Annotated in this window: 73 protein-coding genes and 1 tRNA gene; 39 read left to right on the top strand and 35 right to left on the bottom strand. The window is 63.1% G+C overall.

Annotated features, from left to right (window positions below):
* Window positions 1–1,064: hypothetical protein (locus QM659_RS08140; protein WP_415188021.1), on the bottom strand; the 1,064-nt coding region annotated here is incomplete at its 3' end.
* Between the two features lie 169 nt (window positions 1,065–1,233).
* Here QM659_RS08140 and QM659_RS08135 point away from each other — a divergent pair.
* From QM659_RS08135 to QM659_RS08125, 3 genes are all read left to right on the top strand, one after another.
* Entirely contained in the window at window positions 1,234–1,509 is a 276-nt protein-coding gene (locus QM659_RS08135; RefSeq protein ID WP_127076446.1) for a hypothetical protein, read from the top strand.
* A gap of 354 nt (window positions 1,510–1,863) precedes the next feature.
* Entirely contained in the window at window positions 1,864–2,160 is a 297-nt protein-coding gene (locus QM659_RS08130) for a hypothetical protein (RefSeq protein ID WP_127076445.1), read from the top strand.
* A gap of 230 nt (window positions 2,161–2,390) precedes the next feature.
* Window positions 2,391–4,238, top strand: coding sequence for an ABC transporter ATP-binding protein (locus QM659_RS08125; RefSeq protein ID WP_415188020.1), 1,848 nt, complete (start codon window positions 2,391–2,393; stop codon window positions 4,236–4,238).
* Window positions 4,239–4,364: 126 nt separating this feature from the next.
* On the opposite strand, the gene QM659_RS08120 is transcribed toward QM659_RS08125, so the two are convergent.
* The 4 genes from QM659_RS08120 to QM659_RS08105 form a co-directional block, all read right to left on the bottom strand.
* A complete protein-coding gene (locus tag QM659_RS08120; RefSeq protein WP_415188019.1) occupies window positions 4,365–5,126 on the bottom strand; it encodes a fused DSP-PTPase phosphatase/NAD kinase-like protein in 762 nt (253 codons plus the stop codon).
* A 94-nt stretch (window positions 5,127–5,220) separates the two neighbouring features.
* Window positions 5,221–5,571 (bottom strand): DMT family protein, encoded by a 351-nt coding sequence (locus QM659_RS08115; protein ID WP_127076442.1) that lies wholly within the window; start codon window positions 5,569–5,571, stop codon window positions 5,221–5,223.
* A 509-nt stretch (window positions 5,572–6,080) separates the two neighbouring features.
* The gene (gene hemH, locus QM659_RS08110; protein ID WP_415188018.1) at window positions 6,081–7,151 is read right to left on the bottom strand and encodes a ferrochelatase; all 1,071 of its coding nucleotides are present in this window, start codon (window positions 7,149–7,151) and stop codon (window positions 6,081–6,083) included.
* 344 nt (window positions 7,152–7,495) lie between these two features.
* A complete protein-coding gene (locus tag QM659_RS08105; protein ID WP_415188017.1) occupies window positions 7,496–8,230 on the bottom strand; it encodes a hypothetical protein in 735 nt (244 codons plus the stop codon).
* 166 nt (window positions 8,231–8,396) lie between these two features.
* On the opposite strand from QM659_RS08105, the gene lspA reads away from it, so the two are divergent.
* From lspA to QM659_RS08080, 5 genes are all read left to right on the top strand, one after another.
* Window positions 8,397–8,897, top strand: coding sequence for a signal peptidase II (gene lspA, locus QM659_RS08100; protein ID WP_303487983.1), 501 nt, complete (start codon window positions 8,397–8,399; stop codon window positions 8,895–8,897).
* Between the two features lie 35 nt (window positions 8,898–8,932).
* Window positions 8,933–9,412: a hypothetical protein gene (locus tag QM659_RS08095; RefSeq protein WP_415188016.1), complete on the top strand. Its 480-nt coding sequence runs from the start codon at window positions 8,933–8,935 to the stop codon at window positions 9,410–9,412.
* Window positions 9,413–9,831: 419 nt separating this feature from the next.
* Window positions 9,832–10,269, top strand: a complete 438-nt coding sequence (locus tag QM659_RS08090; RefSeq protein WP_127076437.1) for a phasin family protein — start codon at window positions 9,832–9,834, stop codon at window positions 10,267–10,269.
* Between the two features lie 180 nt (window positions 10,270–10,449).
* Window positions 10,450–10,698: a hypothetical protein gene (locus tag QM659_RS08085; RefSeq protein ID WP_127076436.1), complete on the top strand. Its 249-nt coding sequence runs from the start codon at window positions 10,450–10,452 to the stop codon at window positions 10,696–10,698.
* A 238-nt stretch (window positions 10,699–10,936) separates the two neighbouring features.
* A tRNA-Pro gene (locus QM659_RS08080) sits at window positions 10,937–11,013 on the top strand.
* A gap of 501 nt (window positions 11,014–11,514) precedes the next feature.
* Here QM659_RS08080 and purL read toward each other — a convergent pair.
* The 5 genes from purL to purC all read right to left on the bottom strand — a co-directional run bounded on the left by purL (window position 11,515) and on the right by purC (window position 16,147).
* Window positions 11,515–13,728 (bottom strand): phosphoribosylformylglycinamidine synthase subunit PurL, encoded by a 2,214-nt coding sequence (gene purL, locus QM659_RS08075; RefSeq protein WP_415188015.1) that lies wholly within the window; start codon window positions 13,726–13,728, stop codon window positions 11,515–11,517.
* A 226-nt stretch (window positions 13,729–13,954) separates the two neighbouring features.
* The gene (locus tag QM659_RS08070) at window positions 13,955–14,365 is read right to left on the bottom strand and encodes a hypothetical protein (protein WP_303487971.1); all 411 of its coding nucleotides are present in this window, start codon (window positions 14,363–14,365) and stop codon (window positions 13,955–13,957) included.
* A 56-nt stretch (window positions 14,366–14,421) separates the two neighbouring features.
* Entirely contained in the window at window positions 14,422–15,105 is a 684-nt protein-coding gene (gene purQ / locus QM659_RS08065; RefSeq protein WP_303487969.1) for a phosphoribosylformylglycinamidine synthase subunit PurQ, read from the bottom strand.
* Window positions 15,102–15,341 (bottom strand): phosphoribosylformylglycinamidine synthase subunit PurS, encoded by a 240-nt coding sequence (purS, locus tag QM659_RS08060; RefSeq protein ID WP_415188014.1) that lies wholly within the window; start codon window positions 15,339–15,341, stop codon window positions 15,102–15,104. Before purS ends, purQ begins: the two co-directional genes overlap by 4 nt.
* Window positions 15,342–15,370: 29 nt before the next feature.
* Window positions 15,371–16,147 carry a phosphoribosylaminoimidazolesuccinocarboxamide synthase gene (gene purC / locus QM659_RS08055; protein ID WP_127076431.1) on the bottom strand — a complete coding sequence of 259 codons (777 nt, stop codon included), beginning with the start codon at window positions 16,145–16,147 and terminating at the stop codon, window positions 15,371–15,373.
* 288 nt (window positions 16,148–16,435) lie between these two features.
* Here purC and QM659_RS08050 point away from each other — a divergent pair, with 288 nt between their 5' ends.
* Window positions 16,436–16,759, top strand: a complete 324-nt coding sequence (locus tag QM659_RS08050; protein ID WP_415188013.1) for a DUF1476 domain-containing protein — start codon at window positions 16,436–16,438, stop codon at window positions 16,757–16,759.
* A gap of 57 nt (window positions 16,760–16,816) precedes the next feature.
* Here QM659_RS08050 and QM659_RS08045 read toward each other — a convergent pair whose 3' ends face one another.
* A complete protein-coding gene (locus QM659_RS08045) occupies window positions 16,817–17,887 on the bottom strand; it encodes an NAD(P)/FAD-dependent oxidoreductase (protein ID WP_303487963.1) in 1,071 nt (356 codons plus the stop codon).
* Window positions 17,888–17,900: 13 nt separating this feature from the next.
* Entirely contained in the window at window positions 17,901–18,221 is a 321-nt protein-coding gene (locus tag QM659_RS08040) for a 2Fe-2S iron-sulfur cluster-binding protein (protein WP_127076428.1), read from the bottom strand.
* Window positions 18,222–18,654: 433 nt separating this feature from the next.
* Here QM659_RS08040 and QM659_RS08035 point away from each other — a divergent pair, with 433 nt between their 5' ends.
* Complete coding sequence (locus QM659_RS08035) at window positions 18,655–21,738, top strand: hypothetical protein (RefSeq protein WP_415188012.1); 3,084 nt, start codon at window positions 18,655–18,657, stop codon at window positions 21,736–21,738.
* A gap of 527 nt (window positions 21,739–22,265) precedes the next feature.
* Window positions 22,266–24,224 (top strand): DUF4139 domain-containing protein, encoded by a 1,959-nt coding sequence (locus tag QM659_RS08030; RefSeq protein WP_415188011.1) that lies wholly within the window; start codon window positions 22,266–22,268, stop codon window positions 24,222–24,224.
* 374 nt (window positions 24,225–24,598) lie between these two features.
* Here the strand turns inward: QM659_RS08030 and QM659_RS08025 are convergent, their stop codons facing one another.
* From QM659_RS08025 to pdxH, 5 genes are all read right to left on the bottom strand, one after another.
* Window positions 24,599–25,315 (bottom strand): nitrile hydratase subunit alpha, encoded by a 717-nt coding sequence (locus QM659_RS08025; protein ID WP_127076425.1) that lies wholly within the window; start codon window positions 25,313–25,315, stop codon window positions 24,599–24,601.
* Entirely contained in the window at window positions 25,257–25,724 is a 468-nt protein-coding gene (locus tag QM659_RS08020) for an SH3-like domain-containing protein (protein WP_415188010.1), read from the bottom strand. The genes QM659_RS08025 and QM659_RS08020 overlap by 59 nt, the downstream gene beginning before the upstream one ends.
* Entirely contained in the window at window positions 25,721–26,032 is a 312-nt protein-coding gene (locus QM659_RS08015; protein ID WP_415188009.1) for a hypothetical protein, read from the bottom strand. Before QM659_RS08015 ends, QM659_RS08020 begins: the two co-directional genes overlap by 4 nt.
* A 133-nt stretch (window positions 26,033–26,165) precedes the next feature.
* The gene (gene queD / locus QM659_RS08010) at window positions 26,166–26,525 is read right to left on the bottom strand and encodes a 6-carboxytetrahydropterin synthase QueD (RefSeq protein ID WP_415188008.1); all 360 of its coding nucleotides are present in this window, start codon (window positions 26,523–26,525) and stop codon (window positions 26,166–26,168) included.
* A 181-nt stretch (window positions 26,526–26,706) separates the two neighbouring features.
* Window positions 26,707–27,321, bottom strand: a complete 615-nt coding sequence (pdxH, locus tag QM659_RS08005) for a pyridoxamine 5'-phosphate oxidase (RefSeq protein ID WP_303487947.1) — start codon at window positions 27,319–27,321, stop codon at window positions 26,707–26,709.
* Between the two features lie 184 nt (window positions 27,322–27,505).
* Here pdxH and fabI point away from each other — a divergent pair, with 184 nt between their 5' ends.
* The 13 genes from fabI to QM659_RS07940 all read left to right on the top strand — a co-directional run bounded on the left by fabI (window position 27,506) and on the right by QM659_RS07940 (window position 44,484).
* A complete protein-coding gene (gene fabI / locus QM659_RS08000; protein ID WP_127076420.1) occupies window positions 27,506–28,330 on the top strand; it encodes an enoyl-ACP reductase FabI in 825 nt (274 codons plus the stop codon).
* A gap of 59 nt (window positions 28,331–28,389) precedes the next feature.
* A complete protein-coding gene (locus QM659_RS07995; protein WP_415188007.1) occupies window positions 28,390–29,613 on the top strand; it encodes a hypothetical protein in 1,224 nt (407 codons plus the stop codon).
* Between the two features lie 9 nt (window positions 29,614–29,622).
* The gene (locus QM659_RS07990) at window positions 29,623–30,201 is read left to right on the top strand and encodes a histidine phosphatase family protein (protein WP_415188006.1); all 579 of its coding nucleotides are present in this window, start codon (window positions 29,623–29,625) and stop codon (window positions 30,199–30,201) included.
* Window positions 30,202–30,427: 226 nt separating this feature from the next.
* Window positions 30,428–31,516, top strand: a complete 1,089-nt coding sequence (gene aroC, locus QM659_RS07985) for a chorismate synthase (protein WP_415188005.1) — start codon at window positions 30,428–30,430, stop codon at window positions 31,514–31,516.
* A 300-nt stretch (window positions 31,517–31,816) separates the two neighbouring features.
* Entirely contained in the window at window positions 31,817–32,344 is a 528-nt protein-coding gene (locus QM659_RS07980) for a hypothetical protein (RefSeq protein ID WP_127076416.1), read from the top strand.
* A gap of 382 nt (window positions 32,345–32,726) precedes the next feature.
* Window positions 32,727–34,733: a methylmalonyl-CoA mutase family protein gene (locus tag QM659_RS07975; RefSeq protein WP_415188004.1), complete on the top strand. Its 2,007-nt coding sequence runs from the start codon at window positions 32,727–32,729 to the stop codon at window positions 34,731–34,733.
* 93 nt (window positions 34,734–34,826) lie between these two features.
* Window positions 34,827–35,414, top strand: coding sequence for a GNAT family N-acetyltransferase (locus tag QM659_RS07970; protein WP_415188003.1), 588 nt, complete (start codon window positions 34,827–34,829; stop codon window positions 35,412–35,414).
* Window positions 35,414–36,319, top strand: coding sequence for a carbon-nitrogen hydrolase family protein (locus QM659_RS07965; RefSeq protein WP_415188002.1), 906 nt, complete (start codon window positions 35,414–35,416; stop codon window positions 36,317–36,319). Before QM659_RS07970 ends, QM659_RS07965 begins: the two co-directional genes overlap by 1 nt.
* Window positions 36,320–36,460: 141 nt before the next feature.
* Complete coding sequence (locus tag QM659_RS07960) at window positions 36,461–39,766, top strand: DUF2126 domain-containing protein (RefSeq protein ID WP_415188001.1); 3,306 nt, start codon at window positions 36,461–36,463, stop codon at window positions 39,764–39,766.
* 113 nt (window positions 39,767–39,879) lie between these two features.
* Window positions 39,880–42,633 carry a [protein-PII] uridylyltransferase gene (locus tag QM659_RS07955; RefSeq protein WP_415188000.1) on the top strand — a complete coding sequence of 918 codons (2,754 nt, stop codon included), beginning with the start codon at window positions 39,880–39,882 and terminating at the stop codon, window positions 42,631–42,633.
* 11 nt (window positions 42,634–42,644) lie between these two features.
* Window positions 42,645–43,202, top strand: coding sequence for an NUDIX hydrolase (locus QM659_RS07950; protein WP_415187999.1), 558 nt, complete (start codon window positions 42,645–42,647; stop codon window positions 43,200–43,202).
* Window positions 43,199–44,131: a 23S rRNA (guanosine(2251)-2'-O)-methyltransferase RlmB gene (rlmB, locus tag QM659_RS07945; RefSeq protein ID WP_415187998.1), complete on the top strand. Its 933-nt coding sequence runs from the start codon at window positions 43,199–43,201 to the stop codon at window positions 44,129–44,131. The genes QM659_RS07950 and rlmB overlap by 4 nt, the downstream gene beginning before the upstream one ends.
* On the top strand, window positions 44,128–44,484 hold the full coding sequence (locus QM659_RS07940; protein ID WP_415187997.1) for an ArsC family reductase: 357 nt from the start codon (window positions 44,128–44,130) through the stop codon (window positions 44,482–44,484). Before rlmB ends, QM659_RS07940 begins: the two co-directional genes overlap by 4 nt.
* A 340-nt stretch (window positions 44,485–44,824) precedes the next feature.
* On the opposite strand, the gene QM659_RS07935 is transcribed toward QM659_RS07940, so the two are convergent.
* The gene (locus QM659_RS07935; RefSeq protein ID WP_127076407.1) at window positions 44,825–45,013 is read right to left on the bottom strand and encodes a hypothetical protein; all 189 of its coding nucleotides are present in this window, start codon (window positions 45,011–45,013) and stop codon (window positions 44,825–44,827) included.
* A 567-nt stretch (window positions 45,014–45,580) separates the two neighbouring features.
* Here QM659_RS07935 and QM659_RS07930 point away from each other — a divergent pair.
* Window positions 45,581–47,527, top strand: coding sequence for a cation:proton antiporter (locus QM659_RS07930; RefSeq protein WP_303487924.1), 1,947 nt, complete (start codon window positions 45,581–45,583; stop codon window positions 47,525–47,527).
* A 129-nt stretch (window positions 47,528–47,656) separates the two neighbouring features.
* Window positions 47,657–48,361, top strand: coding sequence for a phosphatase PAP2 family protein (locus tag QM659_RS07925; RefSeq protein ID WP_415187996.1), 705 nt, complete (start codon window positions 47,657–47,659; stop codon window positions 48,359–48,361).
* A gap of 45 nt (window positions 48,362–48,406) precedes the next feature.
* Here QM659_RS07925 and QM659_RS07920 read toward each other — a convergent pair whose 3' ends face one another.
* Window positions 48,407–49,222, bottom strand: coding sequence for a M15 family metallopeptidase (locus QM659_RS07920; RefSeq protein ID WP_415187995.1), 816 nt, complete (start codon window positions 49,220–49,222; stop codon window positions 48,407–48,409).
* Window positions 49,223–49,361: 139 nt separating this feature from the next.
* Between QM659_RS07920 and QM659_RS07915 the strand changes: the two genes are divergently transcribed.
* The 3 genes from QM659_RS07915 to QM659_RS07905 all read left to right on the top strand — a co-directional run bounded on the left by QM659_RS07915 (window position 49,362) and on the right by QM659_RS07905 (window position 53,903).
* Window positions 49,362–49,787 carry a hypothetical protein gene (locus tag QM659_RS07915; RefSeq protein ID WP_415187994.1) on the top strand — a complete coding sequence of 142 codons (426 nt, stop codon included), beginning with the start codon at window positions 49,362–49,364 and terminating at the stop codon, window positions 49,785–49,787.
* Between the two features lie 363 nt (window positions 49,788–50,150).
* Window positions 50,151–51,908, top strand: a complete 1,758-nt coding sequence (gene argS, locus QM659_RS07910) for an arginine--tRNA ligase (protein ID WP_415187993.1) — start codon at window positions 50,151–50,153, stop codon at window positions 51,906–51,908.
* Window positions 51,909–51,953: 45 nt separating this feature from the next.
* Complete coding sequence (locus QM659_RS07905) at window positions 51,954–53,903, top strand: SPOR domain-containing protein (protein ID WP_415187992.1); 1,950 nt, start codon at window positions 51,954–51,956, stop codon at window positions 53,901–53,903.
* Between the two features lie 430 nt (window positions 53,904–54,333).
* On the opposite strand, the gene rpoD is transcribed toward QM659_RS07905, so the two are convergent.
* Window positions 54,334–56,409, bottom strand: a complete 2,076-nt coding sequence (rpoD, locus tag QM659_RS07900; RefSeq protein ID WP_127076401.1) for an RNA polymerase sigma factor RpoD — start codon at window positions 56,407–56,409, stop codon at window positions 54,334–54,336.
* Between the two features lie 258 nt (window positions 56,410–56,667).
* Window positions 56,668–58,551, bottom strand: coding sequence for a DNA primase (gene dnaG / locus QM659_RS07895; RefSeq protein WP_415187991.1), 1,884 nt, complete (start codon window positions 58,549–58,551; stop codon window positions 56,668–56,670).
* Between the two features lie 310 nt (window positions 58,552–58,861).
* Here dnaG and QM659_RS07890 point away from each other — a divergent pair, with 310 nt between their 5' ends.
* Window positions 58,862–59,572, top strand: coding sequence for a TIGR02281 family clan AA aspartic protease (locus tag QM659_RS07890; RefSeq protein WP_164729870.1), 711 nt, complete (start codon window positions 58,862–58,864; stop codon window positions 59,570–59,572).
* A gap of 62 nt (window positions 59,573–59,634) precedes the next feature.
* Window positions 59,635–60,273, top strand: coding sequence for a TIGR02281 family clan AA aspartic protease (locus QM659_RS07885; RefSeq protein ID WP_127076398.1), 639 nt, complete (start codon window positions 59,635–59,637; stop codon window positions 60,271–60,273).
* A gap of 16 nt (window positions 60,274–60,289) precedes the next feature.
* Here QM659_RS07885 and QM659_RS07880 read toward each other — a convergent pair whose 3' ends face one another.
* Window positions 60,290–61,018, bottom strand: a complete 729-nt coding sequence (locus QM659_RS07880; protein WP_127076397.1) for a DUF1614 domain-containing protein — start codon at window positions 61,016–61,018, stop codon at window positions 60,290–60,292.
* Window positions 61,019–61,377: 359 nt separating this feature from the next.
* On the opposite strand from QM659_RS07880, the gene QM659_RS07875 reads away from it, so the two are divergent.
* On the top strand, window positions 61,378–63,012 hold the full coding sequence (locus tag QM659_RS07875; protein WP_415187990.1) for a CorA family divalent cation transporter: 1,635 nt from the start codon (window positions 61,378–61,380) through the stop codon (window positions 63,010–63,012).
* A 12-nt stretch (window positions 63,013–63,024) separates the two neighbouring features.
* Here the strand turns inward: QM659_RS07875 and QM659_RS07870 are convergent, their stop codons facing one another.
* Window positions 63,025–63,699 (bottom strand): alpha/beta hydrolase, encoded by a 675-nt coding sequence (locus tag QM659_RS07870; protein WP_415187989.1) that lies wholly within the window; start codon window positions 63,697–63,699, stop codon window positions 63,025–63,027.
* Between the two features lie 23 nt (window positions 63,700–63,722).
* Window positions 63,723–64,007 (bottom strand): BolA family protein, encoded by a 285-nt coding sequence (locus QM659_RS07865; protein WP_303487906.1) that lies wholly within the window; start codon window positions 64,005–64,007, stop codon window positions 63,723–63,725.
* 179 nt (window positions 64,008–64,186) lie between these two features.
* Between QM659_RS07865 and QM659_RS07860 the strand changes: the two genes are divergently transcribed.
* The 4 genes from QM659_RS07860 to QM659_RS07845 all read left to right on the top strand — a co-directional run bounded on the left by QM659_RS07860 (window position 64,187) and on the right by QM659_RS07845 (window position 68,493).
* A complete protein-coding gene (locus QM659_RS07860; protein WP_127076663.1) occupies window positions 64,187–64,831 on the top strand; it encodes a DnaJ domain-containing protein in 645 nt (214 codons plus the stop codon).
* Window positions 64,832–64,909: 78 nt separating this feature from the next.
* On the top strand, window positions 64,910–65,896 hold the full coding sequence (gene cobS, locus QM659_RS07855) for a cobaltochelatase subunit CobS (RefSeq protein WP_127076392.1): 987 nt from the start codon (window positions 64,910–64,912) through the stop codon (window positions 65,894–65,896).
* Window positions 65,897–65,998: 102 nt separating this feature from the next.
* Entirely contained in the window at window positions 65,999–67,864 is a 1,866-nt protein-coding gene (cobT, locus tag QM659_RS07850) for a cobaltochelatase subunit CobT (RefSeq protein WP_415187988.1), read from the top strand.
* A 158-nt stretch (window positions 67,865–68,022) separates the two neighbouring features.
* Window positions 68,023–68,493, top strand: coding sequence for a hypothetical protein (locus QM659_RS07845; RefSeq protein WP_415187987.1), 471 nt, complete (start codon window positions 68,023–68,025; stop codon window positions 68,491–68,493).
* Window positions 68,494–68,749: 256 nt separating this feature from the next.
* On the opposite strand, the gene QM659_RS07840 is transcribed toward QM659_RS07845, so the two are convergent.
* Complete coding sequence (locus QM659_RS07840) at window positions 68,750–70,225, bottom strand: catalase (protein ID WP_415187986.1); 1,476 nt, start codon at window positions 70,223–70,225, stop codon at window positions 68,750–68,752.
* Between the two features lie 95 nt (window positions 70,226–70,320).
* Here QM659_RS07840 and QM659_RS07835 point away from each other — a divergent pair, with 95 nt between their 5' ends.
* Complete coding sequence (locus QM659_RS07835; RefSeq protein WP_415187985.1) at window positions 70,321–71,223, top strand: LysR substrate-binding domain-containing protein; 903 nt, start codon at window positions 70,321–70,323, stop codon at window positions 71,221–71,223.
* Window positions 71,224–71,232: 9 nt separating this feature from the next.
* Here QM659_RS07835 and QM659_RS07830 read toward each other — a convergent pair whose 3' ends face one another.
* A complete protein-coding gene (locus tag QM659_RS07830) occupies window positions 71,233–72,072 on the bottom strand; it encodes a helix-turn-helix transcriptional regulator (protein WP_415187984.1) in 840 nt (279 codons plus the stop codon).
* A 106-nt stretch (window positions 72,073–72,178) separates the two neighbouring features.
* Between QM659_RS07830 and QM659_RS07825 the strand changes: the two genes are divergently transcribed.
* On the top strand, window positions 72,179–73,168 hold the full coding sequence (locus QM659_RS07825) for an aldo/keto reductase (RefSeq protein ID WP_415187983.1): 990 nt from the start codon (window positions 72,179–72,181) through the stop codon (window positions 73,166–73,168).
* Window positions 73,169–73,203: 35 nt separating this feature from the next.
* On the opposite strand, the gene map is transcribed toward QM659_RS07825, so the two are convergent.
* Window positions 73,204–74,037 carry a type I methionyl aminopeptidase gene (gene map / locus QM659_RS07820; protein ID WP_415187982.1) on the bottom strand — a complete coding sequence of 278 codons (834 nt, stop codon included), beginning with the start codon at window positions 74,035–74,037 and terminating at the stop codon, window positions 73,204–73,206.
* A gap of 251 nt (window positions 74,038–74,288) precedes the next feature.
* Here map and QM659_RS07815 point away from each other — a divergent pair, with 251 nt between their 5' ends.
* The gene (locus QM659_RS07815; protein WP_415187981.1) at window positions 74,289–75,053 is read left to right on the top strand and encodes a competence/damage-inducible protein A; all 765 of its coding nucleotides are present in this window, start codon (window positions 74,289–74,291) and stop codon (window positions 75,051–75,053) included.
* 2 nt (window positions 75,054–75,055) lie between these two features.
* On the opposite strand, the gene QM659_RS07810 is transcribed toward QM659_RS07815, so the two are convergent.
* Genes QM659_RS07810 through QM659_RS07775 form a run of 8 tightly spaced genes read right to left on the bottom strand, consistent with a single transcriptional unit; the run spans window position 75,056 to window position 82,679 of the window.
* The gene (locus tag QM659_RS07810) at window positions 75,056–75,292 is read right to left on the bottom strand and encodes a sulfurtransferase TusA family protein (RefSeq protein WP_415187980.1); all 237 of its coding nucleotides are present in this window, start codon (window positions 75,290–75,292) and stop codon (window positions 75,056–75,058) included.
* Window positions 75,289–75,816, bottom strand: a complete 528-nt coding sequence (locus tag QM659_RS07805) for an NADH-quinone oxidoreductase subunit B family protein (RefSeq protein ID WP_415187979.1) — start codon at window positions 75,814–75,816, stop codon at window positions 75,289–75,291. The genes QM659_RS07810 and QM659_RS07805 overlap by 4 nt, the downstream gene beginning before the upstream one ends.
* Before the next feature lie 10 nt (window positions 75,817–75,826).
* The gene (locus QM659_RS07800; protein WP_415187978.1) at window positions 75,827–77,341 is read right to left on the bottom strand and encodes an NADH-quinone oxidoreductase subunit C; all 1,515 of its coding nucleotides are present in this window, start codon (window positions 77,339–77,341) and stop codon (window positions 75,827–75,829) included.
* Complete coding sequence (locus QM659_RS07795) at window positions 77,338–78,774, bottom strand: hydrogenase 4 subunit F (RefSeq protein WP_415187977.1); 1,437 nt, start codon at window positions 78,772–78,774, stop codon at window positions 77,338–77,340. The genes QM659_RS07800 and QM659_RS07795 overlap by 4 nt, the downstream gene beginning before the upstream one ends.
* A complete protein-coding gene (locus QM659_RS07790) occupies window positions 78,771–79,436 on the bottom strand; it encodes a hydrogenase-4 component E (RefSeq protein ID WP_245433944.1) in 666 nt (221 codons plus the stop codon). The genes QM659_RS07795 and QM659_RS07790 overlap by 4 nt, the downstream gene beginning before the upstream one ends.
* Window positions 79,433–80,398, bottom strand: coding sequence for a respiratory chain complex I subunit 1 family protein (locus QM659_RS07785; protein ID WP_415187976.1), 966 nt, complete (start codon window positions 80,396–80,398; stop codon window positions 79,433–79,435). Before QM659_RS07785 ends, QM659_RS07790 begins: the two co-directional genes overlap by 4 nt.
* The gene (hyfB, locus tag QM659_RS07780) at window positions 80,398–82,416 is read right to left on the bottom strand and encodes a hydrogenase 4 subunit B (protein ID WP_415187975.1); all 2,019 of its coding nucleotides are present in this window, start codon (window positions 82,414–82,416) and stop codon (window positions 80,398–80,400) included. Before hyfB ends, QM659_RS07785 begins: the two co-directional genes overlap by 1 nt.
* Window positions 82,413–82,679: a helix-turn-helix domain-containing protein gene (locus QM659_RS07775; RefSeq protein WP_037236944.1), complete on the bottom strand. Its 267-nt coding sequence runs from the start codon at window positions 82,677–82,679 to the stop codon at window positions 82,413–82,415. The genes hyfB and QM659_RS07775 overlap by 4 nt, the downstream gene beginning before the upstream one ends.
* Window positions 82,680–83,431: the final 752 nt, after the last annotated feature.

Here is an 83,431-nt window from a genome sequence, read left to right as displayed (position 1 = left end):
GCATCGCCCTTGCCGTCGCCCTGCTCGGGGCCGTCCTCGCCCGGCTGCTTCGCGTCGAAGCACGCGTAATATTTCGGCGCGTCGCTTTCCTTCGCTGCGCAATCGACGACCGGCTTCAGATCCTCGACATCGCCATAATACAGGTAAGTCGTGATCGCATAGCGAACCTCGCCGCTGGGATCGGAGCCGTAGCGGTCCATCTTGCCCTTGATGCTGGGGTCGATTTCGATCAGCGCATCGCGCAGCGTGTCGCCCTCGATGAAATTGTCGGGCAACTGGTCGAACGGGCCGTCGAAATAGTTGTTGAGCTGCGTGTTGCCCATGAACACGCCGATGAGGATACGGCGGTCGGCGAGCTTGTCGTTGTAGAAAGCGAAACTCGTCCGGTTGCCGACCGTGACCTCGGGGAACGGCGAGGGCTCATATTGGTCAGTCTTCGGCGTGTCGTTCAGCACGTAGAGGAACGTCTTCGAAGGCTTGTTGAAGACGAGGTCGAACCTTACGCCGGACTCGTCCCAAATCGGGCCGATATAGGTTTCGTCGTTGCGAACCACACCGGGCGCGGGCTTCGTCTTCGACAGGTCCGGCAGCTCGAAGGCCACAGTCTTGCCTTTGAAGCTGACCGTGTAGTGAAGCTTGTCGATCTGCTTAACGTCGACGCCGTCTTCCTTGCCCAGCTTCTTGTAAGCCGGATCGAGCGGCTTGCGCCAAAAGGCATATTGAGGGAAGTAGGCGAAATGCACCTTGCCGTCGAACTGATCCCACGCGTCGAAGCGAATGTTGCCCGCGTACACGATGCCCTTGTAGGGGAACGTGAAATAATAGTAGCTCTCCGTGGGATATACGACCGCCTTTTCCGGAAGCGCCTCGAACACGGCGGCGAAAACCTGATCCGGATTGGCAGTGTCGATCTCCGGCCCGGGGGCCGTCAGCTCCTCGATTTCCTGCTGATTGGTATGGAGCTTGAGCGCGGCCGCATCGGCAGCGGTGAGGGGCATCGCCAGAAGAAGTGTGGGGAAAACGATGGCAAAGGCCCGGGAGACGAATTGGCTGTGAGCCGTCATGATGAACATCTCTTTTTCTTTCTCGGCACCGCTAGCTAACAATGCAATGCGGCGAGGAGATGCACGAATGAAAATCTGTCGTAAAATTAATGTTTATTGGAACTGATAGCTTTGGGATGTGTTTTTCCGTATGCTTACAGATGTAACGAAAACGAGAGGGAATTTTCTCATGAAGGCATTTGCATTCGCTGCCGTAATTACGTTCGGCGCACTATTTGGACTTTCGGCCAAGGCCGCGCCCGCTTCGTCCGTGGCACCCATGCTTCAGGCCGAAGCCGTCGTTACGGGCGCGACGGTGAAGGTTCAGCACTGGCGCTGGGGTTCTCGCGGCTTTCACGGGCGCGACCGCAGCCATTGGCGGCACGGTTCGCGCGGTCCGCGTTGGGGCGGCCCCGGCTTCCACAATCGTGCCCGCAGCCATTGGCGCTGGGGTTCGCGCCGCTAAACTGCGTCGCGGAAGCACCTGCGTTTTTTAGGCGCATAGGAAGATCTTTTAACCTGCGGTTGAGTGCTCTGCTCGACCGCAGGTTTTATTTTGCCCGAATCCGCGGGTGGGATGCGACGCCACACGATGGTCCTTCTGCCGGGCTTTCCCTATTCCATTGATTCCACTGAAACATTTTAGGTGGTCTAGGGCGCAGAAGGGCGCCGGCGATCTTGGCGGAGATATGTCCAATCTGCGACCGCAGACGCCCCACTCCATAAAAAGAATGTCATGTTCGGGGGGGCTGGATTTCTTTTTTGCATACCATATACTCAGTGTGCCGAGAAAAGGAGCGTTTAAACAAGGTCTGTTCAAATGAAGAAATACGTCGTTGCGATTGCGGTCGCATGCACGGCTCTGTTTGGAGCGTCCGTGCAGGCTGCTCCCGTTTCTTCTCAAGCCTCGGTCATTCAGAGCGAGGTCGCCAAAGCAGACGCGGTGGTGAAGGTTCAGCACTGGCGCTGGGGTTCGGGCGGCTGGCATAACCGCGCCCGCAGCCATTGGCGCTGGGGCTCGCGCGGTCCCGGTTGGCGTGGTCCCGGTTGGGGTCCGCGTCCGGGTTGGGGCCACGGCCCGCGTCACAGCCATTGGCGCTGGGGTTCGCGCTGGTAGCGCCTCCCTCTCATCGCTCCGAACGGCCCTTTCGAGGGCCGTTTTCTTTTTGCGGCATGCGGCACGTCGGTTCTGCCGGGCCTCGTTGGAGGGCACGGGCCCATTCGGGCGACATTCGCGCCCTTGTCGACCGCCGGTGGAGGGCCGTTTGACAGCGAACGACACTTGTGCAAGCTGGCGCAAAGGCTTGTGCGCGGCCTTGTCGTCGCGCTTCACTCTCGCGCGGTTACATGTCGAAACGCCCTCACAGTCGCCCGATCCATAAAAGCTCGCGCTGGCTCATACGCCAGCTTTGGATCGATCACATCAGGGCCTACCTGTGGCGGCTCATCGGTGCGTTTATCCTGATTTCGATCCTTGCGGGCGTTACCGGCCTCTATCCCATCGTCATCAAATATTCCTACGATCTGCTCGCCAAGGGCGACATGGGCTACCTCTGGATGATCATGCTCGGGATGGTGGGTGTGACGGCGCTGAAGGGGCTGCTCGACTATCTCCAGGCCGTCTATACGAACCGGATCAGCATCACGCTTGGCCTCGACATGCAGAAGCGCCTTTATGCGCATCTCATGCGGGCCGATTTCGCGCGGTTGAGCAGCGAGCCGCCGGGCAACCTCCTGACGCGCGTCAACGGCGATCTCAACACGGTTCAAGGCGCAATCATGACGGTGTTCACGGTCGCGATTCGCGATGTCCTCACCGTCGTCTCGCTCGTCGTCTCGATGATCTATCTCGACTGGGTGATGACGCTCGTCATTCTCCTGTTCTACCCCCTGGTCGCTTTTCCCATTGCGCAAGTCGGGCGCATCGTTCGGAAATACGCATCGCGCGGCTGGGCTCAGATCGGCACCACAACCGCCGTTCTGATCGAGCATCTTTCCTCGCTGCGGCTGATCAAGACTTACCGCCTCGAACAGTATTCCTACGATCGCGTGAGCGATCAGCTCGAAAAAGCGGTGGAGTTTCAGCGCAAAACCGTTCGCATAAAGGCGGCGCTGAACCCGATCCTCGAAGTTTTCGGCGGCCTCGCCGTTGCCGGTGTGGTGGGGCTCGCGGCCTACCGCATCTCGCAGGATTCGAAGACCGTGGGGGATTTCACGGGCTTCATCGCGGCGCTGCTCATGGCGGCCCAGCCGATCCGCTCCTTTGGAAACCTGAACAACCGCATCCAGGAGGGGCTCGCCGCCGCCGAGCGCTTCTATGACGTTCTCAATGAAAAGCCTGTCGTCGTTTCGCCGCCGGACGCCAAACCGCTGATCCTCACCGGCGGCGGCCGGATCGTCTTCGACAACGTCTCATTTTCTTATAGCGACGACGGCCCGAACGCAGTGCGGGATTTCTCGTTGACTGTCGAATCCAACACCACCGTGGCGCTCGTCGGCAAAAGCGGCGCCGGCAAGTCGACGATCTTCAATCTCGTGCCCCGTCTCTACGATCCGCAGAGCGGCCAGATCGCGATTGACGGCCAGACTCTCCGCGAAGTCACGGTGGATTCGATCCGCGATCAGATGGCGCTCGTGAGTCAGGACATCACGCTTTTCGACGACACCGTGGCGGCGAATATCGCGCTGGGCAGGCTCGACGCAACCCGCGACGAGATTATCGCTGCCGCGAAGGCAGCCAACGCGCACGACTTCATAACGCGGCTGCCCGAGGGCTACGAGACGCGTCTGGGCGACCGGGGCCTCCGTTTGTCCGGCGGCCAGCGTCAGCGTCTGGCGCTCGCCCGCGCGATCCTGCGCGACGCACCCATTCTGCTGCTCGACGAAGCGACGAGCGCGCTGGATGCGGAATCGGAGCGGCTCGTGCAGGACGCGCTCGCGAGGTTCAGCGAGACGCGCACCACCCTCGTCATCGCGCATCGGCTTTCCACGGTGAAGAACGCGGACATGATTTGCGTGATGGAGGAGGGGAGCATCACCGAGAAGGGCACGCATGCCGAGCTTCTCGCGCGCGATGGCGCCTACGCGCAATTGTGCAGGTCGCAGATGCTGACCCTTGAAGATCAGGACTATGCGACGCGCATCGCGGCGGAAGCGGGAAAGCAGGAAAAAGAGGCCCGGGAAAGCGCCGCGTGATGGGTGCAACGTGCCATTGCGGGTTTCAGGCGAGGCGCCTGACATCGGGACAATGCAAGCAATCGGTATGTTGCGTTGGCTTTGCGCAAAACGCTTTGCCTTGAAATGCCGTGCTCCAGCCGCCGCCTATTCGCGCTGAAGGGCGCGGTTGACCACGAAATTCGCCCAGTGGCTCGGCTTGAAGTTGCGCTTGATTTCGCCCGGATCGTAGCGCGTTTCCACCCACTCGAAGAACGTCATCGGCTCCTCGGTGTTGTCGGCGAGGTAGCGCTCGAAGAGATAGTCGAGAACGCCGGTTTCAGAACTGCGGATGTGCCCGAACTTGAGGCTGAGCTGCTTCGCCGCCTGCTCGATGGGCTGTCCCTCCTTCATGTACATGATGAGCGCGGCCATCATCCCGGCACGGTCCGCGCCGGATTTGCAATGAAACAGCACCGGATATTCGATCTCGTCGAATAGCGCGCGCGCCTGCCGGATCACGTCAGCCTGCGGCACCATTCGCGATTGCAGCTGAAAGTTGATCAGCCGGATGCCGTGACGCTCACACGCTTCCGCTTCGAGCCGGTAGCTGCCGCAATCGCGCTCGCCGCGCAGGTTGACGACGGTCTTGATGCCGCGCGCTGCGAGCCACGCGATATGCGCCGGACTCGGTTGCGCGGAACGCCAGACGCCGGGCGCGATCTGATGCCGATTTGAATAGATCGAGCGGAAAAAGTGGTGATCCATGAAGTACAGGTCGAAATAGTCGAGCACCTTGTTCGCACGCCGCCTGATGCGTTCCGGCGCGCGCCCGTCAAGGTCGTGTCGCCATCGACGGTAGCTGCCGCCCACTGCCTTGGAGTAGGGCTTAAGGAAGCGTTTGGCTGAGCGGAACGGATTAAAGGTCATGCAACCTGCGACATCGGGATTTCCTCGTTCTTTCGATATAGCCCGCTTCTGGCCCGGCGTCCAAGCGTCAAACGTCGACATCCCCCGCGCCCTCTTACGAGATCGGTCCCTTGAAAACGAAGAATGCGCCCAGCGCAATGAAGCTAAACCCGATAACGTGATTGATTGTGAACCGTTCGCCGAGATAGGTGATCGCGAACACCGCAAAGACGATGAGCGTGATAACTTCCTGAATCGCCTTCAGTTCTGCGCCGGAATAAACGGTGCTCCCGATGCGGTTCGCCGGGACAGCGAGGCAATATTCGAAAAAAGCGATGGACCAGCTCACCAGGATCACGATCCAGAGCGGCCGGTCGGTGAATTTGAGATGGCCGTACCAGGCGAACGTCATGAAGACGTTGGAGACGAGGAGCAGCAAAACGGGCACGATATTCGCAGATGTCATCCGGTTTCCCTCACTTGCGCTGCCGTTGGGCACGCCTTCTGCTCAACGCGCCGGCTTGTTGCCGCAGATGATCCCGAAGCGTATCCGCTTTACGCTGGACCGGACGCACCCCAACTCATGTCGACTTGTCCGCCGAGATAGCGGAACCCGGCCGCTTCCGATAAGTTTGCGGTTTGAGACATGACGCGCTCAATTCTGCCGTCAAGTTTGCGCTTCCAGAATCCGCAAATTTCCTGAGCCGGGGGGGGCGTGGAACTCATTGCCGGACGGATGATCGCAGAAGTGCCGGGTCATCGGCAAGTGATACCGCGGGCGCGAAACAACGGCCGCCGTTGACGCCTTCTTCCCAAGGTAACAAACGCCGGCGGACCAAGGTGGCGCAAAAACCGGTGCGGCCTAATATTCTTTTAGCGACACAGCCTCCCGGCTGCCGCCTGCTGAATTCATCGTGGCTGAAGCGTATCCGCTTTTGATCCACTCAAATGCGCGCACCTTTCCGCACGCGAGCTTTAGAAGTCGACCCAGCCGGAAAGCTCGCGCTTGATGATCGTCGTCAGCGCGTCGATGCTCTCGTGCGAATCGTTCAGGCAAGGCAGGGCAGCAAATTTCTCGCCGCCGTTCTCGGTAAAGATCTCGGCGCCCTGGATGCCCATCTCCTCCAGCGTTTCGATGCAATCGGAAGAGAAGCCGGGTGTGATCACCGCCACGCGCTTCACGCCCTTTTGCGCCAGTTCCGCGATGGTGTCTGCCGTGTAGGGCTGTAGCCACTCCGCCGAACCGAAGCGCGACTGGAAGGTCAGCAAGAGGCGGCTCTCGGACCAGCCGAGCGCATCGCGAAGAAGACGCACCGTTTTCGCGCAGTGACAGTAATAGGGGTCGCCATTGTCCGTGTAGGAGCGCGGCAGCCCGTGAAAAGACGAGATCACCACCTCCGGTTCGAAATCGAGCGCGGCTATGCGCGACTTCGTGGATGCCGCAAGGGCATCGATATAGTCGGGGTCTTCGAAATAGGGGGGAACCACGCGAATGGTCGGCTGCCAGCGCATTTCCTTCAATGCGTCGAAGACCTTGTCGCACGCGGTTGCGGTCGTAGCCGCCGAATATTGAGGATAAAGCGGGAAGATCAGGATGCGGTCGCAGCCTTTTTCCTGAAGCGCTTCGAGCCGCGACTTGATGCTCGGATTACCGTAGCGCATTGCCCAGTCGACTTCGATGCGCGGGTCGCGCGCAAGAAGAGCGCTGATCTTTTCGCTCTGGCTGCGCGTAATGGTGCGGAGCGGCGACTCGTCGCGTTCGGAGTTCCAGACGGAGCGATAGGCTTCGCCGGACGTAAAGGGGCGCTTGGTTAGAACGACCATGTTGAGGATCAGCCACCAGACGACGGAATTGGCTTCGATCACGCGCCGGTCGGAAAGGAATTCCTTGAGGTAGCGGCGCATGGGCCAATAACCCGTGCCATCCGGCGTCCCGAGGTTGACGAGCAGAATCCCGATCCGGCCGTAATTGACGAGCGGATGGTCGGCGGGCGCAGCCAGTGGAGTGCGCGCCACCCCCCAGAAACGCTGCGGCATAAAGTTCATAATTCTGCCTCCCACCTGCTTTCGCGATCTGACGCCGCAATTTTCGTGCTCGTTTGTGCCCGCAAACGAAATACTCGAATAGCGTGTCGAGTGCAGCGTGTCATCCTACCTACGTCTATATATGCCCAAAAAATAATCGATTTTTCGTGAGCAGTGACGAAAACGCATGCTTGCGGGGAAGAGATAGTAATCCACTTCTACGTTCGCAAACGCTGGCTGAACAACGTGTTAGTACCATTTCGCCGCAACGTCGGCTGACGCCACCTTATCTAGCCCGCTTTTGCAACGTTTTGTTAAACAAAACCGCTCGCGCAAGGCCGTAATTCGCCGCATCAAAACACGAATCAGCGCCAGTGTTCCGCGATCCACGGCGTCGGCCGCACCTGCTTGTAGAACACATGATACCAATGGTCGCGCGGCCATCTCCCGACGACTGCCTCGTCCGGATCGGGTTTGCCTGTGAAGGCCACCACCTTCGTTCCCGCTGGCAGCGGAGGGGTCTTGATGAGATTGAGCGGCCACTTCGGGATCAGGCTGTGCTTGAAGCTGTGGCACCAGGCATCCGGCCAGAACTCCATGTCGCTGATTTCGCGGGAAATGAACGTCTGGCTGTTGCGATATTTTCCGTAATAGAGGTCGAAATCGCTCATCAGGCGGTCGTAGAGGTAGGGGTGGCCGCCGACCGGGAACCGATAAACGGACGTGTTGCCGATTCGCTCTTTCGGCTGCGTCCAGTTGCGCGCCACGCAGAAATGCCCCGGCTTGTAATCGAAGAAATCGTCGAGGCTGCCGGTGATGACGACGTCGAGATCGAGAAAAAGCACCTCGCCCGAAATCCCGTCGAGTTCCCTTTGCCAGAGCGAAATCTTGCGCCAGGGCCACCAGCGCTGCTTTTCGGGCAGTTCGATATGCGGGAGCGGGTAGGTTTCGACACCTTCGTCTATGCCTTCCACGTCGTCCGTGTAGCAGACGAAACGGGTCGGGCGAGCGGTGTGGCGGCGGATCATGGAATGGAGACGGTTGACGTAATCCGGGCCGTAACGCTTGCCCCACTTCATGGAGATGATCGTCTGGCTCATCGTTTCCGTCCCCCCTTCTAGGCGGCGCTTATAGACCGGCCCCGTGCGGCTGTCACCTGTCGTTCTCAAGGCGTCCGGGGCCTTTTCATCCAAGCGCGGCGCTTGTGTGGGCGGGTTTGCTCGGCTAGAGAGGCTTCGTCTGCCGCATCAGGTCTTCGAGGCACCGATGAGAATCTGGGGATCATATAGCCTGACAGGCCTCATCTTCGCCGCCGCGACCCTTCTCGTGGATCAGGTTCAGAAGGCGTGGACGATCGCCTTCTTTCAGACGGGAGAGACCGCGAAAGTTGTCGTCGCGCCGTTTTTCGACATCGTGCTCGTGTGGAATCGCGGCGTGTCCTATGGGCTTTTCAAGCAGGACGACGCCGCCGGCCAATGGCTTCTGATCGGGTTCGCGCTTGCCGCGACGCTCGCGCTCTTCCTCTGGCTGGCGCACATGCAGACACGGCTTTCGGCGGTGGCGGTCGGCCTTATCATGGGCGGTGCGCTCGGCAACGCCATCGACCGGATGCAGTATGGCGCAGTCGCGGACTTCTTCCATTTCCACATGGGCTCGTTCAGCTGGTATGTCTTCAACCTCGCCGACATCGCCATCGTGGCAGGCGTCGGAGGGCTCCTTTACGACTCGTTAAAATCAAGCCATAAAGAAGCCGGAAACCAAGCCTAACGCTCGGTTTGGACGGGAATCGGGGGCGGCAAACCATGTTCGCATCGCGAAAAGGCGTGATTGGCGTATCGGCGGCGTTTGCGCTTGCCGTGGTTCTGGCTGGCTGCGATGGCGGGCCGGATCTCGAAATTAACGCGCCCCTGCTCGATGCTGCCGGCGTGAACGTCAAGGAAACCCTGATGGGCAAGCCGGCGCCCGAGCCGAACCTTCAGGAACGCGCTCCCCTCGTCATGCCGCCGGCGCATGCGCCGCTGCCCGTTCCGGGCGAAGCGCCGCAGATGGCCGCCGCGCAGGCATGGCCTACCGATCCCGAAGAAGCCAAGAAGCAGGCCAAGAAAGACGCCGAAGCCAAGCGCAAGGAATATTGCCGCAACGGTGAATGGACAGACGACAAGGGCAACATCGACAGGTTCAACAAGAACGTGAACCAGGACACCCGTTGCCGTCCGGACTGGGTCTCCCGCGCCATCGGTACGACGAAGGACGATGACGAGAAGGGCAAAAAGGTCCAATAGCCTAAGCCCAGTACCAAGTTGCCATCGAGCGACAACGCTCCGGTATCGCCTGCTGAATAGCTTAAAATGACAATCGCCGGGGCGTGTGCGCCTTCAGGCGGCGAAACGCGCCCGTCCGGCTGAGGTGATAGGCGGGCACCTACCAGCGTTCCGACTTCTAAGCAATGGACATCCCGGATCGGTTGATCGGTGAAGCCGCCGACGTCGGTTTTCCCCCATAATGTCCCGGTCCCGCGCGAGGGACGCGTCTGAAACGCGACACGAAGAATTTGCCGCCCGTGCCAAAGAAAACACCGCGAGCGCTTGCTAAATTGCCGCATATCTTCAATATTCAGGATATTAACCGTATCCGCGCGCATCGCGGAATACGGCAATTAACCCGTTTCGACTTCGCCGGGCAAATCAAAGGGAGAACGAACATGACCGATACACCCAATTTCGGCGAACTTCCCGATTCCGTTCGCAGCATTCTCAAGACGAGCATCGAGCAGGCGCAGAAGGCGTTCGACACGTTCGCAGCGTCGAGCGAAAAGCTTATTCAGGGTGTGGACACGTCGTCCGTTCCCGCCGCCGATGGCCTCAAGCAGCTTAACGAAAGGATCGCGGCCTTCACCCGCCAGAACGCCGATGCGAATTTCAGCCTCGCGCTCAAGCTGACCGATGCGAAACATCTGAGCGAGATCGTCGAACTGCAAAACGCCCATCTCCGCGATCAGATGGAAGCGTTCAGCCGTCAGTTGGAGGAACTGCGCGAATTGACGGTCAAGACGGTTAAGGAAGGCTCGCGCGCTGCCACGCAAACCGTGCAGAATGCCGCGAATTCGGTTCCGTCGAACCCCTTCTACAGCGGCAACTGATGCAATCTGGCGGAAGTCGCATGAGCTTTCTCGATGCGGCTTCGCCAAGTGTCGCCCGCCCTTGATCGAAATGAAACGTTGGTTAACGCTTTGACGTGGAATGGGCACATTCTTTGCTTACTTTTGCGTGTGGCCGGGCATCGGGCTGGTCGGCACAGGTACTCGTAAAGGGGAAGCAGTATGAAAAAGGATCACTCGAAGCGCGAACCGGCGGTCATTCGGGCTTGGGCGGAGGATGCCGACAAGAAGATTACCATCCAGATCGAGGATCGCGACGGAGAGGCACTCGCTTTCATTCAGCTTTCGCCGGAAAAAGCCTCCGAATTTTCCGACTGCCTCGCGATTTACGCGGCCAAGGTGAAGATGGCCGCCCGTGAGAAGAACACGTCCCGGCTCGCCTCCATGGCGCGGCCCGCCCTCCTTTGCTAGCGCGTCGCGCGCTTTGTGTCTGCCCGCCTTCGAACAGCGTGATGCTCGACATGTCGCCGGGGCGAGTTACACGACGTCCCCGACAGGACAGCAGAAACGCGCGACAAGGCCGCGTTCAAGAAATTGAAACAAACGCCTTTTCAGCGCTTGCGATACGGCAGCGAGGCGGGTATATACGGCAAACGCGTTCGGGACGACCGGACGCCCTGCCTTTCGCATCGTATCGATGCGATCATGTCGGAGTGTAGCGCAGCCTGGTAGCGCACCTCGTTCGGGACGAGGGGGTCGAGTGTTCGAATCACTCCACTCCGACCATTCTTACAACAGATGATGATGTCTTGAGGCTTTCGTGGCGCGTCGTTCGCCCTGCGCGGGAGCCTGCCGGCGATAGCTCTCGGTGCCCTTGCGCTTTTTCAACGCGCCCACTTTTGCCGGTAGCAAGCGGCAAGGTCGGCGGCGTCTGTGGGAAGGTCGATCGCGTCGAGACACACACGCTTTGCAAGATGTGCCCTTCAGCCGGAACCGTCTGACTGAGGCCGCTTAACCGGCACGGGCTTGGGGCGCCCCCCAGTCACATGGCTTCCGGGCAGACCGATTGCCCCGCAAACGCCGCCACCGGTCTTGCCGGAAGGCCGAACTTATCCGCTTTCCGGGAATCGAGGGCACGATCTTGCCCTTGGCTTTGACGCGTGTTGCGGGAAATCCGCTCGTGCCGTTAGCGATGCTCATGCCCGATCTTCTGATGAAACCGGGGCTTACCGCGCAAGCGCCCGTCTTGCGATCTGCATGAAGCGCGTGCTTCGCAACAAGATGTCCCTACCGCTTTCCGCTCATGTAGGCGGGCAGCCATTCTTCATGCGCGCCGCGAAGCTCGGCGAGCGGCACCGGCTTTTCTCCGCCGATCACGATGGCATCGCCGCCAATTTCGGCCACGACGCGCGCGGATATACCGCCGGTCTTCGCATCGGTGAGGACGCGCAAGGCTTCCTTGCGAGACAGGCCGACGAGATAGCGGCCCTGCTCCTCGCCAAAGGCGGCGGCATGGGGTGCGAGGCTTTCGGCTGGAACATAGGTCAGCCCGCGCCGCCCGGCGATGGCCATTTCAGCGAGGGCGACGAGCGCGCCTCCGTCCGAAATATCGTGAACGGTGCTCGTAACGTCTGCCTCGACAAGGCCACGCACGAAATCCCCCGCGCGCTTCTCGGCATCGAGATCGACGGGTGGCGGCGCCCCTTCGACGCGGCCGGTTGCGTGCTGCTGATAGAGCGACTGTCCGAGATGGCCGGTTTCCGCGCCGATCACCACCACGACCTCGTCGCCGGGCTTAAGCGCCACCGTCGCCACGCGCGAGACATCGGCGATGAGCCCAACGCCGCCGATCGCGGGCGTGGGCAGGATGCCTTCGCCGTTCGTTTCATTGTAGAGCGATACGTTGCCGGACACGACGGGATATTCGAGCGCGCGACAAGCCTCGCCCATCCCCTCGATGGCGCGGGCGAATTCCGCCATGATCTCCGGGCGCTCGGGATTGCCGAAATTCATGCAGTCGGTGATGGCGAGCGGCTTGCCACCGGATGCGGTGATGTTTCGCCACGTCTCCGCGACGGCCTGCTTGCCGCCCTCGAACGGGTCGGCGTAGCAATAGCGCGGCGTGACGTCCGTCGAAAGCGCGACGGCCTTGTTCGTGCCGTGGATACGAACCACGGCCGCGTCCGAGCCGGGACGCACCACGGTATCGTCCATGACCATGTGGTCGTACTGCTCCCAGATCCAGCGGCGCGAGCACAGATGCGGCGACCCGATGAGCGCGACCAGCGCGTCGCCGAGGCTGTTCGGCGCGGGCACATTCTCCGACGGGATGACGGCGGGCACGGGCTTCGGCGCGATGGGACGGTTGTAGACCGGAGCTTCGTCCGCGAGGATGCCGGTCGGCAGGTCGGCCACGGTTGCGCCCTTGTGGCGCAGCACGAGGTGCCCGGTGTCGGTGGTCGTGCCGATCACGGCGAAATCGAGTTCCCACTTCCTGAAGATGCGTTCGGCCAGCCCCTCCGAGCCGGGGCGCAGCACCATGAGCATGCGCTCCTGGCTCTCGGAGAGCATCATCTCGTAGGCCGTCATGCCCTCCTCGCGCTGGGGCACGAGGTCGAGACTCAGTTCGATGCCGGAGCCGCCCTTCGCCGCCATTTCGACCGACGAGGAGGTCAGGCCAGCCGCGCCCATGTCCTGAATGGCGAGGATCGCGTCTTCGGCCATGAGTTCGAGGCAGGCTTCGAGCAGGAGCTTCTCGGCGAACGGATCGCCCACCTGCACGGTGGGGCGCTGCTCCTGCGAATTGTCGTCGAACTCAGCGGAAGCCATGGTTGCGCCGTGGATGCCGTCGCGGCCGGTCTTCGAGCCGACATAGACGACGGGATTACCCGCGCCCGCAGCCGCCGAATAGAAGATGCGGTTCGCATCCGCGAGGCCGACACACATCGCGTTGACGAGGATATTGCCGTTGTAGCGCGCGTCGAAATTCGTCTCGCCGCCCACGGTCGGCACGCCCATACAGTTGCCGTAGTCGCCGATGCCGGCCACGACGCCCGCCACGAGATGGCGCGTCTTCGGGTGGTCCGGTTCGCCGAAACGCAGCGCATTCAGCAATGCGATGGGGCGCGCGCCCATGGTGAACACGTCGCGCATAATGCCGCCGACGCCCGTCGCCGCGCCCTGATAAGGCTCGATGAAGGACGGGTGGTTGTGGCTTTCCATCTTGAAGATGATCGCCTGTCCGTCGCCGATATCGATCACGCCAGCGTTTTCGCCGGGGCCGCAGATGACGTGCGGCCCGGTCGTCGGCAGCTTCTTCAGCCACACGCGCGACGACTTGTAGGAGCAGTGCTCCGACCACATCACCGAAATGATACCGAGTTCGGTGAGGTTCGGCGCGCGCCCGAGCTTCTCGCAGGCGAGGCGGAATTCGTCCGCGCCCATGCGGTGAGCGGCGGCCGTTTCTTCGGTGGCGATGATGGCGTCATGGGTGGCGGGCATAGAGATGATCCTGTCGCGGGCCACTTCAGAGCGCGGCCCATCTCCCCGCTTGGCGGGCATGCCCGGTCTTGAGGCGAGGTCGTTCTTCCAAACACGAGATCAACCGGCACTCGAAACGCGTGCGCACGGGTTGACCGGCAACAACTAACAACCGCCCGGCCTGTCCGCCCGAGCGATCAGCATGGCCGGAACGCGTCCGGCCATGAAGCAGCTTGCGATGGCAGGCTCAGACGGAGCGCTGCTCGCGGTCGAGTTCATATTCGGCCAAACCGACCTTCAGCATGTCATACGCGTCTTCGAGGAATTCCTCTTCGTCCATGTATTCGACATAGCTGGGGAAATAGCCGGAATCGTCGTCATCGTCGTCCGCCTCGTCGGATATGCCGGCGGCCTGGAACGTGATGCTGCCGTCCTCGTGGATATAGACGTTGGCGAGCGTCTCGCTGTCCGGCTTGTACTTGATCTGCACGATGGGGTCGCCCTCGGCTTCGGCGAGGACGAAGTCCAGCCGCTTCGAGGCGATCTGCTCGTTCAGACGCTCGACGAGCTTCGCGGCGGTCTCGCGGCGAGCCTCGGGGTCGAGCTTGGCGGTCTGCATCTCGCGCTTCACTTCATCAACTTCGTCGTCGAAACTCATGATGGCGATCCTTTCGCTGGAGCGGTTGACCCTTGGAGACGCAAAAGTTTGACTCGCTAGTTCAAAGTCCGTGTAAGCGATTCGAACAGGCGACGGCCATCGATTCCGCCTAGAGCGGCATCGGCTGCGCGTTCAGGGTGCGGCATGAGCCCCATGATACGCCCGGTGCGGTCGATAAGGCCAGCGATGTCGCGGCGGGAACCGTTCGGATTTCCGCTTGCGCCCTCCGGGGTCGGCGCATAGCGGAACACCACCTGTCCTTCGCCCTCGATCCGGTTCAGCGTCTCGTCTTCCGCGAAATAGGAGCCGTCCTTGTGAGCGATGGGGATCGTAACGCGTTCGCCTTGCGTGTAGGCGTTGGTGAAGGCCGTATCTGTGCGCTCCACTATCAGGTCGACATCGCGGCAGATGAAGTTGAGGCCGCTGTTGCGCATGAGCGCGCCGGGAAGAAGCCCCGTCTCTGTCAGGATCTGGAAGCCGTTGCATATGCCGAGCACGGCGACGCCTCGCTCCGCTTCGGCCTTCACTGCGCGCACGATGGGCGACTGCGCCGCCATCGCGCCCGAGCGCAGATAGTCTCCATAGGAGAATCCGCCCGGCAACACGATGAGGTCGACTTTCGGCAGGGCCTCGTCGCCATGCCAGACCATGACGGGCTTCACGCCCGTCACGGCTTCGAGCGTCACGGCCGCGTCGCGATCGCAGTTCGAGCCGGGAAAGACGATGACGGCAGACTTCATAGAAGTTCGACCCTGTAGTTTTCGATCACGGGGTTCGCGAGAAGCTGGCGGCACATGGCGTCAAGTTCGGTATGCGCCGCCGCCTCGTCCGCAGCCTTCAACTCCACTTCGATGAGTTTGCCCTGGCGCACATCCTCGACGCCGCCAAAGCCCAGCGAATGAAGCGCGTTCGCGATGGCGCGCCCTTGCGGGTCGAGCACCCCGTTCTTGAGGGTTACGGTAATGCGCGCCTTCATTGTCGTCTCCGGCATTGATCGATATCTAGCTACTTCGATTGCACGAGCACCGGGCCTTTCGGCTTCGGCGCGGGGTTGTCGACAAGAATGCCGAGTCGCCTTGCAACCTCGGAGTAGGCTTCGAGAAGCCCGCCCATGTCGCGGCGGAAGCGGTCCTTGTCGAGCTTGTCCTTCGTCTCGATGTCCCAGAGGCGGCAGCAGTCGGGGCTGATCTCGTCGGCGAGCACGATGCGCACCTGCCCATCGGGATCGTAGATGCGGCCGAACTCGACCTTGAAGTCGACGAGGCGGATGCCGATGCCGAGGAACAGACCGGAAAGGAAATCGTTGATTCGAAGCGCGAGCGCCATCATCTCGTCGATTTCCTGCGGCGCGGCCCAGCCGAAGGCGGTGATGTGCTCTTCGGTCACCATCGGATCGTTCAGCTTGTCGGCTTTGTAATAGAACTCGATGATGGAGCGCGGAAGCTGCATGCCCTCTTCGAGCCCGAGGCGCGTGCCGAGCGATCCCGCGACGACGTTTCGCACCACGACTTCGAGCGGGATGATCTCCACTTCGCGGATCAGTTGCTCGCGCATGTTAAGGCGACGGATGAAATGAGTCGGCACGCCGATCTCGTTCAGGCGGCTGAAAATGTACTCGGAAATCCGGTTGTTCAGCACGCCCTTGCCTTCGAAGCGCTCATGCTTCTGGGCGTTGAACGCGGTCGCGTCGTCCTTGAAGTGCTGGATGAGGGTGCCGGGCTCCGGCCCTTCATAGAGAACCTTCGCCTTTCCTTCGTAGATGCGGCGGCGGCGATTGTTCATGGTAGTAGACCCCCTTCTCAAGAAGGAAATAATCGTGGCGGATGTCATTGTCGGTACTTGAAGCGCATATTTGGTGCGTTGTCACGCGTCCACACGAAATCCGCTGGCAAAACGCGCTCTCGCGTCCCAAATCCAGAACGATTCCGAAATTGATGGGATGGCCATGTTGACTTCGAGCCAACCAACGGTATCCATGCTAAGGTGTTCAGGCAAGGCATTCATCAAAGATGGCTTCGCGAGCGGCAGTCTTAAAGTCCTCGCAAGCGTGGCCGAGGGGAGGACTCTTCCGTGACGACATTCGACGACCGCGAAAACGCTTTCGAAGCCAAATTCGCCCGCGACGAGGATCTGCGCTTCAAGGCGACGGCACGGCGCAATCGCTATCTCGGCCTTTGGGCGGCCGAGCAATTGGGGCTCTCCGGCTCCGAAGCCGATGCCTACGCCAAGGATGTGATCCGCGCCGACTTTCTGGAACCGGGCGATGAGGACGTCATCGCGAAAGTTCTGACCGATTTCAAGGCAAAGGGCGTTGCCGTCGACGACAAGGCTTTGCGCCGCAAGATTCTCGAACTGACGGGGCAGGCGCTCGCCGAGATCGAGGCGGGAAAATAGAGAATCCGTCCAGCAAATAACAGGCGACAATGCCCGCGAGGCCGCTCGCGGGCATTGTCAGATAACGCCGAGCTTGCGCTGAAGGCTCGATGACGACGTCGTGTACTGGAAGACGGATCGCTTGTCGGGATAGACGATCTTCTGCGCGGCCTGCGCCATCAGCGCGGCTTCGTGAAAACCTGAAAGGATGAGCTTCAGCTTGCCGGGATAGGCGTTGATGTCGCCGATGGCGAAGATGCCAGGCTCCGACGTCTCGAACCGCGCCGTATCGACGGCGATCTGATTTTCGTTGAGGTTCAGCCCCCAATTGGCGATGGGGCCGAGCTTCATCGTCAGCCCGAAGAATGGCAGGAGCCGTTCCGCCTCGACTTCATATTCGAGTTCCACGCCACCGACGGGGCCGCGAACCGTGACCGAGCGCAGCATGCCGTTGTCGCCGTTCAGCTTCGTAAGCTGGCCCTGAATGAAACGCACGGACCCGTCGGCGAGAAGCTCGCGCAATTTGTTCACCGAGTCGGGGGCGGCGCGAAACTCTTCGCGCCGGTGAATCAGCGTCACGCTCTTCGCGATCGGCTGCAGGTTCAGCGTCCAGTCGAGCGCGGAGTCGCCACCGCCGACGATCAGAACCGCCTGGTCACGGAATGCGTCGATCTTGCGCACCGCGTAAAAAACCGATGCGCCTTCGTAAGATTCGATCCCCTGGAGGGGCGGACGCTTCGGCGTAAACGAACCTCCGCCCGCCGCGACCACAACCACCTTTGCGCGAAACCGGGTGCCGAGGTCCGTTTCCACCTCGAAGCCGCCATCCGTCTTTCTCAGCGCTTCGACGCGCTGCCCGAAATGAAATGTGGGTTCAAATGGACGGGCCTGTTCGAGAAGCCGATCCGTGAGCGCCTGCCCTGTTATCGTCGGATGCGCCGGAATGTCGTAGATCGGCTTCTCGGGGTAAAGCTCCGCGCACTGGCCGCCCGGCTTGTCGAGGATGTCGATCACATGCGCCTTGATATCGACGAGCCCGAGTTCAAACACGGCGAAAAGGCCGACAGGCCCCGCGCCGATGATGAGCGCATCCGTCCGGATTTCCGCGCCGCCGCCCGCGCCGAGCCCGACATTCATATCCAAGGCCATTCTCCCCCCTGCATCAGTTCTGGAATTCTGGGATGCGCACGACGAGTCCGTCAAGCTCTGGCTTGAGCCGGATCTGACAGCTGAGGCGGCTCGATGCCCGCACGTCGAACGCGAAGTCGAGCATATCCTCTTCCATCTCGGAGGGCGCGCCGGTCTTGTCCTTCCAGGTCTCGTCGACATAGACGTGACAGGTTGCGCAGGAGCACGCGCCGCCACATTCGGCGACGATGCCGGGTACGGTGTGTTTGACCGCCGTTTCCATCAGCGTCTGGCCCGGCTCGCCGTCGACCGTGTGAACCGTACCGTTATGTTCGATGAATGTGACCTTGATCATGCCCAAATCCCTTGGCGAGCCTTCTATGCAGGAGAGATGGGGGGAAATTTCCGGGAGCCAATCGCAGCGGCCGTCGCGCCTCCGCACCGGGCCGGAAGTTGTCCTCCGCCGTAAAAAAAACCTGTGGTTTTCACGCACGAGCCGCTTCCGCTTTCATCCCCGCGGCTCGAATCGCACTATGACACTGAATGAATACGCATTGTTTCAGTGGAAAAGTTTCGATGCTTCATTAAAACTGCGTGTCTTCAGGTAATCTTTTTTTAGCCTCAAAAGTCCGTTAGCCAAGCTGTTGGATGGGATTTTGTCGGCGCTCGGTGAGCGTGTCTGAGGGGGCTATGACGATCTGCCTGGAGTTGATGCGTAGCGCCGTCACGTGTGTTTTTTGCGGCGCAGGCGGAATCTTGGTCACACCACATGCTGTCAGGACGGCCTGATGAGTCAAAAACAAGCGATCTCTCAGACGCCCATCGACCTCAAGCCTGAGGACGAGGCGAAAGACAAGGTCACCGGCGGCAACGCTCTGGAAAAAAATGCAGCTGCTCAGGGCGCCAACACACGGTCGCCCGCGGGCCGGGACGGCCAGCAGCCCCAGCCGCGCCGCGTGCAGCCGGACCAAGACGACAGCACAGTTCATATCTCGTCCAACGCTCCCGCCCGCACGACCGGCGCGAAGCGGGTAGCCGCAAGGCCGGCCAATGACGACATGCCGTCCATCGGCGGCCTCATCTACGCCCTTCAGCAGAGGCCCTCGCGCTCACCCTTCATGATCGCGCTCGCCGCATCGGGCGTCTGGTTCGCGCTCGGCATGCTCGTGTCGTGGGCGGTCTTTCAGAAAAGCTTCGAAGGTGCCGAGACGACGGCGGAAATGATCGCGAACCCGGCCGTTTTCGGGGTCATTGCAACGGTCGTGATTCCGATCGCGCTCTTCTGGTTCTTGGCGATCCTTGTCTGGCGCGCGCAGGAATTGCGCCTCATGTCCTCCGCCATGACCGAGGTCGCGGTGCGGCTTGCCGAGCCGGATCGCATGGCGGAGCAGTCGGTCGCGTCGCTGGGCCAGACGGTCCGTCGCCAGGTTGCGGCGATGAACGACGCCATTTCCCGTGCGCTCGGCCGCGCCGGCGAACTGGAAGCCCTCGTTCACAACGAGGTCGCGGCGCTCGAACGGTCCTATACGGAGAACGAGAACCGGATCCGCAACCTCATCAACGAGCTTGCAAGCGAGCGCGAGGCGCTGGCGAACAACAGCGAGCGCGTCAGCGAGGCATTGCGCGGCATCGGCTCGCAGGTCACGCGCGAAATCACCGCCGCCAGCGAAAAGGCGACGCAGTCGCTCGGCCACGCCAGCAACACCATGACCGAGGCGTTCGCGACACGTGGGCAGAAGATCACCGCCGCTGTCACGGCAGCCGGCGCCGCGATCGACGAGAAGCTCGCCGAACGCGGGGCGCGGATCACAGACCAGCTCACGAAGCATGGCGCGCAGGCGGCGGAAGCGCTGCGCATTTCCAGCCTCGAAGTCACCCGCGCCATTCAGGAAACTTCGGACCGCACGGCTGCCGCGATCTCGGCCAAGGGCAACAGCCTCGTGACCTCAGTCATCGGCATGAGCGAGCGCGTCGGCCGCGAAATCCCCGTGCTCCTCGAAAAGCTCGGCACGGAGCAGACGCGCCTCAGCGGTATCATAGACGGCGCGACGCGGAACCTTGCCGCGCTCGAAACGGCGCTTGCCGAGAAGACACAGTCTCTCGACGCCACGCTTACCGACAAGACCTCCGTGCTCCAGACCGTGCTGAGCGAGCATTCGCGCTCGATCGACACGACGCTCGCCGAGCGCATCCAGGGGCTTGAGACGATCCTTTCCCGCCGTACGCATAATTTCGAAGTCAATCTGTCGGAGCGCGCGAAGCAGCTCGACCAGGCGCTTGCCGCCCGGACACAGGCGCTCGACTCTTCCGTCGGCAAGCACTCGGCGAATATTCGCGAGACCTTGGACAAGCACTCCGGGTCGATGGAGCACATGCTTGCGCGGCAGGCTTCCTCCATCGAGCGCGCGGTCACGACGAGTTCCGTGAATATTCAGCGCGCGGTCGAGGAACTTGCGGCGCGCTCGAACAGCGGCTCTGAAGCGCTGTCCAATCAGGCGCGTGTTCTCAAGGAAGTTTCGGCGAACCTCGTATCCCAGCTCGGCGGTCTGACGAAGCGCTTCGAGGATCAGGGCAATGCGCTTGCGACTGCATCCCGTACCTTCGAGATGTCGAACGCAAAAGTCGACACGATGATGGAGCACCGGCAGGCCGCCTTCACCAAGTTGATGGAAACGCTGTCGACTCGCGCGACCGAACTCGACCGCATGATGAACAGCTACTCCAACATGCTGGAGCAGTCCCTCAGTCAGGCCGAACTGCGCGCCCGGAAGGTGACGGAACTTCTTGCCAAGGACTCGGCGGAAAAGTCTCAGGTCGCCATCCGCGAAATCGAACGGCTCCGTGCCGACGCGCAAGAGCACACGCAAAAAGCCGTATCCGAGTTGCAGGCCAACTTCACATCGCTTTCGGATCAGGTTTCGAGCCAGCTTACGGCCCTGTCCTCCAAGTTTTCCGATACGACGCGCGTGGTCCGGGACAACACGCGGCGCGCGGCGGTCGATCTCGAAACGGCGCAGAACGAGCTTCAGCGCCACGCGAAAGGCTTGCCGGAAACCGCCAAGCAGAGCGCTGGCGCGATGCGCCGCGCCCTTCAGGATCAGCTTTCGGCTCTCGACGCGCTTTCCGACCTTGCGAACCGCCATGCTTATTCCAGCGCGGTCTCCACGCCCGACCGTCGCGAGCAGGTCCAGCAGCAATTGCCCCCGCAGCAGGAGGCGTTCGCGCCCCAGCGTCAGGGATACGATTTCGGCCAGCCGCCATCCGAAAAGGCGCTTTGGCCCGAGCAGCCGCCCGCGCGTCAGGCGCTTCCCGATCCTATCCCGGCTCCGCCTCCTCCGCAGCCTCAGCCTCAACCCGTGCAGACCGTTTATCAGGAGCCTCCTGCGGCGGAGCGGCGGGGCAACTGGAGCCTCGGCGATCTCCTCGCCCGTGCTTCCGAGGACGATGGCAACTTCTTCGACAAGGATGAGCAGGCCGGGCTTCCGGGCTCCTTCGCGCCCCGTTCCGCCAATGCTCCCGAGGCTGGAGACTCTGGCTCCGACTTCACGATGAGCGACATCGCTGCGTGCATCGACGAGCGCCGCGTGATGGAAGTGTGGCAGCGGCTGAAGCGCGGCGAGACGGAAATCCTGAAGCAGCGCGGTTTCTACAGCCGTCAGGGCCAGGGCGTCGTCGACCGCGTCCTGCGGCGATACGAGACCGACAAGACCTTCCGCTCCATTGTCGAGCGCTACCTCGGCGATTTCGAGAAGATGCTTCAGGATCTGAGCCGCAGCGATCCGCGCGGTGGAAGCGTTCAGTCGAGGCTGGCTTCGGAAGAAGGGCGCATTTATTTCGTACTGTCCCATATCAGCGGGCGCCTCGGCGGCTAAGCGCGTCAGGAAAAGTGCGAAGCGGTTTCCCTGTGAGGAGGCGCCTCGCGTCCGTAGAGTTAATCAGTCTGAGCGCGGGCGCCTGATACGGCCCCGCGCTTTTTCCGTCTGTCGCGCGTTTTCACCGCTCGATCCGTCGGGCTCTCGCGTATTTTCGCTTTTTGAAACGCTCGTGCTCGCGCTCCGGCCTTGCAACCCGTTGCGATCAGGCTTCGGAAGCCAACGGTCGAATCGACATTCCCGCATGTCGATCTCACCAGCAGAGCCGGTCGTATCCGGCGCTGTCGCTGTCGAACCAAATTGCGCCGAAAAGCCCCGCGCCTCCTCGAGTTCTTGAGCCTCACGTGCTGCGAACGATCGCGCCTGGCGGTCCCGCGAGAGCCACCAAAAGGCCCCCTCCGTTCAGCTTTTCGCCCCGTTCGCACCCGATTCGCGGAGCACTTTGCCGCGTGTTCTTCTCTGCAATGACGCGGATCGCAAACATGAAACCAATAATCGTGGCAGTAATTTTTGCAGGACTTTCTACCATGGCGGAAGCATCGGAACTGCCGCTGAAGCGCGTTGTGCTGTCTTCAAGCGGGCTGGCTCAGTTTACCCATGCGGGCGAAGTAACGCCCGGCGGGGCCTTGTCTCTCCCCGTCCGCGTCGATCAGGTCGACGATGTGCTGAAAAGTCTGACCCTGTTCGCCGCGCCCGGTACGCTCGGAGCCGTCAGCCTGCCCGGCAAGACGCCGCTCGCAGAACTTTTCCGCGACCTTCCCTTCGATCAGTCCGCGCTCTCGTCGCAAGCCGCCCTCCTGAACGCGCTCGTCGGCGCGGAGGTCGAGGTCGAAGGCAGCGTCAACGCCACGGGGCGCGTTTTCCGCGTCGAAGACGAGGTGACGCAACTTCCGAATAATGGGGGCGTCGTCAAACGTCATCGCCTCACGCTGCTGACACCGAAAGGCATGGTTCAGGCGATCCTCGAAGACCTTACCGCACTGCGGTTCGCCGATCCCGCGACGCGCGCGCAGGTAGACAAGGCGCTGACCGGTCTCGCCGGCAACCGCGCGAAGGATCTGCGCACGCTCTCGATTTCGCTGACGGGCGACGCGAAGGCGGCGGCGCTCAGCTATGTGGTCGCCGCGCCGGTCTGGAAGACCGCCTACCGGCTCGTGCTGCCGAAGGACGGCGGCAAAGCGCGGCTGCAAGGTTGGGGCGTCCTCGAAAATCTCACAGGCGGCGACTGGAAGGACGTGGAACTGACGCTCGTTTCGGGCAATCCCGTCGCGCTGAGGCAGCAGCTCTACACCGCCGTCTTCGTGGACCGGCCGGAAATTCCCGTCACGGCTGGCGTGCGCATCGTGCCGAAGAAGGATGAGGCCGAGATGCGCAAGCCGTTGCGCGCGGGTGCTCCCGCTTACCGCGCTGCGCCCGCACCAGCCTTGGCCGCCGCCATGGAGAAAGCCGACGGCGAGGCCGACCTTTACGCCCCGCAATCTCTCGGCTCCGCCGCGCAGGCACCCGAGGCCGAGGAAGCCGCCACTCAGGTGCTCTACCGTTTTCCCGGCAAGGTGACGCTCGCCTCCGGCTCCACGCTGATGGTGCCGTTCGTCGATGCCGATGTCGCCGCGACTCGCACCTTCATCTATCAGCGGGACACGAACGAGCGCCATCCGCTGGCCGCCGTGCGCCTTACGAATGACGGTGCTGCGGCGCTGCCGGGCGGCATCATCACGGCGTTTGAAACGGGCGGCGACGGTGCGGCCAACTTCGCGGGCGACGCGCAGCTTCCGCTTCTGCCGAAAGGGGCGACGCGTTTTGTGACCTTCGCGCTCGACGGGCGCACCGACATTCGCCGCATCGACCATGGCGTGACGCGGATCCGGCTCGGGAAAGCGGTTGCAGGCACACTGACGCTGACGACGAAGTCGCGCTGGGCCATCGATTACGACATCACGCCGCCCGCCACCGAAGACCGCGAGGTGGTGATCGACGAGCCGCGCGCGGACGGCTGGAAGGCGCTGGCGGATGCGGAGGATATCGAGGAGACGGCGACCCGGCTTCGCCAGAAGGTGAGCGCGCCCGCCGGCAAGACGACGCGAACGACGCTCTCGCGCGAGCGTGTGGATCAGACAACCGTCGTGCTCACATCGCTTTCGCCCGATGAACTGGCGGCGACCCTCTCGGGGCTTGAGAACGCCTCGCCCGCGCTGAAAGATACGGTCGCGAAGCTCGGCTTTGTCGTCGAAACCCTGTCGAAGCTGAACAATCGCAAGGACGAGATCGACGGAGAGCGCAAGAAGATCGGCGACGATCAGGAGCGCATCCGCAAGAATCTTGCAAGCGTGGGGCAGGGGACCGACCTTGGCCGTCGCTATCTCGACCTTCTCAAAACGCAGGAAGACAAGCTGACGGCGTTCTCCACCGAGGAACGGAAGATCGACGGCGACCTTGCCGCCGCCAACCGCAAGGCCGAGGAGCTTGCGCAAGCGCTGGTGCTTTGACGATGCCACGGGCACCCGGCTGACGTAGCCGCACGAACGGCGCTGGGACGGCAACGCTTGCGAGCCCCCAGCCGCCCAATGTCAGCTCCGGGCGGTCTACAGCGCCGTGCGGCAAGACGGGGCACGACGCCCCGCGTGTTGGTTGTCGAGCGTCAAATCGTGCCCGATTCAACGCAGGCCAATCTCAAGCCGTTTTGCAGAGCGGGCGGGGAACGATCCACACGTTCGTCCGGGATAATTTCCGCAAGTGCCGATGATGCGGTGCATCAGGCGTCGCGCAAACTGGTGCATCCACCAAATGCGCCTTTGGACATGATCCGCCGGATTGAACGCCGATTCGCGACGAGGTGTCGTCGATCGTCAGAAGACGAGCTTCAGGCTTGGACCGGCGACGCGTCGCCCTCATTCGTCAAAAGGCCGGGGAGGCGAGGAACGTGGACGCCGATCATGCTTTCGCGCGTGACGAGGGCTGCGAGATCCTCCTCCAGGAAAGCTTCGCTGCCGGAGGGCCGCATCGGCAGCACGAGATAAACGTGGTCCGCCGCCGCATCGTGGACGCGCACCTCCACATAGCTTGGAATATCCGTCCCGAATTCGGCCAGCACCTGACGCGGCTCGCGCACCGCGCGGCTCCTGTAGGCTGCGCTCTCATACCACGCGGGCGCGCGACCGAGCAGCGCGCGCGGGTAGGATGCGCCGAGCGAGGACACAACGAGATTATGCAGATGCGGCGTGTTTTCTACCACGATGAGCCGTCCCGGCCCCGCGTCGCAATCGAGTTCGCGCGCGGCAAGGTTGGCGTTCTCGAAAAGCCGCGCCTTGAAGGCGGGATCGGTCCATGCCCGGGCGACGAGCCTTGCGCCATAGGCGGGGGAGCCCGCATCGAGCGCTTCCACGGCGCGCTGGATGTCAACGGCCTTGACGAGGCCCTTCGCCACAAGAAGGTCGCTCAACGCAGCTTCGAGCGCTTCGTAATAGCCGAGCGGCGCAACCCTGCTCGTGGTCGCAAGCGCCCGCGACGTCGAACTCTGCTCAGGCGCGGCGCTTCCGCCGACCCGGCGCAACCCTACGATACCAAGGAAGTTGATCATCGGTCCTGTCTTTCGGATTGAGCGTCAGCCAGTGCTCGAACAACTCGATTTCGAGAGTGTCGTTCGGCGGACCCTTGTAATCGGGCCACAGATCGACCTGTCGGAACTGCACCCGATAGAGCATCTTTTTCGGAGTGAAGCGGCCATAGGCGATGTCGTCGGGATTGAAAAATTCGCCGAGCGGGCGCGAGATCGTGCCTTTCGCGCCCATGACATAACGCGGGGTGCGCGTGTAGGCGGGCGAAATCACGTGGCGCACATGGACCGTGTCACCGATGCCGAAGCGAGGCTCGTTGCCCTTGATGACCGGCAGCGTCGACGGCGCCATGGGCACAAGAACCGCAGGCGCGTCCGCCTGTGCGGAAGCTTCGGAACCAATTGCGTCGTCTCTCACGGGCGTCTCGGTCATGGCCGCCCCCGATTCGAGACTGTGGCCAGCGAATCCGCCAGTTGGTCGCCGGTGATCGCGCCGCGTTCGAGCAGCGCGTGTGCCAACGCCACGACCGCGCGTTCATGATAGGTCGCGCCCTCGGCTGCGGCATTCTCGATGCGGCGGCGCAACTCGTCCGGCGTGAACAACCCGCGCGCGGGATGCTGCAGGAGCGCGATGAGCGCCTCGACCCGATCATGCCAGAGCAGTGAGTCGCCGCCCGCAAACTCGATCGCACCAGCAGGTAAACCGCCGATATCGTTCTGTTTTCTCGGAGCATCTTGCATGGGAACGGCCACGATGACGGTTAGGTGACAGATAGGTCACGGTATAGCAAGACGGTCCGCGAAATGCAAAAATCAACGTCGGCGCGCAGGTGAGGCCGGTTATCGCAAGGCGCGCGAGTGTGCCGGGATCTGTTCACTGCGCGCCGTTATATTCTGCCCAGCACTCCGGCGTTTCGTAAACGCGCACGGCGGTGAGTTGCGGCAGCGCGCCCGTCACGCGGTCCCAGATCCACACGGCGATGTTTTCGGCGGTCGGATTTTCCAGACCGTCGACTTCGTTCAGGTAATAATGGTCGAGCCGCTTCAGGAGAGGGCCGAACGCCGCTTCGATATCGAAGAAATCGACGACGAACCCGGTGTCCGGATCGACCGGCCCTTCGAGCTGAAGCTCGACCCGATAGGAGTGTCCGTGTATCCGGCGGCAGGGATGTGTGTCCTTGACGAAGGGCAGGCGGTGGGCTGCCTCGAACCGGAACGACTGCGTGACTTTCATTGAAAAAATGCTCTCAACTTCGGATGGCGCGACGGCGCGCCGCTTCCTTATAACCCATGCGGGGGCAGGCGGCGCAAGGTCTCGCGCGGAATTGTGAGGATGTTGCCAGCCCGTTCCCCGGAACGAATCGGAGACGCGGCCGCGCGCGATTCGCGTCAAGCGTTATGTGCGGTGATTTCTGCTAAGGGAAAAGCTGCGTCTTCGTCCACACCGCGTCGCGGGTGTCGCGCCGGAAAACGATGCGGTCGTGCAGTCGATACTGGCGGTCGTGCCAGAACTCTATTTCCAGCGGCACAACGCGGAAGCCGGACCAGTAGGGCGGCCGCTTCGGCTCGATCCCCGCGAACAGCTTCCCGAAATGCTTGACGGCCTCGCCGAGAGCCGCGCGGCCTTCGAGCGGACGCGACTGCTTGCTCGCCCAGGCGCCGATGCGGCTGCCAAGCGGCCGCGAGGCGAAATAGGCGTCAGCCTCTTCCGTACTTACTTGCTCGACGGTGCCACGCACGCGCACCTGACGGCGCAGCGACTTCCAGTGAAAGAGAAGGGCCGCCTGCGGATTCGCCAGAAGCTCGCGCCCCTTGGTGCTCTCGAAATTCGTATAGAAGACGAAGCCGCGCTCATCCACGCTCTTGAGCAGCACCATGCGTGCGTTCGGCATCCCGCGCTCGTCTGACGTCGCGACGGTCATCGCGTTGGGATCGTTCGGCTCGCTTTTCTCGGCTTCCTTGAACCAGGCATCGAAGAGGGGCAGGGGATCGCTCGCCTGCGTGAAATCGCCGTCAGTCGTCGAGGTCATTTTCCGGGTCCGGGGTTGGTCGCAGACGCGTCCCGCTTAAAGCCCGGCGGGTTGAGGCGCAAGCAAACTTGCCCGCGCCGCGCAAACGACGCCCGAATTTATCGCGTTCGCTCACGCCAAGCTATCACTTTACGCGCGCGCCTTAATGTGTAGGATGCGTCACCGTTAATATCGGGGAACGAACGTGGTCCAGACAGCACCTTTGATGAGCGGAAAACGCGGCCTGATCATGGGCATCGCAAACAACCGGTCCATTGCCTGGGGGATCGCCAAGGCTGCGGCGGACCAGGGCGCGGAACTGGCTTTCACCTATCAGGGCGATGCGTTGAAGAAGCGCGTGGAACCGCTGGCGGCCGAAGTCGGCGTGAAGCATGTCCTGCCTTGCGACGTCACGGATGACGCCTCGGTCGACGCGGTTTTCGATCGCCTCAAGGAAGATTGGGGCAGCCTCGACTTTGTCGTGCACGCGGTCGCCTATTCCAACAAGGAAGAACTCGACGGCCGCTATGTCGATACGACGGCTGACAATTTTTCGAAGACGCTGCTCATCTCGTGTTACTCCTTTACGGCGATTGCCAAGCGCGCCGAGAAGCTGATGACGAACGGCGGCTCTCTCGTCACGCTCACCTATTACGGCGCCGAAAAGGTCATGCCGCATTACAATGTGATGGGTGTGGCCAAGGCCGCGCTCGAAGCGAGCGTGCGTTATCTCGCGGAAGATCTCGGCCGCCAGAACATCCGCGTGAACGCGATCTCGGCCGGGCCGATCAAGACGCTCGCCGCATCGGGCATCGCCGATTTCCGCTATATTCTGAAGTGGAACGAGTACAATTCGCCGCTCCGCCGGACGGTTTCCATCGAGGACGTCGGCGGCGCCGGGCTCTATCTTCTGTCCGATCTCAGCAAAGGGGTAACGGGAGAGGTGCATCATGTCGACGCGGGCTATCACGTCGTCGGCATGAAAGCAGAGGATGCTCCCGATATCGCCGTGATTCAGTCCAATAGCTAGGTTTCTTTAAAGCTGGCTTTTGCGGCGGCCGCGACCGCCGATGTGGCGCGAGGTGAGTCATGGAACCATTCAAGGCGCTGACTCTGGTTGTGGCAGCCGCCGCCGTTTCGCTTGTGACAGCGGGCGCGGCAGGCTTCTACGCGGGCTATTCCGCCGGTAGGGGCAATCTCGCGGAGATCAAAACCTACCTCGCGGAGGCACCGGTTTCCGTCGCGGCGGGGCCGGGTGGAGCGCCTGTCTCGCTTAAACCCGTAACCGATGAAATTCGCGCCCTGTCCGGAAGGATCGAGGCGCTGGCGGCAGAGCAGCCGAAGCCGGTCGCGGCTCCGGCAGACGCTTCCGCGTCGGCGAAGCCCGTGCTCGACGAAATCCGCGCCCTGGCCCGTCAGCTCGACGGGGTGAAAGCCGATGTATCCAGGGGGCATGCGGTCGCGGCGCCGACAGCGGTGATCGAACGCACGGCGACGGCAGCGCCCGACTATTCAGACGCGCTGACGGACATTCGCGAGCAGGTTCGCGGCCTCGCGCTCAAGCTCGACAAGCAGGAGCCGAAAGCGCCCAAAGCTCTGGTGGACGAAATCCGCTCGCTCGGCGCAGCCGTTCAGGCTCAGGATGGCGGCACGAGAAAGGTTGTCGACGAGGTCCGCACGGGCTTCGCTTCGCTCCAGAACGCAGAGCCGAAAGCGCCCAAGGCGCTGGTGGAAGAGGTTCGCGCGATCTCGGCGACGATCAGCGCTCAGGCTGCCAAGCCGCAGGTTTCCGTGGTCGATCAGATCAAGATCCTTCAGGCGTCGATCGAATCGCTGAAGGCGCGGCTCGCGAGCGGCCACGAAAGCGCGTCGTCCGATAGTGCCGATCTCGCGCAAATCCGGCAGCTTCTGCTCGCCGCGACGGAGCAGTTCGGCAAATGCCAGACGCAATTGGCATCCTATTCAGGGGCTGCGTCTGCGTCCGCGCCTGTTGCCCAGACGGTGAGCGCTCCGGCGGCGGCCGCGATATCGGTCTCGCCAAGCACGCGTCAGGAACCGGCCGCTGTCGTGTTCTACGACAATGTCATGCTGAAAAAAGATCAGGAAAAGCAGTATGACGAAATCGGCGTGCGCCTTGCCCTTCAGGCCATCGGGCCGAAGCAGGTGAAGGTGGCGGTGAACCGGCAGGGCTTCGGGCTTGCGTTCGGCGAGCGGAAGGTTTTCCGCAGTCAGGACGTCGAATGCGAGATCAACCTGATGGAAACGAACCTCAACGAAGCGCAGGCTCGCGTCAGCCTGTCCTGCAAGCGCTGACAGCGAGACATGCCCCTCATCTATTTCATTCGTCACGGTCAGACCGATTACAATGCCGCGCGCCGTGTGCAGGGCTGGCTCGACATCCCGATCAATGCGACGGGCCGTGTGCAGGCGCTGCGCAACGGCGGTGTGCTCAACGAATTGATCAGCGACAAGTCGCGGTTCGATTTCGTCTCAAGCCCGCTGCTCCGGACGCGTCAGACGATGGAAATCATGCGCGAGACGATGGGGTTGCCCAAAGCCGGATACGCGACGGATGACCGCCTGAAGGAAATCAGCTTCGGCGAGTGGGAAGGCATGAACCGCGAGGAGATCGACGCCATCGCGAAGGATCTGCACGCGAGCGTCGAGGCGGATCGCTGGAACAAGGCCCCGCCCGCCGGGCAGTCTTTTCGCGACTACTCGGCGCAAGTGCTGTCATGGCTCGCGGAAATCAGGCGCGATACCGTGGTCGTCGCGCATGGGGGCACGAGCAGGGTGGTCCGCGCGCATTTCATGAAGCTCCCGCCATCGGACATGCAGAAGCTGGATGTGCCGCAGGACAAGGTTCTGCTGATCGAGGGCGGCACTCTGCACTGGCTTTGAACCGCGCTATCCCGTTAAGAACGGGCAATTTCGTCTATCGCCGCGCGCGCGGACGGGTTTTCCGTCGTTGCCCGGCAGGCAGGTCGGTGCCAATCTGACCAACGACTGCGTTATCGAAAGTCGATTGCGCGATTTCGCTGCGGGCGCTGAACGGTCCCCCGTCGCTTCCCGCGGTGTTTCGCACGCGGGGATGAACCAGCCGCTCCTGAAGGGGCGAGGAGCAGACATGTCCTACAACACCTTCGGCCATATGTTTCGCGTGACGACCTGGGGCGAGAGCCACGGCCCCGCCATCGGCTGCGTGATCGACGGCTGCCCTCCCGGCATCCCGCTGACCGAGGAAGACATTCAGCCGTTCCTCGACAAGCGGCGGCCCGGTCAATCGCGCTTCACGACGCAGCGGCAGGAAGAAGACCGGGTGCGCATCCTGTCCGGCGTGTTTCCGAACGAGGCGGGCGTGCAGGTTACGACGGGCACGCCCATCGCGCTCGAAATCCAGAACACGGACCAGCGCTCGAAGGACTATTCCGACATCAAGGACAAGTTCCGTCCCGGCCATGCGGACTTCACCTATATCGAGAAATACGGCATCCGCGATTATCGCGGCGGGGGGCGCTCGTCCGCGCGCGAGACGGCGATGCGGGTCGCGGCGGGCGCGGTCGCTCGGAAGGTCGTGCCGGGAATCGCCATTCGCGGCGCGCTCGTGCAGGTCGGCGCCGAGCAGATCGACCGTGCACGCTGGGACTGGGATGAGGTTGAGCGCAATCCGTTTTTTGCCCCTGATGCGGGCATCGTCGAGCGCTGGACGGCCTATCTCGACGGTGTGCGCAAGGCGGGTTCGTCCTGCGGCGCGGTGATCGAAATAGTCGCTGACGGGGCGCCCGCCGGGCTTGGCGCGCCGCTCTATGGAAAACTCGACCAGGACATCGCCGCCGCTTTCATGAGCATCAACGCGGTAAAGGGCGTCGAAATCGGCGAAGGCTTCGCGTCCGCCGCTCTTTCGGGCGAGGACAATGCCGACGAAATGCGCATCGGCAATGACGGGCAGCCGGCTTTCCTGTCGAACCACGCGGGCGGCATTCTCGGCGGCATCTCGACCGGCCAGCCCATCGTTGCGCGTTTCGCCGTGAAACCGACGTCATCGATCCTCACGCCGCGCCGCACCATCGATGCGCAGGGCCACGAAGCCGAGATCCTGACCAGGGGGCGGCACGATCCTTGCGTCGGGATTCGCGCCGTGCCGGTCGGAGAGGCGATGATGGCCATCGTTCTGGCCGACCACTGGCTCAGGCATCGCGCGCAGACGGGCCGGTAGGCCCGAAAGGTGCGTGCCCGTCGCGGGTCGATGGACCCTGCGGCGGCGTGTTGTAAGTCGGAAGAGGCACAAGGCCATATGTTTCAGGTTCGGCCAGTTTCCCTGCGTCAGATCCGATTTGACGCAGGCCGATCCGAACGTATGCCGGAACGGCAGCTTTCGGAGACACGGCAGGTGCGCCAAATTGTGTTAACGTAGGCGGAACGATCCGGCGGAGTGCGTCACGGCCGCCCGGTTTCCGAAGATATGCATCGCTCGCCGTGACCTGTCGTTCAATGCGTTGTCCAATCGGGTGTGCTCATGGCGCGGCGGCCAGACCTTCCGGACTACCTGCAGGACGGGTTCATTCTGCCTTATTCGCGGTCGGAGATACCGCGCTTCCACGTGCTTGCCTTCATCTCGGCCGCGACGTTCGCGGCGTGGCTGACATGGGGCTACGAACTGCTTTCGATCACGGCGATACTGGCGGGATGCTCGGCCTATTACTTCTTTCCGTTCACGGAGAAGCGGCCGCGCCTCGGCGCGAATCAGTACGGTCTTTTCATCGACGGCCTCGGCCTGATCGCGTGGCGTTCGATCGGGGAAGTGACGCTGGTCTCGTTTTCCGTGCGCACGCTCGACATGGAGGAGCTTCACGTCAAGCTTAGGGAACCGCTCGGCCGCGCGCTGATCGCGGACTGGCGGCGATTGCCGATCTGGCGCCTTCTCATGCGCCTGCCGTGGAAAATGGGGCACGACGGCATCATCCGCATCAACCTCCAGCCGTTCGAACCGTCCGGCGACGAGATCGCCAAGACGATGGAACGGATGTGGAAGTTCTATCGATGAGGGCTCCGCACCTGGAATATCAGTGAAAATTGTTGCAAACGGCAACAGCAGTACAGGTGGCTGGGCCATCGAATGTAAAATCCGGAGCTGCATTGGAAACGACAATGTGCCCGTGCTCTCAAGCGCATGCGTTTGCTTGAGAGTGTGCGGCAATGTGGGCCTGAAGGTGCGCGCCGGAGCATTTGCGTCGCTGGCATGGAACGAGCTTCCGCTGTTGCCGGCTTGTCGCACGGCAAGCCGGTTTCAGCTTCGCGCGGAACATCCGGCATCGAGATCGTTTACGCAGCGGACCGCCCATTTGTTCGTCTATTGGAGGGTGGGGCGTTAGCAACCCGCGTGCTATTGTGCACTGCAAACGGATCAAGAAGAACGAGACCGGCCGATGTCCGACCAAGCAAAGCCCGACAACCGCAAGCCCGACCAGCCCTGGATCTTCCGCACCTATGCTGGACATTCTACGCCCAAAGCCTCGAATGAGCTTTACCTGAAAAATCTGGCGAAAGGCCAGACGGGTCTTTCGGTTGCCTTCGACCTCCCCACGCAGACGGGCTATGATTCGGATCATCCGCTGGCGAAGGGCGAGGTCGGCAAGGTCGGCGTTCCGGTCGCGCATATCGGCGACATGCGCACGCTTCTGAACGGCATTCCGCTCGGCAAGATGAACACGTCGATGACGATCAACGCGACGGCCGCGTGGATGCTGTCGCTCTATGTCGCCATCGCCGACGAGCAGGGCGTCGACCGCAAGCTGCTCACCGGCACCGTGCAGAACGACATCATCAAGGAATATCTCTCGCGCGGCACCTACGTGTTCCCGCCGCAGCCGTCCATGCGTCTCATCAAGGATGTGACGGTCTTCTGTTACCGCGAAGTGCCGAAGTGGAACCCGATGAACGTCTGCTCCTATCATCTTCAGGAAGCGGGCGCGACGCCGGTGCAGGAACTCGCCTATGCGCTCGCCACCGCGCAGGCCGTGCTCGATACGGTCAGGGACAGCGGCGAAATTCCGGAAGAGGAGTTCGGGCAGGCTTTGGCGCGCGTGTCGTTCTTCGTCAACGCCGGGATGCGCTTCATCACCGAGATGTGCAAGATGCGCGCGTTCGTGGAACTCTGGGACGAGATCGCGGAGAAGCGCTACGGCGTCAGCGATCCGAAGCTCCGCCGCTTCCGCTATGGCGTGCAGGTGAATTCGCTCGGCCTCACCGAGCCGCAGCCGGAAAACAACGTCTACCGCATTCTCGTCGAGATGCTGGCCGTGGTGCTGTCGAAGAAGGCGCGGGCCCGTGCGGTCCAGCTTCCGGCGTGGAACGAGGCGCTGGGCCTGCCGCGTCCGTGGGATCAGCAATGGTCGCTCCGCATGCAGCAGATCGTGGCCTACGAGACGGACCTTCTCGAATATGGCGACATCTTCGACGGCAGCCGCGAGATCGACGCGAAGGTCGAGGCGCTGAAGGCTGAGGCGCGCGAGGAGCTGGCGCGCATCGAGGCCATGGGCGGCGCGATTGCGGCGGTCGATTCGAGCTATATGAAGCAGCGTCTCGTCGAGGCGAATGCGGCGCGGCTCCAGAAGATCGAGTCGGGCGAGCAGGTCGTCGTTGGCGTGAACCGCTGGACCGAAACCGAGCCCTCGCCGCTGTCGGGCGGTACCGGTGGCGCCATCCAGACCGTGCCGGAATGGGTGGAACGCGAGCAGGTCGAGGCGCTGAAGGCGTGGCGCGCTGCCCGCGATGCGAAGGCGGTCGATGCCACGCTTGCCGCGCTCCGCGAAGCGGCGCAGGAAGGCCGCAACATCATGGAGCCGTCGATTGCATGCGCGAAGGCGGGTGTGACGACCGGCGAATGGGGCGACACGCTGCGCCAGGTTTTCGGCGAATATCGCGCGCCGACCGGCGTTTCTCGCGCCGCCGCGCAGGGGACACGCGCCGATCTTGTTACCATTCGCTCCGATGTGGAACGTGTCTCCGCCAAGCTCGGCCGCAGGCTGAAGCTTCTCGTCGGCAAGCCGGGCCTCGACGGCCATTCCAATGGCGCCGAGCAGATCGCCGTGCGTGCCCGCGACAGCGGCATGGAAGTCGTTTACGAGGGCATTCGCCTTACGCCAGCTCAGATCGTGAACGCGGCGCTCGAAGAAAGCGTGCACATCGTCGGGCTGTCGATCCTGTCGGGCAGCCACGTGCCGCTCGTGCGCGACGTGATGGACCGCATGCGCGCCGCCGGCCTCTCGGACATTCCGGTGGTCGTGGGCGGCATCATCCCGGTCGAAGACGAGGCGACGCTCAAGGCGTGCGGCGTCGCGGCGATCTATACGCCGAAGGACTTCCAGCTCAACGACATCATGGCCGGACTCGTGCGGCTCACCGATCCCGATCTCAGGGTGCTTGCCTCCTGAACGCCGCGCAAGCATAGTAAAGCGTTACCGTAGCGGAACGAGACGGCCCGACCGGGGTTCTCTCGCTCGAAGCAACCGGGGCGCTTTCACCACATGCGCATTTCGACACTCACAGGGCCGGATCTTGAACGCGCGCTGCCTGAACTGGCGCGGCTCAGGATCGAGGTTTTTCGCGCTTACCCGTATCTCTACGACGGCTCGCTCGATTACGAACAGAGCTATCTCGCCTCTTTCGCCGAAGCGACGGACAGCATCGCCGTCGTCGCGGAAAACGACCACGGCCGCATCGTCGGCTGTGCGACGGGTTCCGCGCTGGAAGGGCACAACGAAGAGTTTGGGGAACCTTTTCGTGCGCGCGGTATCGATGCCGCGCGGATTTTCTATTGCGGCGAGTCCGTTCTCGATCCGTCGTTTCGCGGGCGCGGCATCGGCCACGCATTTTTCGACGCGCGCGAGGCCCATGCGAGAGCGCGCGGCTATTGCTCGTCGGCATTTTGCGCCGTCGTCCGCCCCGATAATCACCCGCTGAAGCCGGCGGACTATTCGCCGCTCGAACCGTTCTGGAAAAAGCGCGGGTATCGCAAGGCGGAGGGGCTGATCGCCACCTTCCATTGGAAGGACATCGATCAGGCGGACGAAACAGCGCATCCCATGCAATTCTGGATACGGGAATTCGACTGATGGCCCGAACCATTCGCATCGCGTCGGCCCAGTATCCCATCGATGAACTGACGTCGATGGCGGCCTTCGACGCCAAGCTCGCCCGCTGGGTCGAGCAGGCTGTGGTTAAAGGCGCGCAGTTGCTCGTTTTCCCGGAATACGCGTCGATGGAACTGGCGCGTATCGCCGGGCGGCATATCTCGCGCGACCTCCACGCCTCGATCGAGGTCATGCAATATTGCATTGCCGATTACGAAGCAAAATATGCGAGCCTCGCGAAACGGCATGGAGTCCATATCCTCGCGGGCAGCGCGCCGACGCGCCTTGCCGATGGCAGCGTCGTGAATCGCGCGCGGCTCTTCACGCCGCACGGCGAAACGGGGAGCCAGCAGAAGCAGATCCTGACACGCTCGGAAGTCGAGGACTGGGGTATCGATGCCGGCTCGGGCCTGTGCGTCTTCGACATCGGCCTGGCGAAAATAGGCATCGCCATCTGCTACGACTCGGAGTTCCCGCTGATCGTGCGCGCGATGTGCGATGCGGGCGCGGAAGTCATCCTCGTCCCGTCCTGCACGGATACCGCCTATGGCTACTACCGCGTGCGCAACGCCTGCGCGGCGCGGGCGCTCGAAAATCAGGTGTATGTGGTGCAATCCTGCACGGTTGGGGCGGCAGACTGGTCGGCGGCGGTCGATCAGAACGCGGGCGCGGCGGGCTTTTTCGCGCCCTCTGACCCGCTGTTTTCCTCGCCCTCCGGCGTGCTGGAAGAAGGCCAGATGAACGCGGCGCAATGGGTGTTCGCGACGCTCGACCTCGACCTTCTCGCCGAGGTGCGCAAGGATGGCGACGTCTTCAACACCCGCGACTGGGACAAACAGCCCGGCGCTGCGGAGTTGCCGCCAGCCAAGGTGGTCACTTTCAGATAAGGCGCTTTCCGTCGAAACGCCCTTCCATCAAATCAGCACTGCAAAAATCGCCGCTGTTTCTCAGGCATGACGCTTGCACGGTGCATCTGGGCGAAGCATTGTGCGCCCGCACCCGACTCACGCCCGCCGTCAGGAGAAACGATGGCCATCCATGTCGCGCTGACCCATCGGACCGAATATGATTACGACCGCCTGACCGGGCTCGGCCCACAGGTGGTGAGGTTGCGGCCGGCGCCGCACTGCCGCACGCCGATCCTGTCCTATTCGCTCAGCATCACGCCGGAAGAGCACTTCATCAACTGGCAGCAGGATCCGTTCGGCAACTATCTGGCGCGGCTCGTCTTCCCGGAAAAGACGCGCGAGTTCAAGGTGGTGGTCGATCTCGTGGCGGACATGGCCACGATCAACCCCTTCGACTTCTTCGTCGAGGAATACGCGCAGAACTGGCCTTTCGACTACGATGCGTCGCTGAAGGAAGAACTCGCGCCCTACCTCAAGGCGGAGGAACCGGGGCCGCTTCTGAAGGACTATATCGCGGGCCTCAGGATCGACGCGAAGACCTCCATCGATTTCATCTGGGCGCTAAATTTGCAGCTCCAGAAGGACATTGCCTATCTGATACGCATGGAGCCGGGCGTTCAGACGCCGGAGGAGACGCTTGAGAAGCGCTCCGGCTCGTGCCGCGACTCGGGCTGGCTGTTCGTGCACATCATGCGGCATTTCGGCCTCGCCGCGCGTTTCGTGTCGGGTTACCTCATTCAATTGAAGGCGGATCAGAAGTCGCTCGACGGCCCCTCCGGGACCGAGGTGGATTTCACCGACCTGCACGCATGGGCCGAAGTCTATCTTCCCGGCGCGGGCTGGATCGGCCTCGATCCGACGTCCGGCCTGTTCGCGGGCGAAGGCCACATTCCGCTTGCCGCCACGCCCTCGCCGCAGAGCGCCGCGCCGATCTCCGGCGCGCATGACGAGGCTGAAGTCACCTTCGGCTTCGACATGCAGGTGCAGCGCATCTACGAAAGCCCGCGCGTGACGCTGCCTTACACGGACGACCAGTGGAAGGCCATCGCGGCGGCGGGACACGAGGTCGACCGGCGGCTCGATGCGGGCGACGTGCGGCTCTCGATGGGCGGCGAGCCGACGTTCGTTTCCATCGACGACGTAGACGGCGCCGAATGGAACACGGACGCCGTGGGGCCGACGAAACGGCGCTATGCTGAAAACCTCATCCGCCGCCTGCGCGACCGCTTCGCACCGGGCGGGCTGCTTCATTACGGGCAGGGCAAGTGGTATCCGGGCGAGCAGCTTCCGCGCTGGTCGTTCTCGGTCTACTGGCGCGCGGACAATCAGCCGCTCTGGGAAAACGAAGCGCATATCGACCACGAAATCCCCGTAAAGCCCGCAACTCAGGAAGACGCGGGCCGTTTCGCGGAAGTGCTGGCCGAACAACTCGGCCTTCCCGCCGATGCGGGTGTTCCGGCCTATGAAGACCCGGCGCATTTTCTTCTCATCGAGCAGAAACTGCCGATCAATGTCGAGCCCGAGGACAACAAGCTCGAAGACCCGCAGGAACGCGACCGCGTCATCCGCGTGTTCGAGCGCGGGCTCGACAAGCCGTCCGGCTACGTCATGCCGATCCAGGTGTGGCACAGTCAGGCGCGCGGCCGCACATGGGTGACGGAGAAGTGGAACTTCCGCCGCCGCAGGCTCTATCTCGTGCCGGGCGACTCGCCCGTGGGCTATCGCCTGCCGCTGTCGTCGACTCCCTACATCGTGCCGTCGAACTATCCGCACATCATCCCGACCGATCCGTTCGCGGCGCGCGCTTCCATGCCGTCGCGCGAGGTGCTTTTGCGCAGCCGCCGCGAGTCGGTGACGCTGCTGGCCCCTCCGGCGCCGCCCGCGCCGCTCGTGCCGACCGAAGTCTTCGGCAATGTCCGCACCGCGCTCGCCATCGAGCCGCGCGACGGGCATCTTTGCGTGTTCATGCCGCCGCTCGCCGACGCGGAAGACTACGCCGCGCTTGCCGCCGCCATCGAGGAAACCGCGAAGATCACGGGGCAGCCGGTTCACATCGAGGGCTATCACCCGCCGCACGATCCGCGCCTGAACGTGATCAAGGTCACGCCCGACCCCGGCGTGATCGAGGTGAACATTCAGCCCGCGTCGAACTGGGACGAGGCGGTGAACATCACCGAAATCCTGTATGAGGAAGCGCGGCTCGCCCGGCTCGGCACCGAGAAATTCATGGTGGACGGCCGTCACACCGGCACCGGCGGCGGCAATCACATCGTGCTCGGCGCGAAGACCCCGGCCGACAGCCCCTTCCTGCGCCGCCCCGATCTGCTCGCCAGCATCATCGCGTACTGGCAGAACCACCCGTCGCTGTCCTATCTGTTCTCGGGCCTCTTCATCGGGCCGACCAGCCAGGCGCCGCGCATCGACGAGGCGAGGAACGACTCGCTCTACGAAATGGAAATCGCGTTCAGCCAGATCCCCGACAAGGATTACGGCTGGATTCCCTCTTGGCTCGTGGACCGCGTCTTCCGCAATCTGCTCATAGACTCTTCGGGCAACACGCACCGCGCGGAAATCTGCATCGACAAGCTTTATTCGCCGGATTCGTCCTCCGGGAGGCTCGGCCTTGTGGAGTTCCGCAATTTTGAAATGCCCCCGCATGCGCGCATGAGCCTCGCGCAGCAGCTTCTGCTTCGCGCGCTGATCGCATGGTTCTGGGAAAAGCCCTTCAAGCGCCGCCTCATTCCGTGGGGCACGGAACTGCACGACCGCTTCATGCTGCCTGATTTCGTCTGGGCCGACTTCAAGGACGTGATTGCGGATCTTAAGGAAGCGGGCTTTCCGGTCGCGGCCGAATGGTTCGCGCCGCATTTTGAGTTCCGCTTCCCGCTTTACGGCGCCGTGGATTATCAAGGCATCGAGATCGAGCTGCGGCAGGCGCTGGAGCCGTGGCACGTGCTCGGCGAGGAAGGCGCGCCGGGGGGGACCGTCCGCTATGTGGACTCGTCGCTCGAACGCCTTCAGGTGAAGGTGAAAGGCAATCTCGGCAACCGCTATCAGGTGCTTTGCAACGGCGTGACCGTGCCGCTGAAGCCGACGGGCACGCATGGCGAGGCCGCCGCCGGCGTGCGCTTCCGCGCGTGGTGGCCCGCAAGCTGCCTCCAGCCGACGATCCCGCCGCATACGCCGCTCGTGTTCGACCTGTACGACAGCCATGCGGGGCGCTCGGTCGGCGGCTGCCGCTATCACGTCGCGCATCCGGGCGGCCGCGCGCATGACAATTTCCCGATCAATGCACTCGAAGCCGAGACGCGCCGCCTCGCGCGCTTCGAGCTTTACGGGCATACGCCGGGCACGATGCAGCCCTACAACCCGGGGCCAAACCCGAGCTTCCCGCATACGCTCGACCTGCGGCGCGTGGGATTTTGACTGCTGGCGGCGGGCGGGTGTCCGGCCGCCGCTTCTTCCGCTTCCGGCAATGAGACCATAGGCCGGAGCGGCGAACCGTTGTAAGGTGAGGGCACAAACGTGAAGCCTCGCCCATGGACCAGATCAGCATCGCCACGCCGCCCTTCTTCGATCCCGCCGAGTTGCGCGCGGAGCTTTCGACCTATTGGAAGGAAAGCGCGGAAAATCCCACGCAGATGCGCCCGCGCGTGGTGCGCCGCCTGAAGGAACTGAAGGCGACCGCGCAAGCCGAGGCCGAGGCGCTGCTGTTGCGCACGGGCGACGGGCGCGCCTGCGCGGCGGCGCTCGCGCTTTTCCAGGATGAACTGATCAAGCTCATCTACGATTTCTCGACGAAGCATCTCTATCGCGCGCGAAACCCCTCCGCCGCCGAACATATGGCGCTCGTCGCCACGGGCGGGTACGGGCGCGGCCTCATGGCCCCGAAATCGGACGTCGATCTGTTGTTCCTCCTCCCCTACAAGCAGACGGCGTGGGGCGAGAGCATCGTGGAGTCCGTGCTCTATTTCCTGTGGGATCTCGGTTACAAGGTCGGCCATGCCACACGCACCGTCGACCAGACGCTGAAGGCCGCGCAATCCGATATGACGATCCGCACGGCGCTGCTCGATGCGCGGCTCATCCACGGCGAAGGCGCACTTTTCGATGATATGTGGTCGCGCTTCATCGCCAACGTCGTCAGCGGCTCGAAGCGGGAGTTCATCGCGGCGAAGCTCGTCGAGCGCGAGGAGCGCCTGAAGCGCGCGGGCCAGTCGCGTTATCGCGTCGAGCCCAACATCAAGGAAGGCAAGGGCGGCCTTCGCGACCTGAACCTGCTCCACTGGCTCGCGGTATACCTCAACCCGGCGCACAACGGCCAGAAGGCGGAAAACGCGATCTTCACGCATAGCGAGGTCGCCACCTTCAACCATTGCGAGGGCTTCCTCTGGACGATCCGCTGCCACCTGCATTTTCTCACCGGGAAGGCAGAAGAGCGGCTTTCTTTCGACGTGCAGCCGGACATGGCGCGGCGGCTCCGCTATCACGAAGGCCGTGGCCTGCTTGCCGTCGAGCGGTTCATGAAGCACTATTTTCTGATCGCGAAGGATGTCGGCGACCTCACGCGCACCGTCTGTTCGAGCCTCGAATTGCGGCAGTTGAAGAGCGTGCCGACGCTCAGCGACTTCGTCGGCGCGCTGCCATGGAGCCCGCAGGCCAAGATCGCCGCGACGACCGATTTCCGCCTCGACAACCGGCGTCTGAACGTCAAGCAGCCGGACGTCTTCCGAAAAGACCCGCTGAACCTGATCCGTTTCTTTATCGAGGCGGAGCGCGAAAACCTGCTGATGCATCCCGAAGCGCTGCGCCTCATCCGCGCGTCGATGAAGCTCATCGACGACGATTTTCGCAGGAACCGGGAGGCGAACCGCCTTTTTCTCGATCTTCTGACCTCGCGCGAGGCGCCGGAAAACTCGCTCCGCTACATGAACGAGTCGGGCGTGCTGGGCCGCTTCATCCCTGAGTTCGGGCGGTGCGTGGCGATGATGCAGTTCAACATGTATCATCACTATACGGTGGACGAGCACACGCTTCAGGCGATCGGCATCCTGTCGCGCATCGAGAAGGGGGAGTTTGGCAAGGAGCTTCCGCTCTCTACCGAAATCATCAACGACATCCAGAACCGCAACGCGCTCTATGTGGCGCTCCTCATGCACGACGTGGCGAAGGCGGTCGAAGGCGATCATTCCCTCGTCGGCGCCGACTGGGCCCGTTCGGTGGCGCTGCGCCTCGGTCTGTCGGCGGCTGAAGCCGAAACCGCCGCGTGGCTCGTCAGACATCATCTCGTCATGAGCCAGACGGCGCAAAGCCGCGATATCTCGGACCCGCAGACCATCCGCAACTTCGCGGACCTCGTGCAAAGCCCGGAGCGGCTGAAGCTGCTTTTGCTGCTCACCGTGGCCGACATTCGCGCGGTCGGCCCCGGCGTGTGGAACGGCTGGAAAGGACAGCTCCTCCGCCAGCTCTATTACGATACGGAGCCGATCCTCGCCGGCGGTCATACGCGCGTGCCGCGTCAAGCGCGCATCGCGGACGCCAAAGCCCGGCTGCGCGATGCCTTGTCCGACTGGTCGGCGGCCGATGTCGACCGCTTCGGCGAGCGGCATGAGCCGGACTACTGGGTGCGTACAGACCTTGACCGCCAGATCCTGCATGCGAGCCTGATCCGCCGCTTCGAGACGGAAGCCGCGCCGCTTGTCTATGACGTGCGTTGTTGCGACATCGTCCGTCCGATCCCGGAGCTGACCTTCGTCACGGGCGATCACCCGCAACTTCTGATGCAATGCGCGGGAGCCTGTGCCGCCTCCGGCGCCAGCATCGCGTCGGCTCAGATCGCGACGACGCGCGACGGGCTGGCGCTCGACACGCTGCTGTTCCAGCGGAAGTTCGTCGACGACCACGAGGAAATTTCCCAGTGCGAGAAGATCGCGCGTTCGATCACGGATGTCGTGTCCGGCGCGCGGGTTCTGGATGAGGCGAAAGTTCGCTCGGTGCGCAAGATGCCGAAGGTGGACGCGTTCACCGTGCCCCCCGACATCGTGATCGACAACACGGCATCGCAGGAAACGACCGTGATCGAGGTGCATGCGCTCGATCGTCCCGGCCTTCTCTACGATCTCGCGCGCGGCTTCGACGAATTGGGCCTCGACATTGCGTCCGCGCATATCGCAACCTTCGGCGAAAAGGCGGTGGACGTATTCTACGTGACGGGGCCGGGCAAGCAGAAGGTGACGGACGAGGCGACCAAGAGCAGGATTCGCGCGCAGATTCTCGACCTTCTCGAAGAGTGAGGGCAGACACGATGCTCCATGCCGACGCGACGGCAGCACTCGCCGAATACGAAAGGCTCTTTCCCTGCGAAGCGCTTGAAGGCGTGCGGGATTTTCTCGCGCGCAATTCCGGGGACATTCTGAGGTCGAACCCGGCCGGGCACGTCACCGCGAGCGGCCTCGTCTTCGACGGCAGCGCGCTGCTCCTGATCTTTCACAAGAAATCGGGGCGGTTCCTTCAGCCGGGCGGCCATGTCGAGAGCGCGGATGCATCCATTTACGATGCCGCCAGGCGCGAAGTGCTGGAAGAAACGGGCCTTGCCGTGACATCGTCGCCGCTGTTTCCGGCGCGCGTGCCGTTCAACATCGATGCGCACATGATACCGGCGCGCCCCGACCGCGACCAGCGCGAACACTGGCATTATGACTTCCAATATCTGTTCGAGCCGGTCGGCCGGGACGTGCGCATCGATGAAAGCGAGGTCGGGGCTTATCGGTGGGCGCCTCTCGATCATCCCTTCGCCACGAGCGGGCTCATCGCTGCGGCCCCGAAACTGCAAAAGCTTCTATCGAAGAGGACGCTCACATGACGCGCATCGTCAAACCATCGAAACCGCGTCACGATGAAACGCGAAAGCAGGCTCGTGGCCCCGGAGCGAAGGAGGCGGGCGCCGGTTCGCGCGACACGGCGCCGAAGCAGGAAGCTTGGGCTTTTTCCCGTTTCGGCGATGCGGGAAGAAATGCCCGGCCACAGAAACCCGCTGGCCAAAGCTTCGCAAGGCTCGCTGCGGGCGAGACGCTTTACGGCCTGCATTCGGTCGAAGCGGCGCTCGCGAACCCGAAACGGCGCATCCATCATGCATGGCTGACCGAGAACGCCGCCGCGCGACTGCGTCCGCTTCTTGACGCGCGCAAGATCGCCGCGACGCTCGCGCTGCCCGCCGACCTCGACGCGCTGACCGGACCGGGCGCGGTGCATCAGGGCGCGGTGCTTCATGTCGAGCCGCTCGCTCAGCCCGGCCTCGACGATTTTCTCGACGCGCTCGACGACGCGCCCGCCACCGTCGTCATCCTCGATCAGGTCACGGACCCGCACAATGTCGGCGCGGTGATCCGCTCTGCGGCGGCGTTCGGCATCGGCGCGATGATCGTACAGGATCGACATTCTCCCCCTCTGACGGCCACGCTCGCGAAGTCCGCCTCCGGTGGGCTCGAACATGTGCCCGTGATCGAGGTGGTCAACCTGTCGCGTGTGCTCGAAAAGCTGAAGGAGCGCGAGTTCCTCTGCATCGGCTTCGATTCCGAGGGCGCGCAGCGGTTCGATGCCGCGTTGGCGGGCGGGCGGCGCGTGGCGTTCGTTTTCGGCGCCGAGGACAAGGGGCTGCGCCGGCTTGTGCGCGAGAAGTGCGATGCGATTGCCGCGCTCGCCGCGCCCGGCCCGATCAAGAGCCTCAACATTTCGAACGCGGCCGCGATCGTGTTCCATGCGCGCGCGCTGGAACGGGGAGACGAAAAATGACCATAACAGTTTACGGCATCAAGAATTGCTCGACCGTGAAGAAGGCGCGGGGCTGGCTCGAAGAGCGCGGCGTCGCCCATGCCTTCCACGACTACAAGACGGCTGGCGCGGACGAGGCGCTGGTGCGCCGCTTCGTCAAGGAACATGGCTGGGAAACGCTCCTCAATCGCGCGGGCACGACGTTCCGAAAACTGCCCGAGTCGGAAAAGGAGAACATCGACGAGGAAAAGGCCGTCGCGCTGATGCTGGCGAACCCGTCGATCATCAAGAGGCCGGTGCTCGACCTCGGCGACAGGACGCTCGTCGGGTTCAAGCCGGAGGTTTACGACGCGGCGTTTGCGGCGACGCACTGAGTTGCACTTTCGAGAAAAGCGCTTTGGCCGCTCAAGCGCCACGCAAGGCGCGCATCCCGGCAGAGGCGTAGGTTAGATCGTCTCGTGACGCGGGAAACCGATCAGACACCAAGAGTCACGCGCTGTCGTGCCGCGTCCGAATTGCCGCAGGACGCGGTTGAGCGCGTCTGGAATGTCCGAAGCGGGTTCCGATGAAACGTGCCACAAGACAGAAAGGTAGCGCGCGCTTGTTTCCATTAAGAGCGGATGCGTTAAGGCAGTCGCGTGCAGCCTGAGATGACACCGAAGAAACGCGAGAGTAGAGCGGACGCGAACCTCATTGGCCACGAGTGGCGGGTTTTTATCGGCGTTGCTGGCGCTGCTCGTTCTGCGCAGCCGGTTCGCGCCCCAGCAGCCAATCGAGACTGACATCGAGAACGTCGGCGACGTAGCAGAGCCGGTAGAGCGGCAGATGGATCGCCGACACGGCGAGATCCTGCCCCGCCTCGGCGGGAAGTCCGGCGCGTTCGGCCACTTCCTCCGGCGGCATCCTTTTTGCCCGACACGCATAAGCGAATCTGGACGGAAAGACAGATAGGTTCGTCATTTCACGCTATACACTCGGTACGCCGGAAGTCCGATCCGACATTTTTACCAGCCCGCAGTCCACTCGCAGTGAGTGCCACAAGGCATCAACTCTCTGATTCAACTCTACGTCTGTCACCGACGCCTGAGCCATTGCCCGCACGAGACGCAGCCCGGACGTCGGATACGCTTCAAAGGTTATCACCGTCTTAAGATTGTAACAATAGCTTCATACAAATGGTAGGTGAATCCGAAAGCGCTCGAATGGTTAACCACAGCCGCATTTTGTGCCCTTCGCGAAAGCTTCGTGACAGGAGCCGGGCTTAAGGAAAAGCCCACGTCTCCTGCGGCACGCGCGCTGTGCCTCGCACCTGACGCAGGCTTCTCGCCTCAACCTCCGACGGTCGATCTGCCGGGCAATTGAATCCAGAAAACGCGGGCCGATCCGGGTTGGCAGCGGCAATGTTTCCTGCCTTAATGGCTACAGACAGTCGCGCAGGCCATCCGCTGCGGTTCCCCTGAAAAAAGAGCGATGGACGGAAAACTCCTTATTCAGCTTGTTGTGTTCCTGGGAGTCGCCGCGTTGGCTGCGCCTCTCGCGCGCATGCTCAAGCTCGGCTCCATTCTTGGCTATTTGTTGGCGGGCGCCTTCATCGGCCCCTACGGCATAGGCTACATGTTGGGTTATTCGACGAACGACGCCGAGATGTTGCGTCATATCGCCGAACTCGGCGTGGCCATGTTCCTGTTTCTCATCGGCCTCGAATTGCGTCTCAAACGCCTTTGGAAGATGCGCGAAGGTGTGTTCGGGGCGGGGTCGGCGCAATTCGTGGTCACGGGCGTCCTGCTCGTCGTCTTGATCTGGGGCATCAATCCGAGCACCGATCTTTCCTTCTCGGAAGCGATGCTTGTCGGGCTCACGCTTGCGCTGTCCTCCACCGTGCTCGCGCTGCAAACGCTGGAAGAGAAGGGCGAACTCACGACGCGGCACGGCCGTCTCGCCTTCTCGGTGCTGCTGTTTCAGGATATCGCTGCAATCCCGCTCCTCGTTGCGGTGCCGCTCCTCGCCGTCAAGGCATCGTCGCCGGAACTTCTCACCGTGGCGGGCGTGGTGAAGATCTTCGCGGCCATCGCGCTGATCATCGTGGCCGGGCGGTATGTGCTGGACCGGCTCTATCACCTGCTCGCCCTGACGCAGGTGCGCGAGGCGATGATCGCCGCGTCGTTGCTGACGGTGGCGGCGGTTTCGCTCCTCATGACATCCATCGGGCTGTCTGCTTCGCTCGGCGCGTTCCTCGCGGGCGTGCTGTTGGCCGATTCGCACTTTCGCCATCAGCTCGAAGCCGACATCAAGCCGTTCGAGATGCTGCTGCTCGCGCTGTTCTTCACGTCCATCGGCATGGCGCTCGATTATCATGCCCTGTTGCGCCAGCCCTTCCTGATCGCCGCGGCGGTGATCACGCTCGTGGCTGTGAAATTCGCGGTTCTTTATGCGGTCGGGCGCTGGCAGCGGCTGAATAAGCCTTCCGCCCGGCGGTTCGCGATTGTGGCCTCGCAGGGCGGCGAATTCGCCTTCGTGGTGTTCGCCAGCGCCGAACAGGGAGGCGTGCTGACTTCCGCGCTGGCGTCCTCGCTCGGGATCATCGTGACGTTGTCGATGATGACGACGCCGCTGCTTCTTGCGCTCGACGACTTTCTTCGCAAACGCACGGTCAAGGCGGAACCCCTTTACGACGACCTCCCCGCAACCGCCGGGCATGTGGTGATCGCAGGTTTCGGCCGCGTCGGGCAGGTGGTGGCGCGCGTGCTCACCGCGAAGGGCATTCCCTTCACAGCGCTCGATGCGGACCCCGATCAGGTCCAGCTCGTGGGCCAGTTCGGCAACAAGAGCTATTTCGGCGATGCGAGCCGCCTCGCCATTCTGGAAGCGGCGGAAGTCGGCAAGGCGCGGGCCTTCGTGCTGGCCATAGACGACGTGGAAAGCTCGCTCAAGGCGGCGCAGCTCGTGAAGGCCTATTTCCCGCATGTGCCCATCTATGCGCGCGCGAGAAACCGTCGCCATGTCCACCAGCTCATGGATCTCGGCGTTGAAAACATCGAGCGCGAAGCCTTCTATTCGACGCTTGAAATCACCCGCGATCTCCTGCGCGGTCTCGGCCTTTCGGAAGGCGAGATCCGTTTCACCATCGAGACATTTCGCGAGCACGACGAGGCGCGGCTCTACGAGGACTACGCGCATTATACCGACGTGGAGAGGATGGCCGCGCTCGCCATGCAGCGATCGGAGGAGCTTGCGCAGCTTCTCGCGCAGGATTGGGAGAAGGCCGCCGAACGCACGAAGCGCGCGGAGGAGAAGAAGCGGGCCGACGAGAAGAAACGGCAGGACGACAAGAAGGCCGAAGAGAAAAAGAAGGCCGAGGCCAAGGCCAAGGCGAGCACGCTCGCCGAAGGCAAGCCCGTGACATCGCCTCCGGCTTGACGACCGCAAGGCGCCGCTCCTCGCGGCCGCAGCATGCGTGCATGCGGGAGCTTCGGAACCGTTGGAGCATTTACCTCCCGGAAGAGCGCTCGGGCGATAATGCCCACCTTCGCATCACCCGGAGACCGGATGACATCAACCCTTCGAGATCCCGCGTACCCTCCACGGCGTGAACCGGCGGAGCCGCCGCGCGCCGCACCTCTCGTTGCGGCCAGTGCCCTGTTTGCGTTGTTCGCAGGCATATCGGCGGCGATCTACAGCGGCAGTCTGGTCGATTTCGATCGGGGTCTGCTTCTTGCGCTGCGAGACCCGCTGAACCCCGCCGACGCACTTGGCCCGCGCTGGCTTGCGATTGGCGCGCGCGATGTCACGGCGCTCGGATCGACGGCGGTGCTGTCGCTCGCGACCTTCGTGGCGCTGGCCTATTTCGCGCTCGAACGGCGATGGGGTAACTTCGCGCTCGTGTTCGTCGCCATCGTCGGCGGCACGCTCGTCAACAATACGCTGAAGGCGCTCGTGCAGCGGGCCCGACCCGACTTCGTCGCGGAAATCGTCGAGACCTCGACCTACAGCTTTCCGAGCGGCCATGCGTTCATGTCGGCCGTAACCTTCCTGATCCTCGGCGCGCTCATGGCCCGCGCGCGGCCCGATGCGTTGGGAAGGGCCTTTGTCTTTGCCGTCGCAGTCGCGCTGATGTTTCTGGTCGGCGTGAGCCGCGTCTATCTCGGGATGCACTGGCCGTCGGACGTGCTCGCCGGATGGTGCGCGGGCGCGAGCTGGGCGCTTTTGTGCTGGGCCGCCGCCGACTGGTTCGAAAAGCGCGCGCGGCCTTGAGACGCCGCGCTTGCACCGAGCGCCGGGGAAGCGATCCGCTGCCGTCTATTGCTGCGGGCGGGACGTGATCGGAAAATCGTGGCTTCGGCGGTTCGCCGCGCGGGCGAGGCTGAAATGCCACCACTCCGCGGGATAGTTCGTGAAGCCCGCGCGCTCCATCAACGTGACGAGGAGATCTCGTGACCGCCGCTGCTCCGGCGTCAGGCCGGGAAAGGTCGTGTTGGACGCGCGGTCGAAGCAGTCGAACGACGTGCCCATGTCAAGCTCGCCCGGCCCCAGTTTCCCGAGCGCCACAGCATTTGCAGTATTCCCGAGCTTGTCTTTCGACACATCGGCCTGGCCTGCTGGCGCATGGGCTGGCGCGGCACAGGTGTCGCGCACAAGCGGCGGGCGGTCGCCCGCGCCCTGCCGCACAAGGGTGAGATCCACCGCAAGCCCCGTCGAATGCGAGGACCGCGAAGCGATGTAATCCGGCACGAGCGCGTCTTTTGACAGATGCGGATACTGGCTCTTTGTGCGCCCGTCTTCCCGCGCTCGCGCCCAGGCCCCGAATGCCCTCACCGCGCGTTCCGGGCGATAGCAATCGAACACCTTGAGCGAGAGGCCAAGCGCCTGAGCCGAGCGCTGGGCCCGCTTCAGCGCTTCGGCGGCGTCGCGCCGAAGAACGCATTCGCCCGCCTCGTAACCGGGGACAGGAGCGCCTGTGAAATTGTTCAGCCCAGCATAGCGCATGTCCTGCTCGATGTCGGGCGCGACATCGCGAAGATAAACGAAACCGTCCGGGAGATCGGCGCGCGCGGGCACCGGCGTAAGCCCTGCCACAACAAGGAAGAGCGCCAACGCAAAGCTTCGCCGATCCATTTCTCCGCCTCTCACGACTTCCTCGCGAAATTGTTTGTCGTAATCCGTAAATTCACGGCTAAGAACGCGAACTGAAAATCTGCTTTTGTGTCTGCTTCCGTTATAGGATGACGGAATGGGAAACCGAGGAGGACATCCCGTGGCCGAAGAATGGCTTTATCAAATTCGCGTCGGGCTCAGCGATCAGGCGGCCAGTCTCCTCAACGTCGATCCGCAAAACAGCGTGTTGCAGTCCTTGACCGAGGTCCTTCACAAGCATCACGCCGCAGCGATAACCGTTTACGATGCCTTCTCCGGCTATGTCAGCGAGGCGGAACAGCAGGGCGTGGAGCGCTATCCGCTCTATGCCTGGACGAAGGCCGCGCTGGACGATCCCGCCAAACGCGAGAAATTTGCCAAATTATGCACGCTGCACGTGAACGGCGACGAGGTTTATGAAAAGGAGGTTGCCGACGCGCTCGAAGCGGATCTGCTGCCGCTCGTGGAGGGTGGCGTCCTGACCCGCGTGACGAAGCACGACTCGAACCCGGCGAACAATCCGCAGCCGCCCGCGCGTTTCCGGTAAGCCTCGCGTCCGAGCCCGAGGCTTTGCTGCGTTCGAGGCGAACGGCGGCAGAGCCTTCGTCCCGTGGGCAGTTACTGTGTCGCGACTGTGAAAAGCCTGCCGTTCAAGCAGGAACCCGAGCTGGACTGCGTGAGTCTCGCGCGTTCAAGTATGAACGCGGCGATGTTGGGGCAGGGGAACTGCCGCACGTCCGGCGACAAATGCTGGTAAACCAGGAAGTCTGGATTGAGGTTCGTGACAAGCGGATGCCTTGGCCGGAGTCCGCGCGCACTTTTTCTTCGCGTCTTGTTTTTCTTTGCTTGAGGGGCTGCTTTTCGAGGCGACGGGATTGCGCGGCATGCGCCATTTCGCCTATGAGAAGGCATGAACATTTTCCTGAATTTCGAAACGCGAATTCGCGCCATCCTGCGCGAGATGCAGGCCGAAGGCGCGCTCCCCGAGGATGCGAAGCTCGATAGTTTCGTGGTCGAGCCGCCGCGTCAGGCGACCCATGGCGACCTCGCCACCAACGCGGCGATGGTGCTGGCGAAGCCCGCCCGACAGAACCCGAAGGCGCTCGCGGAAGTCATCGCCGCGAAGCTCGCCCGCGACCCGGACATCGAGAAGGTCGATATCGCCGGGCCCGGCTTCATCAACCTCACGCTGAAACCGGCGATCTGGGGCGACGTGCTGCGCGCGGTGCTCACGCAAGGGCCGGATTACGGACGCGGCACGCTCGGAGCAGGCCAGCCCGTCAACGTGGAGTACGTTTCCGCAAATCCGACAGGCCCGATGCACGTCGGTCATACGCGCGGCGCTGTGTTCGGCGACGCGCTGGCGAGCCTGCTCGACTTCGCGGGTTACAAGCCGACGCGCGAATATTACATCAACGACGCGGGCGCGCAGGTCGATGTGCTCGCGCGCTCCGCGCATCTGCGCTATCGCGAGGCGCTCGGCGAAGACATCGGCGAGATCCCGGCGGGCCTTTATCCGGGCGATTACCTGAAGCCCGTCGGCGCCGCGCTCGCCAGGGAGTTCGGCGACACGCTCAAGGGCGATGAGGCCGAATGGCTGCCGAAGGTGCGCGAGCGCACCATCGCGGCGATGCTCGACATGATCCGCGACGATCTCGCCTCGCTCGGCATCGCGCACGAGGTGTTTTTCTCGGAGCGGTCGCTGACCGCGAACGGCGATGACAAGATCGCCGAGACCATCGAGTTTCTGCGTGCGAAGGGCCTCATCTACGAAGGCCGCCTCGCGCCGCCCAAGGGCAAGCTGCCTGACGATTGGGAAGACCGCGAGCAGACGCTGTTCCGCGCGACCGATTTCGGCGACGACGTTGACCGCGCGCTGAAGAAGTCGGACGGCTCCTACACCTATTTCGCAGCCGACATGGCCTACCACAAGACGAAGATCGAGCGCGGCTTCAGGACGCTCATCAACGTGCTTGGCGCGGATCACGGAGGCTACATCAAGCGCCTCACGGCGGCGGTGAAGGCGCTGTCGGGCGGCGAGGCGCAGGTCGACGTCAAGATCTGCCAGCTCGTGCGTCTGTTTCGCGGCGGGGAGCCGGTGAAGATGTCGAAGCGCGCGGGCTCATTCGTGACGCTGCGCGAGGTGGTGGACGAGGTCGGCGCGGGGCCGGTGCGGTTCATCATGCTCACGCGCAAGAACGATGCGACGCTGGACTTCGACTTCGAGAAGGTGCTCGAACAGTCGAACGATAATCCGGTGTTCTATGTGCAATATGCCCATGCGCGCGCCTCATCGGTTCTCGGCAAGGCGCATGAGGGCTTCCCGGATATGGACCTTTCGACCGATTCGCTTGCCAAAGCGGACTTTTCGCTGCTTGTCGACGATGCAGAGGTTGCGCTCGTGAAGAAGCTCGCGGAATATCCACGGCTTGTTGAGCAGGCCGCGCAAGCCCATGAACCTCACCGCGTGGCATTCTATGCGCATGAAATTGCTGCGTTATTCCATAGTCTCTGGGCGCGAGGCAAAGAACTGCCACATTTGCGTTTCATGGTTCCCGCAAGCTCGGACATTACAATGGCGCGCATGGCGCTTATAACAGGGACCGCGCTAGTATTGCGCTCTTCTTTGAAGTTGCTCGGCGTAGAAGCAATTTCAGAAATGCGTTAGTCCTGCCCCGGTCCGTGAATAGCGAATATGGAGGACAATCGTTCGATGTCTACGAATGACGATTCGGCATCGCGGCGCGGACGGAGTCCTGTCGAGGGAGAAAGGCGAAACCCCGCACAGGAACGCGACGAGAGATGGGAGCAATCGTCTTCGCGCGATCCGGCTTCCGTCGGGTATCCCGAGCAGCGCGGTCGTGAGCCGCAGCGTCCGGCCTTTTCCAATTTCAGCCGCCACGCTTACGAGCAGCCGCGCCAGATTCCGCAGCCTCCCGTCCAGCCGCCGTTCCCGTCGCGGAGCGAGCCGCCCCGGTTCTCCGATCAGGGCCCCGCGAGCTATGTGCCGCCACCGTCGCCCTATGCGCCGGAGCCCGGCCCGATCGACTATCGCAGGGAGTCCAGCGACGATCTTTTCGTGAGGGATACCCCGCAGTTCGATATACCCCCTTTCCCGGCGAAAGGGCCCGCGTATCAGGACGACCTTTACGAGCAGCCCGTGCAGCGTCAGCAGGATCCTTACGCGAATCTGCCGGTTCGTCAGGCTCCGCCCGCGCCGCAGGCCCCGGCGGCGCGTCAGGATGATGCGGCCTATTACCAGCGCGAGGTCCGCTCGCCGCTCGACGACTACGATCAGGGTTTCGCTTCGCAGGAAAGGCAGGCGTCACGCTTTTATTTGCCCGAGGAACAGCCGCAAGCGCAGCCGCCCTTGCCGCCTCGGAGCCCCCAGCCGGATCGCGGTTTCTCGTCGCAGCCGGATCGCGGCTACGCAGTGCAACCGCCGAAAGCTCCGGGCGACCGCGGCTATGCTCCGCAGCCGCCGCAGCAGAGCGCTCCGGTCGATCGTGGCTACGCTCCCCAGCAACCTCAGGGCTTCGCTCAAAACGCTTACGCCTCGCAGGATGATTACGGCGCGCGCTTTCCCGCTCAAGGCGGATGGGCCGACGACGCGGCTCCGCATGGCGACGACCTCAGCCGTCATAATCCTCACGCGGACGAACTCGACGAGGATTTCTTCGCAGACGAGGACGAACTCGAACAGGATCTCGGGCCCCAGCGCAAACGCAGCCGCAAGCTCCTTGTCGCGGCCGCGCTTGTCGGCGCGATCACGGTCGGCGGCGGCGGAGCGTATCTTTACAAGTCGATGAGCGGTCCGGTGGATGAGGCTGGCGTCATCCGTGCAGATAATCGACCGCTGAAGGCCGCACCCGAAAACCCCGGCGGAAAGCAGTTCCCCAACGGCGAAAAGACGATCTACGACAGGCTCACGCCGGACGGGCAGCAAGTGCAGGCGGCTTTCGCGGCTCCGGCTTCCGCGCCCGCTCCGCAAAGCTATGCTTCGGCATCGGCCGCGAGCGGCGGTCAGCCGAATTCGCTTGAGGACCGCATAGACGAGGCTTTGCGAAAGGCCCAGCGCACCGGTGATGCGCCCCAGCCGTCCGGGCCCGTCGCGCGCGGTCCAGATCTGCCCACGGTGGTGCGGAGCGAGGTCTACCGCCCGGATGGGACGCGCGTCGACACGAATCGGGCTCCGGCACCCAGCATAGCCAGCGCGGCGAATGGCGAGTTGCCACCCCCGTTTGGCAATGGACCCTCCACATTCCCGGCCACTCAGGCCGTGCCGTCTCCGGCTCCGGCGGTTCAGCCGTTCCGAACCGGCGCCGTGCCCTCGGCTCCAGCGCCGGTTACCAGGTCGGCCTCGCTGACGCCGGCGGAGCCTGCGACGGCATACGCCACACCGGCGCCGGCGGGCAGTTTCTGGGTGTCGTTGAAATCGGCGCCCGACGAAAAGGCGATCCAGCGCGATATTCCGATCCTGACCGACAAATACAAGGGAGCGCTCGGCGCCGTGCCCGTGCAGGCGAAGATCGCCGACCTCGGTTCCAAGGGCGTTACTTTCCGTGCCGTGGCGGGACCGCTCGGCACGCGTCAGGAAGCCCTCGATCTGTGCCAGAGGATCAAGGGCGTCGGCGGCGACAAGGCCTGCTTCGTAACGAACTAGCGGTCCGAATCTGAGATTTGCATCCGTTTGCACGACGCTTGCGAAGGCGCGCAAGAACCGGCACTCCGCTCGTACGCAGGGCCCGGATAGCCCCTGCGCGTCGAGTTTCGCGCGTGCCTTTGATGAAAGGCGCGCGCTTCAGATTACGTTCGGAAAAGCGAGAGCGGATCGTTACGCGTAAAATGTGTGCGGTCCGATGCCGTATGTTACAGGTGTCATCGGCTTCCCGTAATCGAGCCCCGATTTAACGCAGGCTAATCTGGACGCGATCTACCCGAATCGACCCCGATCGGTCGACGGGGCATCCGAACCGCTTTCGTTCGCCCCTTATGGGTGGCGTCAAACTCCCCACCGGCATGCAAAAGGCTGGCGAGACGCCGGCCCTTTTCATCGATGCTGTTGTCTCGAAGCTGCCAGAGCTTGCGGCTTTCTAGTTATCCAGGAAGCTTCTCAGCTTCCTCGAACGGCTCGGGTGCTTCAGCTTGCGCAGCGCCTTCGCCTCGATCTGGCGGATGCGTTCGCGCGTCACCGAGAACTGCTGGCCGACTTCTTCCAGCGTGTGGTCGGTGTTCATGCCGATACCGAAACGCATGCGCAGCACGCGCTCCTCTCGCGGCGTCAGCGAGGCCAGAACGCGCGTTGTCGTTTCGCGAAGATTCGACTGAATCGCCGCGTCGATTGGCAGGATCGCATTCTTGTCTTCGATGAAATCGCCAAGGTGGCTGTCTTCCTCATCGCCGATGGGCGTTTCGAGGCTGATCGGCTCCTTCGCGATCTTGAGGACTTTCCGCACCTTTTCCAGCGGCATGGAAAGCTTCTCGGCCAGTTCTTCCGGCGTCGGTTCGCGGCCGATCTCGTGCATCATCTGGCGCGACGTGCGGACGATCTTGTTGATCGTCTCGATCATGTGCACCGGAATACGGATGGTCCGCGCCTGATCCGCGATAGAGCGCGTGATCGCCTGCCGTATCCACCACGTGGCGTAGGTCGAGAACTTGTAGCCGCGGCGGTATTCGAATTTATCGACCGCCTTCATCAGGCCGATATTGCCTTCCTGAATAAGGTCGAGGAATTGCAGACCGCGATTGGTGTATTTCTTGGCGATGGAGATCACGAGGCGAAGGTTTGCCTCGACCATCTCCTTCTTCGCCTGCCGGGCTTCACGTTCGCCCTTTTGCACAATCTTTACGATACGGCGGAATTCGGCGATATCCAGTCCGGTTTCGGTGGCAAGCGCGTAGATTTCCTGACGGATTTCATCGATGCGCTGGCGCTCCTTCTCGACGAACTTCTGCCAGCCCTTGCCTTTCAGGGTGCCGATGCGGTCGATCCAGTTCGGATCGAGTTCGCTGCCCTGATAGTAGGACAGAAATTCGTCGCGGCGGACGCCGAAACCGTCGGCGAGGCGCAGGAGCCGGCCTTCGTAGCCGATCAGGCGCTTGTTGATGTCGTAGAGCTGTTCGACAAGCGATTCGATACGCGCAGGGTTGAGCGATAGGCTCTTCACGTCCTGAATAACCGCGTCGCGCAGCTTCCGGGAGCGCTTTTCCTGCTGCGGCGACAAGGCGTCGTCGGCGAGCTTGCGCTCGACATGCTGATCCTGAAGCTTGCGGAGCTTCTTGTATTCGGTTGCGATCCGATCGAAGGTTTCGAGAACCTTCGGCTTGAGTTCGGCTTCCATCGCCGCGAGCGACAGGCTGTTTTCGAGGTCGTCGTCCTCGTCCTCGCCACGGAACTCGGTGGCTTCACCTTCGGGGCCGATGGCGTCGCCATCCCCGCCTCGCGCCGCGTGTCCGTTCGCGCCATTAAGGCCGCCTACGCCGTTTGAGGCAGGGCGAGCGCTGCTTGCGGGTTGCGGTTGCGGACGCTCCTCGGGCTCGTATTCTTCTTCGGAACCGTCGCCCTCCTCGGAACGCGAGAACGGGCCGGAATAGGTCGCTTCGAGGTCGATGATATCCCGGAGGAGAATTTTCCCCTCGTTCAACTCGTCACGCCAGATGATGATGGCCTGGAACGTCAGCGGGCTTTCGCAAAGACCGCCGATCATGGCTTCGCGGCCCGCCTCGATGCGCTTCGCGATGGCGATTTCGCCCTCGCGCGACAGAAGTTCGACGGAGCCCATCTCGCGCAGATACATGCGCACCGGGTCGTCGGTGCGTTCGCCCACCTCGCTGGAGCGCTCTTGCTTGACGGGCAGATTGGCTGGCGTGGCCCGATCGTCTTCGTCGTCGTCGAGATGCTCGGCGGAGGCTTCCTCCACCTCTTCGGCGTCGACGACGTTGATGCCGAGGTCCGAGAACATCGTCATGATGTCCTCGATCTGGTCCGGGGACACATCCTCGGGCGGCATGACTTCGTTGATCTCGTCGTAGGTGACGTAACCGCGCGCCTTTGCGGTTTTGATCAGGCGTTTTACGGCGGCATCCAAAAGATCAAGAACCGGGCTGTCCGTGGATTCGGACGCTTGCGTCTCCTGGTCCTCGTTTTTTGTCGTCGCTGTTGCCATCATGCGCTCCAGAAATGCCGGGAAACGGGGCTCGCAAGGGGATGCCACCCCGTCAGGGTAGTCAATTCTCGTTGTGTACGTTCAAGACGTATAGCGGCGCTCGCTGGAGAGCCTGCGATCCAGGATCATCGAACCACTTGCAGAAATACGTGGCTGTGCTTAATGCGCCGTTACCCATGAAGCTCGTTTTCCGCCCTGCCACGCGCCTCATATACTATCTGGTGAATGTTTGTGTCGCTCGCAATATAGGCGAGTTGATTAAGACGACACAATTTCAACCTGTTGTTTCACGGCAATGAGCCGAACCGCATTTTCGTCGGACTGGTCGCTCATCCATTCATTCTCCGCCTCCAGCAGCGAACTCGGAACGCCTGCCTTGTCATGAAGCATCATGACATGACGCCAGCCCTCCTGGACCTGCTCTTTTTCTGCATCCGGCGCGAAATGTGGATCAGCCTTGTAAGCGCACGCCTTATCTAGGCGCTCAAGCTCCGCCTCATAGCCCTCCTTTGAGAGGTGCTCTAACAATTTTTTGTTGTCAAGCGATTCATCAATCTGATGCACGGTTAACACAGCGTCGCGGAGACGGTTGCAATCTGCATCCACAAACGGAATCCGAGCGATCTCCTCCATATGGTCATCGATCAGCCACGGATGGGTGAGAATGGCGCCGATGATGACGGCTTCCCTAGGCGCGGTCACGGGCGCTGCCGCCTGCGCCAGCGGGCTGGACAGAAGCTCGCTCGTGCGCTGTGGAAGCATGGAGCGACCGGCGGCCGCGGGGCGCTGCTTGCGGGCGCCGCCGGTCGGCGCGAGCATGGAGCGGGTGCGCCAGCTCTCTGCATCGGCGCGCGGACGCGGCAGACCGCCGCTTTTGTGGCCGATGCCGCGAAGCCGTTCTCGGAACCCGGCCAGATAATGAAAGCGAAGGCTCTTGTGCTCGATCTTCTGCGCGGCCTCGGTGAGGCGCGCCTCGAAGCTCGCGCGCTGTTCGGGCGTGTCGAGGGCATGCTTTTCGGCCTCGCGCGACCAGAGCACGTCGATAAAGGGCAGCGGTTCGGCCAGAAGCTTCGCCAGCGCGTCCCGTGCGCCGCTCGACACCATGTCGTCCGGGTCGCGGCCTTCGGGCAGGAAGGCGAATTGCAGCGAGCGGCCCGGTTCGAGGAACGGAAGCGCGGTATCGAGCGCGCGATGGGCGGCCTTGCGGCCCGCCGCGTCGCCGTCGAAGCAGAGCGTCGGAAGCGGCGACATCGCCCATAAAAGCCGAAGCTGATCGGCGGTGAGCGCGGTGCCGAGCGGCGCGACCGCGTTCGCGAAGCCGGCGCGGGCCAACGCGATCACGTCCATGTAGCCTTCGGCCAGGATCACGGCGCGCCCGGCCTTCGACGCATCGCGCGCGGCGGCATGATTGAAGAGCACATGGCCCTTGTGGAAGAGCAAAGTCTCGGGAGAGTTCAGGTATTTCGGCTGTTGATCGGGTTGCAGCGCACGACCGCCGAACGCGATGACGCGGCGTTTTGTGTCAGTGATCGGGAAAATGAGGCGGCCGCGAAAACGGTCGTAGGGAACCGGAATATCGTCGCCGTGAATGAGGAGCCCGGCGTCCTGCATCTCCGCGAGCGTAAAGCCCTTGGCCGAAAGATGCTGCTTCAGCCGCGTCTTTGAGTCAGGCGCGAAACCGAGCCGAAATGCGGCGATCTCCGCCGCGCCGACGCCGCGCTTTTCGAGATAGGCGCGAGCTGCCGTCCCGTCGAGGCTCGACAGCGCCACCTCGAAAAATCGGCATGCCTCTTCCAGCGCCGCCCGCACGCGGTTTTCGTGGCTCTCCTTCACCGCGTCCACGGGCTCGGGTTCCGGAAGCATAACCCCCGCTTCGGCCGCGAGCCGCTCCACCGCTTCGGGGAAGGAGAGACCTTCGACCTTCATCAGGAACGCGAAGATGTCGCCGTGCTCACCTGTCGCAAAGCAGTGGTAGAAGCCCTTGTGGTCGTTCACCGTGAAGGAAGGCGAGCGCTCGGTCTTGAACGGAGACAAGCCGATATATTCGCGGCCCTGCCGCTTCAGCTTCACGCGCCGCTCCACGACGCGGCTGACGGGCAAGCGGCTTCGGATTTCATCGAGCAGGTCGGGCGGATAACGCATGCTGACTAGAGGTCCGATTCCAACATTTGCTTACCTTTGCGGCACCCTTGCGGGCAGACCGGAACCACAAGGCCACAAGGTTTTATCTGACGGGAATGAGCATTCGACGTTCGAGCGAGAGCTTTCCGCAACCCGGACACAAATGTCAAATTCGCTCCGATACGCATTCTGTTCTCGCCGCAGCGCGGAACGGATAGGCTGCGCGGGGAATATGGATCGATTCGCGCGAGGCTTCGCTTGTTTGGGCGACGGGGGGCTGACTTTTCCGCGATATCCTCCATATTGCACGCGTTGAAAGATGGTTGGTTCGATGATTTTCCTGGCGATAGGGCTTCTGGCCGTCAGTTTCGCGCTCTACCTGCTGACAGGCGACGGCGACACCATCGCCGGCCTTCCGCGCGACGAATTTCCGCGCGTCGCCGCACTCCTCGCACTTCTCATCTTCCTGATGGCGGGGGTTACGCGGCTCACCGCCGGACGCGTGGGCGACGCGCTCAAGGCCCTCGGAAGCTGGGCGGCGATCTTTCTTGTCGTCATCTCTCTTTATACCTATCGGACGGAACTGGGCGAGGTACGCGACCGCGTTGTCGAGGAACTCAACCCCGGCACGGTGCAGACGGTTTCGCCCGGTACGGAAGGCACGGGCAAGGGCGCCGTGGTGTCGGTCAGGCGGCAGGGCGACGGCCATTTCATCGCCAAGGTGCAGGTGAACGGCAAAGCGGTCCGCATGATCGTCGACACCGGCGCATCCACGGTCGTTCTTCGCCCCGAGGATGCGCGCCGCGCGGGCATCCTCCTCAGCGCGCTCGATTATACCGTGCCTGTCGATACGGCCAACGGCCGCGCTTTCGCCGCTCGCGTGAAGCTCGACAAGGTCTCGCTCGGCGCTGTGACGCTCGAAAAGGTCGATGCGCTTATAACGCGTCCCGGAGCGCTGCATCAGAGCCTTCTCGGTATGAGTTTTTTAAGCCGATTGCGGTCTTATGAATTCTCAGGGAACAGGCTCATGATGAAGAGTTAGGGCGAGGCGCGCGCCCCCACTTTCATCGCGGTGCCGGTCGTTACGGGGAATGGTAGCCGCCGATGGAAAGCCGGTCGTTTCAGCGATTGATCGCGAAGGAACTCTTCGTCTGGTCGGTTGCGTTGGTTGGAGCCTACGCCACGTTCCATTCGTTTGAGCCGCTCTACGAACGCGTTCGGCAAGCGGCGAACGATGCCGGGTTCTCGCATCTTTTCAGTTTCGAACAGACATCGCCGGGAGTGTCCCGCTTCAACACGCGCGTGTTGACGGCTTCATCGCTGCCCTTGCGCGGGACGATCAACGCGGGGCAAGCCGATCAGGCAGCGACCGCGCGCAAGGTTGTGCTGAGCGCCAACGACTACGGCCATTTTCACGCGATGGCGTCCATCCGCGGCCAGCAGGTCGAGTTCATGACCGACACGGGCGCGACCTATGTCGCGCTGTCCTATGAGACGGCGCAAAAGCTCGGCCTTCAGCCGCAATCCCTGCGGTTCAACGGGCGGTCTACAACCGCGAACGGTGTGGCGCGTGTGGCTTCCGTGACCCTCGATCAGGTGCGTATCGGCGATATCACGGTGCGCGACGTTCAGGCCGTGGTGGCAGAGCCCGGCCGCATGGCTCAGAACCTGCTCGGCATGAGCTTCATCAAGCAGCTCTCGGGCTTCGAGCTGAACGGCTCGAAGCTGACGATGATCGAATAGCGTCGGTCTCGCGGCTTCAGGCGCGCTGGGCGGCGCGCCGCTCGCTGATCGCGCCAACGAGGCTCGCGAGCAGCACGGCGAAGATGCCCGTCACGAAGATGCCGTCGAACGTCCCGGCTCCGCCGATGGAGGCGACCGGCGTGCCGATCTTTCGGATCTCGTCGAGGTTGAGAAGATCGGCGCCGATGAGCGTGCCGAGACTGCCGCTGACATAGGCGACGGAGGGCGCCTTGCTCCAGGCCACGATCAGCGCGGCGGCGCAGGCGAACAGTGGCGGAATGAAGATCGGGATCATGATGCCGGCACCGGGGACAGGCTCGGCAACCATGTAGCAGACGGCGCTGACGATGGCCGTAGCCAGGATGCTCGGCAGCCAGATCCTGTTCGTCACCAGAAGATAAAACGACAGAAGGATCGGAATCACCGCGCCGCCGATGTTGATGGCGATGATGGTTCCAGGCCAGTCGACCTCTTTCGGCAACGCGACTTCCATGCCGAAAAAGTCCACATATTGGCGCACGACCACCGTTTCGCCGGGAAAATGCGCGAGCGGGATGTTGACATAAGAGCCTGCGAGGCTCGCCAGCAGCAGCAGGATGGCCGACAGTGGCGTGATACCGAGGCGGGTATAGACGTAGCGGATCAGGCCGATCTTGATGAGAACGCCAAGGACGAGCAGGGCGCCCATCAGCGCGATGTACAGTTCGCTGGATACCGGCAGGTAGTCGAGATGGCTCGAAAGCATTGCGTCTTCCTTGCGGCTGGGGCGCACGGCCCTTTCTGGAAACGTGCGAAGGGTTGATCTCGATCCGTCGACGGCCTGACGTTCGCGTCGCGGACGCGCGAGGACACCGCCGCCACAGTCCGGTGACCGCCCTTTCGACAAAAAGTGCGCGTCTCGTCGGAAGCGCTTCCCGGGAGCCATGCTAAGCCACGGGGCTGAGAAAATCGTTGAGAACCCACGAGCCTTCGAGCGCACCCCGGCCCTTACGACCGGATGATGCCGATCACGCGAATTATTTCGAACGGCCACGCGTTCGTTTCGTGAAACCGTCCTGAATCTGGTTTAGCTTCTCGCGAGTTTCAGGAAGGCCGCAGGTTCGCATGCAAGACAAGGTGATGCTTCCCGAGGAAGCGAAAACGCGTCCCGCGCGCATGGCGCAGCATTTTCGCGAAATCGTGCTCTGGCCGCTCCAGATCGTCACCTCGGGCGAGAAGAGCGGATTCGGAGGCTGCGGCGCGCTGTTCGACAAGGAGAGCGAAGACACGCCGTGGCGGTCCGCAGGGCCGTTCGGCGGCGATCATTTCGAAGAGCGGCATTACCGCGAGTTCATCTCGTTCCTCCCGCACGCGCAGCGCTTTCTGTATGGCGACGCCCCGGATGCCGCGCGGAAGAATCCCGGCGACCTGCCGATGAAGGTCTATCGGCGCAGCGACATCAAGAAGGTGCGCATCACGACGGAGCGCGGCGCGACCCCCGTGATCTGCGATGTTTCGCATATCGACCTGTATTTCTTCTATGAGGTGAACACGGCCATTCTCGTCTGCGAGATCGGGGCCGAGAACATTCCGCTCGAAATAGCGCAGGGTGTGACGCAAACCTTCGGGCGAGCCTATCCGGCCGGGTGGACGAAGGACGGCCAGCCCGTCCACTGCGCGGCCCGCGTCGAATGGCTCGACGAGGCCGGCGCCGTTCTAAGTGCGTCGGATTATGAAGACCGCGAACGTTATATCGACTTCGTCGGCACCCGCCGTTCGCCCTGCATCGCGCGGCACTGGGAATTCGTGCTGTCGCCCATCGTGAACGCGGCGTCGAGCGACACGGGCCGCCTCAGGTTCCGCGAGATAGAATATTATCGAATGCCGGTGATGACCTATATCACGCTGCCGTCGCTCGACGTGTTGACGAAGCGCGATTACATCGCGCTCACGCTCGCGACACGGCCGTCGAAGACCGGCATCATGCCCTATTCCAAACGCTTCGTGCAGAAGTTCGAGGCGAACCACGTCTACGACCGCATGTATTCGGGCGGCCTCGACGCGCCGGAACTCGAAACGCGCTTCCTGACCTCCGGCGAAGCCTTCGCCATCGTTTCGGCGGGCGACAATCCGAGCCTGACGGACGACCAGCGCGGCCTGTTGAGCCAGTTCCGGCATCAGTATTTCCGGCTGTTCCTCGTCGCCCACTTTCACAAGGCGTCGCTCCTGATGATCTCGGATCAGCTCGTTGCGACGCTGAAGCGGCTCGATCCGACGAAGCCCGACTCGCGCATGGCTTTCCGCGACGAGACGCTGCTCCTGCAGGAGAATTTCCTGCGCTTCTCGCAACGCTATTTCTTCACGGAGCTTTCCGGCCGCGCGCATGTCCGCGACCTGTTCCGCATGCTGCGCAAACATCTCGCCATCGACGCGCTTTTTGCCGAGGTCCGGAGCGAACTCTTCGATCTCGTGAAGTATCTCGACAGCAACGCGCTCCGCAAACAGAACGCTTCGATGCACCGGCTCACGGTCGTCACCACGGTCGGCCTCATCGGCACCATCGTGACAGGCTTCCTCGGCATGAACCTGATCGCCTACGCCGAGGAGTCCATGTCTTTCCGTGTCGAATATTTCTTCGCCGTGCTGGTCGCCGTCACGATATTCGTTGGCCTCACCATTATCTATTCGAGACGCCTGACCGATCTCTTCGACAAGCTGTCCGGCGAGAACCAGCGCGACCGCGAAGAGCCGCCGTTCTGACGGGCGCTTCCGCTAGGCGAGGCCGAAGCAGGTCCGCAGGAATTGGCCCGACGCAAGGAGGCCGTGCCCGTCGATGCCGTGCCCGAGGCCGGGGCGGATCTGCCATTGCACCGGCACGACGGCGGCTGCCAGCGTTTCGCGCGCGAGGTGGATCGCGTCGACGGGGATCACTTCATCCGCCGATCCGTGGAGCAGCAGAACCGGCGGCTTCGCCTTGATCTCACCGGCGAGCCGCGCCGCGCCCGCGAGATGGCCCGAAAAGCCGACGATGCCCGCCACCGGCTCCGGCAGGCGCAATCCGGCTTGCAGCGCCATCATCGTGCCCTGGCTGAAGCCGACCAGCGCAACCTTCGACAGCGGCAGCCCGGCGTTTTTCGCCTCTGCCTCGACGAAGGCGGCAAGCGCAGGCTCGGCGTTGCGGACGCCCTCTTCCCACTCCCTTTCGCTCCGTGTCGTGAGCGCGAACCATTGCCGCCCGCCGAAATAGCCGGGGATCGATTCCGGCGCGTCGGGCGAGACGAAAGCGGCGTCCGGCAGAAGCGGCGCCCATTCGCGGCCGAGGCCGATGAGGTCGTTGCCGTCGGCGCCGTAGCCGTGCAGGAAGATCACGAGTTGCCGCGCCGCTCCGCCCGAGGCAGGGGCAAGGCGAGGGCCGTCGAGAACGGCTTGCGATACGGTCGCTGACATGTCGTCTCCGGGAGCTTGATCGATTACGCGGTTTCGGCGGGCGTCAGCGCCTTGATGGCGAGAGCGTGGACCGGGCCGGCAAGTTCTTCGGCAAGGGCCGCGTTCACCGCGCGATGGCGCTCGACCGAGCTTTTTCCCTCGAAGGCTGCCGACACGATGCGCACGCGAAAATGCGTTTCGCCGGACGGACCGGCGCGCCCTTGCTGCTCGACATGATGAGCGTGCTTGCCGGATTCATTTTCAATGGCGAGAGCCGTCGGAAGAAACGCATTTTCCAGTTTCTCTCGGATAGACTTTTCGACGGACATCGAACCTCCAGCCTCGAATACACAGGCGCAATTCTTGCTACAATTTACGAGGTACGATTTGGCGTTCTGTCAAGACCTTGTAAGGAGTTGCAGCTGGCCGCATACTGCGGTTGAGTGTGGATGTGAAGCCGGAAGCATCCGCACAGAACCTGGTTCCGGCAGGCGACACTCGTTTCCGCATGAAGCTCGACTCGAAATATTTCGACAGCATCCGCGTGACCAAGGGGCGCGGTCGCGGGCGTGCCGACAAGCCCGCCGCCGCGGCTCCGCGCACGTGCCAGTGGCGCGGGTGCACGAAACCTGGACCGCACAAGGCTCCCAAGGGCCGGGACGCCGAAGGAGAATATTACTATTTCTGCCGCGACCATGTCGTCGAGTACAACAAGACCTACGACTATTTCGCGGGCATGAAAGACGAAGATGTCGCGGACTTCCAGAAGTCTGCGGCCACCGGTCATCGTCCCACCTGGTCGATGGGCGTGCACGGTCACGATGCGCCGGAGCTTCACGCCGCGCGCGATGCGGCCGCCGCAGCGGCAGCCAGCGATCCGTTCGAACTCCTGAAACGGGTGCGCGGGCGCGAGCAGGCGCGATCCGCCGAAGCGCTCAAACAACGTCGCGCAGTGTCGAAGGGCGCGCTGAAACATCTTCAGGCGCTTAACCTTGACGAGACCGCCTCACCCGACGACATCAAGATTCAGTTCAAGGCCCTTGTAAAACTTCACCATCCCGATCACAACGGCGGGGATCGCAGTTCCGAGGATCGCTTCCGCGAAGTGCTCGCAGCCTATAATTATCTGAAGCAGTCCGGTCTCGTTCGCTAGTGCCGATCTCTGGCGGGCGGCCCGACCGGATGGCAAGCCGGGGAAGCGCTGGCACGAAAACAATCCCGAGGGGAAGCCATGACCAACGGTGAAGCAGGCCTGGCGGGCCTGCCCGACATGAAAGTTTCTGTCCGTCAGGTGTTCGGCATCGACAGCGACATGGAGGTTCCGGCGTATTCGCAAGCCTCCGAATATGTGCCCGATCTCGATACCGACTATCTTTTCAACCGCGAGACGACCCTCGCGATCCTCGCGGGCTTTGCCTACAATCGCCGCGTGATGATCCAGGGCTATCACGGCACCGGCAAGTCGACACATATCGAGCAGATCGCGGCGCGGCTCAACTGGCCGTGCGTCCGCATCAATCTCGACAGCCACGTGAGCCGGATCGATCTCGTCGGCAAGGACGCCATCGTGGTGCGCGACGGCCAGCAGATCACGGAATTCCGCGAAGGCATCCTGCCGTGGGCGTTGCAGTCGAACACCGCGCTCGTGTTCGACGAATACGACGCGGGACGCCCCGACGTGATGTTCGTCATCCAGCGCGTGCTCGAAGTGTCGGGCAAGCTGACGCTGCTCGACCAGAGCCGCGTGATCCGTCCGCATCCCGCCTTCCGCCTTTTCGCCACCACGAACACCATCGGGCTTGGCGACACGTCGGGCCTCTACCACGGTACGCAGCAGATCAATCAGGGCCAGATGGACCGCTGGTCGATCGTCGTCACGCTCAATTATCTGCCTTACGAGGACGAGGTGAATATCGTGGTCGCCAAGGCGAAGGGCTACGAGAGCGACGTCGGCCGCCGCACCGTCGGCAATATGGTGCGCGTGGCTGAACTGACACGCACGGCTTTCGTGAACGGCGATCTCTCCACCGTCATGAGCCCGCGCACGGTCATCACCTGGGCCGAAAACGCGACGATCTTCGGCGATGTGGGCTTCGCGTTCACGCTGAGCTTCCTCAACAAATGCGACGAGTTGGAGCGCGGTCTCGTGGCCGAGTTCTATCAGCGCTGCTTCGGCGAGGAACTGCCCGCGTCGACCGCCAATATCGCGCTCGCCTGAGCGCCGCGGGCGCGGCAGCGGCATCCGGGCCGCGCAAACAAGATCCGGGAGCGGCACGCCGCTTTCCGGCAAGACCGATAAAGCGCCTTGAAGGCTACGCCCATGCCGAACACTCCGAAGAGGAAGGCCGATCCGATCCAGCCGTTCAAGCGGGCGGTTTCGCTCGCGACGCGGTCGCTGGCGGAGAACAAGTCCGTGAACGTCACGTTCGGCCCCGAGACGCCCGGCTTCGACGGCAAGACGGTGCGTCTGCCGCTGCCGAGCCGCGCGATCACGAAAAAGGAAATCGCGATCATACGCGGCTATTCGGATTCGCTCGCGCTCATGATCTCGGCGCACGACGAGAAACTGCACAACGCCTATGCGCCGCCCTCCGGCGACGCCCGCCTGGTTTACAACGCGATGGAGCGCGCGCGCGTGGAGGCGCTCGGGTCGCTCCGCATGAAGGGCGTGGCGAAGAATCTCGATGCCAAGCTCGCCGCGATCTACGAGCGTTTCCCCGATCGCGACATCGACCGGCAGGACGCGCCGCTCGCCGACGCTCTTTCGCTCATGGTGCGCGAACGGCTCACGGGGCAGAAGCCGCCGCGCGGCGCGAACGGCATCGTCAATGTGTGGCGCGACTGGGTGAATGAGCGCGCGGGCAATATCCTCGACCGCGCCGATACCACCGTCGCCGATCAGGCTGCGTTCGCCAAGCTCACGCGTGATGTGCTCGTCGCGCTGCAATTGATGGAAGCACCCGTCGAAGACCCGGAGACGGAGCAGAAGGCCGACGCGGACGAGCAGAAGAACGAGGACAATCCCGGCGAGAGCACGCAAGAGGAAAGCGATCAAAGCTCGCAGGCTTCCGAAGCGCAGGCGGACGACGCTGAAGGTTCGGAGGCGGACGATGAAGCCGACGCCGCCGACATCACCGAGAAGGATTACAAGCCGTCCGAAACAGAAGGCAAGGAACAGCCGCATTCCTCGCGGCGGCCCAATATGTCGGTTCTCGATGCGCCGGGCGATTTCGGCTACAAGGTCTACACGCGCGGTTTCGATGAGTTCGTGCCCGCGGAATCGCTTTGCGACGCTGACGAACTCGAACGCCTGCGCGCCTTCCTCGACAAGCAACTCGCCGTGATTCAGGTGGCCGTCAGCCGTCTTGCGAACCGCCTTCAGCGCCGTCTTCTTGCGCAGCAGAACCGCTCGTGGGACTTCGACCTCGAAGAAGGCCTCCTCGACACCGCGAAGCTGTCGCGTGTCGTCACCGACCGATTTCAGCCGCTGTCCTTCAAGCGCGAGCGCGACACCGAATTTCGCGACACGGTGGTCACGCTCCTCATCGACAATTCCGGCTCGATGCGCGGGAGGCCGATCATGGTCGCGGCGTGCTGCGCCGACATCCTCGCGCGCACGCTGGAGCGTTGCGGCGTGAAGGTGGAGATCCTCGGCTTCACGACGCGGCAGTGGAAGGGCGGACAGGCCCGCGAACAATGGCTCGCCGCCGGAAAGCCGTCGCAGCCCGGCCGCCTCAACGACCTGCGCCACATCATCTACAAGGCCGCGGACATGCCGTGGCGGCGCGCGCGGCGCAATCTCGGCCTGATGATGCGCGAGGGGCTTCTGAAGGAAAACATCGATGGCGAGGCGTTGACCTGGGCGCATTCGCGCATGCTGGCGCGCCCCGAGCAGCGGCGCATCCTGATGATGATTTCGGACGGGGCGCCGGTGGACGATTCGACGTTGTCGGTGAACTCCGGCACTTATCTGGAGAAGCATCTCCGGCAGGTGATCCATGAAATCGAGACGCGCTCGCCTGTGGAACTCATCGCCATCGGCATCGGCCACGACGTGACGCGCTATTATCGCCGCGCGGTGACGATCTCGGACGCCGAAGAACTCGCGGGCGCGATGACGGAGAAACTCGCCGAACTGTTCGCCGAGCGCGGGCGCGGCACCGGCGCGCGCGGCAGGTTCCATTAGAGCGGCGGATTTGAAAGCGGCGGCGTTTCCGATTTAGCGCCGCACCATGAGTGTCGGGCAGCAACCTATGATTGTCCTTTTGGGGATAACCAGCCTGGGGCGAGCCACACGCAAGCATCTTTTCCGATCTTGAAGGCCCAAGACCACGGGAGGGCCACATGACCGACATTGCCGCTACGCTGGACGCCTCGGCGACGCTCGCTGCCACGGGGCAAAACTTTCGACCTTTCAAGCCGCATCGCTGGACCGTGCAAAATACGCCGGCGGCGCTGAGGCTCGTGCCGGACCGCGACGGCGTTCCAGTCATTCCGCGCGACGATCTCGATTTTCTCCTGAACGCGAGCGCCCGCGATCTTCTGATCTGGCGATACGATCCGCGCTTCCCGATGGAGCGGAAATGCGCCTATCCCGAAGCGTCAGGATACCGACCGGATGAACTGATCGCCTTTCTGAAGACGCGTCAACCGCAGGATCAGGCGCGCGTATGTCCGCTTCTGCCGCTCGGACCGGTAAACGTGATGCGGCGAGCGTGGTTCAGCCCGACGCGGGTGGAATTTTTCATCTCGGTCGGCGTCGGCGCGGTCAGCGCGGTCCTGTCGTTTCAGGGGATCATGGCCATTCTGCTTTGAAGCCCCGCCGATGGGCAAGGCCGGTGCTCCACAATAAAAGGCCCCGGAAAGCCTGAGCCTCCGGGGCATTTCTTGAGAAAAACCGCAACCACGGACACGTGATCTGCTGGACGTCACCGGCTAATGGCTGAAAGACGGCGCCATCCGTGTAAGACCATGTGTAACAACAACATAGACCCTTATCGAGCGTTTGATAAGTGTCATTCGCATAAAATTTTGAGGCCGGGCCAAAAGTCGTGGCCCAGCCTCCCCGTGGCTACTCCGCCGCCTTGAGTTGCACGTCCTCCGGGGCGAGGCCGACCTTGGCCGCAACGCCCAGCCCGTACTCCGGATCGACCCTGTAAAAGTGCACGACCTGCCGCTTCACGATTTCTACCGGCACGCCTTGCAGGGCTTCGGCGATGTTACTGAACAGCCGTTCCTTCTGCTCCGCGTCGAACAGCCGGAACAGCGCGCGCGGCTGGCTGTAATCGTCATTGCCGATGCGGTGATTGTAGCGGTCCGCGTCGCCCGATATCCTGAGCGGCGGTTCGCGATATTGCGGTGCTTCCGCCGCGCCACCGAACGAATTCGGCTCGTAAAAGGCGTCGACATTGCCGGTCTGGCCACCGAAGAAGCGCATCGCGCCATCCTTGTGATAGTGATGCACGCCTGACTTCGGCGCGTTCACCGGCAGCGCCTCGTAATGGGTGCCGAGGCGATAGCGGTGCGCATCCGCATAGGAAAACACGCGCGCCTGCAGCATCTTGTCGGGGCTGTGGCCGATGCCGGGCACCACATTCGACGGCGAGAAGGCGAGTTGCTCGATCTCCGCGAAGTAATTGTCGGCGTTGCGGTTCAGTTCGAGGATGCCGACCTCGATCAGCGGAAAGTCGCCATGCGGCCAGACTTTCGTGAGGTCGAAGGGATTATACGGCGTCTTGTCGGCGTCGGTCTCCGGCATGATCTGCACGAAAAGGCGCCATTTCGGGAAGTCGCCACGGTCGATGGTGCCGAACAGTTCGCGCTGATAGCTTTCGCGATCCTTGCCGACCACGTCTTCCGCCTCGCGATTGGTGTAATGGCGGTGCCCTTGCAGCGTCTTGAAATGGAACTTCACCCAGAAGCGTTCATTCTGTGCGTTGATGAAGGAGTAAGTGTGCGAGCCGTAGCCGTTCATGAACTGCGGCGCGACCGGGATGCCGCGATCCGAGAACAGGATCGTCACCTGATGCAGGCTTTCGGGCGACAGCGACCAGAAATCCCACATCGCCGTCGGCGAGCGCAGGTTCGTCTTCGGGTGGCGCTTCTGCGTGTGAATGAAGTCGGGAAATTTCAGCGGATCGCGGACGAAGAAGACGGGCGTGTTGTTGCCGGCGAGATCCCAGTTGCCTTCCTCGGTGTAGAATTTCACCGAGAAGCCGCGCACGTCGCGTTCGGCATCGGCGGCGCCGAGTTCGCCCGCCACCGTCGAGAAGCGCGCGATGACATCGGTCTTCTTGCCGACATCGGAGAACAGCTTTGCACGGCTGTATTTCGTGATGTCGTTCGTCACGGTGAACGTACCATGCGCGCCCCAGCCCTTCGCATGCACCACGCGTTCGGGGATGCGTTCGCGATTTTGATGCGCGAGCTTTTCGAGCAGGTGGACGTCTTGCAGAAGCACCGGGCCGCGCTCGCCCGCGGTCAGAGAATTCTGGTTGTCGGGAACCGGAGCGCCCGCCGTCGTCGTCAAAATGGGTTTGTCGGCCATTTGTTTGCTTGCTCCCTGTTTAGAATTGCTCGAACTTAACCAGATAGCTCAATCAGGGCTATTCGCATTATCTGAAGTTGCGATAAGCTTATCTAATGGCAAATATCTCGCTGAAACAGCTTCGTTATTTCGATGCGCTCGCCCGCTCGCTGCATTTCGGCCGCGCGGCGGAAGCCTGTGCCGTAACGCAGCCCGCGCTTTCCATGCAGATACAAGAGCTTGAGCGCGAACTCGGGACGGCTCTGATCGAACGCACGCGTACAGGCGCGAAGCTCACCCGCGAGGGCGAGGAAGCCGCGCACCGCGTGGCGTCGATCCTGGCCGCCGTTCGCGATCTTGAGGCATCCGCGCAACAAGGTGACGCGCCGTTGTCCCACGCGCTTCGGATCGGCGTCATTCCTACCGTGGCCCCGTATATGCTTCCGCGTCTGCTGCCCGTGCTTCGCGAGGATTATCCCGATCTCGACGTCGAACTGCGCGAAAGCCAGACGGGACACCTCCTCGCCGACCTCGCGGGCGGACGGCTCGACACGGTGCTGCTGGCGCTTCCCGTCGATCTCCCCGACATCGAAACCCTCCCGCTGTTCGAGGACGAGTTCGTGTTCGCCGTGCCGGAAAGCCGCGTGGTGCCCGAGGGGGCGCTTGCCTCGCCGGACATGTTCGTCAATGAACGCATTCTGCTTCTCGAAGAAGGCCATTGCCTGCGCGATCAGGCGCTGAGCGTGTGCTCTCTGAACCGCGCGGGCAAGCTCGACACGATGGGCACGACGAGCCTTTCGACGCTGGTGCAGATGGTGGCGGGCGGCTTCGGCGTGACGCTCCTGCCGCGCATGAGCCTTGCCGTCGAAGCGCGGCCCGGCGTGCGGCTGATGCGCTTTGCGCCGCCGGTCCCGCATCGGACCATCGGCCTCGCCTGGCGGACATCGTCTCCACGCAAGGCGGATTTTCGCGAGCTTGGACGGATTGTGGCGGCGCTGGACGCCGGACAGAGCCAATGATCGGCGGGGTCAGTCGCCGTCGACCAGCCGCGCGATCTTGTCCGCCGTGTCCGAACCTGGCGCGGGCGTGTAAACCACCATGCGCAGGTCCGGGTCGCTCTCCACGATGAAGGCCGTGTATTCGAGCGACATCAGGCCGACCTTCGGATGGCGCACGGCCTTCACGCCCTCGCCGTGATTGCGCACGTCGTGGCGCGGCCACCACTGGTGAAACTCGGGGCTGAGGCGGTCGAGTTCGTCCACGAGTTCCAGAAAACGCGGATCGTTGCCCGCGCGCGCGAAATCGGCGCGGAAGATGGCGAGCGCCTTCCTGGCGTCCGCCTCCCAGTCGACCATCAGCGTCCGCCACGCGGGGTGCGTGAAGACGAGACGGATCGAGTTCCGCTCATGCGGCGCCATCGCGCCGTAATCGGCAAAGGTCAGCGCAACGGCGCGGTTCCAGCCGACGATGTCCCAGCGCTTCGTTCGGATATAGGCAGGCGAATAGGCGAGCCCGTCGAGCATGCGCTGGAGCGCTGCCGTGACCTCGCGAGGCCGCCATTCGGCCATTGCTGGCGGGCGCCCTTGCGCCAGAAGAAACAGGTGCTCGCGCTCGGCACGGTCGAGCCGCAGCGCCCGCGCGATGCCTTCAAGGGTTTGCGTCGAGACCTGAATTTCGCGGCCCTGTTCGAGCCACGTGTACCATGTCACGCTGACACCCGCGAGTTGCGCGACCTCCTCACGGCGCAGGCCGGGCGTGCGGCGGCGGCCCGCCGGAAAACCGCAGTCTGACGGGTCCAGCCGTGCGCGCCGCGATTGAAGAAACTCGCCGAGCGGGCGGCGGTCATATCCTGCGTGAGCGAGCGACATGGCAATCCGTCATCCTGTTAGCGCCAATACCAGTATAAACTGTGGCCTAGTAACATTATGCAGCATGGTTAGGATGGCGTCGAGGCAATAAAGAAAGGAGCCTTTCATGGAAAAGCGCAAACTCGGAACGCAAGGGCTCGAAGTGTCCGCCCTTGGCCTCGGCTGCATGGGCATGAGCTACGCCTATGGTGCGGCTGACGAAGCCGAAAGCATCGCGGTTCTTCACCGCGCGCTCGACCTCGGCATCACGCTGTTCGACACGGCTGAAATGTATGGGCCTTTCACGAACGAAGTGCTGGTGGGGCGCGCGCTGAAAGACCGACGCGACGAGGCGATCATTGCAACGAAGTTCGGCTTCGTGATCAAGGACGGCGCCCGCGAATTCAAGGCCAACGGCCGCCCGGAGCATGCGAAGAAGGTCTGCGACGAGTCGCTGAAGCGTCTCGGCGTCGACCACATCGACCTCTATTACCAGCACCGCGTCGACGTGAACGTCCCGATCGAAGAGACGGTGGGGGCGATGGGCGATCTCGTCCGCGCGGGCAAGGTGCGCTATATCGGCCTGTCGGAAGCGTCGCCCGCAACGCTGCGCCGCGCGCACAGGGAGTTTCCGGTTTCGGCGCTGCAAAGCGAATATTCGCTTTGGGAGCGAGGCGTCGAGGACGAGGTGTTGCAGACCTGCCGGGAGCTTGGCATCGGCTTCGTACCGTATAGCCCGCTTGGCAGGGGCTTCCTCACGGGCACGGCCAAGCGGGCGGAGGAATATCCCGAGGGCGATTTCCGTCGCACGCAGCCGCGCTTTGAAGGCGAGAATTTCGACCGCAATATCAGGATCGTCGATGCGGTGAAGGCAATCGCGAAGGCCAAGGGCGCGACGGCGGGGCAGGTTGCGCTCGCGTGGTTGCTGGCGCAAGGGCCGGACATCGTGCCGATCCCGGGAACCAAGCGGCGCAGATATCTCGAAGAGAACGTCGAAGCGGCACAGCTTGCCCTGACCGCCGAAGACCTTGCGGCGATCGACGAGGCCGCTCCGCGCGGGGCGGTGTCGGGAGAACGCTACGGCAGCGCCGCGCTGCTCGATCTGCTCGACAAGTAGCCGAGGCAAGGGAGCGCGCCCGCGCTCCCTTCATCTCATTGCGCGACGGGGTAGGGCGGCTGATGATAGCCCTTGGGGCTGTAGGTAAAGACCTCGACGCCCGTCGCCGTCACGCTAACCGTGTGCTCGAACTGCGCGGACAGCGAGCGGTCGCGCGTGACCGCCGTCCATCCGTCCGACAGCATCTTCACATGCGGCTTGCCGAGATTGATCATCGGCTCGACCGTGAAGATCATGCCTTCCTCAAGCATCACGCCTTCGCCCGGCACACCGTAATGGAGGATGTTCGGCTTGTCGTGGAAGACGCGGCCAACGCCGTGGCCGCAGAAGTCGCGCACCACGCTGCAACGCTCCGCTTCCGCGAAGACCTGGATCGCGTGGCCGATGTCGCCGACATGTGCGCCCGGCTTGATGACCGCAATGCCGCGCATCATGGCTTCGTGCGTCACCTCGATCAGGCGCTCGGCCTTCCGCGGCACCTTGCCGACCGTGTACATGCGGCTCGAGTCGCCGTGCCACCCGTCGAGGATCAGCGTCACGTCGACGTTGAGGATGTCGCCTTCGATGAGAACGCGCGGGCCGGGAATCCCGTGGCAAACCACATGATTAAGGGAGGTGCAGGTGGATTTCGTATAGCCGCGATAGTTGAGGGTGGCGGGAACGGCGCCGTGGTCCATCGCAAAGTTGAACACGAACTGGTCGATGGACTCCGTTGTGACGCCGGGTTTCACAAGGTCCGCGATCTGGTCGAGCGCAACCGCGCAAAGCTGCCCCGCCTTGCGCATGGCTTCAAAAGCTTCCGGCCCGTAAAGCCTGATCTTGCTGTCCTGTGCGAGCCTCACCGGCGCGCCGTAATCCGATCCGTTCATGCCAAGATCCCGCGCGCCCTCGCGCTCGATGGGTCAGTCGATATCCTTGCGCCGGACCCGTCCACCGGCAAGCCGGGGGCAGCGCTCCAGATGTTCAACCCGCAATATGGCAGGTGCCGGGCCAACCCACAACATCTGATGGCCGGATCATGATCGTTGCGCGGTCGCGCGGCGCGTTGCAGGGCGTGTCGCCATGGCGAGAGGCACGCTTTCCTGTTAGTTTCCGCGAAACCGCTTGCAAAGAGGCTCCCATGACCGGCGCGTCAGTATCCGCTTCCGAAGTCACCGCCGCGCTGCTCGTCATCGGCGACGAGATCCTGTCGGGGCGGACCAAGGACAAGAATATCGGCACCATCGCCGACCACTGCACCGAAAACGGCATCCGGCTGAAGGAAGTGCGGGTCGTGGCCGATGAAGAACCCGCGATCATCGCAGCCGTCGATGCGCTGCGCGCGGCTTACGACTACGTGTTCACCACCGGCGGCATCGGCCCGACGCATGACGACATCACGGCCGACGCCATTGCGAAGGCTTTCGGCGTTGCGCTTCCCATCGATGAGCGCGCCCGCGCGCTGCTGCTCGAACGTATCCCCGAGGGCGAGATGACGCCCGCCAGGCTGCGCATGGCGCGCATTCCCGTTGGAGCGGACCTGATCGAAAACTCCGTGTCCAAGGCGCCCGGCTTCATGATCGGCAATGTGATCGTCATGGCGGGCGTGCCCTCGATCATGCAGGCGATGCTGAAGGCGGTAACGCCGAGACTTCGCACGGGCGCGAAGATGTTGTCCGTCTCGGTGCGCGTGGACCGGCCCGAAGGCGCGGTCGCGGCCCCGCTTGAAGCGTGCCAGCGCACCTTCCCGGATGTGCCGATGGGCAGCTATCCCTTCATGGACGAGGGGCGCTACGGCACGACGCTTGTGCTGCGCTCCGTCGACGAGGCGCGGCTTGCGGCGGCGAAAGCGGACCTTGAGGCGCGGCTTGCCGCCGTTTTCGGCGATCCGGCGGACGGGAAGTAAGGTCAGCCTTTTGCCTGCCGGATCGTGATTTCGAGCGCGCCGTCTTCCGCTTCGCGCGACCCGATCCACACGCAGCCGGAGACGCGGCAGAAGTCTCGGAAGTCTTCCGGCGCGAGCGGATCGGTTGCGAGGATGTGCACGAGCGTGCCGCCTGCTATGGCGCGCAGGTGTTTCTTCGCGAGCAGAACCGGCAACGGGCAGGAAAGGCCGCGCGTGTCGATGGTGATCGTGTCCGTCATCGCGGGGAACGCGTCGCGCCTTCCACGAGCGCCAGCAGCCCCTTCAGAAGGTCGGTTGGCGTCGGCGGGCAACCCGGTATCGCAAGATCGACGGGAACGATTTTCGCCACGGCACCCGCGCAGGCATGACTTTCGGAGTACACACCGCAGCCCGCCGCGCAATCACCCGCCGCGACGACCCATTTCGGATCGGGCGTCGCCGCATAGGTGCGTTCCAGCCCCTCGCGCATGTTCCAGGAGACGGCGCCGGTCACGAGCAATACATCGGCGTGGCGAGGCGATGCGACGAACTTGAGGCCGAAGCGCTCGACATCGTAGACCGGGTTGCCGAGCGCGTGGATTTCGAGTTCGCAGGCGTTGCATGAGCCCGCGTCGACCTCGCGAATGGCGAGCGACCGGCCAAGGCGCGCGCGGGCGCGGGTCCCGAGTGCGCGGGCGAGATCGGCCACCGCCGCTTCATCCGCGGAGGGCGCGCGTTCCGTGGCTGGGCCTTTCAGGAGCGCATCGAGAAGGAGAATGTGCATCGGTGTGTCCTTACAGATCCACGCCCGAATAGGAGCAGTTGAACGACTTGTTGCACAACGGGAAGTCGGCGACGATGTTGCCCTTGATCGCGGTTTCGAGCAGCGGCCACTGGAACCAGGAGGCATCGCGCGCATGCATGTGTGCGATGCGGCCTTCGTCCTCGATGCGCACGGCAACGAACAGGTCGCCGCGGAAGGCTTCCACCAGCGCTGCGCCCGAGCCCGGCTGAAAAGGCGGAGGAGCAGCGCGGATCGGGCCGTCTTCGAGGCGGCCCAGTAACTGGCGGATGATGGCGGCGCTTTCGGCGATTTCCTCGATGCGAATCCAGATGCGCGCGTCCACGTCGCTTTCCTCGCGCGTCGGCACCTTGAAGGCGACGAGATCGTAAGGCGAATAGGGGAAGGCCCTGCGCGCGTCGAAGGCGCGTCCACCGGCCCGGCCGACGAAGCCGCCCGCCGCGAACTGGCGGATGAAATCGGGCTCCACGATGCCGGTGCCGTGCGTGCGGTTTTGCAGCGATGGCGACTGGTCGTAGGCGCGGATCACGCGATGGAAGCCCGTCTCGATGCGCTCCAGCAGCGCGAGGATCGCCGCCGCGCCGCTCGCATCGATGTCGCGGACGACGCCGCCCGGCACGACGGCGTCCATCATCAGGCGATGGCCGAAAAGCGCATCCTGTGAGCGCAGGATGTCTTCGCGGATGAGCGAACAGCGGGCGAGGAGCGCCGCGACGGCTGCGTCGTTGCAGATGCCGCCGACATCGCCGACATGGTGCGAGAGCCGTTCGAGTTCGGCCATCACGCCGCGCAGGATTTGTCCGCGCGGCGGCACGTCCCAGCCGAGCGCGGCCTCGACCGCGCGCGAAAACGCGAAGCTGTAGGCGACGGTGCTGTCGCCCGACATGCGCGCGGCAAGTCTCGCGGCCTTTTCGACCGGCGCGCCTTGCGCCAGCGCTTCGACGCCCTTGTGCACATAGCCGAGCCGCGCTTCGAGGCGCGCGACCGTCTCCCCGTTGGCGGTGAAGCGGAAATGCCCCGGCTCGATGATCCCCGCATGCACCGGGCCGACGGGGATCTGATGCAGGCCGTTGCCATCGACCAAGAGGAAATGATAGCCCGGCTCATGCTCCCGCCCCGGCCAGACGCCGTGATCGAGCCAGCGGCGCTCGTCGGGAATGCCCTCCGGTATCGCGCCGTAGAGGTCGCGCATCGCGCGTTCGAGGCGCAGCGCTGGCGCATGATGGAGGCCGACGGACGGGTAAGCGCCCGCCTTGAGCGTGAGCGAGACGATGGCGCGGCAGTTCTCCCTGGCATCCCAAAGCGCCATGCGGACGTGGTGATCGTCGATCCACAGCGCGCCGAGATCGTGCCAGCCGGCGGCACAGCCTCTGGCAAGGCCGATCCAAAGCGCCGTGTCTGCTTCGATGCGTGCGAAACCATCGGCGCGAACCTGCAGCGCGGCGCGGATCGCGTCGGCGAGCGCAACCGGCTCCGTATCGGCACCTCTCTCGTTCAGGGCGATCATCCGAGCGTCTCCGCAGCGCGCTTGAACCAGACGACGACGGCGGGGGGCAGAAACAGCCCCGCGATCAGGATCAGCGACAGATGGACGAAGATCGGCGCCGATGCCGCGCTGACGGGATGATTGGGGGTGGTCGGTTCGCCGAAGAGAATGTCCTGAAGACGCATGAGCAGCGCGCCCAGCGCGACAAGCAGGCCGAATGCCACCGCAAGGGCGAGCAACGGCTCGCGCGCGAAGGTGGAGGTGAGAATCAGGAATTCGCTCATGAACGCCCCGAACGGCGGCAGCCCGGAAATTGCGATCACCCCCGCCGCGAGCGCGACCGAGAGCACCGGGTTCGAAACCGACAGCCCGCGTATGGCGGAAAGCTCCTGCGTGCCTTTCGCCTGCGTGACATGGCCGACCGCGAAGAAGATCGCCGATTTCGTGAGGCTGTGCATCACCATGTGCAACAGCGCCGCGAAGTTCAAGAGCGGGCCGCCGAGGCCGAAGGCGAAGGTGATGAGGCCCATGTGCTCGATGGAGGAATAGGCGAACAGCCGTTTGATGTCCTGCCGCTGGTAGAGCATGAACGCCGCGAAGATCAGCGACACGAGGCCCATGGTGATGAGGATCGGCCCCGGTTCGAGCGCGTGCGGGTTCGCCGCGATCAGCATCTTGAAGCGGAGCAGCGCGAACAGCGCGACGTTGAGGAGCAGGCCCGACAGCACGGCTGAAATCGGTGTCGGTCCTTCGGCGTGGGCGTCGGGCAGCCACGCATGCAGCGGCGCGAGGCCGACCTTCGTGCCATAGCCGACGAGCAGAAAGATGAACGCGATGTTGAGCAGCGGCGCGTCGAGTTGCGGCGCGATCTTGAGAAGCTCGCTCCACGTCATCGCCGCCTCGCCTTCGCCGAGAACGCCCTGTCCCGCGAGATAGACGAGGATCGTACCGAAGAAGGCCAGCGAAATGCCGACGATGCCGAGGATGAAGTATTTCCACGCGGCTTCGAGCGCTGCGGGCGTGCGGTAGATGCCCACCATGATGACGGTCATGAGCGTCGCGAATTCGAGGCCCACCCACATCAGGCCGATGTTGTTGGCGAGCAGCGCGAGGTTCATCGCGCCCATCATTCCCTGAAACATCGCATGGTAGAAGCGCACGAACAGCGGCGTGAGGTGGCCGGTTTCGATCTCGTGACGGATGTAGCTGCGGCTGAAGAGCGACGTGGTGAAGCCGACGAGCGTGTTCAGGATGATGAAGAACTTGTTGAGGTCGTCGAGGATCACATAGGTCTCGGTGACGGGCGGCAGCGCGAGGAAGGAAAGCCCCGCCGCGAAGGTGAGGCCCGATGCGAGCACGTTGCCGAGCGCGGTCAGCCGATAGCTCGGGCTCAGCGCGAGCAGGATTGCGGACAGGAACGGTATGCCAACGACGGCATAAACGGCCTCGTTCATCGATGCGCCCTCGCCGCTCTCACCTTGTCGAGGCTTTCCACGTCGACGCTGTCGAAGCGCTCGCGGATGCGGAACAGGAACACCGCGAAGACGAACAGCGCGATGAGCACGGAGAACGCGACGCTCACCTCGACCACGAGCGGCATGCCGCGCGCGCCGGTCGCCGCGAGGATGAGGCCGTTCTCGATCGACATGAAGCCGACGATCTGCGTCACGGCATTGCGGCGCAGGATCATCTGGAGGAAGCCGAGCAGGATGATCGCGAGCGCCAGCGCCAGCCCTTCGCGCGTGAAAGACGCGGCGCCCGGCGTGACCTTCAGCACGAGCAGGAGCGCGAGGCTCGTCAGCCCGAGACCGAGGAACATGGCGACGCCGACATTGACCACCTGATCGACGTCACGCTTGATGCCGAGTTTCTCGACCATGCGGTTGAGCGCGACGGGGATGATGATGCCCTTGAGGCCGAAAGCCATGGCCGCCGTGATGAACAGATCCGGCGCGTTGCGGACATAGCCCTGCCAGGCGACGGCGAGCGACAGCATGATCGCTTGCACCGCAAACGTGTTCAGCACCGCAAGAATACGATCCTGATAAAGGAGCGTGAAGCTGCAGACGAGCATCATGCCCGCAAGGAAGTGTGCGATGTCATAGGCGTTGGTCACCGCTGCACCTCCCGGGACAGGAATTCGAGCAGGATTGCGAGGAAGGCGAAGATGAATGCGCCGCCGAGGAACTCGCTCATGCGGAAGACGCGCATCTTCGCGATGCTGACTTCCCACACGCCGAGCGCGACGGCCGCCAGGACGAGCTTGGCGAGATAGGTGCCGATGCCGATGGCCCATGCAGCGGCGCTTCCGTCGAACGGCGCCATGCCGAAAGGCAGGAACAGGCAGATGATGAGCGAAATGTAGAGCGTGAGTTTCAGGTGTCCGGCGGCCTCGATCATGGCGAGGTGGCGTCCCGAATATTCGAGCACCATCGCCTCGTGCACCATGGTGAGTTCGAGATGGGTGGCGGGGTTGTCGACCGGGATGCGGGCATTTTCCGCCATCGCCACGATGACGAGCGCGACGAAGGCCAGCGCGAAGGAGACGCGGATTTCGATCGGCTGCGAGATGAGAAACTGCGCCACTTCGGGCAGCCGCGTGGTGCCCGCCGCGAATGCGATGGTGAGCGCGACGAGAAGCGATGCGGGCTCTGCCAGCGAGGCGATCATCATTTCGCGCGACGAGCCGATGCCGCCGAAGGCTGTCCCTGCGTCCATCGCGGCGAGCGCGAGCAGCGCGCGGGCCGCTCCGATCAGCGCGACGAGGGCGACGACGTCGGCGGCCCAGTTGAACATCAGCCCCGAAGCGAGCGTCGGCACCAGCGCCGCCGCAACCCAGGTAAACGCGAAGATCATGTAAGGCGCGGAACGGAAAAACCACGTCGCGTTCGGCGCAAGTACGGACTCCTTGCGCACGAGCTTCAGCAGGTCGCGATAGGGCTGGAATATGGAAGGCCCGCGCCGTCGCATCAGGCGCGCCTTCACCTTCCGCGTGATGCCCGTCACCGCAGGCGCGATGGCCAGCACGAAGAACATTTGCGCGCCCTGAGCGACGAAGGATTGAACGGTTGCGGGCATCACATGAACGTCGCGGTTATGACGAGCAGCACGATCAGCGTGGAGAACATCAGCACGAGATAGCGGCGGATCGTCAGGTAGTGGATGTGGTCGAAACGCTCCGAAAGCGCCCAGAGCGCCTTGGCGGGCATGGCGTAAAGAAAGCGCCATAGATAGTCCGCAAAGCGGATGCGGAAGTGACCTTCGCGCAAGCTCCCGGGCGGCGGCATCTCGACGGTCTCGGTCGCGCTGTAGACGACCCCGCCATAGACACGGCGCAGCGGCTGGCTGTAGCTCGACGCGGTATATTGTGTCGCTGGCGAAGGATCGGGGAAGCCGCAGTCCCATGCGGGCGAGCGCCGCGTCTTGCGCGTGGCGAACAGGTGCACGGCGGCCATGGTTGTGAGCGACGACACGGCGACAAAAAGCGCGATCATGGGCGCGTCGTAGATCGCGCGGCCCTGATCGAAGGCGATGAGCGAGAAGGGCGTGGGGCCGGTCTGCGTGTTGATCGCGGCGGCGCCTCCGGCGTACTCGACGAGCAGCGGGTTCAGCGCGAACGCCGTCAACCCGCCAAGGAGGCCGCCGAGAATGCAGAGAAGGGCAAGCAGTCCGATGGCGAGCGTCTGCGTGAACGGTGCTTCATGCGCGTTTGCCGCCTCGGGGCTGCGAGGGCGGCCAAGGAACACGGTCCCAAAAGCGCGCACGAAGCAGGCGGCCGCGAGGCCCGCCGCGAGCGCCAGCATCGCGCCGAGCACGGGCGACAGGAAACGCAGGATAGGTTCAGGGAAGACTGGCCCGGTCAGCACAGCCTGAAACAGCAGCCATTCGGAGACGAAGCCGTTGAGAGGAGGTAGCGCTGAGATGGCCAGCGCGCCGATAAGCCAGAAGGCCGATGTCTTCGGCATGCGATGGATGAGGCCGCCGAGCCTGTCGAGTTGCTTCGTACCGGTTGCGTGCAATACCGCGCCCGCGCCGAGAAACAGAAGCGACTTGAACCAGGAGTGATTCAACGCATGAATCAGCGCGGCGGCGAGCGCGATCCCCGCCGCCGGCGGGATATTCGACGATTTGAACGCGATGGCGAGCCCGAGGCCGGCAAAGATGATGCCGACATTCTCGATGGTGGAGTAGGCGAGCAATCGCTTCAGATCCTGATCCTGCACGGCATAAAGGAGTGCGCCGACAGCCGAAGCCGCGCCGAGCAGGATGAACGGCAGCGACCACCACCATTGCGGATCGCCGAGCAGGTCGAAAACCACGCGGATGACCGCATAAATCGCCACCTTCGTCATGACGCCGCTCATGAGCGCGGAAACGTGGCTCGGCGCGGCGGGATGGGCGAGCGGCAGCCAAGCGTGAAGCGGCATGATGCCCGCCTTCGACCCGGCGCCGAACAGCGCTGCGCCGAGGACCAGCGCCGAGACCAGCGGCGTCAGATGGCTCGCGCGCATCGTGTCGAACGCGTAGCCGCCGGACGCACCGGCGAGGCCGCCAAAGGCAAACAGCAGCGCCATCGTTCCGCCCGCCGCCATGATGAGATAGACGTAGCCCGCCTTGCGGCTGTCGGGGTCGGCATGCCGCGAGACGACGAGCGCCCACGACGAGAGCGACATCAGTTCCCAGAAGAAAAGGAAACCGAACGCGTCGTCGGCGAGGAGCACGGCGTTCATCGCGGCGCAAAACGCGGGATAGAGCGGCTCCACGCGCTTTGAAAGGTCGTCGCGCTTGATGCCCGTGCCGTAGAGGCTTGCCATGAGCACGCCGACATTCACGACGAAGCCGAAGAAGGCAGAAAGCTTGTCGAGGCGAATGTGGAGGCCGACACCCGGAAGGCCGACCGGCAAGTGCTCCTTCAGCGTGACTTCACTGAAGAAGGCGGAAACATCGGCAACAACGGCGAGCGAAGCCGCGATCATGGAGGCCACGTAGACGAAACCGAGCCAGCGCCGGGGCACGAAAACCGCAATGAGCGCTGCTCCGGCATAGATCGCGAGCGCGGCAAAAAGCGCCTGAAGCTGCCAGTCCGCGCCGATCATTCCTCGGCCCTCTCCGGCGGCTTCTTGAGGCGAACGCCGCGTCCGCCGCCGCTCGATACGGCTCCCTCGCCGATGAGTTCCACGCCCGCCCGATCCAGCGCTTCGACGATCTTGGTGAGGCTGTCGACCACGCCGCGAACGATGCCGGGACTTGCTTCCATGCGCTGAACGGTCGGCAAGGAAACGCCAGCCTGATCGGCCAAAGTCTTCTGGTCGATGCCGATAAGCGAGCGCGCAGCGCGCAACTGGGCTCCGGTAAGCACCGAACTTCCCCCCTCGAACTCTGGATCGGCCCGCCGTCAAATCGGACTCGATTTGACGCAGGGAAGCTGATCGACAACCGCACCGCGTTTGATTTGCCGCACGAGGCTTTCAGGACGCTTTCGAACGAATTGTTTCGCGTGGCGAAAACGCGCCAAATCCTGAAGGCAAACCCTCGCGATTGCGGGTCGCAAAGGCTACGATTGTGAATTTAAACCCCTAAGGCTGATGTCTCAAGCATCAATTTCGATGGAAAACGGTGATCGGGGTGAACGGCGTTTTCCACTTCGATTCCTCCCGCAGGGGGGCGAAATCCTTTTGGAAGGCTTGGGACCGAGAGCGCCGTTGCGTCAATCAGACGCGCGGCATGGCGCTGTTCAGCGTCTTCCGAGGGCGAATTGCGCGGCTCTTCGGAGCGATGCAGCGCACAGCCGGGAGCGGGGCGGCGAGTTGTCCTCGCGATCGAGCCGTGCTCCCGCCCGGATGAACATGCACAGCGTTATCGCGGGGCGGGCTGCCGCATCTCCCCGCCCGGTCCGGTGGCGGGAGGCGCGGCGCACCTGTTCGGCAGTTCCAGGGCGTATCCGCTTTGATTTATCTATCTAGTCGTCGTGTCGCGCATCGTGACGGAAAACCGCTGCACACTTTTCCGGGCGCGCGCGCTCGCAAAGTGTATCGGGTGAGAAGGGAATACCGGGATAGCGGCACCCGGTTGACCCGCGCGATGCTTACCCGTTCACCCGTTCACCCGTTC

The organism is Rhodomicrobium sp. (assembly GCF_047605405.1).
GTDB lineage: Bacteria > Pseudomonadota > Alphaproteobacteria > Rhizobiales > Rhodomicrobiaceae > Rhodomicrobium > Rhodomicrobium lacus.
The sequence above is the reverse complement of the archived record's forward strand: the minus strand, read 5'-3'. Positions and strand labels throughout refer to the sequence as shown.

Bases quoted from the DNA above. Each gene is read 5' to 3' on its own strand.
- QM659_RS08135 (WP_127076446.1), top strand. From the start codon at position 1,234: ATGAAGGCATTTGCATTCGCTGCCGTAATTACGTTCGGCGCACTATTT.
- QM659_RS08130 (WP_127076445.1), top strand. From the start codon at position 1,864: ATGAAGAAATACGTCGTTGCGATTGCGGTCGCATGCACGGCTCTGTTT.
- QM659_RS08125 (WP_415188020.1), top strand. From the start codon at position 2,391: ATGTCGAAACGCCCTCACAGTCGCCCGATCCATAAAAGCTCGCGCTGG.
- QM659_RS08120 (WP_415188019.1), bottom strand. From the start codon at position 5,126: ATGACCTTTAATCCGTTCCGCTCAGCCAAACGCTTCCTTAAGCCCTAC.
- QM659_RS08115 (WP_127076442.1), bottom strand. From the start codon at position 5,571: ATGACATCTGCGAATATCGTGCCCGTTTTGCTGCTCCTCGTCTCCAAC.
- hemH (WP_415188018.1), bottom strand. From the start codon at position 7,151: ATGAACTTTATGCCGCAGCGTTTCTGGGGGGTGGCGCGCACTCCACTG.
- QM659_RS08105 (WP_415188017.1), bottom strand. From the start codon at position 8,230: ATGAGCCAGACGATCATCTCCATGAAGTGGGGCAAGCGTTACGGCCCG.
- lspA (WP_303487983.1), top strand. From the start codon at position 8,397: ATGAGAATCTGGGGATCATATAGCCTGACAGGCCTCATCTTCGCCGCC.
- QM659_RS08095 (WP_415188016.1), top strand. From the start codon at position 8,933: ATGTTCGCATCGCGAAAAGGCGTGATTGGCGTATCGGCGGCGTTTGCG.
- QM659_RS08090 (WP_127076437.1), top strand. From the start codon at position 9,832: ATGACCGATACACCCAATTTCGGCGAACTTCCCGATTCCGTTCGCAGC.
- QM659_RS08085 (WP_127076436.1), top strand. From the start codon at position 10,450: ATGAAAAAGGATCACTCGAAGCGCGAACCGGCGGTCATTCGGGCTTGG.
- purL (WP_415188015.1), bottom strand. From the start codon at position 13,728: ATGCCCGCCACCCATGACGCCATCATCGCCACCGAAGAAACGGCCGCC.
- QM659_RS08070 (WP_303487971.1), bottom strand. From the start codon at position 14,365: ATGAGTTTCGACGACGAAGTTGATGAAGTGAAGCGCGAGATGCAGACC.
- purQ (WP_303487969.1), bottom strand. From the start codon at position 15,105: ATGAAGTCTGCCGTCATCGTCTTTCCCGGCTCGAACTGCGATCGCGAC.
- purS (WP_415188014.1), bottom strand. From the start codon at position 15,341: ATGAAGGCGCGCATTACCGTAACCCTCAAGAACGGGGTGCTCGACCCG.
- purC (WP_127076431.1), bottom strand. From the start codon at position 16,147: ATGAACAATCGCCGCCGCCGCATCTACGAAGGAAAGGCGAAGGTTCTC.
- QM659_RS08045 (WP_303487963.1), bottom strand. From the start codon at position 17,887: ATGGCCTTGGATATGAATGTCGGGCTCGGCGCGGGCGGCGGCGCGGAA.
- QM659_RS08040 (WP_127076428.1), bottom strand. From the start codon at position 18,221: ATGATCAAGGTCACATTCATCGAACATAACGGTACGGTTCACACGGTC.
- QM659_RS08035 (WP_415188012.1), top strand. From the start codon at position 18,655: ATGAGTCAAAAACAAGCGATCTCTCAGACGCCCATCGACCTCAAGCCT.
- QM659_RS08030 (WP_415188011.1), top strand. From the start codon at position 22,266: ATGGCGGAAGCATCGGAACTGCCGCTGAAGCGCGTTGTGCTGTCTTCA.
- QM659_RS08025 (WP_127076425.1), bottom strand. From the start codon at position 25,315: ATGATCAACTTCCTTGGTATCGTAGGGTTGCGCCGGGTCGGCGGAAGC.
- QM659_RS08020 (WP_415188010.1), bottom strand. From the start codon at position 25,724: ATGACCGAGACGCCCGTGAGAGACGACGCAATTGGTTCCGAAGCTTCC.
- QM659_RS08015 (WP_415188009.1), bottom strand. From the start codon at position 26,032: ATGCAAGATGCTCCGAGAAAACAGAACGATATCGGCGGTTTACCTGCT.
- queD (WP_415188008.1), bottom strand. From the start codon at position 26,525: ATGAAAGTCACGCAGTCGTTCCGGTTCGAGGCAGCCCACCGCCTGCCC.
- pdxH (WP_303487947.1), bottom strand. From the start codon at position 27,321: ATGACCTCGACGACTGACGGCGATTTCACGCAGGCGAGCGATCCCCTG.
- QM659_RS07995 (WP_415188007.1), top strand. From the start codon at position 28,390: ATGGAACCATTCAAGGCGCTGACTCTGGTTGTGGCAGCCGCCGCCGTT.
- QM659_RS07990 (WP_415188006.1), top strand. From the start codon at position 29,623: ATGCCCCTCATCTATTTCATTCGTCACGGTCAGACCGATTACAATGCC.
- aroC (WP_415188005.1), top strand. From the start codon at position 30,428: ATGTCCTACAACACCTTCGGCCATATGTTTCGCGTGACGACCTGGGGC.
- QM659_RS07980 (WP_127076416.1), top strand. From the start codon at position 31,817: ATGGCGCGGCGGCCAGACCTTCCGGACTACCTGCAGGACGGGTTCATT.
- QM659_RS07975 (WP_415188004.1), top strand. From the start codon at position 32,727: ATGTCCGACCAAGCAAAGCCCGACAACCGCAAGCCCGACCAGCCCTGG.
- QM659_RS07970 (WP_415188003.1), top strand. From the start codon at position 34,827: ATGCGCATTTCGACACTCACAGGGCCGGATCTTGAACGCGCGCTGCCT.
- QM659_RS07965 (WP_415188002.1), top strand. From the start codon at position 35,414: ATGGCCCGAACCATTCGCATCGCGTCGGCCCAGTATCCCATCGATGAA.
- QM659_RS07960 (WP_415188001.1), top strand. From the start codon at position 36,461: ATGGCCATCCATGTCGCGCTGACCCATCGGACCGAATATGATTACGAC.
- QM659_RS07955 (WP_415188000.1), top strand. From the start codon at position 39,880: ATGGACCAGATCAGCATCGCCACGCCGCCCTTCTTCGATCCCGCCGAG.
- QM659_RS07950 (WP_415187999.1), top strand. From the start codon at position 42,645: ATGCTCCATGCCGACGCGACGGCAGCACTCGCCGAATACGAAAGGCTC.
- rlmB (WP_415187998.1), top strand. From the start codon at position 43,199: ATGACGCGCATCGTCAAACCATCGAAACCGCGTCACGATGAAACGCGA.
- QM659_RS07940 (WP_415187997.1), top strand. From the start codon at position 44,128: ATGACCATAACAGTTTACGGCATCAAGAATTGCTCGACCGTGAAGAAG.
- QM659_RS07935 (WP_127076407.1), bottom strand. From the start codon at position 45,013: ATGCCGCCGGAGGAAGTGGCCGAACGCGCCGGACTTCCCGCCGAGGCG.
- QM659_RS07930 (WP_303487924.1), top strand. From the start codon at position 45,581: ATGGACGGAAAACTCCTTATTCAGCTTGTTGTGTTCCTGGGAGTCGCC.
- QM659_RS07925 (WP_415187996.1), top strand. From the start codon at position 47,657: ATGACATCAACCCTTCGAGATCCCGCGTACCCTCCACGGCGTGAACCG.
- QM659_RS07920 (WP_415187995.1), bottom strand. From the start codon at position 49,222: ATGGATCGGCGAAGCTTTGCGTTGGCGCTCTTCCTTGTTGTGGCAGGG.
- argS (WP_415187993.1), top strand. From the start codon at position 50,151: ATGAACATTTTCCTGAATTTCGAAACGCGAATTCGCGCCATCCTGCGC.
- QM659_RS07905 (WP_415187992.1), top strand. From the start codon at position 51,954: ATGTCTACGAATGACGATTCGGCATCGCGGCGCGGACGGAGTCCTGTC.
- rpoD (WP_127076401.1), bottom strand. From the start codon at position 56,409: ATGGCAACAGCGACGACAAAAAACGAGGACCAGGAGACGCAAGCGTCC.
- dnaG (WP_415187991.1), bottom strand. From the start codon at position 58,551: ATGCGTTATCCGCCCGACCTGCTCGATGAAATCCGAAGCCGCTTGCCC.
- QM659_RS07890 (WP_164729870.1), top strand. From the start codon at position 58,862: ATGATTTTCCTGGCGATAGGGCTTCTGGCCGTCAGTTTCGCGCTCTAC.
- QM659_RS07885 (WP_127076398.1), top strand. From the start codon at position 59,635: ATGGAAAGCCGGTCGTTTCAGCGATTGATCGCGAAGGAACTCTTCGTC.
- QM659_RS07880 (WP_127076397.1), bottom strand. From the start codon at position 61,018: ATGCTTTCGAGCCATCTCGACTACCTGCCGGTATCCAGCGAACTGTAC.
- QM659_RS07875 (WP_415187990.1), top strand. From the start codon at position 61,378: ATGCAAGACAAGGTGATGCTTCCCGAGGAAGCGAAAACGCGTCCCGCG.
- QM659_RS07870 (WP_415187989.1), bottom strand. From the start codon at position 63,699: ATGTCAGCGACCGTATCGCAAGCCGTTCTCGACGGCCCTCGCCTTGCC.
- QM659_RS07865 (WP_303487906.1), bottom strand. From the start codon at position 64,007: ATGTCCGTCGAAAAGTCTATCCGAGAGAAACTGGAAAATGCGTTTCTT.
- QM659_RS07860 (WP_127076663.1), top strand. From the start codon at position 64,187: ATGAAGCTCGACTCGAAATATTTCGACAGCATCCGCGTGACCAAGGGG.
- cobS (WP_127076392.1), top strand. From the start codon at position 64,910: ATGACCAACGGTGAAGCAGGCCTGGCGGGCCTGCCCGACATGAAAGTT.
- cobT (WP_415187988.1), top strand. From the start codon at position 65,999: ATGCCGAACACTCCGAAGAGGAAGGCCGATCCGATCCAGCCGTTCAAG.
- QM659_RS07845 (WP_415187987.1), top strand. From the start codon at position 68,023: ATGACCGACATTGCCGCTACGCTGGACGCCTCGGCGACGCTCGCTGCC.
- QM659_RS07840 (WP_415187986.1), bottom strand. From the start codon at position 70,225: ATGGCCGACAAACCCATTTTGACGACGACGGCGGGCGCTCCGGTTCCC.
- QM659_RS07835 (WP_415187985.1), top strand. From the start codon at position 70,321: ATGGCAAATATCTCGCTGAAACAGCTTCGTTATTTCGATGCGCTCGCC.
- QM659_RS07830 (WP_415187984.1), bottom strand. From the start codon at position 72,072: ATGTCGCTCGCTCACGCAGGATATGACCGCCGCCCGCTCGGCGAGTTT.
- QM659_RS07825 (WP_415187983.1), top strand. From the start codon at position 72,179: ATGGAAAAGCGCAAACTCGGAACGCAAGGGCTCGAAGTGTCCGCCCTT.
- map (WP_415187982.1), bottom strand. From the start codon at position 74,037: ATGAACGGATCGGATTACGGCGCGCCGGTGAGGCTCGCACAGGACAGC.
- QM659_RS07815 (WP_415187981.1), top strand. From the start codon at position 74,289: ATGACCGGCGCGTCAGTATCCGCTTCCGAAGTCACCGCCGCGCTGCTC.
- QM659_RS07810 (WP_415187980.1), bottom strand. From the start codon at position 75,292: ATGACGGACACGATCACCATCGACACGCGCGGCCTTTCCTGCCCGTTG.
- QM659_RS07805 (WP_415187979.1), bottom strand. From the start codon at position 75,816: ATGCACATTCTCCTTCTCGATGCGCTCCTGAAAGGCCCAGCCACGGAA.
- QM659_RS07800 (WP_415187978.1), bottom strand. From the start codon at position 77,341: ATGATCGCCCTGAACGAGAGAGGTGCCGATACGGAGCCGGTTGCGCTC.
- QM659_RS07795 (WP_415187977.1), bottom strand. From the start codon at position 78,774: ATGAACGAGGCCGTTTATGCCGTCGTTGGCATACCGTTCCTGTCCGCA.
- QM659_RS07785 (WP_415187976.1), bottom strand. From the start codon at position 80,398: ATGCCCGCAACCGTTCAATCCTTCGTCGCTCAGGGCGCGCAAATGTTC.
- hyfB (WP_415187975.1), bottom strand. From the start codon at position 82,416: ATGATCGGCGCGGACTGGCAGCTTCAGGCGCTTTTTGCCGCGCTCGCG.